This is a genomic window from Neoalteromonas facilis (assembly GCF_002807665.1).
Taxonomy (GTDB): domain Bacteria; phylum Pseudomonadota; class Gammaproteobacteria; order Enterobacterales; family Alteromonadaceae; genus Alteromonas_E; species Alteromonas_E facilis.
In genome coordinates this window covers 980,416-1,095,758 of the sequence record NZ_PEAY01000001.1, presented here as the reverse complement: position 1 = coordinate 1,095,758, position 115,343 = coordinate 980,416, and the positions used below count along the sequence as shown (strand labels likewise).

Sequence of the window (115,343 nt, the reverse complement as noted above, 5' to 3'; positions counted from 1 at the left end):
TAATGGGCATGATTGAAGAAGCTAAAAAGCTCGGTTTATTTGCCCCAACTTTCCCGCCGAAAGAGGCTATGGCAAGCTGATTTAGGCTTGTCTCACGGAATAGGCGGTTAAACGCATAGGTGTAAAATAAACATTACCTAGTCTATTTGTGCATGCTATTATGTACAAAAAACTTTACAACTACTCTATGCGTTTAGAAATAACTTGCCAAGACAGGTTAGGGATAACACAAGATGTGCTCGACATACTGGTCGAGCACAAGATTGACTTGCGTGGTATCGAAATTGATCGTGCCGGTAAGATCTTTTTAAATTTCCCCAATATTGAGTTTGAAGATTTCCAGCACCTAATGCCTAAGATCCGACGGATTGATGGGATTACGGATGTCAAGACAACAGCTTTTATGCCTGTTGAACGAGAAAAACACCAGCTAAGGGCCATTTTGCAAACTCTGCCTGATCCGGTGTTCTCCATTGATAGGCGCGGGCTGATTACGCAAATTAACGATGCGGTAGAAGTAGGTATATCAACCTCTCACGAACAATTGTTAGGGGCTGAAATCAGCGAAGTTGTAAAAGGGTTCAACTTTAATAAATGGCTTGATGGCAAAGATGTGCTGGCACAGGCTCACAAGTTGCAGTTTGCCGATCAAGACTACTTAGCCGATATTTTACCCATATTCATCAGTGATTCTCAGGAAGAAAAAATACTGGCAGGAGCAGTCGTTTTACTTAAATCTGAATTACGTTTGGGTGAACAGCTCAGTGCGTTCAATCGCCCCAAAACGCGTCAGTTTGAGCACGTAATTGCTCAATCTCAAGCGATGAAGCGTACGTTAGAAACTACTCAGAAGTTAGCCGTAACGGGGCTACCTTTATTATTGCTCGGTGAACCTGGGAGTGGAAAAAAGACCTTAGCAAATGCAGTACATCAAGCATCGTTCGAATCTGAAGCACCGGTTCATGTTCTCAATACATTGGGCGTGAGCACTGATGAAATAGCGCAATCGCTATTGGGTTCTAGCCACGGCGTTTTGGCTCAATTTGCTCGCGTTCAGGAAGGTACATTGATACTGGAGGAACTGACCGACATTTCAATCGATATTCAAATTCGGTTACTGCGCTTAGTTAAGACTGGCGAATTCACTGCAGAGGAAGACAAGCATCCAACTCGAGTAAAAGTAAGGCTTATCGCGTGTAGCAGTCATGACTTGGATCGCGCTATAGAGCAAGGAAAAGCATTGCCAGAGTTGGTTAATTATCTAATGGCATCGAGTATTGTGTTACCACCACTGCGCGAGAGAAGGGCCGATATTTTACCTTTAGTTGATATATTCATTCAGCAGCATTGTATGACATTAGGACGGAAGCGAGCGCGTTTAAGCAAAGCCGCTAGTGATTTTGTCTTAAACTATCCGTGGCCTGGCAATGTCCAACAATTAGAACAAACGCTTCACCGAGCATTGGCGCTGGGAGAAGAAAGCGAAATCCAAGTGGATGATTTGCAGTTGCCATCTTCGACCACACAAATGAGTTTCGTTGATGAGAACTTTGAAGGCAGCCTGGATCAAGAAGTCAAAAGATTTGAAAAGCAGCTATTAACGCGTCTATATCCATTTTATCCAAGCACGCGTCAATTGGCTAAAAAGTTAGGCTTAAGTCATACCGCGATTGCGAATAAGTTGCGTGATTATGGTATTAGTCGAAGTAGCGCTAAGTAGTTAAGCGGATTTTCGGACCGCATAAATAGTGAGAATAAAATGAGTTTACACGTATACGGTTACTGGCGGTCATCTGCCACTTATCGATTAAGAATCGCATTAAATTTAAAACAACTGGAATACCAATATACGCCCATTCACCTAGTGAAAGATGGTGGACAGCAATATAGCGAAGAATATTTACAGTTGAATCCTGCAGGACTAGTGCCTGCATTTGTGGACGACGATGAAGACTTCACATTGAATCAGTCGATGAGCATTATCGAATATATAGACGAACGCTACCCTGAACCCATCAAATTTTTACCTGAGCATGCTCTAGATAGAGCGCGTATTCGTTCTATTGCCCAAGATATTGCGTGTGACATTCAACCACTCGCTAATTTGCGTGTTTTAAATGAGATAGAAACATTAGGCTGTGATGCTGATGGTAAGGCTGCGTGGGCACGAAAATGGATAGAAAAAGGGTTTGACGGAATAGAAAAGCGTTTACAGACGAGAGCGGGCAAGTACTGTTTTGGATTTGACGTTTCGTTAGCTGATATTGTGTTAATTCCACAAGTTTACAATGCCATTCGTTTCAAAGTGGATATGGCGAAGTATCCGCTAATTATGTCGATTTACGAAAATTGTCAGGAATTGGACGCTTTCATTAGCGCACAGCCAGAAAACCAGCCCGACGCTATATAACGGAGCATGTGCTCCGTTATTGATTTTTAATCGGTAGCTCTGTTGTGTTTTTGACTTGTTTAAGTGCAAATGTTGAGCTTAGGTGATCCACTAAGGGTAAATGCGTTAGTTTTGATTTGAGCAGTTGTTCATACTCTTCGATACTCTCTACGATAACTTTCAATAGATAGTCTCTGTCACCGCTGGTTGTGTGGCATTCAACGATTTCTTCGATACCTTGCACCGCTTTTTCAAAATCATTCAATGACTCACCATCATGGTTTTTAAGAGTGACAAAAATAAACACTGATACCCCTAAACTTAGCTTTTTACCGTCCAGTAATGTGACTTTACCTTTTATAATACCTTCCGCTTCTAAGCGTTTAACACGACGCCAGCACGGTGTATGGGAAAGCCCCACTCGCTGACTTAAGTCAGCCATTGAAACCGTAGCATCTCGTTGCATTACGCGGAGGATCTCTCGATCAAACTTATCAAGCTTCATCTCTTTCCTTTCACCGATGTCGTAAGACTATTTTCAATATCAAAAAATAATAGGACAAGTATCCTACCAAGATAGGGCAGGTTGCAACTGTTATTCATGCAATTTAATCGCAACCCAGAAAAAGGCAACGTTCGTCCTCAACGTGATCAATTAATATGGCGGATTCTAATAATAACGACGAGTATTCTACAGTGAGCGTTTTTGAGCATAGCGAATTTGATCAGCATGAAAAAGTAGCGTTTTGGCACGATGAAAAAACGGGGCTAAAAGCTATTATTGCGGTGCACAATACCAATCTCGGACCTGCCTTAGGTGGATGTCGCATGTGGCCGTATGCCGACAGTGCAGAAGCGCTAACTGACGTGTTGCGCTTATCAAAGGGGATGACATATAAAAATGCCATGGCTGAATTAAAACTAGGTGGTGGAAAGTCGGTTATTATTGGCGACCCTCGCAAGATTAAGACATCAGATATGATGGAATCAATGGGGCGTTTTGTTGATTCATTCGGTGGTAGCTATTTTACTGCAGAAGATTCTGGCATCAGTGTTGATGATTTGCACTCGATGGCGAAAAACTCAGAGTTCATTGCAGGCATCAATGCAAAATATCGATATACAGGAGAGCCATCTGATGGCAACCCGGCACCGTCGACAGCCTATGGTGTATTTGTTGGCTTACAGGCAGCCGTTAAACATAAGTTTGGTTCCAGTGTAGAGGGCCTAACGGTAGCGATTCAGGGCCTTGGTCATGTGGGGTATCGTTTAGCCAAACACCTGCATGAATCGGGTGCGAAACTCATTGTCGCAGACATATTTCCCGAAAATACCCAACGAGCTCAAGGTGAATTTGGTGCAACGGTTGTCGAAGCTACCGAAATCAATGGCGTTGACGCTGATGTGTTGGCACCTTGTGCAATGGGCGCGACTATCAATCCACAAAGCATTGAACAGATTAAGGCGAAGGTTATTGCCGGCGCTGCTAACAATCAGTTGAGCACAGAGTCAATGGGAGACGTTGTTCGCCAGAAAGAGATCTTATATGCGCCAGATTATGTGATTAACGCGGGTGGGGTGATTGATATCTATCATCAACGTTTTGATTCAAATGCGGCGGCGATGAAAGCACATATTGAACGAATAGGTGACAACCTTAGCAATATTTTTGAACGTGCAGAGAGTGAGAATGCGGCAACCAATATTGTTGCCAATACCATCGCTGAAGAACGTTTCAAAAACGCCTAAATTAATGACTTTTGCCAATGCTTGGTTGCATTAGCATCTATTAATAGGGATAATGCGCGCCGCTGTGAAGGCAGCGCGCTTCTATGGTAGGCGCCTGGTCCCTCCGCAATGATAATTCGTTAACCCGGTCAGGCCCGGAAGGGAGCAGCCGTAGCGGGTGACTCATGTGCCGGAGTGTGGCTAGGTGCTTGCCACCACACACCCACAATGCCGTCATCTATCTCTGTGTTGATTTAAATACGCTAGCGCTTTATCAACAGCATCGACCACATTCATTTCCATTTGCTGACGTTCGTTTTGTGGTAAATAAAATGCCATATCAACTTCATATCGAATATATCGAGGCGGCACTTGGTTAAGTGCTAAACAACATAAATCAGCAAGGAAATCACCGTCTTTGGTTTTATCTAAATTTAGCTTTGTAATGCGTTCGATTACCAGATGTTCATAATAATTATGGATATCATCATCTAGTTTCATCGTATTCTCCATTTTGTTGTTTTTTGGCTATTATCTGTACTATAGGCACTATCTATAGGATTTGTCGACTGCTTAGCCTCGACTTTGGCAAAATTGACAATTTTTATGATGTGGCTGTGAATTTGTTCGAGGCTTACCACTGCTGAATTACGTGTAAGAAAAACCTATTACGTTATTGGGAGCGTGTTAAAAGGATGTCTGTGAAGCGTATTTTCCAACCTCATGGCGATAGCGATTTATGGGTCAAAGACGGTATTTTGTATGCCAAATTGTTGGGGACTTGGAATCAAGAGGCAGCACTCGAGTTTTCCAGTCGTTTTAAGCAACAAGCCCAGTCTCTAACAGATCGTCCATGGGCTCACCTCGTTTACCTAGAGGATTGGGATTTATGTGCTATTGATGTTATCCCTGTAATTACTGATTTAGTTAGCTGGTGTATTGATCATAACCTTGTGCGTGCAGCTCAAATTTATTGTGAATCGATGATTAAGAAACAATTTATTGATCTGATGGTGGTTGAGCAAATGGGTCAATTTAAACGTGTTTCCTTAGATAACGAGCAGGATGCTCTGAATTGGTTATTAGAAGAAATGAAAGCATTCCCATCATAGCCACAGTACAATTACCTCTGGTATCATCTTTACGTCTAATTAACATAAGAAATACCATGAAACACAATGTGCCTCCCGTTTATTACGGTGATTACCTACAACTAGATAAAATTCTATCGGCTCAGCAATTACAAAGCTCAAAATATGCAGAGCCTGCGCATGAAGAAACCTTGTTCATTATTGTGCATCAAGTCTATGAACTTTGGTTTAAGCAGATACTGCATGAATTAAACAGCATTATTAAAGTATTCGCTGCAGAATCGGTTGATGACCGCGACCTTACAACCGTGGTACATCGTCTGCGTCGAGTGACTCAAATTCAGCAGCTGATGAATGATCAAATCAGTGTAATGGAAACCATGACACCGCAGGAGTTTCTCGCATTTAGAGACTTTCTTGTACCTGCCAGCGGTTTTCAGAGTATTCAATTCAAACGATTAGAAATTTCATTAGGATTAAAGCGTGAGTTTCGAATCGACTTTGACAAAGAATCGTTTTATTTGCGTCTTACCGATGAAGACCGGGCTTACTTGACCGATCTAGAAGCTCAGCCAAGCTTATTTGAACTCGTTGATAAATGGTTAGCGCGCATGCCGCTGCTTGAAATCGATGGCTTTTCTTTCTGGCAACTATACCGTGACGTAACCTCTAGCTATTTGAATGAAGACCGTGAAATTGTAAAAAGCAATGAGGGTTTATCTGACGATGAAAAGGCGCGGGAACTATCAGGGCTTGACGAAACGCAGGCAAAATTTGATGCGTTATTGGATGATGATAAATATGCTGAACTGTTACAGGGGGGGCAATTCCGTCTTAGTCAAAAGGCAATGCTGTCGGCCTTGTTTATCAAACAATATTCAGAGGAGCCTATTTTTAACCTGCCTTTCCAATTTATTACCTTACTGACTGAAGTGGATGAAAAATTGACGATATGGCGTCACAGGCATGCAATGATGGTGCACCGTATGCTGGGAGGCAAGATAGGCACGGGAGGATCAGCTGGTCATCACTATCTGCATCGAACTACACAGGCTAACCGGGTATTTACCGACTTTTTTGATATGGCAACCTTTTTATTACCGAAACACCTCCTACCAGAGCTACCTGAACAGGTTAAAAAATACTTAGAATTCCATTTATATCAAGCAAATCGCTAATGCTTGTAAGGATTGGTTTACAGCAGGTGAAAATAATAGAAAAAAATAATGAACTTTTTTTCGTCTCATCGTAAACGCTGTTGACCGCACCACACGGATGTGGTTATTATCAACGTGAGGTTCACTACCTTACTAATAAAAAACCGCCTAAACGGTTATAACAATCACTAAACATATTAGTGGTCCAGGGAGACAATACATGTTTACAAACTCTAAGCTGGCACAGTCAGTCAAGTTGGCTTGTGCTTTCGGCGCAGTATCATCACTCGGTTTTGCCGCTCCAGCAATCGCTCAAGATGCTGGTGCAGATGAAGGCGCTGTTGAAAAAATCCAGGTAACTGGTTCTCGTATCCGTCGTGCAGACATCGAAGGTGCAAACCCAGTTTCTGTTTTAGACGCGATTGAAATTGAAAAGTTCGGTATCACTTCTATCGGTGACGTTCTTCAGTCAATTCCTGCTGCTGGTTCAGCAATCAACACTAACAACAACAACGGTGGTAATGGTACAACTACTATTAACATCCGTGGTATCGGTTCTAACCGTACGTTGGTATTGGTAAACGGTAAGCGTTGGTCTCCAGGCCTTGGCGGTTCTGTTGACTTGAACAACATCCCATCTTCAATCATCGAGCGTATCGAAGTATTGAAAGATGGTGCTTCTGCTGTTTACGGTTCTGATGCTATCGCTGGTGTTGTTAACATCATTACTAAGCAAGATTTTGACGGTCTACACGCAAGTGCTTACCAAGGTGAGTACATCAGCGAAGGCGACGGTAATAAAGAACAGTACGACATCGGTTTCGGTGCATCTAACGACAAAGGTAACGTTTACTTTAACGTATCTTACGTAGAAGAAGAGCCAACATTCGCAGGTGACCGTGCGATTTCTGCGGTTCCAGTATTTGGTACACCAGATGGTTTCGGTGGTTCTTCTGGTACGCCAGAAGGTCGTTTTTTCTTCTACGATAACGATGGATTTGTGAGCGCAAACGGATACAGCAATGGGGCTTTCACCCCTTGGGATAACGTAGCAAGCCGCTTTAACTTTGCTCCGCTGAACTACTTGTCTACACCGCAAGAGCGTACAAATATTTACACTCAAGGCCGTTATGAGTTAACTGATAATGTTTCAGCGACTGCAACAGCTTTCTATGGTAACCGAAAGTCAGCTCAGCTCTTAGCTCCTACTCCATTATTTATGGGTTGGGCATTTGGTGAGTTTGGTTACAATATTGCAGCAAACAACCCATTTAATCCCACTGGATTGGATCTGAACTCAGATACCGCTCCTGGTGAACCAGGCTCCCTTGCAATTTACGGTCGTCGTATGTTGGAGACTGGGTACCGTCAATTCTCTCAAAACGTTGACCAATTCCAGTTTAATGGTGGATTTGAGGGTGTTTTAGAGCTTGGTGATAGTGAATTCTATTGGGATGTCGGTTACACCTATGCTGACATCGCCCAAAATACAATTACTGATGGCTTGTTGAACACTGACCGTGTTAAGCGTGCAATCGGCGATGTAAATAATTGTGTTGGCGCAGATGATGGCTGTGTTCCTTTAGACTTGTTCGGCGGCGCTACAGCAATCGGTCAAGGTACAATCACACAAGAGATGATCGACTACATTAGTTTCACCGCGCAGGACGCTGCCGGAACTACCCTTGAGAGTTATGCTGCGAACATTACGGGCGATGTTGTTGAACTTCCTGCAGGCTTTATGTCGTTTGCTGCGGGTTACGAGAAACGTTGGCAGTCGGGCTACGATCAGCCAGATGCATTGATCGCTGCAGGTATTACTTCGGGTAACTCTCGCCAACCAACTGAAGGTTCATTCAGCGTTGAGGAGTTCTATTTAGAATTAGCAGTTCCTTTAGTGGCCGACATAGCATTCGTTGAAGCGTTAGATTTAGAACTTGCGACTCGTTATTCTGATTATAGCAACTTTGGCGATACTACTAACTCTAAGGTGGGCGTTAAGTGGCGCGTCAACGAAGAATTGATGGTTCGTGGTACATGGTCTGAGGCCTTCCGCGCACCTTCAATCTCTGAATTGTTCTTGGGTAACAGCGACAGCTTCCCACCATTGACTGACCCATGTAATGGTAGTAACCCAGACCGTAATTCTTTACCAGGTTGTGCTGGAATACCTGCATCATATGAGCAACCTAACTCACAGATTCGTATTACCGTTGGTGGTAATGAGAATCTGAACGCAGAAGAAGCAGAAAGCTTTACGTACGGTGTTGTGTATGCTCCAACATGGTTAGAAGGTGCGTCTTTAACGTTTGACGTATTTGATATCGAGGTAGAGGGTGCGGTATCTTCTGTTGGTGCTCAGTCTATCCTAGACGCTTGTGCGCAGACAGGTGTTACTCTTTGTTCTTTAATTGAACGTGGGGCTCAAGGTAATATTCTAGATATCTTTAACGGTTTGGTTAACTTGGGTGGTCAAACAACTAAAGGTTTCGATATGGAGTTGGCGTACAACTTCGAAACTGACTTTGGTGATTTCAAGTTCCGCTTAGACGCAACTTACGTAGACGAGCGTAGTGTAATCGTAGTTGATCCGGTAACTGGTACATCAGAAGTGTTCCGTGAACACGGGCGTGCATTCGACCGTGATGTTGTTCCACGTATCCGTTCTAATATCAGCTTAAACTGGGTTAACGGTGACTGGACTGCTAACTACTTGATCCGCCATATCGGCCATACAGTTGAGAACTGTTCAATTGGTTCTGCAGGTGGTGTGGACTTGAATGATACACTTTGTAACATGCCAAACAGTGGTCCTGATGGAGAAGATTTCAACGAGTTGGGTGCAATGGGTTACCACGATGTGTCTGTGGGTTACTTCATCAATGATAACCTGCGTGTAACAGCTGGTATCAACAACTTGTTGGATCAAGATCCACCAGTGTCGTTCACAACATTTGCGAACAGCTTCGACCCGTCAATGTACGAAGTACCTGGACAGTTCGGTTACGTTCGTTTCAGCATGACTTTCTAAGATTTTCTTAGTAAATATAAAAGCCTCTCTTTGAGAGGCTTTTTTTTTGATGTTAGGAGTACGCATGAACGCAGATTCATTATTTCAGCAAGCAATGCAATATTTTGCTCAACAGAATAATGAAGCAGCTACTGGAGTTCTTCAGCAAGCTGCGGAGCTTGGCCATTCCATGGCAACGCTTTATCTGGCTGAACAATATTTTCGAGTGGATCCTGCAAAGGCATTTTCTTTCCTACAGTCTCAATGGGAAAAAGGCGTCAAAGGAACCCTCCACCGCTTAGTCACCTTAAAAGCATTTTTCACCGATGAAGGTTTAACCTCAGAAGATTTTTCGTATTTATACCAAGAAGCCCGGCTGGGTCATGTTGAGTCGGCGCTGGTATTGCTCGATCTGACTAAGCATGATGGTAAGCATGTCGTTTTCTCAAGGCTTATTCAACAATATGCGCCCGGTTTGCTCGCAGATTTAGGACAGAAAGTACCCGATTTATCAGTCAAGTGTGAGACGCAGAGTAATGTATTAACGCGTTTATTCGATGTTGCGCTGAAAGAATGGCATTCTCTCACTGATTTTAAAGCGACGTTAATTATTAAGAAGGCTTCAATTCGCTACTATCGCGACGTATTTTCGCCATTGGCTTGTGAATATTTTAAGTTGCGCCTTGGGCCATTAATGAAACCCTCATTGGTACATGATCCGATTACAGGTAAAGGCATACAGAATGATGTGCGTACAAGTTATATTGTACACGTTGTGCCCGAGCATCTTGATTGGTTCGCGTTACAACTAGACATGATGCTTGAAAAACTAACCGGTGTACCTCGTTGTCGCGGAGAATCAATGAACCTGTTGCGGTATGAAAACGGTCAACAATATAAACCGCATTACGATGCAATAGTGGGGGATGGTCCTCATTTCGAACAAATATTATCAGACGGTGGTCAGCGAATGAGAACCGCTATTACTTATCTATCGGATGGTTATAGCGGAGGACAAACAGAGTTTCCTCGTCTCGGTATCAGCGTAAATGCAACAATTGGCGATGTGCTGGTCTTTGATAATCTGGATGAAAATGGTACTCTAGTCCGCGATTCTTATCACGCTGGTGCGCCAGTCACTGAAGGAACGAAGTGGATCTTGACTAAATGGATCCGAGAGTCAGCAACACAGTATGGGCGTGTTGTATATCCAAAACAGGTGAACAATTCATGAAATATTTTTTAGTATTAGCAGCGTTCTTGACGCTTGCAGGGTGTAACAGCACTAGTTCTTCAACTACAGCGTCTACGGAAAGCTCGAGCGCAGTCGCAAAAGCAAATGATGATGATGGCGTTGTGTGTAAGATGGAAAAGCGTATTGGCTCTAACATGATGACTCGCGTATGCCGCACGGCGGAAGAGCGCGCAGCTCAGGAAGAAGCTGGTCGTGAAGGTATGCTTCGTCTACAGCGCGGAAGTATGACATCTGGTGCCGATGGTGAATAACAACTAAAACGATTTCAAAACGCCCGTTAAGGGCGTTTTTTATGCATAATGAAACAAATAGTTAGTCACATCGAAACGGCTTTAAGTCAAAAGCAATATTCGCAGGCATTGAGTTTATATTTAGAGTGGTTTTTAGCTTGCGAAAATAATGTCAATGTTATTCAAAGCTGGCATCCTCAGCATTTAGCCAATGCTGCTAGTCTAGCTAGACGTGACTTTTTTGAGCGTGTTTCGCCGTCTGCATCTCAATCGACTAGATGCAAAAAAGCGCTATCCAATTTTATTGGATTGCACGAAGAGCCATGGCAAAACGATTTGCAGCAACCAAGCTTTTTCTATTTCCCTGATTTGATGGCTAAGCCATTTTACAAAGCGGAAGAAATAGAAGGTTTGGAAACCGCTGTAGACATTATAAACAATGATCTACCATTGCTTAAGTCTCTTGCCGCGAGTTGTGAAAAAAGCTACGTAGATCACATCGGGGGTGTTCCTAATACTGAAGAGTGGCATAAATTAAAAGAAACGTGGCGTTCATTTCATTTAATATCGGGCTCAGGGGGGAATAGTGATATTTCACCAATGCCAGATAGTATTGATTATTTGCAAGATGAAATACTACCAAGCTGTTCGCCCTTAGCACCAGAAGTGTTTATTTCAAATCTAGAGACAGATGCCTATATTCCACCTCATTTCGGGCTGAGTAATATTAAATTGACCGTGCATGTGCCTCTTAGAGTTAATAATAAAGCTTGGTTGAAGGCGGGCGGGGAAAAATTTACTTGGCATGAAAATGATAACTGCATGGTTTTCGATGATTCCTTTGAACACTCAGCAAAAAATGGCGGTGAGGAAATGAGGAGTGTGCTCATCTTTGATGTATGGCATCCAGATTTGTCAGAGTATGAGAAAAACTTCATTGAAGTTTTTGTGACACAACACAATCAATGGTCTGAGTCTTTTGGCAAGTTGGCAGGATTGGACAAATAAATTCAAATATGAGTACACAGTTAAACAACCAGATTATCTCAGCTTACCAACAAGGCAACTATGCCCAAGTAATGCAATGGTTTGGAAATTATTCTTCTATAAAGCAATGTGATCCAAATGTTGGTATTTGTTTTGCCAATTCACAGCGGCATACCGGTGATGTGAAATCAGCAAAACGCACATTCGAAGTACTGCTAAAGCGCTTTCCTCAGGTTCCGGCAATTTTTAATAGTTATGCTAACTTATGTATTGCGCAGGGGCATTACGCAGAAGCATCTCGGCTTTTAAAATCGTCAATTAGGTTAGATGCGAATTATTTTGATGCCTACGTTAACTTAGGTCGGCTGCAGAATCTGCAAGAGAACTTCGCGCACGCAGAAGCGTCCTACAACAATGCACTTAAACTACAGCCGCAAAACCTGAATGCTAAATTGGGTTTAGCGGCGGCGTTACATAAACAGTCAAAGTATCAGTCTGCCGAAAGTATCTATCAAATGTTACTTAGCATGCCTCATGGCACTGATGTTAAGGTTTTGATTAATTATGCTTCTTTACTGCGCGACATGCAGCGCTACCAGGATGCGGTCAATATACTTCAGCATGCGATTCAAGCCCTTCCTGATAACGCGATGGTACACGCGATGTTGGCTGCGAACTATGCTCTGCAGCAACGCATGGATGATGCGTACCGACATTACCAACAAGCAATTACAATCGAGCCGACCAATACCACCTACCAAATTGAATTTGCTCATTTTCGATGGTCTCAAGGAAGTGAAGCGCCGTTTGAACCGCTGTTGGCAGTTATCTTTAGTGGTCGTTATACCTACGAATTGGTTATTTCTGCGCTTGATTTATTGACCAATGCAGAACAGTTTACTTTGGTTAAGAAGGTCTTGGAGGCATGCGCTAAAGAGTATGCCAATGACCCAACCGTCTTGATGTTTGCTGCACGCTACGAACGCATGGTCGGTGATTTAACTGAAGCCGAAGCGCTATGCCAGCAAGCCATTAAGAACAGTAGTAAGCCAATACCAGTCTCTATTGAAAATGAGATGGGGTATATTGCATTGGCGCAGCAAAATGCGAAAGATGCGCTCAAAGTGTACCGGAATTTGCAGCGCCGAGAACCAGAGAACCAAGGGTGGTGGACACTCTATTCAACGGCGTTAAAACTTACTCAGAGTAATAGTGACGAGTATGCACGTTTATGTGACTACTCACTGCTTCATAGTGCATCTGTGGTCGCTGATAAAGGTCAAGATTACTTACGTCAATTAACGGCAAAGCTTGAGGCTGTGCATGCAAATACTCGACATCCTATTGGACAGTCACTGCGCAACGGTACGCAAACATATGAGGATATATTTGACGATACTGATGACGTCATTCAAACGTTAAAAACATGGATACACGAGCAGGCAGAGCGTCATACTAAGGCACTAAAGCGTAATCACAAGCATCCATTTCTTCGTCGTGTTGGCGCTGATTTAGACTTTACCGGTTCTTGGTCAGTATGTTTGAAAACCGGTGGATATCATACCTCTCATTTTCATCCTCAAGGTTGGTTGAGTGGCGTTTTTTATGTTGACGTACCTGAAGATGTTGATAGCCAAGGGCAAGGTTGGCTGCAATTTGGTGTGCCTGAAATTTCTCAACTTGCACTTGCGGCTGACTATGCAATTAAGCCTGAGTCGGGGCGTTTAATGTTATTCCCCTCATTTATGTGGCACGGAACTCGTCCGTTCAATTCTGGCAACCGCCGAATGACGATTGCCTTTGATATGGTGCCTAAGCGCTAAATAGGGGCAGTGCAAGCCACAATTGGCCGCTTTTATTGTGCTGCAGGCTCGAGCTTGAAGGCTAGCGTATAGCGTGGTTTATAGCATATCCGGTTAGGTGGTCTGCCAACATGTTTGATGGCACCGTGAAATACGACAACACGCCCCGGTTTGGGCGTGCAAGCGTATACGCAATCATCGTGTTTGTTAAAGAACAGGGTTTCTCCTCCCCATTCAATATCCCACTCAGGGCATACATAAACCAATGCCGTCATCTCATCACTTTCTGGTAAGCAATCAGTATGTGTAAACAACATGTCACCATAAGCCGCGTGATTGCAATAGCCTCGGTAGGCTTGATAGCGTTTCTTGGCAGTTTGTTCTACAGCATTCATCAATTTGCCGTATAACGGCAGGGCCATAATCTGCTCATTGTTTAGATTCACGGCCCAATGCTTATAGTCTTGGGTGTCAGGTCGAGCGACTTCGTTCTTGCGGTATGCGCTATTATCTAACCCTGCATATAAGGCTTTGATTTCAGCTAAATCGCTCACATCGTCAAATACATAGACGGGCTTACCATCAACCTCCAGGTTGTACGTTGGTTTGTAGTTCATAGTACTAATTACTTATTATTGTATGAAAACGCCAGCATTTAGCTGGCGTCTATAAGAGTTAATGAACTGTAGTATAGCGTGATAATGTCGGATCAGTAAGCACGCTTTTCGCAAATGATTTCACGAATGTTGGAACCCACTTTGGTACGTTTCAAACAACTTAAATCTTGAGCATCTGCGCCATATTCAGCAATGTGCTGTGCAACAAACGGCTCCATCGCTTTGATGAAATCTTCCGGCAGAGCTGCACTAATTTGGCGTTCTGCATCGCGCCATTCTTGGGTGCGCTGCTCTAATGCAACGTTAAACCATAGCCAACCTTGCTTGTAATCAGCTTCCATTCCCCAGCCGTTAAAATACATTTGGGCCAAATAGAATTGCGCTTCTTTACTGCCCAGTTTGGCAGCCGCTGTTAATTTGTCGAATGCCTTGTCGTAGTTTTTGGAATTCAACGCATATAATCCCTGTTCTACCGTATTTGTGTACTCGGTCATCCACATACCATCTTTTGTGCGCTCTTGCGCCAGACCCGAAAAACTGCACATCAATAACGCGCTGCAGATCACTAATTTTTTCTTTATAAATTTCATAACTATCCCTCGTTAAGGCGTATTGCTTGTATATAAGGATACGACCTTTGATGGGAATTACACCTGTACCATTGTTACCAAATGTAAAATCTGTTACACAAGTGAGGAGGGGATTGATGCAGCCTAGTTAACGTGGAACTTAAGGCTTACAAATTTGTAACAAATAACCTGCAATTAATCCCAGTCAGCTTGACTTTATTGTCGCATCCGTGTGACCATCCGCAAGTCGTGGGCAATTTTCGATTGTCTACATCTACCAGAAATTAACTAACGGTTTAATAGCCCCTCGCTGAAACAGACGTTATCAGGCGAGGATTCGAACAAGAAAATTGGTTGGGAACTATGTCCAATATGAGCAAGAGAACTCTTATTGCCGCTACCGTAATGGGTGCATACGCACTAGGTAGTAGCGCCATTGTCTCTGCAGATCCGCTTACAGATCTTCATCAAGAAGAATTTAAGATTCACGCTGCGGCTGCAAAATCTCAAGAAAAAATTAACGCCTTGTTTGAGCAATCACAAGAATTGCTTGTAGAGTATCGTTCGGTCGTTGATCAAACAGAAAACTTAAAGGTTTATAACGATTATCTGGCGGGCTTAGTTGCTGACCAGCAACGTGCGATCGACTCTTTACAGCGTCAAATCGACAGCATCGAAGAAACGAAGCAAGGTATCGTTCCGTTGATGTTCAGAATGATCGATAGCTTAGATAAGTTTGTTGACTTGGATATTCCAATCAACCTTACTGAGCGCAAAGAGCGTATTCAACGTCTTCGCGATGTAATGAGTAACTCTAACGTAACTGTTTCTGAACAGTTCCGTCAGGTTATCGAAGCGTACCAAATTGAAAACGAGTACGGCACGCGCATCCAGTCATATCAAGGTACATTGAATGACGCTGGTACTGAAGTAACGGTTGATTTCTTCAATCTTGGTCGTACAGCATTACTAGCGCTTTCTCTTGACCAAACCGCCGCTTGGAGATGGGATAATGATTTGCGTAAGTGGGAACGCTTAGGTGATGAATATCTTAACTCAGTTGTTGACGCAGTGAAGATGGCACAAGGCATCATCCCTGCAGATTTAATCAAACTACCTATTAAAGCTGCGGAGTAATTAGTAATGAATAAGATGATTAAAACATTACTGACAGCGGCAACTGTAACGGTATTGTCTGCTGGTGCTTATGCACAAGACGCTAAGTCTCTTCAACAATTGCTTGAAGAAGTGAAGCAAAATCGCGTTTCACAAGCGCGTATCAATGAACAACGTGAAGCTGAATTTCGTAGTGAACGTGCAGACAAGCAAGCTCTGCTGCGTCGTGCAGAAGCGGAATTGAAAGCTGAGCAAGATCGTGGTGATCGTTTACAAAAGCAATTTGCTGATAACGAAACGACACTAACGGAAAAAGAAATCGAGTTGGATAACGCAACTGGCACATTGGGTGAGATGTTCGGTGTTGTTCGTCAAGCATCATCTGAAGCTTATGGTCGTATCGCAACGTCTATCGTTAGTGCTCAGTTCCCAGGCCGTGACGAGTTCCTAGCTCGCATGTCTGAAGAGTCAAAAGGCCTTCCAAATATCGGTGAACTAGAAGATTTGTGGTTTGCACTACAAACTGAGATGACTGAGTCTGGTCAGGTTGCTCGCTTCACGACTGAAGTAATCAGTCTTGACGGCGGTACAACAACGCAAGAAGTTGTACGTGTAGGTACATTTAACCTTATCGGTGACGAAGGTTACTTAGTGTATGACGATGAAAATGACGCGGTTCAACCGCTTGGTCGTCAGCCAGACGGTTACCTAGTTGATTCTGCTGCAGAGCTACGTGGTGCACGTTCTGGTGTGGTTGCTTTCTATGCTGACCCATCACGCGGTCAAATCTTAGGCCTGTTGAAGCAAAAAGCAACGCTTGAAGAGCGTTACCATGCAGGTGGTGTAGTAGGTTACGTTATCACTGGTATGTTGGTTATCGGCTTGCTAATTGGTTTGTACAAACTTGTCACGCTTTCATTGGTTGCTGGCAAAATCAAAGCTCAGCTAAATAACCCAGAGAGCCCTTCAAGTGCTAACCCTCTAGGTCGCATCCTTGCGGTTTATCACGAGAACAAGAATGCTGATGCTGAAAACTTAGAACTTAAGTTAGATGAAGCAATTCTACGTGAATTGCCACGCATCGAATCAGGCATCAATATCATCAAGATTTTCTCAGCGATTGCACCATTACTAGGTCTACTAGGTACGGTTCTTGGTATGATTGCAACGTTCCAGACAATCACATTGTTCGGTACTGGTGACCCTCGTATGATGGCAGGTAGTATCTCGATGGCACTTGTAACAACTGCTCAAGGTATTATTGCAGCGTTACCATTGATTCTTACTCACAGCATCGTGGCGTCTCGCAGCAAAGGCATCGTACATATCTTAGACGAGCAAACTGCGGGCATCATTGCAACTCACGCAGAGACGGAGAAAGCTTAATATGCTTTACCTGATTGGATTATGGGAATCGGTCAGGGAGTTTATCGCTACTGGCGGTGACGTATTGTATTTCGTTGCCGCTGCGCTCTTTCTCATGTGGGCTTTGATGATTGAGCGCTACTGGTATTTGTCTGCTGTATTCCCGAAAGTTAAAAGCAAAATTATTGCTGATTGGGATGCACGCAAAGACACTACCTCTTGGTATGCGCATAGAATCCGTGATGCATGGATTTCACAAGCGTCAGACGCTTTAAACGCTAGGCTTTTGATTATTCGTACATTAGTCGCTATGTGTCCGTTAATCGGTCTACTTGGTACTGTTACGGGTATGATCACAGTGTTTGAAACGATGGCGACGCAAGGCACTAGCAACGCTCGTTTGATGGCTGCTGGTATATCAATGGCAACAATCCCAACAATGGCTGGAATGGTTGCGGCGTTATCTGGCTTGTTTGTCAGTTCTCGTCTAGAGGCTAAAGCTAAGATAGCCAGAGAAGGCTTAGTTGATAGTCTGCCGCATCACTAAAGAGAGATTGATATGGGTCGTAAAGTAAGAGAGCAAGAAGAGGAAGCAGCAATCGATATGACACCGATGCTCGACATCGTGTTTATCATGTTGATCTTCTTCATTGTGACAACGGTTTTCGTAAAAGAAGCCGGTATTGAAGTAAATAAGCCAGACGCTAGCCGCGCCATTCTGCATAAAAATGCAAACATTTTTATCGCAGTAACTGAAGACGGTGATGTTTGGTTGGATAAGCGCCAAGTTTCTGCTGACAGTGTTCGTGCGAACATTGAACGTTTGTTAACGGAACAGCCGACTGACTACGTAATCATTCAAGCTGATGTGAAAGCTAAGCACGGTCTTGTTGTTGAGATTATGGATGCGGTTAAGGCTGCAGGTGTTGACCGCGTATCAGTAGCAGCGAGGGGGTAAGATGGCTAGATTTATATTATCTCTAATATTCGGTGCTGCGGTTGCATTCGGTTTGTTTGTTGTAATGGCAAAGCTTATCGAAAACTCGGCAAGACCAGCAGATGAAGTACCGCCTGCGCCGATTATTGATATTGTAATGGCTGAACCGGATGAAGAGACGCAAACGCGTACTCGTAAGCCGCCTCCGCCTCCGCCGCCACCTCAGGAGCCGCCGAAGATTGAGCAGTCTGAGCCAGAGGTTGAAGAACCTAGTACAGATGGTTTTAGTCTAGTGGTGCCTGGCATAGATACTGGTGGTGTAGGTGTTGATATCGGTGGTGTAGGTGCAATGGCACGTGACGGTGAAGCTACACCAATCGTGCGTATTGATCCTAAATATCCGGTAGAAGCTGCCCGTGATGGCAGAGAAGGCTGGGTTAAACTTCAGTTTACAATTAACGAGGTAGGTGGTGTTGAAGATATCACCGTACTTGAAGCTGAGCCAAAGCGCTTGTTCGACAGAGAAGCGCGTAGAGCATTGGCAAAGTGGAAGTACAGACCAAAAATCGTTGATGGTAAACCTGTGAAGCAGTTTAACATGTTCGTTCAACTAGACTTTACACTGGAGCAATAATCATGATGAAGAAAATGTTTAATCGTTCAATCGTCGGGTCAGTGCTTGCAGGAACTTTCCTTCTATCTACTCAGGTAATGGCTCAGCAGTCTTTACCAATTGAGTGTCCAGGATATCAGAAGGGAAAAACACAACTAGTTGGTGAGCGTACAGGTAAGAAAGTGCAGCAGGCTTTTGAGTTCTATAATCAGGACTTAATGGATGAAGCGTTAGCTATTTTGTACGATATTGATCCTTCAGATGATTTTGATAAAGCATACGTAAACCGTTTTATTGGTAACTTGTTAGCTGCTCAAGAAGGTCAGGGCGTAAAAGCTCTAGATTATTTGAACAGTGCGGTAAAGACCCGTGTATTGAATGATCTTGAATATACGCAAACACTTAAATTATTAGGTGATTTGAGTATGCAAGAGAAGAAATACGGTGATGCCATTAGCTGGTATACCCAATGGATGGATATTACATGTAAACAAGATCCAGACGTTTATACACGTATCGCACAGGCTTATTACGAGAATGGTCAGTTAGACAAGATGATTGACCCTGCGGATAAAGCGATTGCGTTATACGATGAGCCAAATAAGAACCCACATGTTCTTAAATTGACGTCATACTATGAACGTAAATTGTATCCACAAACTGTAGAAGTTGCTGAAACACTTGTTAAGTTGTTTCCAGAAACTAAGCAATGGTGGACGCAATTAGGTTTCTTCTACATGCTGGTTGAAGACTATAAGCGTGCGTTATCGATTTTTGAAATTGCGCACGATCAAGGTTTCCTAACCAAATCATCGGAAGTTAAAGCGTTAGCACAGTTGTATGCAACGAATGATATTCCATTTAAATCCGCTCAGATCCAACAAAAGTATATTGAGCAAGGGTTGATTAAGCGTGATGCAGATAGTCTGGCGGCATTAGCCAACACATTGCACCAAGCGAAAGAATATCTCGATGCAGCTAAGTTTTACGGTCAAGCTGCTAGCTTGAGTTCTGATCCAGAGCATTTCCGTAAGCAAGGCGTATTGTTGCTAACCGCAGAACGCTATAAAGATGCGATAGTAGCGCTTAACAGTGCACTAGAGCGCGGTGCTGAAGGCGAAGGGCGTATCCATTTCTCATTGATGGAAGCAAACTTCTACACGGGCAATTTCCGTGAAGCGTATAAGCACGTTAAAGAAGCGAAAAAGGACAACTCAATCCGACGTAATGCGTTGGCGTGGGAACCTTATATTCGTGAGAAAGCGAAAAATAGAGGGATAAAATTATCCTAATAAAAAGCCCCTTTTAAGGGGCTTTTTTTATGGCTTCAGAACAACAGGTTGCTAGGTGTTATCGTTATAGTGTTACTTATAAGTAGTATCACGTAGCAGATGTTCAACTTCGTTTTGCAGCAATTGTTTAGTACTTTTTTTCCCAGATAATTTAAAAGTCTTAGTCAATTCACTTATTGGCGTGTCTTGGTTTTCAATCAACCATGTTAGCATCGGATATGTAGCGCTATTGCCTCTGCTGTTTGCAAATACTACAAGGCTATTTCTCGCAGTCTCTAGTGGACGGCTTCCTTTAATAAAATCCTTTACTTTGCGCTCATGCTGCATAGGGGTTAATGAATTGTTCAATTTCAAAAGATGCTTTGCAGTTCTTGAAATTGGGTAGGCAAATAACACGTTTACACTATTACTCGCCTTATTCGGCTTTTCGCCGGTAAACTGGATTTCGAACTCATTGTTGTGCCAAAAGTTCTCTACGGCAGGATCAGCGCCAAATATGGTCGTAATACCATCTATATTTTCATTTGTAGCATCTCGTTTTATGCGTTCCAATAGCCCCGATGCAATATGTTGGCGACGGTAGTGTTTATTCACGGCAATGCGATTGACCCGCCAAAAATGCAGCTTGCAAAAATCTGGTTCTGTCGAATGGTAGCTTAGAAGCTGCAATGACATATGGCCACGAGGGCGCCGACTTCCAGAAGCCACTTCTTGTGCGATTGATGCCAGTGAGTTATTGCCTTCTTCTATTACCAATGCGGTAGCTATTATTTGGTTATCAACGAACGCCACATAAATATGATTTTCTGTCGCGTCAAGCAGGCGTACAAGATCTTGTGGGGTTGTTTGATAGTGTGCTTCAGACAATAGTGTAAACACGCCTATTAAATCACTTGGCTTTTCAACTAAATGTGCAGGCGTAAGTTTTTGGTAAGCCACACCGTCAAGCACAGTCTGTTCGCTTTGAGTTTCACAAATTCCCCCGGATGAGACACAAAATACGAAAGAAAAAAGCTTTTCTAATGGATCGTTGGGAAACCAACGGATGGGTTGGCTTAGTTGGATGTGAGTATTAGCATCAAAGGTTTCCGATAGGTGGGGTACAAGTCGATGCACGAAACCCTGCCCAGTTCCTTCATATCCCTCTACCGTGGAGGTTATTAAGCAGGGCTTATCAGGTTTACATATCGCCATGATAAGTGGAATAGGGATAGATGCGGCCTCATCGATAACTAACAGATCATAGTCTTTAGGTTCAGCAACAAGCTCATCTGCCGCACAATACGTTAGATGATTAACGCCTGTAGTATTATCTGTTTGCGAGAAAATCGGCAGGACAGATTTTGCGCGAGATGATACGAGTAACACCTTTTTATCGCGTGTTAGAAACTGCTCAATTAACCATCCGCTTAACCAACTTTTGCCGCGCCCTCTCGGGGCTGTCAGGATGACACAATTCGGTGCCTCCTTTGAAAGCGTTTCTAATGATAAATGGGCGGCATCTTGTTGCTGAACATTGAGGAAAGGAGGCGAGCTTTCATTCGGTTTATTGTCAACTGGGTCTACAGGACACACAGGAAGTCGTGCCGCTCCCGAGTGTTGATCGAGCAAAGCCACGTGTTTATCAGCTGAAACGCACTCTTTGAACCATTGCGCGAAATAACTGTGGCGGCGAGAAACGCCATATGATGGCTCGCCTAACGCATTAAACTGGGCCGGCCACAACTGCATGGAGGGGCAAAGTACAATGAGAAGGCCTTGACGCTCAATAGTACCAGCTAACGCTAACAACGCATTCGCATCAATAAGAATACTCGTATTGATCACAATGGCACCGGTTTGTTGGCCCAACATTGAGCCGGCTTGTTTCACGGGCTCGGCCGGTAACCCAGAGCATCTCTCCCCAAACCAAAGCGCAGACGTTGAAGTTTTATATATCTGTTGAAATTGTTCGAGACAGTGCTCTGCAACGCTGTTTGTCCAGTCTTGTTCACCGCAAACCATCAAAAGTTGGCGATGGTTTAGTTGTTGGCTACGTGCAGTTAACCATTGTGTGATTTGTTTAACAGCATCTATCAGATCAATCATCTATACTAGGGGAGGTTGTTAATCTAGCTGCAAGTGTATAGGAAAATGTATGCGGTTTTTATCTCGTCGTTTAGTAATGCCAGGTGATCTGAATTATGCAGGCTCTTTATTTGGTGGTCGTGCATTAGAATGGATTGATGAAGAAGCTGCAATTTATGCCATTTGCCAGTTGGAAACAAATTGCTTGGTGACCAAACACATTGGTGAAATCAGTTTTGAGTCTCCTGCGTTGCAAGGGGATATCGTTGAATTTGGTTTAGCGACCAAATCAGTGGGGCGTACGTCTATAACGGTAACATGCTTGGTGCGAAACAAAGCGACTAAAAAGACTATATGCTTGGCCGATGATATTGTATTTGTTCAGGTCGACCCGAAAACCCGTATGCCTATCGCTCACGGCAAAACCGCGGAGCTGTTAGAAAAGCTCACCACTGACGAACTTAAAACATTAAACTTCTTGCCATAAAAATTCATTTTAGCAGTGGGCAACAATGACAACGCGTTAGGTCGTTACCATTTGGGTCTACGGCTTAACAGGCTCGTTTTTAAGCATTTGAGATAGCCGTAAAATTTCTTCCATGCTACACTCGCCGCGTGTTTCGAACACATAACCTAGGGGTGCCGCGTTATACCTTGGTATAGCAACGCTGAGATCCAATATAGGGAACCCTTATACCTGATCCGGATAATACCGGCGTAGGAATGGTAAAGCGCAAACTTTTACACCTGCCGTTAAAACCGGGTCTTTTCATGCAATAGCGAAGAGATCCTATGACATTTAAATTTTTATCATTCAGCGTTTCAAGCGCGCTGATACTCAGTCACTCAGTCATTGCGCCCGCTCTGGCACAAACTAACGATACCTTGGAACCGAACTCAAATGACATTGAGCGGATCATCGTTTCATCTGATTTTCGACAAGTAACACTGGATCAACTGTCTGCCAGTGCTTCCATATTGTCTGCAGCAAGGATTGAACAGCGGCAAGGGCAACATATTGATGCGCTGTTAGGCAGCATTCCCAATGTTAATTTCGCCAGCGGTGCTTCGCGCGGACGCTTTATCCAAATACGCGGTATAGGTGAACGCAGTCAGTTCAGTGAGCCATTAAACCCCTCGGTGAGCTTCACATTAGACGATATTGACCTAACCGGACTATTTGCATTAGCAACACCTTTTGACATCGCACAGCTAGAGGTTTTAAGAGGTCCGCAAGCGACTGAGTTTGGCATTGGCGCTTTGGCTGGCGCAATCAACATGCGAGGCACAGCTCCCGGAGGAGTAGTAGACAATCAATTGTTGTTGTCTTACGCAAGCCAACAAACATGGCGTGTGGGAATAGCCGCCGGAGGAGACTTGGGAAAGCAAACGGGGTACCGAGCTTCTTGGGTTGAGCAGCGTAGCGATGGCGATATCGTTAACACCTTCTTGAATCGAGATGATACCAATAATATCCATGAGCAAGCGGGAAGGTTAGCGTTCTCCTCGATGCTGAATGCAGCCAATGAACTAGTCGTGAACTATCGCTATTTCAACATAGACAATGGCTATGATGCGTTTTCATTGGATAATGATCGAAAGACACGCTCAGATGAACCCGGATTTGACCGCAATAAAACCCACGCATTTAGTGCACGGTTGACGACACAAATGGATTCGGCAGATGTGATCAGTATCCTGTCCGTAAGCGATAGTGATTTAGGTTACGGTTATGATGAGGATTGGACTTTTGATGGCTTCCATCCATATGGATATTCGTCATTTGATGCTTACTTCAGAGACGTATCGTCGAAACAAATAGAATTGCGTGCTGTGTCGAATAAACCTTGGCAAATTGCAGGTCTGGAAGTCGATTGGTTACTAGGCACTGTATATCGTGATCGAGAAGAGTCGCTGCTGCGAGACTATACCTATGCCGCGTCGGATTTTACCAGTGAATACTCTCCCAGTACTTTCGCACTGTATACTCGATTTGATACTCAACTAAGCTCTCGTATGGGGATGCAGTGGGGCCTAAGAGTAGAGCGCTCTTCGTTGCATTATTCAGACAATTCAGGCTTTAAAGATGATAGCAATGAAACCCTGTTGGGAGGCAAGTTTGCACTTAACTACGCCATTGCGGGTGGGCTGCTATATGGCAGTATTTCTCGCGGGTATAAAACAGCTGGGTTTAACCCTGACGAAAGAGTGTCAGAGAATGCTCGTTTGTATGAGCCAGAATATAACTGGAATTATGAAGTCGGTTTAAAGCGCAGTGTACTAGATGGCTCAGGAAACCTGCGTATCGCAATCTTCTATATGGACCGTGAAAATACTCAGATTGCTGATTTTGATACCCTTGAACGGGATAATGGCTCAACCGACTTTATCGACATTATTGCGAATGCTGATGTTGGTACCAATCAAGGTATCGAGTTTGAGAGTCAGTGGCAATTAAGTGATGCTTGGTCAGTGAATGTAAACCTTGGCTATTTAGAGGCAACATTTGAAGGTTATCAAACTAGCGATGGTGAATTTGTAAATAAGCAAAAACAAGCACAATCTCCGGAATGGAGTGCAAATGTGCTTAGTTCGTTAGCGATTACCAATAATGTGCAATGGCGCATCGAACTGGATATCAACGATGAGTACCGTTTTTCAGATGGACATGACGTCACTTCTCCCGGTTATGCGCTTGTCGACACATCTATTGAATGGCAAATAAACGAGTTTGATGTACAGTTTTGGGTGAAAAACCTGTTTGATCGAACCTACTATGTTCGCGGATTCGGCGGGTTCAGTAACGACCCACGCGACGGTTATGAAACCCCTGTACCGTACTATCAATTTGGGCAGCAACGACAATTCGGTGTGACGCTCAATTGGCAATTTTAGCTGTAGCGAAGGAATGACAAATGAAACTGTGTACTGTGGAAATATCGCTCTATCCTCTGATGGATGGTTATGTTGATGTGATCAAAACATTCATTGGGCGACTGCAAAATCACTCAACCCTAGAGCTGTCTACGTCAACCACAAGTACACAGGTTCGTGGTGATTACCGTACAGTGTTTGAAGTGTTAAGTCATGAAATAGAAGCTATCCATAACGAGGTAGGCCAGGCGATATTCGTGTGTAAGTTTTTAGCCGGAGACGACGTGAAACCGGGTCTTTATCATGAATCATGATGCCTTTCTCACGGCACTCGATGCATTAATTGAGCAAGTTGTCGTGATGCAGTGGCTTGAAGTCGTCGCGGTAGTGCTCGCGATTGCTTATGTACTGTTGGCTGCTAAGAAAAATATATGGTGTTGGCTGTGTGCCGGTATTAGTACTGCTCTCTATACCGTTATTTTCTGGGACGTTAATCTGCCGTTTCAAGTTGGCTTGAATGGGTATTACGTACTCATGGCTGTTGTGGGCTTTGTACGATGGAAAAAAGAGGAAGACAACTTTGAGCCTACGCGCCTAAGCTGGCAAGAAAATACAGCGATAGTGTTGGGGATCCTCCTCGTTACGTTGCTGGTTGCAAGCTATGTGTCCTCATTTTCATCAACGTCTTATGTTTATGTTGATGCCTTTGTAACCGTCGCTAGCGTTGTTACAACCCTAATGGTTGTTTTCAAAAAGCTTGATAATTGGGTGTATTGGGTGGTGATAAATGCCGTGTCTTGCTGGCTCTATTGGCAAGTAGGGCTGGTATTGACCAGTTTACTTTTCTTATTGTATGTCGGACTGGCAGTATATGGTTTGATACAATGGCTCACGCCCAAGACACGCCTTGCTACACAAGAATAAACATATGCTGACAATAGCTGATTTACCGTTATCGATGAGAGAATCCCTCGGAGTGGGCGATGAGGGGCAATTGCGTGTTATCAATGAATCACCCGTGAATGCAACATATTGTCTGTCCTCTGAAGATGAACGTTTTCTCGTTAAATGGTTTCATGCTGATGAAGCAACGGGGAGGGCCCGTCCTCTATTACTTGCGATGCAACGAAAAGTAGCCAAAGCTGGATTGGCACCCATGCCGCTGTATTTATCGCAAGAGCGAGGGTTATATGTTGAAGAATGGATATCGCCCTGCATTCAGCCTTTAACTTTGTTGCCTGATAACGCCAAAATGCAGCACTTAGCCAAGGCACTCTGTCTCACGCATGACCTTAAAATTACCACAAGCCTGAATGACTTACCCGCTCAGTGGGAGCACTATATGGCGGTTTCTGGTCCGGCGGAGAAATCGGGATTAGGGCGTCAGATACAAACGTTATTGCCGCTGTATGATCAGGCGATGGATGAAAAAGAGCACTTGGTGTTTTGCCACAATGACCTTTCGTTAAATCATATTGTGGATTATGAAACCCCAGTGTTGATTGATTGGGAATACGCTGCAACAGGGAATCGTTTTTTTGATATCGGTTCAGCAATCAAAATCAATCGCCTTAACACCATGCAGCAAGCGTTGTTGATAGAATGCTATGCCGATAACACTGGATTGTCGGTAGATTTAATCTCTGAGCGTTTACATAAGTATCAGCCGCTACTCAATTTTACCTATCAATTGTGGTACGCTGCGATTAAAGCGCACACAAATGCACGTTGAAAGTGAGTTTTTTCTTTACCTTTAATTAGGCATACGTATAATGCGTCCGCGCTAGGGGTGTAGTTCGAATTGGTAGAACAGCGGTCTCCAAAACCGATGGTTGGGGGTTCGAGTCCCTCCACCCCTGCCACTTTTCTCTGATACACTACGTTACTATTCACGTAGGAGTGTTTGCCAAAAAATGTCTAACCTTCATTCTCGAGAACGATACCAACAAGCTGTGCTTCAAGCCATGGGGATAACGGTTTGGCAAAGTAACACCGCTTCAACTGACGATAGCGCTGCAACACCGAAACAACCGATTCTGTCGCAACAATTGTTAGATGATATTGCCATTGCTCTGACGTATTTAAATGATTCATATGAAGGGAAAGTTCAAGAGAGCGACAGGGTTCACTCTGAGTTGGTGTTTGATGGCCAGAAAGTGGGCTTCCCTGACGGCGAGAGTAGCTTTACAGCAGACCTTAAAAAACAGCTGTGGGCGAAACTAACCGAACGTGGATAAATCCTTTTCACCTTTAATCGCGGATACGCCTGAATCGGACAGTGCATATTCTATTTGTCGCTTGTCTCATCCTGCCCCTTGGTCACGCAAAGTGTTTATGGACTGCATGACATCACCTTATTTTGCCTATGTGATGATACAAGAGGGTAAGGTATTGGGTTATTACATCGGTTTACTCGTTGCTGAAGAAGCTACATTGATGGACGTGGCAGTAGCAGAATCGAGCCGCAATCAAGGATTAGGACGTCTATTGGTCGAGCACTTTATACGCATGGCTGAGTCTAAGTCAGCATCAGAATCATGGCTAGAGGTGAGAGCATCGAATACACATGCGATTAGACTTTATGAATGCATGGGGTTTGAGACCATAACGGTTAGGAAGGATTACTATTCGGGAGCAACGCCTGAGTCGGCCAAAGAAGACGCGATCATTATGCGACGAATATCGTAATTCTACTTGGCAAGAAAAAGTCTGTTTTGACCACATAAACTTGGCATATTTGCCAGTTGCTAGTGGCAATGAATTGATTTTCCAAGAAGCGAGCCAAATTTAGGCAAAAAATGTGGATTACTTGGACATTGACCAAGACTTACGCACAAACCCTTGTATAATACGCACCACTCAAAATGCTCTAGTTGAAACAACGATTCAAATGTATGGCGGGATCTACGCTTTACGTTTTAAAAATGCAGAGCTAAAGGCTTAACGATAAAGCGCACTCGGCCGCGCATTGCAGGATATACGATACATGGCTAATGCCAAATTATTAAACGAAATTAACAAACGCAGAACCTTTGCGATTATTTCTCACCCCGATGCGGGTAAAACCACGATCACCGAAAAAGTATTGTTGTTCGGAAACGCACTGCAAACAGCGGGTACTGTAAAGGGTAAAAAGTCGGGCCAGCATGCTAAATCGGATTGGATGGAAATGGAAAAAGAGCGTGGTATTTCGGTTACCACCTCAGTTATGCAGTTTCCCTACGCGGAATGTTTAGTCAATTTGTTAGACACGCCAGGACACGAAGATTTCTCTGAAGATACCTACCGCACATTAACCGCGGTTGATTCATGTTTAATGGTGATTGACGCTGCGAAAGGTGTAGAAGATCGAACGCGCAAACTAATGGAAGTCACACGTTTGCGTGATACCCCTATTCTCACTTTTATGAACAAGTTGGACCGAGATATTCGCGACCCTATGGAGTTGCTCGATGAGGTAGAAACTGAGCTTGATATCTTGTGTGCACCGATCACATGGCCAATAGGGTGTGGTAAGTCATTTAAGGGCGTTTATCACTTACACCGTGACGAGACGATTTTGTATCAAACTGGGCAAGGCCACATGATACAGGAAGTACGTATCATTAAGGGCTTAGACAACCCCGAATTAGACACGGCTGTGGGCGATGATTTAGCTGCCCAACTACGCGATGAATTGGAGCTGGTGTTGGGCGCATCGAATGAGTTTGATCATGAGATGTTTATGCAGGGGCAATTAACACCTGTATTCTTTGGTACAGCCCTAGGTAACTTTGGCGTAGACCATATGCTTGATGGCCTTACCGCTTGGGCGCCAGCACCACAAAGTCGCGAAACGGATGCACGCGTGGTTGAAGCCACAGAAGAAAAATTCAGTGGGTTTGTATTTAAAATTCAAGCCAATATGGATCCGAAGCACCGCGACCGTATTGCGTTTTGCCGTATCGTGTCGGGAAAATACGAAAAAGGCATGAAAATGCGTCATACCCGTGTTGGTAAAGATATTCGTATATCGGATGCATTGACATTCTTAGCCGGAGACAGGGCGCTTCTGGAAGAGGCCTATGCCGGCGATATAATAGGTTTACACAACCACGGTTCTATTCGCATAGGCGATACGTTTACTGCTGGTGAAGATCACCGTTTCAAGGGGATCCCTAACTTCGCACCAGAACTGTTCAAGCGTATTCGCTTGAAAGATCCGCTCAAGCAAAAGCAACTTTTAAAAGGGCTAATCCAATTGTCGGAAGAAGGCGCTGTGCAGGTATTCAGACCATTGATCAATAACGATCTTATTGTGGGTGCCGTCGGTGTACTTCAGTTTGACGTCGTCGTCGCACGATTAAAATCGGAATACAATGTTGAAGCTATTTATGAATCCGTAAACGTGTCCACAGCACGTTGGGTATACAGTGACGATGAGAAGAAATTAGATGAGTTCAGGCGTAAGTCTGAAAGCAACCTTGCACTAGATGGCGGTGAAAACCTCGCTTACATCGCACCCACAATGGTGAATCTGTCACTTGCTCAGGAACGTCATCCTGACATTACATTTAAAACCACAAGAGAACATTAAGCTAGCCGATTATGAATTTACATGCGCTTATCACACAACGCTTTCAGCACGCCCTTGAGCAATTAGGTTTCGATAACTCTAAAGTCCCTTTGAGCCGAAGTACGCGTCCTGAATTTGGCGACTATCAATTTAATGGCGCCATGGCTTTGGCTAAATCTGAAAAGAAGAATCCGCGCGAAATTGCACAGCTTATTGTTGATGCGGTGGATATGCAGGGAATGGCGGATAAATTAGAAATCGCCGGCCCAGGCTTTATTAATATTCATCTTTCTGCTGAATTTCTAGCCAATTGGGCACAAGCGGCAGCGAATGACGCTCGCGTTACAGTATCGAAGCAAGAGTCTCAGACCGTGGTTGTTGATTATTCATCCCCAAACCTGGCGAAAGAGATGCACGTCGGTCATTTACGCAGCACGATTATCGGTGATGCGACGGTTAAAGTGCTTGAATTTCTGGGGCACAAAGTGGTCCGCCAAAATCACATGGGTGACTGGGGAACACAATTTGGGATGCTGCTGGCTCATTTGAGTGACCAACTAGCAACCAACACCGTTGCGGAAACTGCTCTCAGTGACTTAGAAGATTTTTATCGCGCGGCTAAAGTTCGTTTTGATGACGAAGATGGATTTGCAGACCGTGCGCGTGAATACGTGGTGAAGTTACAGAGTGGTGACGCTACCTGTATGGCTTTATGGCAACAGTTTATTGATGTATCCATTCAGCATAGTGAAGATGTTTACGCGTTATTAAATGTCAGTTTAACCCGTGGCGATGTTATGGGTGAAAGCGCGTATAACCCCGATCTTGCAGCAGTAGTAAGCGAATTAAAACAAGCGGGTATTGCGGTAGAAGATCAAGGCGCCCAAGTTGTGTTTTTACCTGAAATGGCTGACAAAGAAGGTAAGCCTGCTGTTTATATTATTCAAAAATCGGGTGGCGGTTACCTATACGCCACTACTGACTTAGCTGCGATTCGTTACCGCAATGGCAAGTTAAATGCTGACCGTACGTTGATATTTACTGATGCGCGACAGAGTCTGCATTTCAAACAGACCGAAATCGTAGCGCGTAAAGCCGGCTTTATTCGTGAAGATCAGCAATACGAGCATTGCCCCTTTGGCATGATGCTAGGTAAAGACGGCAAACCGTTCAAAACGCGCACAGGTGGCACCGTCAAGTTGTATGACTTGCTGACAGAATCAGTTGAACGCGCTTCTGCACTACTTGCAGAGCGAGCGGAAGGCCAAGCTGTTGACGCTGAATTAGCGCGAAAGATTGGTATTGGTGCGGTGAAGTATGCTGACTTGAGTAAAAATCGCACGACTGACTATGTATTTGATTGGGATCAGATGCTGAGTTTTGAGGGGAATACAGCACCGTATTTGCAATATGCTTATACGCGTATCCAAAGTATCTTCGACAAGCTGGAAGGGGACTTTGCGCCTGCTACGGTCAGTATTTCAGAACCAGAAGAAAAGGCACTTACAACAAAGTTGGCGCAATTTGAAGACGCGCTATTAGTGGTAGCTGAAGATGCCACGCCGCATGTGTTGTGTGCCTATTTATACGATCTTGCCAGCGGATTTATGCGCTTTTACGAAGCATGCCCAATACTCAAACCGGATATTAGCGAAGACGTACGTGAGAGCCGTTTAACCTTGGCTCATCTTACAGCATCGACGTTGCGCACAGGCCTTGATTTGTTGGGTATAGAAACAACTAATCGCATGTAACCGGTTAACGGATATTGCAGCACAACATACAAATTAACGTGGCGCTCCTCTAAGCGCCATAGTGAAATGACAAAGGATGAATTCAATGACAAAAATTCTGGCTTTTTCAGGTAGCGCTCGTAAGCAATCGTTTAACCAAGCCGTAGCAGCCGCTGCGGCAAAAGCAGCTGAAGCTGCGGGGGCAGAAGTCACGCTCATTAACTTGGCGGATTATCCTATGCCGCTGTTCAATGAAGATGAGGAAGCAGAGCAGGGCATGCCAGATAACGCTCAGGCGTTTAAAGAGCTATTGATGGCCCATGATGGGATTATTATCGTGTCGCCAGAATATAACTCTAGCTATCCAGCGTTACTCAAAAACGCTATCGATTGGGCGAGCCGTAAAGTCGGCGATGAAAAGCCGCTTGAGGCGTTTAAGGGCAAAAGTACGCTGATAATGGCAGCGTCAGCGGGTGCTCTAGGTGGTATGCGCGTGTTGGTAGCATTGCGCATGTTGCTAAGCAATATTGGCATGTATGTGTTGCCTGATCAAAAGGCCATCGGCAAAGTTGATACGCTAATTGATGAAAACGGCATTTTGTCTGATGAGAAAACCAATCAGCAAATTGCGCGCCTGGTGGGTAATTTGGTCACACACGCGAGCAAAATGAAAAACTAATTTGTAATACCGCCTTTCAGTCGCTGAATTTGCATAATCTATGCGAATTCAGCACTGTAAACTCACGGCCAAATTCGGTAGTATCCGCATTCATTTTTAGAAACTGAATTTGTGTATGTTTGAAGTCAATCCTATCCATACAGCCATAGACGATATCCAAGCACGTACAGAGTTGCTTAGGGGGTATCTTTGACTACGCTCACAAAGTTGAGCGCTTAGAAGAAGTCAACCGTGAACTGGAAAGCCCTGATGTTTGGAACGAGCCAGAGAGAGCTCAAGCATTGGGTAAAGAAAAAGTTGCGCTAGAGCAGGTTGTTGAAACCATCCAAATGTTATCCCAAGGCTGTGAAGACGTCTTAGGCTTGGTCGAATTAGCCGTGGAAGCGGAAGACGAAGAAACCTTCGAAGAAGCCAAGCAAGAGCTCTCGACCTTAACCGAAAAGCTAGAAGTACTTGAGTTCAGACGGATGTTTTCTGGTCCGAATGATGCGTGTGATTGTTACTTAGATATTCAATCAGGATCGGGTGGTACTGAAGCACAAGATTGGGCCAACATGTTACTTCGCATGTACTTGCGTTGGGGCGAAGAGCATGGCTTTAAAACTGAACTGATCGAAGTTTCTGATGGCGACGTCGCAGGTATTAAAAGCGCGACTATCCGCTTTGGTGGTGAATATGCATTTGGCTGGTTACGCACTGAAACCGGCGTGCATCGATTAGTGAGAAAGTCACCTTTTGATTCAGGGAATCGACGCCACACGTCATTCGCGTCAGCATTTATCTACCCTGAAATCAATGACGACATTGAAATTGACATCAACCCAGCAGATCTTCGCATCGATACTTATCGTGCCTCGGGAGCTGGTGGTCAGCACGTTAACCGTACTGACTCGGCGGTTCGTATTACGCACATTCCCACCAATATAGTGGTGCAATGTCAAAACGACCGTTCGCAACACAAAAATAAAGACCAAGCGTTTAAGCAGTTAAAAGCCAAGCTTTATGAATATGAGTTGCAAAAGCAAAATGCTGAAAAGCAAGCTATGGAAGACAATAAGTCAGATATCGGTTGGGGGAGTCAGATCCGCTCATACGTATTAGATGACTCAAGGATTAAAGATCTGCGCACTGGCGTAGAAACAAGAAATACCCAAGCAGTATTGGATGGTGGCCTTGATAAGTTCATCCAAGCTAGCCTGAAATCTGGACTTTAAACAGGATCCAAAATGACTGAACCAACTAATGCCGTGTCGCAAGAATCGCTCGAGGAAAACAAGTTAATTGCCGAGCGACGCGCCAAACTCGATACCATTCGCCAAAATTGCAGTGCGAATGGTTTTCCCAATACATTTCGTCGTGAACACTATGCTGAGCAGTTACAAGCTGAGTTCGGAGAGTTCGATAAAGAAACGTTAGCGGAAAAGAATACGCCTGTTAGCATTGCTGGGCGCATTATGGCAAAGCGCGGACCGTTTTTATTACTGCAAGATATGTCGGGGCGTATTCAGGCGTATGCCAGCAAAGATACTCAAAAAGATATCAAAGCGCGCTACGGTAGTTTAGATATTGGTGACATCATCGGCGTAAGTGGCCCACTGCACAAGTCCGGCAAGGGTGACTTGTATGTGGATATGCAACATTACGAACTGCTTACCAAAGCGTTACGTCCTTTACCTGAGAAGTTTCATGGCTTAGCCGATCAGGAAACTAAGTATCGTCAACGTTATGTTGATTTGATCACCAGTGAACAAACACGCAAGACATTTAAAGTCAGAAGTCAGGTGGTATCTGCGATCCGTCAATTCTTAGCCGAGCGAGATTTCCTAGAAGTTGAAACACCGATGCTGCAAGTAATACCGGGTGGCGCTACAGCTAAGCCGTTTGTCACGCATCATAACGCAATGGACATCAGTATGTTCTTGCGTATTGCTCCGGAGTTATATTTAAAGCGCTTGGTTGTTGGTGGTTTTGAGCGTGTGTTTGAAATAAACCGTAACTTCCGAAATGAAGGCTTATCAACGCGCCACAATCCAGAATTCACTATGTTGGAATTCTATCAAGCCTATGCCGATTACAATGACTTGATGGACCTAACAGAATCAATGCTGCGAGAAGTCGCGCAGCGCGTATTAGGCACTCACATCGTCACTAGCACAGTGAGAGATGCTGCAGGTGAAGTCGTATCGTCAACAGAATATGATTTTGCTAAACCTTTTGCCCGTTTAACCATGAACGATGCGATATTGCGTTATTGGCCGGAGCAACAGCTCGGAGCGATCACCGATACCTACAAGCAAGCGATCGAGCAGCCTGAGCATAATGTGGCTACGTTGCAAGAAATCGCCAAGAAGCTTCACATCAAAGAGCCGGAAGTTGAAGGCATTTGGGGCGCAGGTAAATACTTGTGTGAAATCTTCGAAGCCACCGCGGAAGAAAAACTCGACCAGCCTACGTTTATCACGGCTTATCCATGGGAAGTCTCTCCATTGGCACGCCGTAACGATGTTGACCCATTTGTGACAGATCGTTTCGAATTCTTCGTGGGTGGTCGCGAGATTGCTAATGGATTCTCAGAATTAAATGATCCTGAAGACCAAGCTGAGCGATTCCTGAAGCAAGTGTCTGAGAAAGATGCAGGTGATGATGAAGCGATGCATTTCGATGCGGATTACATTCGCGCGTTGGAACATGGTTTACCACCAACGGCGGGAGAGGGAATAGGTATCGATCGTTTGGTTATGTTGTTAACCGATAGCCCTACTATCAAAGATGTTATTTTGTTCCCACACATGAAACCAGAACAATAAAACGGTTTCCAGAGGATAGTTAGCGCTAATTCTGTCGGGAGAGACTTATCACCTTTTCCCACAGTGATTGATTAAGCGGGCATGAAATATGATGTTTCATGCCCGTTTTTATTATGTATCCATTAATGGCATCGATTTCTGTTTGCCGTTGATGTTGCACATCTTGTTGCATGGAAGAATAGTTGTTTCGTGTTGCTCTGGCGACAGCAGTGACTCGCTGAAGTAGTGCTTTAGGCTCTGCATCGAGTCCTTCCGCTAGCATGACGTTGGTAATTTCGAGCACGATAGGATAAATCTGTCCAAGTAACGGCTCATCTAACAGTTGACCGTTGTTCACATTGTGAATGGCAGTTAACGGGTTGATAACGGCATTTACTACCAGCTTTTCCCACAGCGCTTGTTCGATGTTTTGAGCCCATTGAGTATCACCCAGAATGTCGTTTATCCAAGATGAAATTTGGGCGCTTCGTTCTTTTGACATCGGCTGCCGAGAGCCGATAACCGTTCGGCCTAAACCTGTTTGCTCACAATGAGTAGGCGAGGGTTTATAGGCCGCTATGCTAGTTGTTCCAAGCAATATTTCAAATCGCTGGGCGTATTGCTCGAGAGCATCAGCGCTAACCATCCCATTGTGAAGTAGCAAAATACTAGAACCATCAGGCAGGCTGGCAGTGTATTGTTTTAGCGCGTCTAGCACATGGTAACTTTTGACCGGTACAATCAACAAAGTAGGTCGTTGAGACACAGACCAGCGATTAATCGAGGTCTCCAGTGCTTTAGGCTTTTCACCTAATAGAGCCACTGTATTGGTCGGTGTGCTGCGAACATGACGAGCAAGGTGTTCTATGCCTAATGATTCTCTCGCAGCATCCAGTCGCGCGGCTATAACGCTGGCGATGGCGCCATGCCCGACAATGTCCACACAGGGGAATAGAACACTCATTAACTTGCTATTGATAAAGGTAGTGGCCACGCTAATTGTTTCAAATCACCCACTTGATCTAGCATGTTGTGAAACCACGGAGCTTCGAAATACGAGCCTGTAGGGGCTGTATCGACAAAGGAATGTTGAACTCCTTCGTATTCGAAATCCAATCGAGCCGCGTGTAAATACATACGGTCAGCCGGTGTTTTAGCATAGCGCTCATCACCTACAATGGGTGAGCCAATGGAACTCATTGCAACGCGTAATTGATGAGTTTTGCCGGTTAATGGCTTGAGTACAAAAAGCCTAAGCCCGCTAATATTCGCAGCCGTAAGTGCGTAACTAAAAAACTGTGTATAGGCTGGGTTTTCCCTTGAACGCAATAGCGCGTAGTTGCCACGTCGCAGGTTTTTCATATCGCCTATAATGTGCCCCTGCTTTTTACTGGGTTTCTTGTTACTCAGCGCAATGTAGTATTTTTGCACCTGACGCTTTGCAAAGGCATCGCTTAAATATGCGGCAGCCTGTTTGTTCTTAGCGACGACCATTAGCCCTGACGTCTCGGTATCAAGCCGGTGAACTAGATAATGTTCTTGCACACCCAGTTCAACTAAACTTTGGCCGATACATAGCTCACCATCTTGGTAATGCATGCACATACCAACCGGTTTGCTAATGATCAGGAATGATTCGTGCTCAAAAATAATATTGAGCACTGATGAGGTTGCCTCAATCACTGCGGTAGAATCGATAAGGCTAAATCGTAGTCCAAATCATCAATCGCATCTTGAATGTTTTGTTTCTGTTCTTGTGATAATGAGGAGTCAGCAAGGCATTCTGTGACTTGCTCGTCACTGATAAAACGTTTTTCAACCAGTGCTTGTCGCAACGCTTCGGTACCTTCACTGCGAGTCGGCGCTTCTGTGCTAGCACTGCTGCCGTTGCAGTATGTATCGATGGCTGCAATAGTCTTAGTCAAGGCGGAGACAAGAGCATCAATATCCACATTGCTACCGTTGGCTTTAACGTCTTCATCAGTGTTTTTTGCAACAGAATGTAAATAATCCAGTCCTAAATTACCGCTTACGCCTTTAATCGTGTGAACATGGAGGTGCATCGCGTCATGGTTGTTTTGCTGCTTGAATTCAGCTAACGTCTGTCCGCTTTGTTGATATTCCTCAAAAAAACGCAATAGCAGCTTTTTGTACAGGGATTCATTATCGCTCAGCTGTTTCAATCCGAATTCTGTGTTGATAATGGCTAGCTCTGTACTCATAGTAACCCCTAGTGGCAATGGAATGATTTGAGTGTACTTGAATAATAGCACAGGGTGTAGTCCTTAAGTGCAGTACACATATCCTAAGAATGGTAGCAAATGAAGAAATATTGGTGGTTAATGAGTGTTGCTTGCTTGGCTTTAGTCAGTTGCACAACACTGAATCAAACAACGAAGCCTGCCAAGCAGGCGATGACAATCCCGCATGAGAAATACACGTTAGCCAATGGGCTAACCGTGATACTGCATCAAGACCAATCAGACCCGCTCGTGCATGTTGATGTGACTTATCATGTGGGCTCTGCACGTGAGGAAGTCGGGCGTTCTGGTTTTGCACATTTTTTTGAGCACATGATGTTTCAAGGATCTGCCAATGTGGCTGATGAGCAGCACTTTGAGATGATCACCGAAGCGGGTGGCGATATGAACGGGACCACCAATTCTGATCGCACTAATTATTACCAAACCGTACCGCGCAATCATCTCGAAAAAGTCCTCTGGTTAGAGTCTGATCGAATGGGCTTTTTGTTAGACGCGGTGACGCAAAAGAAGTTTGAAAATCAACGCGAAACGGTAAAGAACGAACGTGCTCAGCGTGTTGATAATCAGCCGTATGGATTGCGCGGTGAACGTGTCAGTGAAGCCTTGTACCCGGCTGGACACCCATACTCCTGGCCTGTCATTGGGTACGTAGAAGATTTGGATAGGGTTAATGTTGACGATCTAAAAGCATTCTTTCAACGCTGGTATGGACCTAACAATGCGATATTAACCATTGGTGGTGATATTGATATTGCACAGACTAAAGCTTGGATTGAAAAGTATTTTGGTCCGATAGGCAAAGGGCCAGAGGTTGAAAGGCAAGAAAAAACCTTGGTTACGTTAAATCAAACCCGCCACGTGGTGCTTGAAGATAATGTGCATTTGCCACTGATCCAAATGACCTTCCCGACAGTCTACGCTCGTCATCCTGATGAAGCTCCCCTAGATGTTCTAGCGGACATATTGGGTGGAGGAAGAACGTCGATTTTCTACAAAAACTTAGTGGTGAGTGGAAAAACAGTTCAATCAGCAGTGATGCATCCATGCAGCGAGTTGTCATGTGAGTTCCAGTTGATAGCGTTAGCTAACCCTGCAGTTACGGCAGATCTTGACGCGTTATACGAAAGCTTTCAGCAAGCGCTTGAAGAATTTGAAGTGCGTGGCGTCGAGCCTGATGACTTAACACGCGTTAAGATGGGTATTGAGGCTGGCACTATCTTTGGCTTACAAAGTGTTTCGCGTAAAGTCACAGCATTAGCAAACGGTGAATTGTATGAAGACCAGCCGGATCTGATCCAAGCGGATTTGGATCGATATAATGCAGTGACGGCAGATGATGTCATGCGGGTTTATCAAAAGTACATAAAAGATAATCCGTCAGTGGTGCTAAGTATTGTGCCTCAAGGCCAACGTGATATAGCTGTGAGCTTACCTGAGTACTCAATTCCACCACGCACTATTCCAGAAAAAGTTGGTGCTGATGTGTTTGTGCAAAGTGAGCATGCGCCAAGTGATTTTGACCGCTCACAAATCCCTCCAACTGGGGAAGCGCCGTTAGTAAAGGTTCCCAGTTTCTGGCAAGCTCGTTTTCAATCTTCGGTGCCAACATTGGGTGTAACCACCACAGAAACGCCGACGGTTAGCCTGACGATAAACCTCGAAGGTGGACCTTTACTCGATTCGATTGAAAAGTCAGGTCTTGCTTCTATGACCGCACAAATGATGAATGAATCAACGGCCCAACGTTCCAGTATTGAATTAGCCAATGAGTTAGCTAAGTTGGGCAGCAACGTACAGTTTTCTGCATCAGGGCGCTTTACGACTATTCACTTGAGTAGTTTACGCAAAAACTTTGATAAAACATTAGCAATCCTGCATGAAAAGTTGTTTTCACCGGGCTTTTTAGCGGCCGACTTTGACCAGTTAAAGCAACGCAGCTTACAAGCGATGCAACAGCAAATGAAGAACCCGAATACTCTCGCAGGGCGTGTGCAGGATGCGATCCTATTTGGCGAAAATAATCGAGTGAGTTTGCCGGATAGCGGTACTGTGACAACCCTACAGGCGATTGCGTTAGATGATGTAAAAGCATTTTATTCACGCTATTACAACCCGGCGAAAGCCAACATTGTGATAGTGGGAGATATCACTGAAAAAGACGCAATAGCAGCATTACAACCTTTTAATCAGTGGCAGGTTAACGACTATGCTATCCCCGCATACGAAGATTTCCCTGAATACGCAAAAGGCAATATTTATCTAGTTGATAAGCCTGATGCGGTGCAATCGGTCATCAGTATAGCAACACGTGCAATGCCCTATGACGCGACCGGAGACTATTTTAAGGCACGTTTGATGAACTTCCCGTTGGGTGGCCATTTTAATAGTCGAATAAATCTCAACTTACGCGAAGATAAGGGTTACACCTACGGCGCTGGCAGCTACTTCAGAGGTGGTAAAACACTGGGAACCTATTCAGCTGGTGGTGACTTTAATGCTAAAAATACGCTGGAAAGTATCCAAGAGTTGTTGCGAGAGATAAGCGAGTATAAGGCTAAAGGTATCACTCAAAGTGAATTGGAGTTGCTGAAAAAGGCGTTTACACAAGGTGACGCGCTTGATTACGAAACGCCATCCAATAAGGCTCGCTTTCTGCGCCATTTATTGGTTTATGATTTAGATCCGGATTTTACTGAGCGTCAGCTAGCCATAATCGAGGCATTGACAACTGAACAGATTAATCAGTGGGCACAGCAATACTTGAATGCTGAAGAAATGCATATATTTGTTGTTGGCGATGCAAAAACGTTGAAACCTCAGCTTGAGAGTCTCGGACGCGAAGTGATCATGTATGACGTTAAAAACTGATCTAGGTTAGCGTTACAAGATATAAGCTGGGCAAGTATTGGCGATTAAACGCGATATACTTGGTGAGTAAATAAATTTTAAGATTAAGTGGGAATACTTTTGCCAAATAAAACATTGAGTTTATCTGAAGCGGTGGCGGCTTTGTCGCAGCCTCAACGTGTTGAGTCTTTGCTCGGGATAAAACATGGCGTAGAGCGCGAAGCATTGCGGATCACTCCTCAAGGAGGTTTGTCGCAAGCGTCACATCCACGGGCGTTAGGTTCAGCACTGACTCATGATTGCATTACTACAGATTTTTCAGAGGCGTTGTTAGAGTTTATTACACCGCCAGAATCTGACCCGCAAACCACGCTTGATCAACTGAGTGATATTCACAAGTTCACTGTTGCCGCCATGGATGATGAGGCCCTGTGGCCCATGAGCATGCCTTGTTACATTGACAGTGAAGAGCAGATCCCCATCGCACAATATGGGACTTCGAATGTAGGACGAATGAAATCCACCTACCGTATAGGTTTGAAAAATCGTTACGGCGCTATGATGCAAGCTATTTCAGGTATTCATTTTAACTTTTCATTACCTGAATCGTTTTGGCAACAATATGCGACGTTAACGGGTGAAACTTATTCATCTGACTTCGTATCACAGCAGTATTTCGATTTGATCCGGAATTACCGTCGCTGGTGTTGGTTAATACCTTTTTTATATGGCGCATCTCCTGCAATCTGTAGCTCATTTCTTAAAGGCAAGAAACACAACCTTGAGTTTAAAAAACTGGGTAGAGGCACATTGTATTTGCCGTATGCCACATCATTGCGTATGAGTGATCTAGGCTATACTAACAGTCAGCAATCTGCGCTAGATGTTTGTTATAACAACCTTCATGATTATGTTTGCTCAGTGCGTAGAGCGATTGGCACACATAGTTCTGAATATGAACGTTTCTCGGCGGGTGAAAACGGTGAATATCAGCAGCTTAATCGTAATATTTTACAAATTGAAAATGAGCTGTATTCCCCGATCAGACCAAAACAGGTAGCCCGCTCGTTAGAAAAGCCGACTGATGCGCTAGAAGCGAGAGGTGTGAGTTATGTGGAAGTGCGGGCTCTTGATGTTGACCCGATGAGCGCTGAAGGCATCAGCTTACAGCAATTTTATTTCCTCGATGTGTTTCTGCTCACGTGTGTATTGACGGATTCACCCGCATTCACGCGAGAAACTTATACTGAGACCGAGCGCAATTTAAAACGTGTAGTGACCCATGGTCGTGATCCGTCACTCACTTTACATCGCCGAGACGAAAACGGTGAGTCGGTTGAAATTGGGCTGAAAGAGTGGGCGAGCGATTTGTTTGAAGCATTTAAGCAAGTGGCTAAGCTGCTTGATAGTGCCTATCAAACAACGCACTACTCAGACGCGGTCAACAATGAAAATCAAAAAGTGTTAAATCCGGATTTAACACCATCAGCGAAAATTCTATCGCACTTATTAGCGAGTGATATTGATAATGGCCGCTGGGGTTTAGCACTAGCAGAACAGTATAAACAGGAGTTTATGACTCGCGAATATAGACATTTTGATGAGTCTTATTTCGTTGATGCGAGTCATCAGTCACGCCTGGCGCAAGAAAGTGTTGAAGCGGCAGACGATAAACCATTTGATGTGTTTTTAGCCGAGTATTTTAGTCGGTAAAAGGACAAAAAAAAGCCTGGTTTGGGGCCAGGCGCATAAGGTTCCAGGGAAACACACATATTACTAGAACAGAAGTTTTGAATAAAAAATGAGCATTAAGTTCCCGCGCAAAAGTATTTTTTTTACTGGTCTGATGACTTTGGTCATGTTTCTGACTGGGTGTGCGACGACACCGCCTTCGGATATCAGTAATATTTGCGCCATATTCAAAGAAAAGCCGGATTGGTACGATGCCAGCGCCGACATGCGTGACAAATGGGGTGTACCGATTCATGTGCCTATGGCCATGATGTATCAAGAAAGTTCTTTTAAAGCTGATGCTCTGCCGCCAAAAGACTATGTGTTTTTTGGCTTAATTCCATGGGGGCGGGTGAGCTCAGCATACGGATATTCGCAAGCTAAAACACCGACATGGGAAGATTACGTTAGAGAAACAGGCAATTCATGGGCCGACCGTGATGATTTTGATGATGCTATCGATTTCATGGGGTGGTTTATCAGTAAAACCCACAGCATTAACGGAATTTCAAAATGGGATGCGCACGGTCAGTACTTGAATTACCACGAAGGCTGGGGCGGGTATAAGCGCAGAACGTATTCCAAGAAGCGTTGGTTGGTGAATGTTGCGGGCACTGTTAAAGCGCGCTCTTTACGTTATGCAGCACAGCTGAAAACCTGTGAAGCCGATTTGCAACGCGGTTGGTTCTGGCGACTCATTTGGTAGTATTTATATGAATGATTTGCAGTACCAACAGTCATTGGCCATGGTTCAACAAATGCTGTCCAACCGCCAAGTTGAACAGGCATATCAACTATTACAAACGCTTCATAAAGAAAACCCCACGGATCTTGTCGTGCTGACGCATGTCGTCGGGATTTTATTGACACGCCAGAATATCCAAGACGCTAATGTATTTATTGGAAAGCTACTAGCTCTCAGTGAAAAGCTAACTGATATAAATCACGCCGTTCATCTCATCAATCTCTTTATTACCCATCACCGCTATAATGATGCCGTTACATTGGCCAAAGGATTGCCGCGCAAATTGAGAATGGAGCCCAACGTGTTGTTGGCATGTGGCAATGCAGCACTGCAGGCGCGCGCTTTAGATATTGCGGTGGATTGGCTCGACACATACCCAGATTTAGTGCGTACATCGGTAAAGTTAAGTTTAATGAAAGCCAGTATCGCTTCAATGCAAGGCCGATTTGAACAAGCGGTTGAGTATTATCAGATAGTGTTGGCTATGCAGCCCGACAATAGTTTTGCGGTAGCTGGGCTTGCGAAGTGTCAGAGAATTGATCGGGCTATGCGAGAGGTCTTGTTGGCGGCTCCAGAATCGCAAACTGAGCCTGATGCAAGGGCTAGGGTTTTATATGCAAAGGCGAAAGCAGAAAATGACTGTGGCAACTACAGCGCTGCTTGGGAACTTGCCTCTATCGCCAATCAACTGAAAAAGCAACGCTCAACATTTGATGCAGACAGTTTACGTCAACAAGTTGATCACTTGCTCCATACCTTTACGCCAGAGCGCGTGAAGCAGGCACAGTCATCAAACGAAACCCAACATGTGTTTGTAGTGGGAATGCCTCGTTCTGGCACAACGTTAGTTGAGCAAATTCTTTCGGTTGTAGACGGATTTTACGCTGGTGGAGAGACGCCGGCTGTTGACTATGCATTATCCTTTACGCGGGCTAAGTCACACTATACCCAAGCAATGCTAAATGGAGAGGCTTTAGACTGGGAGAATGCTTGTTTGGCCTATGAACGTTATTATTCATGTTTTAATAACTTTAGTGGCGATCGAGTTATCAACAAAGTGCCGACAAACTTTTTTCATGTGGGCCTGATCAAATTAATGTTTCCTAACGCTAAAGTGATCAACATGCAGCGTTCTCCGTTGGATGTGGCCGTTTCGATATACTTTGAAAACTTTTCTCATTATTTTGCTTACACCAATGATTTAAAAGATATTTTCTTTGTCATCGATCAATATAAGCGGTTAATGGAACATTGGCATGGGGTTTTTGGCAATGATATTCTCGACGTTTCATACCAATCTTTAGTCAGTGACTACTCGCAAGGCATTAAAGACATTGGTGGGTTTTTGAATATTGATTTACTGTCACAGCAAAATGCGTCAAGTGCACAGAATCATGTCGAAACCCCCAGTGTGTGGCAAGTGAGGCAGCCGATTAATACTAATGCTGTAAACCGTTGGCAAAGGTATGCGCAATTTTTGGACGAATACATTGAGAGATACAGTTAATGTCAAATAGTGCTCAATTTCCTGCGGGCATGCAGTATGTAAACGCAAACAATGACAGAGTGATGCTTGCTAGAGGCGGTATTTTGCATACCGATGTTTGGCGTGCGATGGTGCCACGCTATGAAGAGCTGAATCAGCAGTTAAAAGACCAAATCCTCACCTACCAAGCTGAACATCCGACGATAGATCCAATGGCTAACCCAGGGTGTTGGCGCGGTAGTTCAGAATTCGAGGGCTGGGATACTCTGCGTTCATTCATCATCGATAATGTGAAAGCTATTCACCGCCATTACATTAACATTGGTGCTCCGTGTGCGCCCTTAGAGTCGTTTTCAACTGATAAATTTGAAATGAATTATTGGGCTAACGTGAATCAACCGGGCAGCGCCAATGCAATTCATACACATTCCAAATGGCATTGGTCGGGTGTGTACTATGTGCAGGGGACGGGAACGGGTGAGCTTGCTTTGTACAGTCAGGCGTATCTAAATCAACAAGTCACCCATGGTTTACCTTTTGGTCAATCATTTACGATTCCTGCCGAGGATGGATTGATGGTTATGTTTCCTAGCTATTTAATGCACGAAGTCATGCCAAACCTATCTGACAAAGCACGTATTAATATTGCGTTTAACGTAAAAATATTATTTTAAAAAAAACCGTTGATCTAGCTCAAAGAACCGGCCTAGCAGGTGATTAACGCATTGATCTCGATCAGTAATAAAAAAGCCAAATTGGTGAGAATAGAAGGCAGTTAAATTGTGCAGGAGGAAAGCACTATGCCTTTAGAATTATTCTTAGATCCCGTTGTTTGGATGTCACTATTATTGATAGCCATTATTTGTGTAATGGGCGGTTATTACACCTATTTGTTTTTACACAATAGTGCAGACCATAAAAAGTAAGTTTGGGTCTTTTAGCCGAGTTTAGGATCGGTATTATTTAGCAGCACAAGCAACGCGCCTTTGCCTCCCCATTCCAAAGGCGCTTGGTGGAATGCAATGATGTCGGGGTGCTGAATAAGCCAGTGCGGTACCTGTTTTTTCAGAATCCCAGAACCAATACCGTGGACGACACACACGCAGGCGATATGCTGTTGTTTGGCATGAAATATTAAGGCTGCGAGTTCTTGTTTGGCTTCTTCACGTGATAAACCATGCAAATCGAGCAGGAGCTCTGGCACATAGTCTCCACGCCGTAGTCGTTTCATTTCATCATGATGTTCGCGATCGCTAGAGTACCTTACTGGACCTTCAGGTTCGACGTACCCTTCAAATGCGTCCGAAAATGCAAAGTAGGCATTCGCTTTAGCCTGTTCAGAGCTTGATAGGCCTTCAAGCCGTGTTTGTTTAGGCTTTTTTAACGCACGTTTCTGTTGCGCAGATAAACTCACTTTGTCGTTTTTACCCAGTGGTTTAACACCTTTCAGAGAATCCCGAAAAAGATGTAAATCGTCGTCATCATTCAATACGTCAGTCCTGTGCAAAAAAGTTATAAATAGCGCACCCTCAACCGCAATAATTTCGGTATGATAGGGGGCATATACAAACGCCAAACAAACCTCAATGACTGATAAAATTTACCTTGATCAAGCCATTAACGATCTAGAGAGCATTTTAGATCTTGTTCGCTGGAGTGTCAGCCGATTTAATGATGCAGATTTATTTTTTGGCCATGGTACCGACAACGCTTGGGACGAGGCGGTAACTTTGGTTATGTTTGCTCTGCATTTGCCACAAGATTTAACTGAATATACGGGTGATGCATTATTTAATGCGCGTTTAACACATAGCGAGCGTCAAAAAATTGCGGAGCTCGTCCTAAAGCGAGTGCAAACACGATTACCATTGCCCTACCTGACGAATCAAGCATGGTTTTGTGGCTTACCTTTTTATGTCGATGAGCGAGTGCTGATCCCTCGTTCACCTTTTGCCGAACTGATCCAGAAGCAGTTTGCTGAGCATGTTAATAATCCGGCTGCAATTCTGGATTTGTGTACCGGTGGTGGTTGTATTGCGATTGCCTTGGCTCATGCCTTCCCAGAAGCCGAAGTTGATGCGTTGGACATTAGTCCTGATGCTATTGATGTGGCGAATATTAATATTCAGGAGCATGGTTTAGAAGGACGCGTTGTTGCCATGCAGTCAGATGTCTATTCAGCATTGCAGCATCAGCGTTATGACTTAATCGTATCTAATCCACCTTATGTTGATGCTGAGGATATGGCCGATTTGCCGGCGGAGTTTCAACATGAGCCGGAGCTTGCCCTTGCATCGGGTAATGACGGCTTGGATCTAGTCGACCAAATCATCGCACAATCTGCACAACACCTAACCGATAATGGATGGTTGTTCGTTGAGGTTGGTAATAGTTTGGTGCATTTTAGTGAACGTTTTCCCGGCTTAGAGATAGAGTGGATAACGTTGGAAAATGGTGGTGATGGTATTTTTGCCGTGTCTCGAGACGCATTATTGCGATACACAAAAGGGTAATTCATGTCAGGAAACAGTTTCGGAAAGTTGTTCACAGTTACCACCTTTGGTGAAAGTCACGGAATTGCAATTGGTGGAGTCGTAGATGGCTGTCCTCCAGGATTAGCATTAGATGAATCTGATTTACAGGGCGATCTCGACCGTCGCAAGCCCGGTACGTCGCGTTATACCACTGCGCGTCGAGAAGATGATGAAGTGCAAATACTCTCAGGTGTTTTTGAGGGTAAAACCACGGGTACTTCAATCGGTTTACTGATCAAAAATAAAGATCAGCGCAGCCAAGATTACTCGAAAATAGCGGACCGTTTCCGCCCTGGGCATGCCGATTATACCTATCAACAAAAATATGGATTACGAGATTATCGTGGTGGCGGTCGCTCCTCCGCGCGGGAAACAGCAATACGTGTTGCTGCAGGCGGGATAGCCAAGAAATACCTTAAGCAGGTACATGGCATCGAAATTTTCGGCTACTTATCTCAGCTAGGCCCAATTGAATTGGCGCTAACCTCTCCGGAGTGTATTAACGAAAACCCTTTCTTTTGCCCACAACCGGAAAAGATTGATGAGCTAGATGCTTATATGCGCGAACTTAAAAAGTCCGGCGACTCTATCGGCGCAAAGGTATCGGTTATCGCGAAGAATATGCCGGTGGGATTAGGGGAGCCGGTGTTTGATCGCCTTGATGCGGATATTGCCCACGCCATGATGGGGATCAATGCGGTAAAAGGTGTCGAAATCGGTGATGGCTTTGCAGTGGTTGAACAGAAAGGCAGTGAACATCGTGATACCTTGACGCCTCAAGGATTTGCGACCAATCATAGTGGTGGCGTGCTGGGCGGAATTTCATCCGGACAAGATCTTATTGTGCATATGGCATTGAAACCGACGTCGAGTATTTCAGTACCAGGCGACACCATAACGGTAGACGGTGAAGCCACTGATATCGTTACCAAAGGGCGTCATGATCCGTGTGTGGGAATAAGAGCGGTTCCAATTGCCGAGGCCATGTTGGCGATTGTCGTTATGGATCATTTGCTGCGTCATACAGCACAAAATGCAGGGGTTGTGAGTAGAACACCTGTCATTCCTGCGTCAATCAAATAATCTATGACCTCAACAGTAAAAGGATAGCCTAGTGAAACGGCTATCCTTAACTTACTTTCTCTATTTCGCCCAGTTGGGCATTATTGTTCCGTATCTGGGGATTTTCCTTGATGGCCGCGGCTTTAGTTCTGCCCAAATAGGCGAATTATTTGCGCTGATCACATTTGCCCGCATTTTTGGTCCTGGTATTTGGGCAAGCTTGGCAGATAAAACCGGCAAAACGCTGTTTGTTTTGCGGTTAGGGTGTCTATTAACGGTTATTAGTTTCGCTGGTGTTTTTTGGGCCATGACATTTTGGTGGTTAACCTTAACGTTTGGTCTGATGATGATGTTTTGGACAGCCGTGTTACCACAGTTAGAGGTCATTACCCTGACTGAATCCCGTGAGCGTTCAGTAAATTACGGCAACGTCAGATTATGGGGCAGTATCGGTTTTATTTTACTCACCATGTTGACCGGTCACTTGCTGGATGTATTTGGTAGCGAAGTGCCTATATACATTAGCGTAACGGTACTAGGGTTGTTATTTTTATCCACTTTGTGGATTGCGAATCCACGGCTCAAGCAAACCGAGACTAACCACAACCAAGGCGGTTGGCAGTTAGTGTTCAAGCCGGTTTTTTTAATATTTCTATTATCTGCGACCTTACTGCAAGTCAGCTTTGGCCCTTATTACGGTTTTTTTGCACTCTATATGCGTGACTTGGGGCATAGCGGGCAGTTTACAGGGTTTCTTATTGCACTGGGAGTAGCCGCTGAAGTCATTATCTTTATGTTGGCGCATCGTTTACTCCAACGCTTTGGCGTGAAATGGTTATTAATTGTTAGTATTTTGCTTACTGCCATTCGATGGTGGGTACTAGGATTCTTGGCGCATGCCAATGAGATGTTGATTGTTTCTCAGTTATTGCATGCATTTAGTTTTGGTTTAACGCATGCGGTAAGCGTGGCATTTATCCATCATTATTTTCATGCTGACTTTCAAAGTCGAGGTCAGGCTATTTATATCGGTGTTGCTTTTGGTGCGGGTGGCGCTTTGGGCAATTGGCTCGCCGGCCAAATGTGGTCTCAGGGGAGTGGGTCATTAGAGAGTTTTACCTTCGCCGCAATCATTGCTTTGGTGTCGGCGCTGATCCTGTTACCGTTGTCTAAACAAAAGTTAGCATAAGCTTTACAAGGAGATATTCATGGGGCGTTATTGGGCGGCAATTGTAGCTGCGAGTATTACCTGCACAAGCTGGGCGCAAATACCCGGGTCTGATATCTGGCTAATTGCCTTGCAAGATAATACTGATAGCAAGCATGCGGCATTAAAAGTTGCTGACACGTGGGTAAAAGTTACTGATGCGCCTTTTTATCATAATCAGCCTTATTTTACGGCGGATGACAGCCTTGTGTATTACACGGGGAGTGATGCATCAGGGCAAACTGACTTTTATCGTTATGATATTGCTTCGGGCAATACAGTGAATGTAACCCAATCTACTACGAGTGAATATTCGCCAACGCCAGTACCTAACCAAGAAGCATTGTCCGGTATTTGGGTCGATGACAACGGTAAACAATGGTTACGCCAGTGGTCTCTTAGTACTGATGACACACGTCAATTATTACCCATCGATCCGATTGGCTATCATGTGTGGTTAAACAACACAGACGTCTTAGTTTTTGTATTGGGGACAAGTGAAGAGCAGCCTCATACACTTCAACGTTGGTCTACTTTAGGGGACGCTCAAACAGGCGATATTGTTGATAACAATATCGGTGCGAGTTTATGGGCTATACCAAACCAAGCGGATAAGTTCAGTTATTCAAAGTTAGAAAATGAGCAGCATTGGTTGATGCAGTATGACGCAAAAACTAAACAAACCCAGAAGCTGACTAAACTTCCCGAATCGAGTGCTTACTATGCATGGACCCCTGATGGAAAAGCTGTCACGGTTAGTCCAGATAGTGAAGGGCTGATTTATTGGCAGTATGGTAGTGATTCAGACTGGCAACCATTTATATCGATAACGTCGCAATGTAAGTATGGTGCTAGTCGATTAGTGTTTTCGAACAATACTGAACAGCTTGCGCTGGTGTGTAACAGAGGGTAATAAAAAACCCCGCAGTAGCGGGGTTTTTCTTATTACACTAAAACTTATGCAAAGTTTTCTGCAGCGAACGCCCAATTTGCTAGCGCCCAGAAACCTTCTAGGTATTTAGGACGTACGTTGCGGTAATCGATGTAGTAGGCGTGTTCCCACAAATCAACTGTTAACAATGGCGTTACGCCTTCTTCAGTGATTGGCGTCGCAGCATTGCTTGTATTGACGATATCTAAGCTGCCATCTGCATTTTTTACTAACCAAGTCCAGCTAGAACCGAAGTTGTTCACGGCTTTATCATTGAATGCTGCTTGGAAGTCAGCAAAAGAGCCCCACTTTGCGTTAATTGCATCAGCTAGCGCGCCGGTAGGCTCACCACCACCATTTGGGCTTAGGCTGTGCCAGTAAAATGTATGGTTCCAGATCTGAGCAGCGTTGTTAAACACGCCACCGTCTGAAGACTTAACGATTTCTTCTAAACTTTTATTCTCTAGCTCCGTGCCTTCAATCAAACCATTTAGCTTGGTAACGTAGGTAGCATGGTGTTTACCATGGTGAAAATCTAAAGTTTCCGCAGAGATATGCGGTTCAAGAGCGTTTTTTTCGTAAGGTAAAGCCGGTAATTCAAAAGCCATGCGATGGTCTCCGTTGATTTCCTTGATTGAGTATTGGTTTGTTTATGGTCATGCAGCTGATAGATCTATGTCTTGTCCGCTGCAAACCTAAGTCTATTATTACTTCCAAGAATGTAAATGGGGTCACTTTTAAAAAGTGCAAGGGCAAGTTTATCATATGAACGCACCTTGAAACTCAGGCGGTTAATACTTATATTCCAACCAAGTCAATTTATTGAGAACGTTATGCAAACACATGATAGCCAAGCTACCTTGGATAAGATTAAGCAGCAAATTTCAGAAAATCCAATTTTATTGTATATGAAAGGCTCTCCGAAACTGCCGAGTTGCGGTTTTTCAGCGCAAGCATCGCAAGCCATCATGTCGTGTGGTGAACAGTTTGCCTATGTAGATATTCTGCAAAACCCTGATATTCGAGCAGAGCTGCCGGTATATGCGGACTGGCCAACTTTCCCGCAATTGTGGGTTGAAGGGGAGTTAGTTGGCGGTTGTGACATTATTCTGGAAATGTTTCAGCAGGGTGAGTTACAGCCGTTGATCAAAGAAACGGCAGAGAAACACGCTAGCAAAGACGCCTAGTCGAGCTGAGTTGATATAAAAAAGCCCGTTTTTAAACGGGCTTTTTTTTTAACACACTTCTTTAAACAAAGACTCATCGACTATGGTGTTGTCGATAATTTGTTGGGCCATTTGAACACATCGCCCACAATCCGATCCCATTTGCATTAATTGGGTTAATTCGCGCACGTTGCCAACGCCATGCGCTTTGACGGCTTGTTTAATGGCGGTATCTGTTACCCCGAAACACATGCAAACGAACATTGATTAACCCTGTAAAATAATTGCAAATGATAATAATTGTTATTTAGGTTATTGGCAAGCATTTTTTGCTTACTCTTTAATCACTATTTCGGGGTTAGGTGTATCTGAAACAATAAATATATTTCGTTTATTCAGCCTGCAACCCAGAAGTGCCCTTGACCGGGAAGAACTAATTCGTGTCGTCTATTGGGGCCAAAATAATTTCTGGCTAGGTAGTTGTTTTCACATAAATTGTACCTATATCCAAAAGGTCTTAGCCGTTGACGCAAACAGTCGTTACCGGAATACAAATAAAAAACACGAATTAAATTTAAATAGGGAGTCTCTCATGAGCGTACTTGTAGGTCGTCCAGCACCAGATTTTACTGCAGCAGCAGTACTTGGAAGCGGTGAAATCGTTGATCAATTCACGTTAAGTGAAGCGATAAAGGGTAAAAAGGCTGTCATCTTCTTTTATCCATTAGATTTTACCTTCGTATGCCCGTCAGAGCTGATTGCTTTTGACAAGCGTTTTGAAGAGTTCCAAAAGCGCGGAGTAGAGGTTATTGGTGTATCGATTGATTCTCAATTTAGCCACAATGCATGGCGTAACACACCGATCAACCAAGGTGGTATCGGTCCAGTAAAATATACGTTAGTTGCTGACGTTAAACACGAAATCTGCCAAGCATACGATGTTGAGCACCCGACTGATGGTGTTGCTTTCCGTGGCTCATTCCTAGTTGATGGTGAAGGCATGGTGCGTCATCAGGTTGTCAATGACTTACCTTTAGGCCGCAATATTGATGAGATGTTGCGTATGGTAGATGCGTTGAGCTTCCATGAAGAACACGGTGAGGTTTGCCCAGCAGGTTGGCAACAAGGTAAATCAGGTATGGATGCAAGCCCTGAAGGGGTTGCAAAGTACTTAGCGGAAAAATCTGACGATCTATAATCTTCCTTTCCGAACGAAGATGATAAAAAAGGCCACTGTAAAGTGGCCTTTTTATTACGAAATTTAATCTAAAGCAGACAGCGGCCAGCCACCTAACTTTTGCCATTTATTGACCATATAGCAAAAGAGCTCGGCAGTTTTTTCTGCATCGTATAGTGCTGAATGCGCTTGTTTAGAGTCAAAGCGGATCTTAGCCGCTTGGCACGCCTTGATGAGGACCGTTTGTCCCAAGGTCAATGCCGCTAGGCTAGTAGTATCAAATGAGACAAATGGATGAAAAGGGGTCCGTTTTATCGACTGCCGTTCTAATGCTGCATTGACAAAGCCTTGGTCGAAACTAGCATTGTGCGCAACAATCACCGAACGCTGACAATCCGCGAGTTTTTGCGCTTTTCGAATGGTTTTGCATAGATCTTTCATTGCCTCAGATTCACTGACTGCGCCTCTTAATGCACAGTTGGGGTCAATCCCATTAAAGTCTAGTGCGGCTTGCTCTATGTTAGCACCCTCGAATGGTTCAATGTGACGATGAAACGAAAGGTCAGGATGAAGCATCAAGTTTTCATCATACGCGACGGTGACGGCGGCAATTTCTAACAACGCGTCGGTTTGGGCATTGAAGCCTGCCGTTTCAACATCAATAATAACGGGAAAGTAGCCGCGAAACCTACCAGCTATAGCGTTGGTATCATATGACATGAAAAAGATCTTATTGTTGACAGTTTGATTGCTTATTAAACAATATTCATTGATTTGCTGTGCAGTATGACAACATCGGTTGTATCTATCCAGTTTAAGGCTAAACTTTTATGTTCAAATGACGATAAAGAGCTAGGTTCGTTGGAGTATTTATGCCTTTTCACAAGTCACTACTTTACGCTGGTGTAGCTACTGTATTCGCTATGGGCTCTGCCCAGGCTAATATGCGGCAGTATTCTGCAGGCGTAGAACAGTCAGACTGGCAAGTTACCCAACAATCACGTATCGCCTGTGATCTCTCACATTCTATTCCGGGTTACGGCGAGGCGATCTTTTCAAGCGAAGCGTCAAAGCAGCTGAACATGATGTTTGAGCTGGACATGATGCAACTACCAAAAAGTTTCGGTGTGGCAGCGGTTTACTCGGTACCGCCGAGTTGGATGCCTGGGCAGCAGCACAAAGCGTTAGCCGAGATGACAATTCGTACTCAATACAATGGCGATTTGCCAGAGCAGACGGCTTGGACCATGTTGAGCGAACTTGAAAAGGGTTATTGGCCGACGATTTATTATCAGGATTGGTACAATCAATTCGATAAAGTAGCCGTCGCACTAAATGCAGCGAATTTTATTCCCGCCTATCAGCAGTTTGTTGCCTGTGTGTCCAACCTATTACCTTATAGCTTTGATGATATTGCTTATACCGTGTTGAGTTATAAGAAAAACAGCGTTGAATTAACCAAGTATTCGCAACGACGTCTCAGCATGATTGCGGACTATCTCAAAGAAGATGCTGAACTTGAATTAGTATTATTAGATGGTTACACGGATAGTTATGGTGGGCGTTGGAATAATGAGCAGTTATCTATTCGAAGAGCAAACGAAATTCGTGACTTTTTTGCAAATGCCGGCGTATCACCCAATCGCATTGATGTGACAGGACATGGTGAAAAGCGGCATATATCACCTAACACGACTGAATCCGGTCGAGCACAAAACCGTCGTGTTGTGATCCGCATGGCAAAGTCTTAACGATCTAAGAAACCTCTGACAACATCCGTTTGGTCAGTAAAAACACCATCAACTTTCATGCGCGTGAACAATATATCGAGTAGTTGCTGCTGACCTATCCCTTGTGGCAGTGAGTCAGACCTAAAGGTATAGGGATGTACCAGCAAGCCTTGTTGTTTTGCCAATGCGTGAAGACCCGAAGGGGAAAGCTTTTTGGGATCAATCATCTGGTTTAGCCAAGGCCCAATTCCCACTGCGTATTGAGCAATTTCAGCTAAACCCTGCTCAGTCATCAAAGCATCATAGTTGATGTCAGATTCACCCCAACTATTATCTGCCAATAATTGTATCAATTTTACCTTGGCGTTAAGTTGAGTTTTCAAACGTTTGACTTCGTTAAAATCAAAGCACTGAAGATAAACCTTTGCTGCTGGATGATTTAACCCATGTGCTTCTAAAGACTTTAGGGTTGCTGCGGAAATATCATACCCTTGTTGTTGATGCCAACCTGGAGATTTTATTTCGGCATAGATTCCAACATCTTTTCCAGTCAGGGAGTTGAGTAATTTTATTAGCTCGATTTGCTCATTAAACGTTGCAATAGTGAATGCCGCGTTGCCAGAATAGCGATGAGGAAAAACCTGTTCACCAGCCTTATTTTTTCGCTCGTGAACGGCGAGCTGCTTTAATTCGGCCAGGTCAAAATCAATCGCGTAGTAACGGCCGTCTGCACGTTTGCGCAGTGGATACATGTCTGCCACATTGGTGACTCGGTCAATATGAATGTCATGTAGTACAACTAACTCACCATCTCGGCTGAGCACCAAGTCCTGCTCTATATAGTCAGCCCCTTGTTCAAACGCCAAAAGCGCCGCTGGTAGCGTGTGCTCAGGCAAATAGCCACTGGCACCTCGGTGCGCAATGACAATTGGCTTTTGTTCGTGCGTTTCAGCACTGGGTAAACTCTGAACTGCATTTGTAGCGCAACCTAATAAGCCTATAAGGCATGTAAATGCACCGAAAAAAACTCGTTTGCGCCTCATGATAATTTACGCCTTTTCAATTAACTCAATGGCATAACCATCAGGATCTCTTACAAATGCGATCACAGTGCGCCCACCTTTCACCGGGCCCGGAGGGCGGTAAACATCAGCACCATGCGCTGTCAGCTGCTCACAAAACGCATAGATATCATTCACTGCAAAGGCAATATGGCCGAATGCATCGCCATGAGTATAGCTATCAGTATCCCAATTGTAGGTAAGCTCCAGCACGGCTTGTTCTGATTCATCTGCATAGCCGACAAAGGCTAAGGTGTAACGATATTCAGCGTTTTCGCTGGTGCGTATAAGCTTCATGCCCATGACATCAGTGTAGAATTTTATTGAGCGCTCTAAATCGCCGACCCGAAGCATCGTATGTAACATTCGCATGAAAAACTCCTATTAAAATCATATGAATAGGCTATTAATCGAGTGGGAGCGTATTATACATCTCTCGATATGCCTCAGCGCATTCTATATTGCACTGTAAATATTATAAAACGCGTATAATCATCAATGGATCATATTGGCTTTATGTGACGCTCAGATGACTATACAGATGCGTGTTTACGGATCAAATTGTGGTATACATGGTGAAGACTATCGAGTTGTTGGCGCGGTATTTGTTCATTTTGCATCAACGATTGAATAGTTTGGTCAAGCTCGAAAAGAACCTCGCGAATGTGGGTGTCTGACACTAGACTTTGCATCCAGGTTATAGCGGCCAGACGAGTACCTGAAGTCACGGGGGTTACCTGATGTAAGCTACTCGAAGGGTAGGTGACAGCATCGCCTGCTCGAGGTTTGACTCGCTGCTCGCCGAACTCTGTTTGTATGACTAGTTCACCACCTTCATATTCGTCAGGCTCTGACAAAAATAGCGTCATTGACATGTCAGAACGTAGTACCTCTTGTGAATGGGGCAAGCGCATGATCGCCCCATCCACATGAAAGCCATAAGATTCGCCTTGCGTATAACGGTTGAAGCACGGCGGAAATATTTTATGCGGAAGGACCGCAGAGACTAATTTTTGTGACTGCCCATAGATCCCCAGTAGCTGGTTAGCCAGTTGCTGAACCAATGAGTGGCTAGGGTCGGCTTGGCCGTTTTCCTTTACAGCCGCCGCCATCCCCATTGCAGTGCCTTTGCCATCTAGCCATGGCGCTTGATCGAGGTGCTGTCGAATTGAATCGACTTCCTTTTGCGTCAATAATTGTTCGATCAAGACCATAGTGTTCTCCTTAAAATTGGTAGGTTAGGGTAGCGCGTACCGATTGTCTGTCACCAATGTACATAAATTTGGGGGCGCGGTAAGTAGACGTGTAGTACTCGTCATCAAACACGTTACCTATATTGATACGTGTCGTTAGATCTTCAGAGATGTTATATGACGCAAACAGGTTGTACACGCGATAAGCAGGAACCTCTGGACCACTAGAACCGGTGTCAGGCTGTCCACCTGTCATACGATCTTTATAAGTCACATCCCCACCAAAGGCAAAATCATCGGTGACTTGGTAACGCGCTTGTGCGTAAAAGCTTTTATTCGCAAACAGTGCTAATGGTAAGCCCACATTATCTGGGTTCGATGCTGATTCAAGAACTTCTGAATCCATAACAGCGGTACTAACTTGAATACTCAGTGCGTCAGTGACTTGTCCATTTAAGGCAAGTTCAACTCCAGTTACTTCATGCTTACCGGTATTGAGTGCACCAGTGACATCGTAACCACGACCGGCGCCTTCCATTATGTCATCTTTGGTCAATTTAAACGCTGCTAGTTGAACGAACAACTGTTCGTCATTGAGCGACATCTTGGTGCCTAATTCAAGGTTTGTAACAGTCTCAGGCTCAGCATCTGCATTGCCATCTGAATCAGTACATACACCACCGTATCCACAGTTCGCGCCAACATCGGATTCTCCACCATTAATGTTTGTCGCAGTGCCATACGCAGCGTATAGATTAATGTCATCTACAACCTCGTACACAAGCCCCAAATGACCATTGGTCAGGGTATCTGAGAATTCATATAGTGCTTCTCCACTGCGTCCGTTTGCAAGGTTGCTATAGTCATATGCATCTAAACGAATTCCTGCGAACATCATCAATTTATCCGTTACCTGCACGGTGTCCATTAATGAGAAAGCCGACACGGTGTACTGATAATCCGCTGAGAAGTCGCCCTTAGTCGCATTCGAACGATCTATAACATTATTTAATCCTGCGACTATGTTCCCCGTGGGATCAATCGCACAGAAGTTTTCACCAATGCCGCCTCTGCCACTTGTCCAGCAGTTAGTTTGACTGACTGACCCCGTGTCGCTGTATCGCCCATTGAGAACTGAATAGTCGGAGTATTCAGCACTGATGACGATTTGATGATTCGTGTCAGCTAAGGATACGTCAGTAAAGAGACTGAATTGAGTCGATAAGTGTTCAATGTCTTGATACGCCGAATGACTGCCGAATCCAAACGTTGTGAAACCATTAATGCCTGCTATAGCATCTGCTTCTGTTATATAACCCGTGGTACCGCCGGCGCTGGTGGCAACATAGCCATTGTTGGTTTGGCCATAGCGCGTAATATTGTAAAGCTTCCAGTTGGGATTGAGTTGGTATTCTACTCGGACTGTTGATGACATCGCTTCAGAATACAAAAAGTCATGCTTTTGCGCATAGACCGGAATATCTTTAATGATCTGTTCGTTGACTTGTGTCGTGCCAAAATCAGGTACATCTTCAGCTTTTAAGTAGTAGATGTCAGCCCAGACTTTTGTTTTATCTAAATCGTCATAAAGACCAGACAGGAGGGCACCTTGGCGATCTCGTTCAGCGCCATCACGTTTAGGCGCATCTTCTGATGCTTTGAGAATATTGATACGAGTGGCGAATGAATCGTTGATAGGTGTGTTGACGTCTAGCGTTGTACGCAAATAGTTGTCACTGCCCAATCCGACATCAACGCGACCAAAATCATAATCAATAGAGGCTTTTTTGGTAATACTGTTGATCGCACCACCAGAAGAGCCTCTGCCCGCAAACGTAGAACTCGGACCCTTGGTGATTTCAATTTGTTCGACAGAAAAGCTCTCTCGCGTATTCATGCCTGGATCACGCAATCCATCAACAAATACGTCGGAACGTGCTTCATGACCACGGATGATATAGCGATCACCAAACGCGTTACCATTTTCACCCGTTCCCAATGTGACGCCCGCCTGAGTCGACAACACTTCTTTAAGATCTGAACGGCCTGACTCTTCTATTTGATCTTTGGTTAATACCGTTATGGTTGCTGGCGTATCTACTAGATCGACTAATCGTCTTACATCGCCCGATCGTTTCACGTTATAGATGGAGTTTCTTACGCCGTGTATTTCGATGAGTTCCACCGCGCTTGTGCGTTCTTCGATAGATTTTTCAGATTCTTCATTCGTCGCGAGTGCGGGTAATGCAAATGCGAGTGTGCTGATAAGGGCTGTTGATCCAAGTTTTGTATGTGTTGACACTTTTCTTCCTTCGTGGTGACAGAGATGGGCTATGGTAAACAAACAAAATAAAAATGCAAATGATAATTGTTATCATTTAAAGTTTGTGCAATGAAGAAGTTTGCGTGAAAGTGATGTGGTAAGGCTGAAAAGTGATTTTTAGTGGTGAAAATGCTATTTGGTGTTCTTTAGCAATCACTTAAAAATTGACACGAAATGCTATAAATGTGGCGCTATAACGAGAGACAAGTAACGGTCACAACAATCAGAAATTAATAAAAATATAGGCTATGCCGCACAGACAGCAGTCAGCGCTAAACAGAGCCTATAAGGATGGGGAACCCCAAAGAATATGTAGCTTTGGCGCTAGTGACTCGATATTTCGTTGACAGTAGATTGGTTATTCACTCCCTTAATCAACAACCAGATCCCAACACCGAGTTCAAACAAAGCGCCCGGAAAAAGCACAAACATTGCTTCGCGAGGTAAATCAACTATGAGTAGTCGTGCCAAAGGGTAAATGATCAAACTGGTGTAGGTGATCATCCCCCAAACGGACCAGAATCGTGGAATATAGCGCGTCTTAAAGAACAAATAAAACGTAATGACGCCTGCAAATCCCATCGGTATCCAACTGTATTCATAGGCAGGTAGTCTAAAACTGGAGGCAATAATCACTATCGCATGTAATTGCTCCATGTCGACGGTATTCTGTAGATAAGTACTATTGGTCAATGCAAGCATGCCCATACCAATAACGACCGCCATTCCTCCGGTGATTATTTCAATTAATCGCAGACACAAAGCAGTTTGTGCGAGTTGTTTACTGACGGATTTAAATACAATGTAAAAAGATACAGAAGCCATAACGACGCCCAGAAACATCACTATTTCAGCCGCACTGCCTAAACGAAACTGCAATTCGTTCTCGAATATCCCTTGCGTATGCGCCGCGCCAACATCGGACAGTTGCGTATTTAATACAAAGTTTTTAATCAATCCTGCCAGCGTAAAAATGATGTAAGAAAGGCCTGCTATACGGGCATAGTAGGCTTGAAGATTTTGGTTGGTTAATTTTTTCACTCTCGCTCTCATTTGATGGGTAACTGCTCCAAATTGAAAGTGAATGTGCCTTACATTTATGTGATTGTCGTTCAAATGGGCCTATTTGAACGTATTTTTAACTATCAAACTACATTGAGGCTTTTCTGCAACCGACAAACATTGGTTAAAAACTAGTGAGAGTATCAACAAGGGGTAACGGCCGGCCCAAAGCTAGTAAAACAGCAATGGTAACTCATACTTGGATAAGTATGAGTTACCAAGACCCATTAAGGGGTCAATAATAGGGAATCTATTTTATCCTTATGGTTGGGAGAAACGAATTTTAAGTATCGAACAAAATCCATGGATGTGGCCGGCGTCTTCGGATACTGATGGCGTTTCCACATTTCCTTTAATGCGGTTGTGATCGCCTTATCGCCAACGGTATTTCTTAACTCCGCAAATACGAGTGTCGCTTTCGAATACTGCTCATGATATTTGTCGGCATCAACAAGTGCATTCGGTTGTTCATAATTATGAACCTCTGCAAAATCAAATCGTTTCTGTTCATATTCAACTAACGCATTCATAGCTTCATAACCATAATGTTTTTCTATCAATACAAGCTCAACGTATTTGGCAAGTGACTCGACAAGAAACAAACTATCTCCCTTTACGCCGTTGCCTATATTGTGACCAAACCACTGATGAGCTGTTTCGTGCACCGCACGGCGATAACGTTGATCAAAACCGGCCGTAGATAGAGGAGATGACCTAAAACCGACCGTATCTGCAATATACATAATTTGAGGCAGGGCATATCCGCTCGCTTCTAGATCAGGGGTGTTTACTAGCGTTAGTTGCGTATAAGGGTACGCGACAACATTCTCTTCGAACCAAGCTAACGTGTCTTGCATCGCTTTTAAATTAAGTTTGACCGCTTCATTGTTGTGTTGAGTCAGTACTGATATTTCAGTGTTATTTACCATGGCTGATTGCGCTTTAAATGGTACGGCCGACCATACGGGGATGGCCCGAAAAGGCGCAAGTGCTTCATACTTATAATAAGCCCGATCGCCTTGTTGCCAGCTTTTTATAAGTTTGCCTTGCGTAAGGCCTCTGGACCCATGGTCGACGCTTAATTGGGTATTCATTGTGATCCAGTTATAATCATCTCGCTCTGATGCTCCGTGAATCAAATTTGTTGACGGCTTCCATGTTGGCTTAGGGGAAAGATTATACTTGGCTCTAAGTTGAGTATCCGTTAGTTCATTCCTGGATTGGTAACCAATGGTTGGCAATAAGGGAATGCCAATCAAATTGCTGAATTCAGGCTTAATGGCTTGATTTAATGTTTCAACCCATAGTTGATCAGATTCGACTGAGAACCGAGTCGTAAAACTGAGTGTTTCGCCAGGCTCAAGTGGTGAATCAAGCTTGAATGTCGTTTGACCGAGTGTCAGATCAACCGATGTTGGTTGGGCGTCTTTGATTTCAATTTCCGGCAGCTCATAATTGCCGTAGCGACCAATTAATAGGTCTTTTATCGACTCACTATGCGTGTTGGTAACATAATAGGTTAAATCAAAATTAGCGTGGCCATTCCGAGAATAAATATCTACTTTTGCTTCCAAATGTATCAGCTTAGGTTGCGGAATGTTTTGCCAATTTTGGTAGTGTTTTTCGTAATCGGCTTTCCAATGCTCGCGCTTCGATGCGTTTGCAAGGGGCCTCTCTTGCCAAACTTGGTTGCTCAGTAAAAAACCAAACAGAATCACGCCACCAATAGGCAACGCAAGCCACTTATTTTGTGAGCCAAATGGTTGTGATGAAAATCCAGTCAACCTATGTGTTTTCTTAGTTGCAAGGAGTATCGAAGTAATGACAAATGTGAACCAAAACGAGATATAAGGTTTGAAGCTTGTGATACTGCTGCTGAAATACCAAAAACTGTCAGGCGCGAGAACCGGGGCTGAAGCAATATCCCAAAGTGGGTGAGCTAATCCTAATAGGTTCATTACCGGCGTGAATTTCACAACTAAGATAGCGGTTACAACACCCATAGCGACTAAAGTTTGTTTGAACATATGAAAACAGGCAACAAACAACCAACTGATAAGCAGCAACTGGGTACCTGAGATCCAAAACTGAGTCATGTAATGAGATAATAATATTTTGCTGTCGAGTAAGGTTTCGGCTGCGAGACTGCCTATAGCTGAACAGACCAACAAAATTGCTAATAAGCTAGTGATGGCGGCTAAATGAACTAAAACAATTGTACTATTTTGAGTGGGTGTAGCGGCTAGAAGCTCGCTGAACCCATGACGTTTATCGTAGGTGCCTATCTGCCATGCCCAAAACGCGCAAATTGCAGTGCCAAAAGCCGGTAATAAGTCGAACGCAATTCGGTTTAATGCATCAATACTGTTTGGCAAATATTGAGAAAAAGTGTCAGTAATGCCTAATCCGGACGCAACGTTTTCAAAACAAAGGCCTGTCCAAACCATGAAGAGGATTAGGTTCAATTTATTTAGCACTAAAGATTTGAGATAGCGTGTGTAAAGTGCGCTTACATCATTACTAAATACATAACGGGTTTTGGTGCTCGTTAATTTTGGAGAGTCCTTTAAACTCAGTATTTGATCAAGTTGCTCTATTTCAACTGCGTGTTTGCCAGCTGAGTGTTTTTTCGGTAACCCTATCTTTTTAAAAAAGAGCCCAAGAGAACTGTTTATAAACGGGGTTTTTATCGTTGTTGAATTCCTAGCTTGGTCTGGCTTTTGTTTTTTGCTGATGAGTAAATACAGGCAAAATAACGCTAAAAAAGAGTAACCGAGACGATTCATTAATAGATAGGTGAACGTGTCGGCTTCAGATAATGTGTTAACATCGACGAGCGCGGTTAATGCATAAGGATCTGCACGTAGCATGACGCTATAAAGTGAATCGCTGACAATTTGGCTACCAGCCAATACAGGTGAGCCATTTGAACTGGCCAGCATGATATATCCCATCCAGATGGCTCCGAATACAAGATAAATAATCGCGTTGTTGGAGAATGAGAGACACAACCAAAGTACGATTACTGTAAGCAATAAAATAGTCGGTAAGGCGAAATACATCACATGCTTGATAAGTGTGAATAGCATCGTTATTTCAAAGCTCACATTGATTGAAAACGCCATCAACAAAAACAATGTACATAGACTAAACGCCAAGCCAGTCACGGCAACCGTTGCTAAGGACCTTCCAAGCCAGCGCAGATCTGAGCGAACAGGCGTGACCCAAATAAGCTCAGACATATTGGCATTAGTATCTCTGAGTAAAATGACTGGAGCGATAACGGCTACAATGGGGGGGATCACCATCATATGCAAGGTCACCATGTTCAGTTCTAACTGTTGCAACGCAGATATATCAGGATTCGTTACACCCAGTCCTATTAATAAAGAAAACAGCACGGACGTTAGATAAACAATCAAAATGACGGGTTGTCTTAGCGCAAACTGAAGTTCATATCGAATGTTCATAGTGTCCCTCCAACATGATTTAATTCATAGAAATATCTGTCTTGCAGAGATGGAGTGACGGACTCCGCGTTTGGTGAGGGCTGCACTGAACTGAATAATCTGTACTCAGGGAGGCCATGAATAAAACGCTTGTTCAGTATTTGTGTTTTGCTAAAAGAGTCTTGTATCAAATCGGCTTTCCACACTCGTCCTTTAAGAGGAGCGATCAGTGAGTTCACTGAACCATATTCAATAATTTCACCCTTGTTCATCAGAGCTACATGTGTACACAGACTCTCTATGTCTTCGACGATGTGGGTTGACAGCAGGATGAGCTTGTTTTGACTTATCGACACTAATAGATCATTCAGACGGCCACGTTCCATTGGGTCTAAACCTGAAGTGGGTTCATCCATAATGATGAGTTTTGGGTCACCTAATAGTGCTTGGGCAATGCCAAAGCGCTGGCGCATACCACCTGAAAATGTAGATACGCGCTTCTTAGCAACATGAGTTAGATTAGTTAGCTCAAGTAGTTGATGTATTTGTTGTTCAGCGTCACTTTTCTTGATGCCTTTTAGTGCTGACATATGCTTCATTAGAGAGAGGCAATTCATGTTCGGATAAACGCCAAAATATTGAGGTAAATATCCAAGTTGCTGTCTTAATAGTTGAGGGCTTGTTAAAGTATTAACGCCGTTAAAAACGATGTTGCCTGAATCAGGTGACTGTAAAGAAGCCAAGGTGCGCATTAACGTCGACTTTCCTGCACCATTTGGCCCAAGTAGTCCTATCATTCCTTTTGGTAATGATAGGGATATATTATTCAGTGCTTTCGTTCCGTCTGAATACGTTTTTGTCAGGTTTTCAATTTTGAGCATTCGTATCGCCTCCTGTAGTATCTGAGTGCATAGTACGAGGCTGAATCGACACGGCTAGTGGTGAATGACGTGTGCTTAAATTGAATGATGAAGGGGCGCTTACCGGCGGTTTTAAAGAATTTTTTCCGTTTGTCACTTAAAACAGCCATTGGTCATAATCTGGTAGAAAATGAGTTCAGTTAACTGCACTTTAATATCCCTTTGTTACTCTCTATTGATGGAAGCCCGATATGGACAAGTTAAGCAAACGCGATCGGAGCAACCGGTTTTGGAACCAATTTCTGCTATCAAAATTGTGGTTTATTCCAGTTGTCTCGGTACTTTTGTTTGATGCCCATCTTCAGTTTCTTTTTCTTATAAAGGAACAAGTTTTAAATGGTAGCGTCAGCGATTATTTATTTATCATACTTTCAATCACTTTGACGTCCATACCCTTTATTTTCAGTCTTGGTAAATTAGTAAATCATTCGCTGAACGGCATTCATTGGCCGTTGCTGGTTATGGGAGGCATCGTTTATCCAAGTTGTTTAATCGGCATTAACTCATTAGAGCTGTTGCCACCTTTTATACTCAACTTCACTCAGCATTTTACCGAGCAAACCTGGTTTCTTTTGCTGGTGGCGAGTGCGTTGGTGTATTGGAAAAGTCAGCCACGGCAATCTGGAAGAACACCATTTAGGTCGCGATTTATTTCTCTCGCATTTTCATTAGATGGCGTGTGTGTCCTACTCGCCATTATTTGGGCACTTGTACTCGCTGCGGTTTTTGCACCATACGAAAACCCATTGATGCATCAGCCAATCCCGATGCTGATTGATTCTTATAAGTTAAGTAACCACCCACTTAACTTTGTTAGTTATTTTCTCCAATTAATGGTGATAGCTTCGTTGATTCTGTCTTTATTTTTCCTCAACAGGTATCTGCTTATTCGAAAAGTACTAGTGGCTCACGGTGTGATTTATTTTGGATTAACAGTCTTACTTGTTACTGTAGTATTGACGCCTTTATATGTGGGTATCGCCCTTTGTCTACCTCTAAATGAGCTGCCGCCGGGAATTGCCAATTTGACCCCCGCAGGGGATAAGAACATATTTTCTCCTATCAATTACCAGTTCACATTTATGGTATTGGCGATATCGAGTCCGATTATTTTGGCGTTTGAGAGAAAAGCACAAGAAACTCAATTGGCGTTAATTAAGCAAGAACAAACACAAACCGAACTTAAACTTCTACAGCAACAAGTTAATCCGCATTTCTTATTTAATACGCTTAATAGCTTGTATGCATTAACGCTTAAAAAGTCGAATGATGCGCCTGAGCTAGTGATGCAGCTATCAAACTTACTTAGGTACACTGTTTATGAGGGGCAAAACAAGCAGGTAAGTTTGACCCAAGAAGTTGAATACCTAAAAAACTATTGGTCACTACAATCAATTAGAATGGGTGACAAGGCAAGGTTAGAGGTGACATGGGCCGAGAATACGAATGGATTACAATTACCGCCACTTTTACTCATTAACATTCTTGAAAATGCATTTAAACATGGTGTCGAGCCAAGCATGGGAGACGGGTATTTGAAATTTGAAATGCAAGTCAATGCGAATCAATTAAAAGTGAGTTGTCGCAATTCAATTCCAGAAAAGAGAGCGACTAGCCTTGGCGGTATGGGCTTGACTAATCTGCGACGCCGTCTTGATTTGCTGTATGGGGATACCGCACGGTTAGACGTCTCAAGCAGTGCCCATGAATGGAATGTAGAGTTAAGAATGAGATTGGAAGTGACTCCACTAAAGGAAGGCTAATATGCTTAATGCGGTAATAGTTGACGACGAACCCCTTGCTCATGATGTTTTGTTGCATCACCTTGCTTCTCATAAAGATGTTAAAGTCATAGGACAGTGTTTTAATGCTACAGAAGCTCTTGCTCTGCTAGCGCGTCAACCCGTGGATTTATTGTTTCTAGACATTCAAATGCCGGCCCTAACGGGTATTGAACTCCTTAAAGTTCTGGCCAATAAGCCACAAGTTATCCTGGTTACTGCGTTTAAAGAATATGCTGTAGAGGGGTTCGATTTAGATGTGACAGATTATTTGTTGAAACCTGTTTCAGCCGACCGGCTTAGTCAAGCCCTAAATAAAGTTAAAGAGCGCAACAAGCATTTTCATCAGGAAGTGGAAACGAAGGTTATGCCTGCTTCACCGCCCCACATAGCCTTAAAGGTTGATAGAGGAAAACAAAAGTTCGTTGTAGATGACATTGATTACATCGAAGCCTATGGCAACTATGTCAAAGTGTGGCAGTCGCACAATGTTACCTTGGTTTCAAGTACGTTAAAAAGCCTAATGAGTGAATTAACCAGTGCGCACTTTGTGCAAATCCATAAGTCTTTCGCTGTTAATAGATGCAAAGTGAAAAGTGTCGGCGTAGATAAAGTGACACTCCTAAATGGCGTCGATGTAAGAGTTGGTAAGTCTTTTAAAGGTATAGCTTCTCAGCTAATTTAGCGCTCGAAACATCCTAAGTTCTAGAGGTGCTGATTTTCCTATGTGAAAAGGAGCTTACATTTCATTGTGTTTTCAGTCTGTTTTCCTCAGCTTCTTTTCCGCGCTTGCTCAGCTCGAATTCAGTTTGATTCGGCAAACGGGAAATAGGTCTATCGACAGCGATGGTGGGCAAGCAAAATAACGGACATTTATCCCACTATCGTTTGGACACAAATGGCTTTGTAAAGGTAACTACAGCAGCAGTACATCTCATAAATAATGCTTTAACGTCCCAAGTCTTCCAGTTTTAAACTAATTCGCTTCGCTATTTCTTTTACCTTCTCTTGATGATCTTGTACTAAAGTTTCGAATTCAGCTTGATACTTTATAGGCTCCAAGAGGTGATCGTCTTGCAATGCCCACCATTCTCTATCAAAGGTTTCAAGCCAGCCATGATTTAATGCTTTACGCAAATGTTTTGTAGCTTTACTGGATTGATTCAATTGAGCGTTTACTTGAGCCAGTGCCATTTCTGCTTGCGCTTTGTCGTGTACCTTATCTAAAAGAAGAAATTGCCCTACATTATTTAATACGGCATTAGCATAATCTTGTTCATCTAGTTTTAATAAGGTTGCGCCGTAGAGTATCAAAGCTAAATAATTGTCAGTTGTTACTTCAACTTCGCCATCATTACGCCAATCTGGATAAAGGTATAACAATGAAGTTTTGGTTTGCTCAAACAGATCCGCTCTAAATTGGGCAATCGCTAAACTGTAATTGTACTTATAGTTATTTGGACGGGTTTCACTTAATTGCTTTAACAAAGACACAGTGTTGATTAGTTCACCTTTTAAGCCGTAATCTATTAGCTTTAGAGAGTCCTCAAAATGTTCGTGTTTTGACGTCATACGAGCCAATATTTTATTGGCCTCTTTTTCCAGCCCAATACTTAGATATGAAAACACAACCTGCTCACAATATTCGTCACTTACGCAATATTCAAAAAGCTCGCTATTGGTTAGTTGCCATTCAGCGATGGCGACAATTGAGCTTGGTGAATTGCGAAATACATGGGTAGATTCAACAATACTTGAATCTCTATCCGGTTCCAGAATTTGGGCTCTACTATACAGCTTTTGGGCTGTATCTAATTTCCCTCTTATTGCTAAATATTCGCTATAAATCCTTTTTAATGAAGCTGATAGCGGGTTTAATGCAATAGCATGTTCTATATGCTTAATGACTAACGCTTCTTCTCCCAATTGATTAAGCAATAAACTATACCAATGGTGTGTCGTTGCGCTGTCTTCTAACGCTAAAGATCGAACAAAAAGGTCTTGAGCTTCATTTAAAATAGGTAGAGGAGCTTTGGAATAGGCGGCCTTGAGAGTCAATAGCATTCCTTTAGCTGCAAGTGCCATAGACGAATTTGGCTCTAATATCAGCGCCTGCTCTGCATAAGGAAGTCCTTTATCGACCGCTTCTTTCGCACTCCAATTAGAGTTGTAATGAAATTGTCCGTAAGTAATTGCCAACCCAACGTATGCGTCAACGTAACTAGGTTCTAATTCGAGGCTATGTTTAAAGTAAGTCTCTGCTTTTGATAGTGAGATTGGAGTCCTTTGTCGCCAATGATATTGAGCCATTAAGAACCATTCGTATGCTTGACTGTCGATCTTCTTGTTATCGGAAATCTCAGATTGTGAGGTTGGTTGAATAGCCTGCTTTATTTCTCGGCTTATTTGATCTTGTAAGTTGAATACAGTTGAATGTTGACCATCAAAGCTTTTAGCCCATAACAGGCGCCCGTCGAACGAGCTAATTACTCGTACATTTACTCTTACTTGTTCAGCTAATTGCTGAACGCTGCCGTCTAATAAAGCTTCTACTTTTAGGGCGTTACCGATTACAGACGGGTCCTTATTTCCTCTAAAATTGAAAGAAGAATCACTCGAAATAACTTTTAAAGATTTCGATTGAGAGAGTTGATTGATGATTGCGACAGATAGCCCTTCGGTGAAATAGATATTGTCTTTATTTTCATTTAAGTCTTCGAAGGGCAAAACTGCAATTGAACTAATATCTGCCAGACTCTTATTCTCAGGCTCTTGATAGACTCGATAGAAACTGACGATAAAAATAATGGCAAGTAAGAAGAATGTGATACCGATAAAATAAGGTTTAGAGTTGCTTGCCCGCAGATTAAGCATATTTGAAGGTGCATCTTCTGGTTGCGTATATTCAGCTAGAGGCTTTACGTTTGCAATCAAGCAATAGCCGACATTGGGTACCGTTTTTATAAAAGTAGGCTGGCGCGCATTATCTCCTAATGCTTTTCTGATTTTACTGATTGCTACAGACAAAATCTCTTCACTGACAACACTGTCTTTCCAAACGTGCTCAATGATTTGCTCTTTGGTTACATTTTGCCCTGAGTTTTGAATGAGAAATAAAAGCACTTGCATGCTTTTATTATCTATTGACCTTTGCTCGTCAGTGTCTTGGAAGGTATTTGTTATTGGACAGACGACCCATCGCCCTAATCGATATTTCTGACTGTTTTGCAAAGACATATCCGAAAAATAATTTCTACTGCAATGGATTATAACTGAACAATACAAATTGCCTTTTACTTTTTACTTTATGCAAACGACACCTTATTGCATCTGGATAAAAAACCTTCAAAACCTATTAAAGTCAGTGTCTTAAAAAGGATTTAATAACATTTAATGTGATTTAAGTTGGGTAAAGCACAGTTCAAATATACCTTGTGGATACTTTAATTGCGTTCTGGTGACGAATTTTTTGTAATCAAAAATAAGTTTTAAAACGCATAAAATTTTTCGATTTTATAGGAGTTAACATGTTCGCAAATTATCGAGCTAAATTACTAACCGCATTGATCATATTTGTATCGTTTGAGGGAGGGGCAAATGAAACAGAGCTTAGGGCTCCAAGAGCCTCACTAGAAGAAACAGAAATGTCATTTTGGGATATGCCACCTCTAGAAAAGGCATTTATCAATACTTCGCCAGAAAAATTAGCAGACAACATAAAGGTAGGAAAGCTTGGTATTGATGGTGGTAAGAAAACTCCTATTTTAAAGTTAGCTAAAGAGTTAGCTGAAAATAAGCATGGAAAATATGACAGTTTTCTTATCAGCCATAAAGGTAAGCTATTGCTCGAGTCTTATTTCAATAGTGGACGAGTAGATTTACCTCATTTTCAATTCTCTGCGACCAAAGGTTTTACTAGTTTAGTCATTGCTAGAGCTATACAGCTTGGTTATTTATCCATGTCTGATTTGAACAAGCCTTTAGTGAGCTTTTTCAAGGACGTAGATACCAGCAAATTGGCTGCCGGTACAGAACTCGTTACTCTACACCATGTGTTGTCCATGAGTTCGGGTCTTCGATTTAGTGATGAGCATTTAAAAGATTTTAGAGAGAACCGAGAAAAGTACTCGGGAACAACTCAAATTCAAGCCTTTTTTGAAAAAACTCAGCCGATAACAAGGCAATCGCAGACATACAAGTATCAAGCACCTGATCCTATTTTAGCTATGCACCTAATAAATGTTGTTGTTCCAGGAACAGCTAAAGAGTTTGTCCAACATGAATTCTTTAACAAGATGGGTATAACCGACTACGAGTGGCAATTGGATCCTCAAGAAATGCCGATAGCAGAAAGTGGCCTCGATTTGACTTCTCGTGACATGCTTAAAATTGGCCATATGCTTGCCAACAAGGGGAGCTTAAATAATGAAAAGTTTCTTTCTGAAGAGTATTTGCTAGCAGCTTTCGGTGAGATAATAAAACCAACCGAAAGTTGGATGCCAGAGAGTTTTAATTATGGCTATTTATGGTACCAGACTGACATCGCTTTAAAGAATAGAAACTACAACGTAAATTTTGCTTGGGGAGCAGGTGGAAACCGCATAATCGTAGTCAACGAACTTGACTTAGTAATAGTCATTACTGGCCAAGACAGAGAAGACGTCATTTTTGACCAAATTACAAAACACATTTTACCGGCTTTCCTATAGATCGTTGAGCGGCATCAATATTCAACCAATCTTACTGGCCGTTATGGCTAAATTGACGATAGTTTTTGATTAGCGTTTAAGTCAATAAGCTATCGTCATAGAAATTAAACGCACAATGAAGGTAATTCATCATGAAAAGGTTGTTTCTTAAGGTACTTGTTATATTTTCCGTCGAAGTTAACAGCGCGAGAAGCTAAACGCAGAGGCATGACTTTTTATCTTGGCGCTCATTCCGAATACATAGCTGAACTAATCAACGTTTTGCGTTTAATCAATCAGCAATAGCTATTAGATATAAACACTATGCTAAGGGGATACACCGACAGAACAATCAGTCCATTGAATACACTAGAACAATGATGGAAGTGTTTGAGATGGAAAATGGAAAAGTTGCTGTAATCCGCAAATACCATGAGTGAGCCATAAATACGCTTATTTAATGCAATTATTTTAGGTTTTTGCCTAGTTGGAACCGAACACATGCCCACCATGCTAATTCTTAAATGGATAAAATATGATGAAGAATAATGCTCTCCTTATAATATTGTTGTTTCTATTGGCGCAATCGGCCTACTCATTGGCTAGAACGCAAACAGAAATTGAGCAATTTGACATTACATCTGAAAAAATTACAGAGCGGGTTTATGTGTTATCAGCGGCTTACAGTGAAACGTCAGTTATTAACAGCGCGATTGTTATAGGTGATAAAGGCGTTCTTTTAATCACTGCTCAGATGGAACCTGTGGCGCCAAGTATAGAAGCCAAAATAACGGATTTAACAAATAAGCCCGTCACTCATGTTTTCAATCCTGCTTCAGACTACTTTCACTATCATGCTAACGAGTATTTTAGAGAGCGCGGGGCGATATCAATTGGCCATAAAGCACTTAAATACACTCAAGCGAGCATAGACATTGCGTTTGGTGATTACTTTTCAATGTCATTTGGTGATGAGTTGCTTACTGCTTATCACACATTAGCGCATAACAACGCTCAAACAATTGTATATTTGGAAAAGAGTAATGTAATGCTTTTGGGTGATGCTTTTCGAACTAATAAGCTGGTTTACACTGGATATCACGGAGTACAAGGACACTTAAAAGGCTTTGAGCAAGCCTTTAATATCGCTAATGACAAAACATTGATTGTTTCGGGACACAAAGACTTAAAACTATTTAGTCAGCGTGAAGAACTAAAATTGGCTGGTGAAACCCTAAGCAATTTTGCACGCCTGGTTGGTGAAAAGCATAAGGCTGATATGTCAGTCGAGGATATGACTAAAGATAAAGAGTTGTTAGCGGCCGTCGATATCTATCCTATTTACCGCGAACAGCCTGATTTAATCAAATACAATATTTCTCAATTGATTGAGCTAGATTTTCAACCATCTTACGCAATTGATAACAAAGCCTTACAATCTTACGAAGGCCAATACCAAGCAAATGACGGTAATACTATAGAAGTATCAATAGACAATGGCCTCTTGTTTGTCATGCAAGAGGGGAAATTTAGTTTTGCACTTAACCCTATATCACCTGAAAAATTTGAACTGAAAGGCCGTACAGATTCGTCTCAAATGTTGTTTCACTTCTCTCCCGAAGGCAACATAATTGGTATCTCGCCCAATATGCCAAAAGACAGCTATTACGAAAATCTGATACCAAACTTAATGCATAATAAAATTAGGGGGTAAGTGTTTGTTTAAGTGGATATTTACTCTTTTGTTACTGGCGGTAATAACGTATTGGTTAAATGACACTAGCTTAGTTAGTCCATCGTATCGAAATAATGACGCAAACGTTAAAGTGCTCAATCACCTAGGTTGTGATCGGGAACCTTCTAATAAACTGATAGCGACCTTTGTTTCAAATGCGCAGCTTTTGGGGGGGAGTGCTGGTGTTTATAGTCAGAACTGTGGCTTGATAGTGACGGCATTTGGCTATAGTGATAAGGGGCAGGAAGTAGAGTTTGAATTAAACACAGTTACCAGAATAGCTTCAATTACTAAGCCAATGACTGCTTTGGCGGTAATGCAATTAAAGGAAAAAGGGCTACTACAACTAACCGATACTTTATCAAAGCATCTGAATACTGCTCCCGAAAGTCATGCCAACATCACTATTGGACAGTTGTTAAATCATACTTCTGGTGTGCCTCATTATTCAAGCGCGTTAGACGCAATGTCATTTACTCAATATCCTAATCTCGAGTCAGCAGCTGAATACATTTTCCACAAAGGTGTACAATTTGCGCCGGGCAGTGGTTATGAATATTCGTCATTTGGTTATACGCTATTAGGCAGGGTGATCGAAGTTGTGTCTAAACAGAGCTTTGAAGAATACATGCGTGAAAACATTTGGTCCCCGGCGGGGATGAATCATACCGCATTAGAACGAGTTCATTATAAAGCGGATAAATCAAAATTATATCTAAACGTTGCAGGTTGGTTTATCAAGAGCCCCAAAACGAACTTAAGCATTATTTATCCTGCGGGAGGCGTGGAGTCAACCGCTATAGACTTATTGCGATTTGGGCAAGCTGTACTAGAGAGTAAAATTATTCAAAAAGAATCGCTAGCGGAAATGATAGATACCACTCGGTCTTTATCTCACATCGTAGGTGATAATCCGTATGGATTTGGATGGTCAGTTTATCATCATAAGGAGCTTGGACGAATTATTTCTCATAGTGGCTCACAACCAGGAGCGAGTAGCTTTTTTCAAATCCTACTTGATCAAGGGACTGTAGCTGTTAGTTTGACTAATTCATATGGAAGTAAGAGTAGTGTAAAGCAATTAACCTATGACTTAGAAAGTTTGGTGTTACATCCCTAAGGGTTAAATAACAACGGTATAAAGGCACCCTCAGAGTTTCTGTAAATGAGTTCTTTTAAATCCTTGATACAGATAATTACAATTATAAACATTCATAGGAATACTAGATGTTAAAGATGGTCTTAATATCTGTAACTTGACTTGTAGTCAGCAGCACTAGCTTTGCAAATTAAGAATATCAAAAGATTATAGATGTCATTCAGAGACACTATACAAAATGTTACCTGAAAGACCGTTTGGGAAAACTAAAGCAGCAGTAGTTAATGGTACCAACAGTCTCTGTAACTCTCGCAGCAGACTTTAGCTACTCTGTTTTTTCTTTAAACTCGCACAAGTCTTCAATAATACAAGAACCACAACGAGGTTTGCGGGCGATGCAGGTGTAGCGACCGTGCAGGATCAGCCAGTGGTGAACATCGACTTTGAATTCTTTCGGAACGACTTTAAGCAGTTTTTGTTCGACCTGATCGACATTTTTACCCATGGCAAACTTTGTACGATTACTGACACGGAAAATATGTGTGTCGACAGCGATCGTGGGCCAGCCAAACGCTGTATTGAGCACTACGTTTGCAGTTTTACGGCCAACGCCAGGGAGCGCTTCTAACGCTTCTCGGTCTTCAGGAACTTGAGAATTGTGTTGTTCAATTAAGATTTTACAGGCCTTAATCACGTTCTCGGCTTTTGAATTAAATAACCCAATGGTTTTGATATAGCTTTTCAGTCCTTCCACTCCGAGCGCATATATAGCTTCAGGTGTATTGGCGACGGGAAACAGTTTGTCCGTTGCCTTATTGACGCCTACGTCCGTTGCCTGTGCAGAAAGTGTAACCGCGACAAGCAATTCAAAAGGAGTAGAAAAATTTAATTCTGTGGTTGGGTGAGGATTCGCATCACGTAACCGGGTTAATATTTCAACGCGTTTTTGGTTATTCATAGCAATATTTAATTGTTTTTATTCCGCGGTAACGCGTGCACGTTCAACGGTTTTGGTTTCTTGTGGTTGACGGCGGGCGAGATGACTATCAAGTGCATTTTTCCCAGCGATGATAAAGCCCATCGCGAGAAACGCCCCAGGCGGCAAAATAGCCAATAAGAACGGGCTATCGGTAGTAAATACGGTGATTTTGAGAACCTTTGCCCAATCACCCAGCAATAATTCAGCTCCTGAAAGTAGGGTACCATTGCCGAGTAACTCGCGTACTGCACCTAATGTAACCAATACTGCCGTAAACCCGACCCCCATGGATAAACCATCATACGCGGCGTATCCTACGGAGTTTTTAGAGGCATAGGCTTCTGCTCGACCAATAATCGCGCAATTCGTCACGATTAAAGGAATGAAAATCCCTAATGCTAAATAAAGTTCGTAGGTAAAGGCATTCATTAACAGTTCAACTACGGTTACGAATGCAGCAATCACCATAACGAAAATGGGGATCCTGATTTCATTTGGCACGACGTTACGAACCACTGAAACGGTTATGTTGGAGCCTATTAATACAAGCGTAGTGGCAAGGCCTAGACCTAAACCATTGGTAACAGTCGCTGTGACAGCCAATAAAGGACATAGACCAAGCAACTGAACCAGTGCCGGGTTATTCTTCCACAACCCTTGTAAGGTCAGGTCTTTTAGTTCCTGCGCGGCTTGGTTACTCATCTGATACTCCCTCAGTATCGGCACAGTCTACAGGTAAGTTAAGCCATTCTTGACTATTGCCTAGTGCGCTTAGTGCGGCTTTTTCAACTTGGTTAACCACAGCTCGGGGCGTGATGGTAGCGCCTGTAAACTGGTCAAACTGGCCACCATCTTTTTTCACTCCCCATTGACTTACGGTTTCATCACTGACCTGTTTACCTGCAAAGGACAAAATCCAATCGCTGATACGCAAGTCTATTTTATCACCGAGCCCGGGTGTTTCTTTATGATCTAATACTCTTACACCAGTTACCGTACCTTCAAGCGTAACACCCACTAGCATGTGAATATTGCCGCTATAGCCATTTGGCGCGGTTGTTTCTAACACGAAGCCAGTTGGCTTGCCGCCTAGTTCCGCGCGATAGATACGTTGCATTCCGCTCTTTGCAAGATCTTCATGTTGGACAAGAGCGCATGTCTGCGTAAGGTCATTGTCATGGTAATGCTTTGGCATTACTTGTTGTAAAGTGGCCTGTAACAGGGAGAGCCGTTGCTGTGCTATTTTCTCCTTGGTACCTTGATAAGTCAGTACGATGGCAGCTGTCGTTACAATCGCAAAACCACAGAGGATAGCACCGTTCTTAGATACACTATTCAGCATGCTCGTCCCTTTATGCCTTATGGCCGTATGTTCTGGGCTGAGTATAATAATCAATCAGCGGAACGGCCATATTCATAATAACCACAGCAAAGGCAACAGCATCTGGGTAGTTGCCAAATAAGCGAATAATAACGATCCAAAATCCAATCATAGCGCCAAAAACTAAGCGGCCTTTCGGTGTTGTACTCGCGGATACAGGATCGGTCGCAATAAAGAATGCCCCCACAACCGCACTGCCATTCAACAAATGAAACAAGGGGGATGGGTGAATATCAGGTGATATGGTGTAGAAAAATAAGCTAACCAGTGCAACAGCGGCCAAGAGACTAACAGGAATGTGCCATGTGATGATACGTTGTTGTAATAACACTATCCCACCAAGCAGGTAGGCAATACTTACCCAGAGCCAGCCCGCACCAGCGCTGCCCATGAAGATGGACGAAGATAACGCTTCAGTATAAGTATTGCCGGACATTACTGCTGTTTTAACATGATCAAGCGGTGTTGCCATTGAAACACCGTCTATGCCCGTTTGCAGTTGCGCAATATCGTATCCTTCAACGGTGAATTGAGTAAACACAACGGCGATGGCATCAACTAAGGATACGCTTTCATATGCGAGGGACTGAGGAGGGAGCCAGTTACTCATTTGCACCGGGAAGCTAATGAGTAGCATGATATAAGCCGCCATAGCGGGGTTAAACATATTGAAGCCTAAGCCGCCATAGAGCTGTTTAACCACAACAATGGCGAAAATACATCCTATAACTATTACCCACCATGGAGCCAATGGGGGGATGCTTATCGCCAACAGCAGCCCGGTCAGTACAGCGCTGTAATCTGCTAATGTTCGTTTTACCGGCTTGTTGCGAAGCTTCAGAACTACCGCTTCTGCTAATACAACCGTGGCGATCGCAAGAATAAGCTGTACCAAAACGCCCCAACCAAAAAATATGCTTTGCGCGATGATCCCTGGTAGTGCGGCATAGCACACAAGTCGCATGACTTGACCGGTGTCTCTTCTAATATGTTGATGTGGAGAACTAGTTAAGGTTAGTTTCATGAGTCTGTACTTTTGTTTTGTGCAGCGTCTTTTTTCGCCTTGGCTTTGGCGATAGCGCGAGCAATTTTTTCTTTTTTATCTTGATCACTAGCCTTTGGTGAAGCAGAGTCACCGGTTTCAGCTTTTACTGTTTCCGCTTCGGCTGCTTGTTTTTTGGCCTTAGCTTTTGCAACGGCCGCTTTGACTTTTGCTTGGCGCTCGTTTGCTGCATCGCTTGATGATGCTGGAGTTTCAGCTTTTACTGTTTCCACGTCGGCTGCTTGTTTTTTGGCCTTAGCCCTGGCTACTGCAGCTTTAACTTTTGCTTGTCGCTCGCTTGCTTCATCATTTGTTGATGCTGATGTTTCAGCTTTTGTTGTAGCCGTTTCGGCTGCTTGTTTTTTTGCTTTAGCTCTTGCTACTGCAGCTTTGACTTTTGCTTGGCGCTCACTTACTTCATCGGTTTCCAATGCTTCAGTGCTTGGGGCGTTGGCTTTAGTCTCTTCCGCTAATGCTTGTTTCTTCGCCTTCGCTCTGGCGATAGCGGCTGCGACTTTTGATTGCTTGCTTTCGGAATTGTCTGATTCAACAGGTGCTTCTGTTTGCGATTTTTTCGCTTTGGCTCTCGCCAATGCCGCTGCAATTTTATCTTTCGCATCGCTACCTGAATTGTTTTCAAGGGCTTGCTTGCGTTGCTCCGCAGCTAAACGGTGTTTTTCTTCTCTAAGTCTCTTTTCTTCAAGCAAGCGGGCTTTGCGCGCTTCAAAGCGTTGTTTAGCCTTTTCTGACTTATCGTCAGCCTCCTGTTGGTTACGAATATCGGCCTTTGCCACCCTGTAGTAATGAACAAGCGGGATCTCACTGGGGCAAACATACGCACATGCACCACACTCAATGCAATCAAAAAGATTGTATTCTTGTGCTTTGTCATACTCTTTGGATTTACTGTACCAAAACAGTTGTTGAGGGAGCAGGCTAGCAGGGCACGCATCGGTGCAATAACCACAACGTATACAGTTTCTCTCTGCGTCAGGCTCGGTTAATTCGGCTTTTTCGGGCACCAATAAGCAGTTTGTTATTTTGACGACGGGCGTGTCTAAACTGGTTAAGGTAAAGCCCATCATTGGGCCGCCCATAATCACTCTTTGGGATTGCTGTAGATGGGGCTTGTAACCCGCATGAGCGAGTAAGTGTGATACGGGTGTACCTAACAATGCCCACACATTTTGGGGTTCTTTTAAGGCGTTACCAGTAAGCGTTACCACACGTTCTATCAGCGGCTTGCCAGAAAAAACGGTATCGGCAATTGCGTAGCAAGTACCGACATTGAACATCACGCAGCCAATGTCTCCAGGTAGTCCTCTGCGAGGTACTTCTCTACCGGTCAGGACTTGTATCAATTGCTTTTCGCCACCGGCAGGATACTTGGTTGGAACAGATACGACGCGAATACGATCATTATCCTGGCATGCAATGGTAAGCGCATTAATGGCGTCAGGCTTGTTATCTTCTATTGCTACCAGTATACATTTAGGTTCCAGTAGGTGAGACAGTACTTCGATACCTTGACGAATTTGCCAGGCGTGTTCACGCATTAGCCTGTCATCAGACGTAATGTAAGGTTCACACTCAATACCGTTGATGATCAGGAATTCAACCGGCTTTTGTGAGTTAGCTTTAATATGGCTAGGAAACCCAGCCCCGCCTAACCCAGCAATGCCTGCATCACAAATAATCTCTACTAATTTAGATTTTTCTAAAGACTGATATTGGCTAACCGGTTGAGGTTCAATCCATGTGTCTTTGCCATCAGGCTGCAAAGTGATGGTTAACTCAGGCATACCAGAAGGATGCGCACTGGTATGTTCGCCGATATCGGTGATAACACCTGAACTCGGTGCATGAACTGGCACAGAAAACGGTAACACAGCACGTGTCAGCGCTTGCCCCTTAAGTACATGATCACCAATATTGATACACAACTCACCTTCAACGCCACTGTGCTGCTTTATCGGGATGTAAAAAATATCCGGTAAAGGTAGCGTAGAAATTGCTTGTGAATTACTCAATGATTTTTGTTGTGGTGGGTGAACGCCACCCGGGAACTGCCAGAGTTCGCCGTGCGTTATCTTTGCAATAATGTCGTCGTAAAGAGGTGTAATCGCCATTATGAAACCATTTTAACTGGGATTGCGTTTGCTGCAGTTTTATTTAGATCCCAACTCCAGGATTGGGCCGTCGGTTTCACCGGCACCATGTCGATACAGTCAACAGGGCAGGGATCAACACATAGATCACAACCAGTACATTCATCGATGATTACGGTGTGCATTTGTTTGGCTGCACCCAGTATTGCGTCGACCGGGCATGCTTGGATGCATTTTGTGCATCCGATGCATTCATCTTCACGAATGAAGGCTACTTTTTTGACATCTTCGACGCCGTGGGCGGAATCAAGTGGTTTTGCTTCTACACCCATTAAGTCTGCTATTTTCTTTATTGTCGATTCGCCACCGGGAGGGCACTTATTAATTTCATCACCATTGGCAATGGCTTCAGCATAGGGTTTACAACCGGGATAGCCACATTGCCCACACTGTGTTTGTGGAAGAATACTGTCAATTTGCTCAACCAATGGATCGCCTTCAACCTTGAAACGGATTGCTGCGTAGCCGAGTACCGCGCCAAATAGAAGCGCTAAAATACCGATTGCGATGATTGCGCCAAATAATGACATCAGAATTTAACCAATCCTATAAAGCCCATGAAAGCCAAAGACATTAAACCTGCTGTTATCATGCCAATCGCCGCTCCTTTGAACGGTAAGGGGACATCTGCAGCTGCCAAGCGTTCGCGCATAGCGGCAAACATGATAAGTACAAGTGAAAAGCCCACTGCAGCACCAAAACCATAGAAAATAGATTGCATAAACGTATGCTGCTCGGTGATGTTTAATAATGCCACTCCCAATACCGCACAGTTTGTCGTGATCAAAGGCAGGAAAATCCCAAGTAGCCTGTAAAGGGTGGGACTTGTTTTATGCACCACCATTTCGGTGAACTGCACGACCACAGCAATCACCAAAATAAAGCTTAATGTTCTGAGGTAATTGATATCCAGTGGCGTCAGAATGTAGGTTTCAACTAAGTAAGACGACATAGAAGCTAAGGTCAGCACAAATGTGGTGGCCATGGACATACCAATCGCGGTTTCTAATTTACTCGACACGCCCATAAAAGGGCAAAGTCCTAGAAATTTAACTAGTACAAAATTATTAACCAGCACTGTACTGACGAGCAGTAAGAAAAATTCTGTCATGTGTTAAGCGTCTTGCGTTTCGATTGCCGAGTGGCAAATGTATGCGACTAAAGCGAGATATAATTATCGCTGTTTACGCAACAATTAACAACTTGATAAATATATGGTTATTCAGAAAGTCTTGCGGAGCACACAAAAGTGGCTCCCCCTCCCCGACTTGAACGGGGGACCTGCGGATTAACAGTCCGTCGCTCTAACCAACTGAGCTAAGGGGGAACAGTTTTGTGTTTGAAAAGTGGCTCCCCCTCCCCGATTTGAACGGGGGACCTGCGGATTAACAGTCCGTCGCTCTAACCAACTGAGCTAAGGGGGACCTGCTTTTCAACGGACGCGAATATTAATGAGCTAGCGGGTTGGTGTCAACATTTGTCTGCGCTATTTTTTAAATAAAATGTATATGTACTTTTTTTGTACAACTCACACAGATCCCGCATCTTATTAAAAGTACTACTAATTACGTTTTTTTACATTTTAAATTTGTAATCTAACTAAAAGTTATTAAAAATACTTTGACCACTGTACGTGTGTTCAGTGTTTAACAAAAGTGTAATGAACCAATGCGCAAATAAAGGTTAGTGATGACTTACCTAAATTTTAACCAATTGCCATTAACATGGCGGTTTTATTGGGGTTGGTTAGTTATCCACTAAATCTGTGGATAAATGTGTGAATAACCGTTCAGGTCATATCCACAAAATTTAGTAAATAAAGTCAATGAATAGTTTGGCAAAAGAATAGAAGTTATAAAAATTTAACTAAAAAACAATAGGTTGTATGTTTGATTGAAAATATGTGTTGATCATATTTCTCGGATCAATTATTGCAAAATTTACCTGTGTGTTAATTAAGCAGACGGTACTGTTTTTGTTGAATTTTTCCAGTATTCAATAGGGCTATGCCAAACCTTGCGTCATGCTTTTGACAGTGCGTTAAACAGCTTTAGTCGTCGATTGAACGTATATGACAGGACAAATACGCAGGTGCCTTGTAAATTCAGGTCACTCAATTGACATGTATAAGTGCAAAATAAACTAATGTGATGTGGACTTTGTTGGTACCATATCGCCACTGCCAAATCTGGTAGGCTTAAAGAGAATTACAGTGACCTTAAAAACGCAAAAAAGCCAAGCAAGTATGCTCGAAGGCGACATAGCCTATACTCTCAAAAAAATGACGATGCCAATGATTTTAGGCATGATCATGCTGATGACGTTCGGTTTAGTCGATACATTTTTTGTTAGTTTATTAGGTACAGAGCCGCTTGCGGCTATTAGTTTCACCTTCCCTGTAACCTTTACGCTAATTAGCTTGAATATCGGTTTGGGCATCGGAACATCTGCCATTATAGGGCGCTATTTGGGGAGTGGTGATACTACACACGCTAAGGAGTTCGCTACCGGGGCGCTGATGTTGGCGACGCTGATGGTTGGCGTACTAGCCATTATTGGCATTTTCACGATTGATCCAATTTTCCATTTTCTGGGGGCAACTCCCGACTTAATGCCTTACATCCGAGACTATATGGTTGTTTGGTATGCCGCTGGAGTCTTTCTTGCCTTGCCGATGGTGGGGAATAGCGTTCTTAGAGCCTCCGGTGATACCAAAACACCGAGTATAATTATGGCAGCAGGTGGCGGAATAAACGCACTTTTAGATCCTATTTTGATTTTCGGAATGGGACCTATTCCAGCCATGGGTATCCAGGGAGCGGCTATCGCAACTATGATTGCTTGGGCTGTAGGTGTGTTTTGGATTTTGTATTTATTGGCGATTAAACGCCAACTTATGTTGCCCCGTCTTTTGACTTTGGACGAACTGCGTTTTACCAGTACGAATATATTGCGCATTGGCTTGCCGGCTGCAGGAGCCAATATGCTAACGCCCATAGCGGGCGGTGTGTTAACCAAAATTGTGTCAGCCTATGGTGCTGGAGCGGTTGCGGCATGGGGAGTCGGCAATCGACTGGAGTCCATCGCCTGTATTGTCGTGTTATCTATGTCGATGTCATTGCCGCCATTAATAAGTCAAAATTTTGGGGCGCAAAAACTTGATCGAGTAAGAGATGCATACAGTATGAGTATCAAGTTTGTGATGATGTGGCAATTAGGCGTTTTTGCGATCATGTGGGTTGTATCACCTTGGATTGCTCAAATTTTTACCGACGATGCCTATGTTGCGGGGCTCATCCAACTGTTTTTAATGATAGTGCCATTGGGTTACGGACTTCAGGGGATCATTATTCTGACTAACTCGTCATTTAATGCCATGCATAAACCAATGGCGGCATTGATACTCAGTGTTATCCGATTATTTGTCTTTTTCGTGCCGCTGGCCTTTTTAGGTAGTCTCCTTTATCAGCTTGAAGGCTTATTCTGGGGCTGCGTTATCGCGAACCTATTGATGGCGGTGGTTTCGTATGTGTGGTTCAAACGCGCTATTCATAAAGATGTGGAAGCGGCATTAGCAGAGCAGGCATAAGGATAAATATGAGCAAAGAATTTGAACTCGTATCGCACTATAAACCTGCAGGTGATCAACCCAAAGCGATTAGCGCGTTGGTTGAGGGCCTAGAAGATGGTTTGGCAACTCAAACCCTGCTTGGGGTAACGGGCTCCGGTAAGACGTTTACCATGGCGAACGTTATTTCTCAGGTTCAGAGGCCGACGTTAATACTCGCCCACAATAAAACCCTAGCGGCTCAATTGTATGGTGAAATGAAAGAGTTTTTCCCCAACAACGCCGTCGAATATTTTGTTTCTTACTACGATTACTATCAGCCAGAAGCCTATGTACCGACAACGGATACGTTCATAGAGAAAGACGCGTCGATAAACGACCATATCGAACAAATGCGTTTGTCAGCCACCAAAGCACTGATGGAAAGGCGAGATGTCGTCATTATTGCGAGCGTTTCCGCGATATACGGCTTGGGTGATCCGCAATCATACATGAAAATGTTGTTGCACTTGCGCCAAGGTGACACCATGGATCAGCGTGATATTTTGCGTCGGCTAGCTGAATTACAATATAAACGCAATGACATTGCATTTGAGCGTGGTAATTTCCGCGTACGTGGTGATGTCATCGATATCTTTCCTGCTGATTCAGATAAGCACGCCGTGCGCGTGGAATTATTTGATGAAGAAATCGATAAGATCAGTATCTTCGATCCTCTAACCGGAGCGGTTGAAAAGCAGGTTATTCGTACTACGGTATTTCCTAAAACACACTACGTTACTCCGAGAGAAAAAATCCTCAATGCGATCGACCAAATAAAAGAAGAGTTAAAAGATCGTAAAACCCAATTGAAGGAAAATCAGAAATTATTAGAAGAGCAGCGGATCAGTCAGCGAACTCAGTTTGATATAGAGATGATGTTGGAACTGGGTTATTGCTCTGGGATCGAAAACTACTCTCGCTATTTGTCTGGCAGAGCGCCAGGAGAACCACCTCCCACTTTACTGGATTATTTCCCAGCAGATGGGTTGATGTTTATCGATGAATCTCACGTCACAGTGTCTCAAATTGGCGCGATGTACAAAGGTGATCGATCACGTAAAGAAACCTTGGTTGAATACGGGTTTAGACTGCCTTCTGCCTTGGACAATCGACCGCTAAAGTTTGAAGAGTTCGAACATATCTCGCCGCAAACGATATATGTGTCGGCAACCCCGGGTAATTACGAATTAGAGCGATGCGATAATGAGGTGGTTGAGCAAGTCGTTAGACCTACGGGGCTCTTAGACCCTCAAATTGAGATTCGCCCAGTTGCTACGCAAGTGGATGACGTACTGTCTGAAATTCATGCCTGCGTAGCAAAAGATGAAAGAGTCCTGATCACTACTCTGACTAAACGAATGGCAGAAGATCTGAGCGAATACCTCAATGAACACGGGGTTAAAGTACGCTATTTGCATTCTGATATTGATACTGTTGAGCGTATTGAAATTATTCGTGATCTTCGCATTGGCAAATTTGATGTATTGGTTGGCATAAATTTGCTTCGGGAAGGTTTGGATATGCCTGAGGTTTCCCTCGTGGCAATTCTTGATGCCGACAAAGAAGGTTTTCTACGCGCCGAGAAGTCGCTTATTCAAACCATCGGGCGGGCGGCACGTCACGTTAATGGTAAGGCAATCATGTATGCTGACAAGATCACCGGTAGCATGCAAAAAGCGATTGACGAAACCAACCGACGTCGAGAGAAGCAGGAAGCTTACAATAAAACGCACAATATTGTACCAATGAAACTGAATAAGCCGATTACCGATATCATGGACCTTGGTGACAGTGCACATCCAGCCTCTGGCCAGATCAAATTGCGTAAAGTCGCTGAAAAACAAAAAGCCTATAAAGCCATGACAGCTACGGAATTGATGGACAAGGTGGCAGAGCTAGAAAAGCAAATGTTTAACTACGCGCGAGAGCTGGAATTTGAGAAAGCTGCAAGTTTACGTGACGAAGTGGAGCAATTGCGTAAACAAATAGTGGCGCTATCGTAAATTAACCGTTGTATTTGCGTTCTGGCTTGCCTACTATAAGAAAGCGTATCAATAACTATACCTATAAAAATGGTGCACCATGTTAAACCGTCTTCAGGAATCTGACATTAAATTGTTGCGGGTTTTTTATGCCGTCGCGAGTTGTAATGGCTTTACTGCTGCTGAACCCGTGCTACGTATGCAACGCCCCAATATTAGTGCGGCGATTAAAAAGCTCGAAGAACGCCTAGATTTAGTACTTTGTCATCGTGGGCGTGGCGGTTTTCAAATGACCAAGGAAGGCGAGATGGTTTTTCAGGAAACCAAACGTATATTCAACGCATTTGATAACTTCGTATTTAACCTTAAAAGTCTGCATGATGATTACTCGGGCCATATCACCATCGTTATGATGGCAGGGCTGCCGCTTTCAATGCAATTAGCCATCAGTAAAGCGGTTAAGAGTACAATGAAGAAATTTGACGACATTCACGTCAATATTCAAACTCGCTTGTACAATGAAGTTGAGCACGTTGCTGTATCTGGTGAATGTCACTTAGTCGTTTCAACCTATGATATGGTTAAGCCTGAGTCCGTGACCTTTCATCCAACCGGTACCACATGTGACGGGCGCTTGTACTGCGCTCCCACGCATCCTCTAGCGAAATACCGCGATTGCCCATTGCCTAAAGATATACGTATTGAAGATTACGCTGCTATCGGTATTAGTGGTTTGTCTTCGGCGAACTATATTGAAGACGAAAGACGGTTAGCCATCCAGACATTTTCTGATTCTTACGACGCGTGTATGTCTGCCATAATGACAGGTGAATATGTCGGCTTGTTACCCGATTATATGCGTAAAGAGCAGGGCGCGAGTTTAGGTTTGGTGCCGATTGCCAATGGAGAATTGTTTAAATTTTCCCATGAGTTATTCATTATGAATGGCAAGAACACACGTTTGAACCCAGTGTTGCGCCATTGCATTAAAGAGTTGTCGTATTTTATTACTGATAGCCAAAAATAAACGTTACTGGTTAAAAGAAAGGCAAGACGTTGGTCTTGCCTTTTTTATATCTAAGCTTTCATTAGAGCCTTAGTGATTCACATCTGAATGACCGTGATATTTTCACTATTCATATTCGAGTGGATCGGTCGCGTGATTGTCACTGAATGCTTCTAAGCGCTCCTGACAGGCGCCACATTTGCCACAGGCTTTTTCCCGACCGTTGTAACAGGTCCAGGTTGACGAATAATCAAGACCCATAGATAAACCGTCTTTCAAAATCTCAGACTTACTATCATGCAAATAAGGTGTCACGATCTCTACAGGTTGATAATTAGCAATTTGGCATACGTCATTCATCTTTTCGACGAATAGGGGGCGACAATCTGGGTATATTGCGTGATCACCGGAATGGGCACCGTAGTAAACTTTAGATGCTTCTAAGGAGACGGCGTAACCTACAGCCAAAGAGAGTAAAATCATATTGCGGTTTGGCACTACGGTCTGCTGCATGGAAGGCTCTTCATAGTGACCTTCTGGCACTTCAATATCAGATGTGAGTGCTGAGCCTGCGAGCAACTGATTGATACTGGTCACGTCAACAACCTTGTGCTCAACGCCAAGAGATTCACATACTTTCGCCGCGACAACCAATTCTTTGCTATGTCGCTGACCATAATTGAATGAAACAGCAGCAACTTTCTGATGCAAACGCAATGCTTTGTGTAATACGGTGAATGAATCCATACCGCCAGAGTAAACAACGACTGCTATGTCATTCGGTGTATGGGGCTGTGCATGTGTTGTTTCGGACATCGTTGATGAAATTCCTCTATTGGCTGAAATATTACGCGCGAAGTGTATGTGATCCCTGTTAAAATCCCAAGTATAGATTATGTAATCAAGTGCCTATGTTAAACGTAAATGAAATATTTGAGACTATCCAAGGAGAGGGTAGCTACACTGGGGTCCCCTCGATATTTGTCAGACTGCAAGGGTGCCCGGTCGGATGCCCATGGTGTGATACACAGCATACGTGGGTTGTTGAAGAGTCAGACCGGATTCCAATTAAGGATATGATGGCCAAGACAAGCGATCAGCAATCATTTGCTGCCATGGCGGTTGCCGATATTATTAGCTTGTTCAATGAACAAGGTTATACCGCCAAGCATGTTGTAATAACCGGAGGAGAGCCTTGTATGTACGACCTTCGCGAGTTTACAAATACGTTGCATGATGCGGGATACCAAACCCAAATTGAGACTAGCGGCACGTATGAAATTAAGTGCTCAGATAAAACATGGGTCACCGTTTCGCCTAAAGTAGATATGCCTGGAGGGTTCCCTATTTTGAAAAGTGCGATGGCGCGAGCTGATGAAATTAAGCACCCGATTGCGATGCAAAAGCATATTGATGAATTAGACGCATTGTTGCAGACACACCCTCACAAGCCGGGCGTATGTGTAAGTTTGCAGCCCATTTCGCAGAAGCCTCGTGCGACAGAATTAGCAATCAGCACTTGTATACAACGAAACTGGCGGCTATCGTTACAAACACATAAGTATTTGGGAATAGAATAAAAGTGATTGATCCCCAAGACGAGCTGGCGCTCGACAATTTCTTCAAAGCGTTAAGTGGCGCGATGAGTGAAGTATCACTCAGTGAATTACTGGCTTTTTATCATGTTCCTTGTGTGTTTGTGTCTAACGAAGACAAAACGATTTGTTCTACTACCGAAGAAGTTACACAACGTTTGGCTAAGCTGTTTGAGCGATGCCAGCAAGCGAACGCCATTCAACACGAAGCCAATATAGTTCACGCGATGAAACTCTCTGACAGTGTTTTATTTGCTAAAGTGAACTGGGACATTAAGAATCGTCAAAATGACGTCTGTTTGACCTGCTCTACGTCGTATACCGTTGAGAAGGGCGGTGAGTTCGGTTTCGATATTATTGTCTCTGTAATTGATGAGGAAGAAAGAGCAATAGAAGATATTTGCTCGACGATGGGTGAATAACGCTATGCGGTTATTATCGCTCGCAAGAGTGTCAAAATTGGTATTTGGGCTAGTATTAAGCCTCAACATTGCCGTTAGCCATGCAGCAGTGTGGAATATCAAATATCCCAGAGCGCTGAATGAAGGTGACTTACGTAATGATTACCCCATCGCGCTTTTGGCGCTGGCATTAGATAAAACCGGTGTTCGTTATCAAATAATGCCATCCGACAGGATCATGCTCCAAGGTAAAGCCCTTAGACAGTTGCGTGAAAACCGCTCTGTCAATGTTGTCTGGAGCATGACTGACGAGCAACGTGAAAAAGACCTAATTCCAATTCGCATTCCTATTTTTAAAGGGTTAATTGGATTGCGCGTCTTTCTGATCCATCGCGATAAACAACAAGCATTCTCGGCTATCTCGTCATTTGCTGAACTGCAAAAATACATACCGGTACAAGGGGAAGATTGGCCAGATACCAAGATACTTCAGTCAAATGGTTTTGACGTGGAGACAGCGACGGAATACTTGGATAACTTTGCGATGTTAAGTCGGTTCCAAGCTGACTTCTTTCCGCGTTCTGTTGTAGAAGTAGCCAATGAACTTGAAATGCCATCGTTAGATCCCGATATCGTGCTTGAGAACACATTGGCAATTCAATATCCCTCTGCCATGTATTTTTTCGTTAATCGTTCAAACCCGACCTTGGCGAAGCTTCTTGAAACGGGGTTGCAGCGCGCATTAGATGATGGCTCGTATGACGCCTTGTTCCAACAGCATTATCAAACATTGGTTGAGACCTTTAATTTGCATGAACGTACCATTTTTAGGTTAGATAATCCCTTGTTGAGTGAAGAAACACCTTTGGATAACACTTCGCTGTGGATAGACGTTACTACCGAAGAGTAAAAAAAAACCTCGCTTCTGCGAGGTTTTTTGATTTTACTTCTTACCGTGAACATCAATCATGGAACGCCCTGATGGGTCAGCCATAGCTTTAAAGCTAGCATCCCATTCCAGCGCTTCAACGGTACTACAAGCAATTGACTTGCCGCCGGGTACACATTTCGCAGCACTTTCTTGTGGGAAGTAACCCTCAAAGATGGTGCGGTAGTAGTAGCCTTCCTTAGTGTCTGGCGTATTGATTGGAAAACGGAACTCTGCAGTTGCTAGCTGTTGGTCGGTCACTTGTGTATCAACAAAGTCTTTCACTGAATCAATCCACGAATATCCCACACCATCACCAAATTGCTCTTTTTGGCGCCATAATACTTCAGCCGGCAATGTTGAACCGTCATCAAAGGCTTTACGCAAAATCCACTTTTCCATGCGTCCATCGGTACACATCTTATCCTGAGGGTTGATGCGCATAGCTACGTCCATAAACTCCTTGTCGAGGAACGGAACACGTGCCTCTACGCCCCAAGCTGACGTTGCCTTGTTTGCTCTTGCGCAGTCAAACATATGTAAGCGGTCTAATTTGCGTACGGTTTCTTCATGGAACTCTTTGGCGTTTGGTGCTTTGTGGAAATACAAATAGCCGCCAAAAATTTCATCTGAGCCTTCACCTGATAAGACCATTTTAATCCCCATAGCCTTGATTTTACGCGTCATCAAGTACATCGGCGTGGCCGCTCGGATGGTCGTTGTATCATAGGTTTCAAGTTGGTAGATAACGTCACGAATGGCGTCTAAACCTTCTTGAATGGTAAAGTGAATTTCGTGATGCACGGTGCCTATCATATCGGCAACCTTCTGTGCTGCGACTAAATCCGGTGCACCTTCTAAGCCCACTGCAAATGAATGCAATCGAGGCCACCAGGCATCTGAGTTGTCGTTATCTTCCACACGCTTGGCTACGTATCGTGCAGCAACAGCCGAAACGAGCGAGGAATCCAAGCCACCCGAAAGTAAAACCGCATACGGTACGTCAGACATTAGATGTGACTTTACCGCTTTTTCAAATGCGTGTTTCAGTTCTTCCAAGTCAGTAGTGTTATCTTTAACGTTTTCGTAATCCATCCAGTCGCGCTGGTAGTACTTCTTCAGCTCGCCTGTTTTACTCCACAAGTAATGACCTGGAGGAAACTCTTGCACGGTTTTACACACCGGCACTAAGGCTTTCATTTCTGACGCAACATAAAAATTACCATACTCGTCATAACCCGTGTATAGCGGGATGATCCCCATATGGTCGCGTGCAATCAGATAGGCATTTTCAGTTTTGTCGTACAGGACAAACGCAAACATGCCATTGAGTTTATCGACGAAGTTAACGCCGTGTTTCGCGTACAAGGGTAAAATCACTTCACAATCTGAACGCGTTTTGAATTGGTAATCGCTGGTGAGTTCAGCTGCCAGTGCTTTGTGGTTATAGATCTCACCATTGACCGCCAAGATATTATTCTCGTTAGGGCTAACTAACGGCTGAGCGCCAGTATCGACGTCAACAATCGCAAGACGTTCGTGGCACAAGATGGCGTTATCGTCATTCCATACGCCTGACCAATCAGGGCCGCGGTGACGAAGTAATTTAGTGAGTTCGAGCGCTTTGCTGCGAAGCTCAATGGGATCTGTTTTGATATCCAGGATACCGAAAATACCACACATATAATGCGTTCTCTCTTTTAGTTCAATTGTCGGGATTTCTGTCGATGCCCAAGGTAGGGGACTTGCGGTACCTAACGGTGCTTTTTGTTTTTATTTTTTAAGCACACCATGGAATGTGCCATTGTGAGGATAAATTGCAAGCGCTTTTTTGGATAACATATAAAAAAGCCGGTTTCAGAGTGAAACCGGCTGTCGATGATGCTGAATTAGCTGTTGCTAACGCTGAAATTCGCTGGTTTTGCTCCATTGAGGCCAAGCATCTGTTGTACTGATGGCATAACCTACATCAAATAACAGTTGTGTGTCTTCAACGATACCACCAAAGTCCCAATTCTCGCGGAATTGGTCACAGACTTGGTGGTAGCAACCTGTCACAATAACACTCGCGCGTTTGCGGTAGTCTGCAGTCGCTTCGTCAATCGGTTGATCGCCACCTTTAGCGTAAAGTGCTGGAACACCTACTTTGGCGAAACTGAAGTGATCTGAGCGGTAGTAATAACCGGCTTCAGGTCGGCCCTCTTGGGTCAAAACTCGACCTTGTTTATCTGCGGCCGCTTGTAAATAGGTTTCTAAGTCAGATTTTCCCATACCAATCACTGAAATGTCTTTGGTTCTGCCTAGCACATTCATGGCATCCATATTGATATTGGCAACGGTTTTATCCAGCGGAATGACAGGGTTCTCAGCATAATATTTACTACCCAGTAAACCTTGCTCTTCTGCCGTTACAATAAGGAAGCTCACTGAACGCTTAGGTTTGGGGTTTAAATCAGCAAACGCTTTAGCCATGACTAAACTTGCCGCAGTACCTGTGGCGTTGTCGTGCGCGCCATTATAAATCTGATCGCCTTCTTTACTTTCGTCTTTACCTAAATGATCCCAATGAGAGGTATAGATAATGTGTTCATCTGGCGCATCGGTGCCCGGTGCGGTCGCAATGACATTGTAGCTTTCTGAGTGTTGGATCGTACTCTTGACCGTTATATTGGCAGCGATTGGAAGCGCTTGATTATAAGGGCCTTGCATCGCTTTGGCTTTTTCTGCCGCAAAATCGAAACCAGCATCGCTAAATACTTTTGTTGCAGCGTCTAATGATAACCAACCTTCTACTGCAACGCGGCTTGCACCCTTGTCGGCAGACGGTAAGCCATATTGAGGGCCAGACCAGCTGTTAGCCACTACAGACCAGCCATAGGACGCTGGTGCCGTTTCATGCACAATCAACGCGCCTGCTGCTCCTTGTCGGCTGGCTTCTTCATATTTATAGCTCCAACGACCGTAGTAGGTCATAGTTGTGCCTTGAAACTTGCCCGACTCAGGATTCTCAAAACCTGGGTCATTAACTAAAATAACGACGGTTTTGCCTGCGACATCCAGTCCTTCGTAGTCGTTCCAATCGTACTCTGGCGCATTAACCCCATAACCGACAAACACTAACTCGGAATTTTCTAAGCTGATTTCATCTTGCTCGCGTTTCGATGACGCAACCATGTCTTGTTTGTATACAAATTGGTTTTCGCCAATGGATAGGGTCATCTCTGGATCAGCGGTAATTTGGATCAGTTCAACAGGCTGCAGATAACTATCACCGTTACCCGGCTGCAAACCGGCCTTTTTAAATTCACTGACTAAATAGTCTAGGGTTTTCTTTTCGCCTTCAGTGGCAGGCAGTCGGCCTTCAAACTCGTCTGATGCCAAGGTTTTGGTGTGTAACTTTAAAGCGTCTTCACTGATATTGGTGTAGACACTATCGAAATTGCTGCTGGCGGATTGCTCAACGACTTTTTCGGGCGTTTTGTTATTGTCTGAACATGCACTTAAGGCCAATGCTGCCGAAAGGGCAAGTGTAAGCATGTGTAGTTTCATGATGAGGATCTTTTCTGGTTTTATTGATTGTTTTATAGTTTAGCCCTTGCAGTATAGAGATTTAGTGAGTGCAGACAACTATAAAACAACAATTCACCCATGAGCTTCAGTGGGCAGACTTTGACAATATGGCGCTCAAAGGCCCTTATTTGGCAGAGTTATCAGCGCTATTTGACTTGCCTCGATATGCGTTCACTCGACTTTCAACCGCAGCTTTACTGAATCAATTGGCTGCGCACTATGTTAAACAGCCAATCTATCGCTTTGAACCGCAAAGCAAGTTTGCCAATGATACGCGCTATTACGAAGAAATTATTGCACAAGATGGCGTTATTCCAACCCGAGAAGGCAGTTGGCATGATTTCTTTAACGGGTTGATATGGCTACAATTTCCGTCTACCAAAAAGGCGTTAAATGCCTGGCATATGGAGGATATTCAGTCATCTGGGGTTCATCCGAGAACACCTAGGCGAAATCGACTGACTCACTTTGATGAATGCGGGTTAATTTTAGTCAGCAAAGAGTCTGACCCTGAAGGCGTGATATCTGATCTCAAACTGCATGATTGGCACTCGGCTTTGTATGAAAAGCGTGGGCTATGGGAAGAACGCATTCGCCCTGTGATATTTGGGCACGCCAATCTTGAGATGTTGTTATCCCCCTATCCACAATTGACCGCTAAATGGTGTCAGGTTACACAGCCAACGTTAACGTTAAAGCCTAGTTTTGCCGATACGTTTGATGAGCTGGATACAGGATTACTCAAGACGTTGAAGACGGAGCAAGTATTTGAACAAAAGCAGCGTTTAAAGCCATTGCCACTATTAGGTATCCCAGGCTGGGCAGACAATCAAACACCGTTATTTTACGCGAATAAAGAGGTGTTCAGGCCGCGCAGGCAATTCACTACGCAGCCTGTAGAGCATTAAAACAGGATAATAGAAACAGTCCAAATAGACCAAAGTAATGCATAGGGTATTGATGCAGTGATCAATGCTCTTTGCGTATTAAAACTGGTCCATTGGCTAATCCCAACAGTCATCAAATAAATCGTCCAGAAGCTTTCCAGTCGTACTGTCTGAGCCAAGCCAAACCAGTCCGAATCCATATTCATGCCCAGCAAAAAGGCTAATGATGTTGGGCTGAGGCTAACCGGTGACAACTGGTGGTCGGTAGCGAATGCTATGACGAAAAGTGCCACCAACGCCGAAAAGATAACAGGCATACTGACCCACCAAGTGAAACCATACCAATCAGTAAATCCATTGGTGTTGCTTTCATCGTTGCGTGTCATCAAATTCAGGTAAGTCGCAAGCACAGCATTGATCAAAAGGTATCCAACTAAACCACCAAGGGTTGAGAAAATAGTCAGTCCCTGAGGCGTCATGCTAGAGCGAACCATGTTTTGTTCATTCGGACTAGCATCGGCATAGGTTGATTGGATGATCAGGTCTTTATACCATTCGAAATCGACAAAGTTGAAGTATAAGTAGGATGGGATCACGGCCATCGCGATGACTAGAATAAACGGCAACCACGACCAATTGTGTTTAACATTAATCGCGGCGAAAACACCATTAGGTTTGAAGAATATTTCACTACAGGCTTGTAGTGGGTTAGATACTTGGCTCATTGCGTACTTCCTTGCGGACAATTAATTATTTGCTGTTTACGTTATTACAACGCGGCTATAAGATTCAAATTCTTTTGAAAAAAATGTAATAAAAATAAAAATCAAAAGACTATTAGGCTGAAAAACTCAGTGTCTATTCAACTAAAAGGACAATGGAATGATAGAAGTTCGGCAACTCGCGAAGAAGTTTGCGGTGGAGAATCCCAAGAAACTTAGCGAACAGGAAAAGCAAGACCCTCGCTTGAAAGGGCGTTTCTTTCACAGTGTGAAGGATGTGAGCTTTCATTGTGATAGCGGACAAGTACTCGGTTTGCTTGGGCCAAACGGAGCCGGTAAAACAACCACACTACGCATGCTTTCAACGGCTCTTCAGCCTGACCAAGGCAGCATTGTTATTAACGGTGTTGATGTGATCGACAAGCCATTGGTTGCACGCCAAAAAATTGGTTTTTTGTCAGGTTCTACAGGTTTGTACGGGCGACTCACTGGACGCGAAAATATTGCCTATTTTGGCCGTTTACACGGCATGTCAGAAAGTGAAATTGATAAGCAGATTACTGAATTGGCTGATTTGCTAGAGCTGCATGAATTTTTAGATCGTCGCAGCGAGAATTTTTCTACGGGGATGAAACAAAAAACCAATATTGCGCGTGCGGTAATTCATCAGCCAGAAGTGGTTATTCTCGATGAGCCAACAACAGGGCTCGATATTATGGCGGCGCAAACGGTGTTGAATTTCATTCGTCGTCTTAAATCACAAGGCGTACCCGTCATTTTCTCTACGCACCATTTAGACGAGGTTGCAGAGCTTTGCGATCGGGTAACCGTTATCGATAGAGGAGAAACCCGCTTTGACGACACCTTAGAGGCATTTAAGCAGGTATCTGGTGGTTCTTTAAGTGCTGCTTTTCTTTCCACAATTAACAGGGAGGCATAATTATGTGGTTAGTCATGCTAAAAGAAATAAAAGAGTTATTACGTGATCGCAAAACATTGTTTTTTATGATTGCACTCCCACTCCTGTTGTTTCCGGTGATTATTGGGGCGGTTGGTTACTTTTCGTCGCAGGCACTGCAAAAAGCGGAAAGCAAAGTACTGAAGTTTGCAGTCGTCAATGCGCAGTATGCGCCGGAACTAGTGTCAGCGCTCGAGTCCGATGAATTGTTGCAACGTGTCGAGCTTGGGGCCGAACAAGACATTAAAGAATGGGTGAAGCAAGAAAATGGCGATTTCGTTATCGAAATACCTGATAACTATAGTAATGATTTGCTAGAAAGCGGCCAAATAACTCTTAAAGTGTACTTTAATGATGCAGGGCTTAACCGTGTGGAAAGGCGCATTCGAGACAACGTCGACAGCATAGCTGAAGCCAATCAAAAGGTCGTCTTTACCCAATTAGGTCTTACCGAGGAACAGCAAGCTGGGATCCTAGAACCAATAGTCATTGAAAAGGTTAACGTGGCAGACCAACGTGAAAATTGGGGAGAGAAATTGGGCGGCATGGTGCCTTACCTGATCTTTATCCTATGCTTGCAAGGCGCAATGTTGCCTGCCACAGACATTGGTGCAGGTGAAAAAGAGCGTGGCACATTGGAAACACTGCTTATTTCGCCTATTGAGAGACATAAATTAGTGCTTGGGAAGTTTTTCGCGATTGCACTCTCCGGTGTAGTGTCAGCATTGATAACGGTGTTGAGTATGGGCATTTGGGGTACGGTGTTGAGTCAAGGCATGGCGATTGAGGCGGTTATGCAGTTTATGTCTGCCATTAGCATTGTTGATTTCGTCCTAATGTTCTTAATGCTTGTGCCTGTTGTGGCTATTTTCGCATCGGCTTTGTTGAGTTTGTCGATCTATGCGCGCAGTTTCAAAGAAGCCCAAGGTTATATGACACCTATCGTATTCGTGGTCATCATTCCTGTAATTTTAGCTATGTTGCCTGGTGTAGAGCTGAAAGGTGGATGGGCATGGGTGCCATTAACGAACGTTGCTCTTGCGATTAAAGAGCTTATTAAAGGGACGATGGATTACTTTGCATTGATTCCAATTTTTGGCTCTACTGCTCTTATCGCGGGTGGTTTGATTTATTTCTGTATTTTCTGGTTTAACCGAGAAAAAGTGTTATTCAGATAAATCAGCGAGATTAAAAATGGCACCGTAAGGTGCCATTTTTTTATCGACACTAAAGCGGTCGTTCGAGAGACGATTCCCAAACCAAACCAAACCAAACCAAACCAAACCAAACCAAACCAAACCAACATACATTAGTCCAATCAAAGGGGGAGATACGTTTACATCCGCAGGGTGGTCATCAATGCGTTTGGCGGGCCATCTAGTGATATGGCTTACGTCATCGCACTGTTGAAGTCTGTATGCTACTCATTCAGCGCAAGAAGATTCTCCTTACAGGCGAATACCGGTCAGGAGCATCATTTAGAAGTAGACGTAATTCAATAAGCTAATAACGATGGCTGAATAGGTGATGGAAATCGGCGCACCGATAGCGCTGAAATGTCGGAAACGATAGCGCGTGGCATTAAATACTAATAGGTTAGTTTGATAGCCGTAGGGTGAAATAAAACTAGCACTTGCAGCGAACGCGATAGCAAGAGCAAACGGCATTAATGGCGCCTGCATAGCTTCAACGAGACCATATGCAAAGGGAAACATCAATGCTGCTGCGGCATTATTGGTCACGAACTCGGTTAGTAATACGGTCACAACATAAACAGCGATAAGTGCCATTAATAAGCTAGAGCTTTGCAGTAATGGTGATAACAGCTCAGTGAAATAGGCAATAATGCCACTGTTTTCTAGAGCGGTAGCCATACTCAAGGCACCAACGATCACGATGATAAGATTCAGCGGTAAGTTGCGTTTTACTTCATTATTTGAGGTAACTTTGGACGCAACAAGTACAGCAATGAAAAACAAAAGACCAATGGGCAAGGGAACAATATTAAATGCTGCCAATGCTACAGTGATAAGGAAGCCACTGATGGTCACAATTTCATTCATAAAGGAAAGTGGGCGGTTAATTTTTTGATCGTTAAGAATAAAGAAGTTCTTGGCCAAGTTATGGCGTTTGTGAAAGTCAGGACCCGTTGCTAACAATAGGAAATCACCAGCTTGTAAAGGGATTTCTCCCAACTTACCCGAGAGCCGCTCACCGTCACGGCGAATCGCCACGACAGCGGCATCGAACAAGGCTCGGAAGCCAATTTTTTTCAACGTTTGGCCGATAATTTGCGCGCGGTTTGAGATGATGACTTCGGTTAAATTTTCCCGAAGCAGCCCGTCAGCTTCTGCGAAAAGTTGTAGGCCTTTTATATGAGATAACGTATCAACCTTGCTCACATTGCCGGAAAATATGAGTTTATCGCCTTGCTCTATTACCAAGTCGGGTTTAATCGGGGTGATGAGTTTCCCGTCACGAATAATTTCGACTAGAAACAATTCGGGCAAGTTGCGCAGGTGATTTTGCTCGACACTTTTGTCTATGAGTTCAGAGCCCGCTTCCACTTCTGCTTCGATGAAATATTCTTGATATTGGCCTTGCAGATTGGCCAATGAGGGTAACAGGGGGGAGAGCAAGTACATTAAAAAACCACAACTTAATCCAGCAACCAGGCCGTAAAGGGTAAAATCCCAAAATTTGAATCCCTCATGCCCATGCTCAATAAGAAAGCTGTCCACAATCAGGTTGGTTGAGGTACCAATTAGCGTGACTGTACCGCCGAGTATGGCGGCATAGGATAGGGGGATCAGTAGTCGGCTTGGCGGGTGATATTGGTTCTGTTTCACCGGGCCTATCAAACTGGCCACGATAGCGGTGTTATTCAGCAATGCGGATGAAAAAAAGGTTACGCCGAATAAACGCCAAAAGCTGGTGCTGAATTTAGGCGTTATTAAGGTTCTGCCTAACCGCTTGAGTAACGCGGTTTTATCAACTGCACTACTAACTAACAACAACAAAACCAGAGTAATCAGGCCTTGGTTTGTTATGTTGATGAGGATCTCATCCAAACTAATAGCCCGACAAGCTAACAGCAACAACATGGCGCCGGCAAAAATAGTAGAAGGGCGTTGATGCGTAAAAACTAACGCAAAAATCGTACTGACAAAAACTGCCAGTACGATTAATTGACTAAATTCCATTGAGTACTCTTACGTTAGCCTTGGCTAATGTCTATTGCGTTCCAATGGGGGAAATGTTTACGCACTAATGCATTAAATTCAAGTTCGAATTCAGAGTAATTGTGCTTGGCGCCAGAACTTGGCTGGCTTTCCTCAATTACCATGCCAGCACCCACTGTACCGTTGGTTAATCGGTCGATGACAATAAAGGCACCGGTTTGTCTATTACGCGTGTATGGGTCGCAGGCGACAGGTTGCGTTAACTTGATATCAACGACCGCTATTTCATTGAGGTTCAAGTGCACAGCTTCACTGTGCTCCATGGTGTTTACATCAATACGATAGTCAATGGTTGAAATACTACCCGTAACCACCTTGGTGGCGAATTTAAAACTATATTGCTTATTCGGCATTAACGGTTCATCAGACATCCACACTAAATGAGTCTTTAAACGACTCGAGTGCATGGGGAGGTTGTCTGATTTAACAATCATGTCACCGCGAGAAATATCGATCTCATCTGCCAGTGTTAAGGTAACCGCTTGAGGCGTATACGAATGATCAAGTTGCCCCTCAAAAGTTTCAATGGATGCGATGGTCGATGTCTTGCCAGAGGGCAGCGTTGTAACCGCGTCTCCCGGCTTGATCTCACCCGATACAATCGTTCCTGCGAAGCCTCTGAAGTTAAGGTTTGGACGATTTACATACTGAACGGGGAAGCGGAAGTCGTCATGATTAGCATCTTCACCGATCTCGATAGTTTCCAATACATTCATCAATGTATCACCCTGATACCACGGTGTATGCTCACTCTTGTTAACGACGTTGTCGCCTTCCAGCGCGGAGATGGGGACAAACTGAATATCAGGGATGTCGAGTGACTCAGCGAAGGCAAGATAATCTTTCTTGATATCGTTGAACACCGTTTCGCTGTAATCCATCAAATCCATCTTATTGATAGCAACAACAACGTGTTTGATACCCAGCAAAGACACTAAGAATGAATGACGACGCGTTTGCGTTTTTACGCCGCCACGTGCGTCAACAAGGATAATTGCCAGGTCACAGGTTGAAGCACCCGTTACCATGTTGCGAGTGTATTGTTCGTGTCCTGGTGTATCGGCAATAATAAATTTTCGCTTGTCGGTTGAGAAATAGCGATACGCAACGTCGATAGTAATACCTTGCTCCCGCTCAGATTGAAGGCCATCAACAAGCAAAGCCAAATCGACTTTTTCTCCGGTGGTACCGACTTTCTTACTGTCTTTCGTTATGGCGGCTAATTGATCCTCATAGATCATTTTAGAGTCATGCAGTAAGCGACCAATCAGTGTACTTTTGCCATCGTCAACGCTTCCACACGTCAATAATCTAAGTAAATTCTTACGTTCGTGTTGCTCTAGGTATTCAAGGATGTCGGATTTTAATAATTCACTTTCGCTATTCATGACTTAACAGCTCACTAAAAAATAGGGGTTCAATAGAGATTCTTTTTGGTTGTAACGTAGTGCAGGGCGCTGCTCCGCTAATACGTCTTCTGCTGGCGATGAGTCGCTCAGTACGGTAACTGAGGCTCCGGCCGCTAATACAAATGCGTGCGCTGCAGCAGTATCCCACTCTGACGTTGGTCCGATACGCGGATACAAATGCGCTTCATTGCAAGCAACGAGGCAAAGCTTCAAAGAACTGCCCATTGCTACAAGTTCAGTTTCACCCGGTAAAGCGGCTAAAAGCGATTGAATTTCCGGACTCTGATGAGAGCGACTACCGACCACTTTCCAGGTTTCACCCACGACGTGAGGCTTGGCAATAACAGACACGCGTTGGCCATTTTTCTCTCGCCACGCGCCTTCGCCGACAACACCGACGAATGATTGCTCTAGCGCTGGGGCATAAACGACGCCTAAAACAGGTTCGCCATCTTTGATCAGGGCAATATTGACCGTAAACTCACCGTTCTTTTTAATGAACTCTTTGGTACCGTCAAGTGGATCTACTAACCAGTATTCGTTCCACTGTTTGCGTTCATTCCAATCAATACTGGCTGATTCTTCAGACAAAATGGGTAGGTCTGAAATGGCAGTTAGGCTGTCACAAATCGTATTGTGGGCAGCTAAGTCAGCTTCAGTGAGTGGGCTTTGATCAGACTTATCCATGACTTCAAAATCACGCGCATAGATCGTCATGATTTTTTCACCCGCGGCTTTAGCAATATCCAGCACCTGTTCCATTAGTGCGATTTGACTCATTACACTAACCCCTTTTCAACGAGAAGAGCGTATAAGCGCTCTACTGTTTCTTCGGCGGTTTCATCTTTGTAGTGCAAATGGATTTCGGGCGCGTTTGGCGCTTCATATTCCGCATCTATACCAGTAAAGTCTTTAATATCGCCACTGCGTGCTTTTTTGTATAAGCCTTTAGGGTCTCGGGCCTCACACACTTCAATAGGAGTATCAACAAATACTTCAACAAACTCGTTAGATTCAAGCAACTTGCGACAAAAATCGCGATCGGCTCTAAACGGTGAAATAAACGCCGTAATTACAATCAGGCCGGCATCAACGAAAAGTTTACTGACTTCGCTGATGCGACGAATATTTTCCACGCGATCTTGAGCTGTGAAGCCAAGGTCACCGCATAGTCCATGGCGCACATTATCGCCATCGAGTAAATACGTGCGCTTTTGCTCGGCGCTTAGTTTTTGCTCCAACAAGTTAGCGATGGTTGACTTACCTGAGCCGCTAAGCCCAGTAAACCAAAGCACGCGGGGTGTTTGCCCCAATGCTTCAGCACGACGCTTCTTGTCGACGGCATGTTGATGCCACACGATATTGGTAGACATTAGAAGTAACCCTCCATTTTCTTCTTCTCCATAGAGCCTGACGAGTCATGGTCAATAACACGGCCCTGACGTTCAGAGGTTTTGGTTAACAGCATTTCCTGAATAACTTCAGGTAGGGTACTTGCTTCTGACTCAACTGCACCTGTCAGTGGATAACAGCCTAGGGTTCTAAAGCGAACTGAGCGCATTTGTGGCTCTTCACCTTCATGCAAAGGCATACGGTCATCATCGACCATGATGAGCACGCCATCACGCTCCACAACTGGGCGAGGCTTAGACAAGTAAAGTGAAGGGATTTCAATATTTTCTAAATAGATATACTGCCAAATATCTAATTCAGTCCAGTTTGACATTGGGAACACGCGGATGCTTTCACCTTTGTTAATTTGGCTGTTATAAATATTCCACAGCTCTGGACGCTGATTCTTTGGATCCCAGCGGTGGTTTTCATCACGGAATGAGTAAACACGCTCTTTCGCACGAGACTTTTCTTCATCGCGACGAGCGCCACCGAATGCAGCGTCAAATTTATATTTGTCTAACGCTTGTTTTAAGGCCGCTGTTTTCATGATATCGGTGTGCTTTGCGCTGCCGTGATCAAAAGGATTGATGTTGTGTTCGATACCCTCAGGGTTAGTATGCACTAAAAGATTCAGTTCATACTTTTTCGCCATATGGTCGCGAAACTCAATCATTTCACGGAACTTCCAGGTAGTATCAACATGCAGCAACGGGAATGGGATCTTGCCCGGTGCGAAGGCTTTGCGCGCCAAATGCAGCAGTACCGAAGAATCTTTACCAACAGAGTAAAGCATGACAGGGTTATCAAATTCGGCTGCAACTTCACGAAAGATATGAATACTTTCAGCTTCCAGCTCTTTTAAATGGGTTAAATGAGGAATTGACGCGGTCATTTCAGTGCTACTCTCCATACTTTTTATAGCTTGTAGTTCTATACATAGAACTATATCACTTTAATCAGTATGTATATCGCTCAATCTGCCGCGTCTTAATAACTTTTTTTTCTAACTACTGCTTAATTGATAGCTCAAATTGCTCAAAGTGCGCCATGACTTGAGGATCTTTGCACGGTTTCCATGCACTTACGATAACAATGGTTGTCATACTCACAATAAAGCCTGGCACGATTTCATAGATCCAACTGCTTAATGACTGGCCTTCAATGGTGATAGGCGCATAAATCCAAATAAGCACCGTTGCTGCACCTGAAATCATACCGGCAATAGCAGCAACTCGCGACATTTTCTTACTGAACAAAGAAAGTATCACTAATGGTCCAAATGCTGCGCCAAATCCGGCCCATGCGTTACTCACAAGAGATAAAATCGTTGACGTTTGGTCAAATGCTAATCCAATCGCCACTAATGCTACGATTATGACGGCAATCCTGCCGGCTAAAACCAAATGTGCTTGTGAAGCTTGCTTGTTTGCTAACGAGGCGTATAGGTCGTTGGCTAACGAGCTTGAGGTGACGAGCAACTGAGATGATATCGTGCTCATGATTGCAGCTAAAATAGCAGCAAGTAGAAAACCACCAATCAATGGGTGGAACAACAGTTGCCCTAAATAGATAAATACGGTTTCGGGATCAGCAAGGTTTATCCCATTAGCATCGATCCATACAGCGCCAAATAGGCCAGTTGATAAAGCCCCAATCAAAGAGATAATCATCCAGCTCATACCGATGTTACGCGCGGTAGGGATATCTTTGACGGAACGAATGGCCATAAACCTCACAATGATATGCGGTTGCCCAAAATAGCCTAATCCCCAAGACATCAGTGATATCACGCCTATGACTGACAACGCCTGTGAATTGCTCATATCTGTCCAGATGGACAACGCCGTAGGAGAAAACTGTTCAATGGCGCTTAGAGTTTGATTTATTCCACCTAACTCAAACATCACGACGGTTGGCACCATAACCAAGGCTATGATCATGATACACCCTTGTACGAAATCAGTGACGCTTACCGCCATAAATCCACCAAAAAGAGTGTAAATAACAACAACACTGGCAGTGATAAATATGCCGAGGTGATAGCTATAACCAAATGATGACTCAAATAGCTTGCCGCCTGCCACTAATCCAGAAGACGTGTATAAGGTAAAGAAAATAACAATGACAACTGCAGCCACGATCCTTAATACTCGAGAATGATCATTGAAACGGTTCTCAAAAAAGTCTGGTAGCGTAATGGAGTTATTGGCGACCTCGGTAAATACGCGAAGTCGGGGGGCAACAAGGATGTAATTCAACAGTGCACCAAGGGTTAGACCAATCGCAATCCAACTTGCTGACAGGCCCGAGACGTACATGGCTCCAGGTAGGCCCATTAACATCCAGCCGCTCATATCCGACGCACCAGCAGATAGCGCGGTAACTGAAGGGCTTAACTGACGACCACCGAGCATGTAGCCTTCAACACTGACTTCGTTTTTACGGTAGGCCCAAAGGCCAATTGCGAGCATCGCGAGAAAATACAAGGATAGGGATATGAGAGTGCCAGTTGCCATAATATTATCGTTATTATTTATATGGCGTTAGAGCATAACAGGATTCAGCGCTGGAAAGTACCGTGAATCGTTAGCTTATTTAAATGAGGTGAAAGGATACACAGGGTGCGTGAAAAGCCTACAAGAGCGCCCTAAAAATAGGCGCTCCTTTAGGCGCTATGCAGAGAATAGTAGCTTTTCAGCAACATCCTGCTTAATTTTGGATAGGTTTTGCTGTTTTTCTCCGACGATCAATACATTCGCTCTTTCAGGCTTGAGGATTTCTCCGGCATATTTATAGTCAGAAAAAGCTGTTAGCACGTTGTGAGACTTGTCTTCTGGTAAAACAAAGACAGATACCAAACCTTCACTGGTTTCAACGATAAGGTGCAATGATTTAATGGCGTCTAAAGTGCAATAATTGGCAGACTTAAGCACGCCGATGTCACCGACTAATGTGGCGCCAAATCCCGACAATCTATCATTAACTTGGGTTAACGAAACAGTCGTGGCGCGAGGCCCTTCACTGGCTTCTGTGTAGTACATATGAGCCAAGGCTTCTTGCCCGATATCACCCGTTTGTTGATGCCATAGCGTAAAGCTAATACCGACCACAAACGCGACGGAAGCGGCCATACTCAAATAAACACGGGTACGCTTTTTATGCGACGCGTAATCAGAGATGGTTCCTTGCCAAATGAGTTTGCTTGCCAGTGTTTCCGGCACGGGAACTTTACTTGCAGCAAGCAATTGTTCATCTAGAGCTTTTAACTCTTCCACAAATGCCTTTTTGGCAGGATCGGCCTGTATTGCTGCTAAAACACGTGGATCTTGTGTATTCGGATCAGAATACACGACTCTTCTGAACTCTAACTCATCCATTGTGTTGACCTCTCGATTCATTGCTAACGTCTAATGCCTCTTTTAACTGATTTCGCGCTCTAAACAGTCGTGTCATGACAGTATTCTTGTTCAACCCTAACTGTTCCGCTATTTCTTCACCGCTATAACCAAATATGATTTGTAGCATTAGCGGCTCTCTGTATTCTTCACTCAAGCCCGCCATCAATTTCCGTAGTTCTGCATGTTCAAGCTCTGTTTCGTTGGCAGGGCTTTCATCTTCTACGCTGACATCATCTATATCGACGAGATCAAATTGCTTTCGCTCAAAGCGACGCGCATTTTCACGTCGTAATATCGTAATTAACCATGATTTAGCCGCTTTGGGATCTTGAAGCGAATCCAGCGATTTCCATGCACGCAGGTATGTCTCTTGCACAACGTCTTCGGCAATCGCTTTATCCCTAATCAGCCAATACGCATAGCGAAATATGTCACTGTGCGTGGCATTAACGAGCGCTTCATAGCGCTGATGCTTGCTTATCATGTCTATTGAGACCGGCGCCTCTTTATTTTTCTTTCGAGAAAACATGAAAATTTCCACTTGAGCGTGAAAGTTGAGGTTTATGCTTTCACTATACAGCAGAAAAGCGCTGCTAAAAGCGCTTTTCTGCTCATTTTGACTTGGTTCTAAGCAAAGGTGACGTCACCCTTCGTGTCATATTTACATGATATAAACCTTGCTCACAGATACATGCTCAAGAGGGGTAGAGCTCAGGTAGGTCACCTGATGTACTTTTATTGGTCCTTTGTTTTCGCAGTGCAGTTAAATGTTTCTGCAATTGATCAGCGCGCCAGTTTTGCTGAACATTGGAATACTGACTTTCCATCATCTGCTGGACTAATTGAGCCAGCCCGTCATCGTTGATCCAATCTAACGCGTGAGGTAGAGCAATAAACGTTTTATCAGACAAACTGTTTATCCAAGCGAGAAGGGATTTGGCAATTTGCTCTTTATGTTTTGATTTAAGCGCTCCGCATAACGATTGCCAAGCGAGTTTTTCTGACATTTTATCGACTTGTTGCTCTCGTATTTGAGGCGTCTGAACTATTGTTGGCCGCCTGTAGATTAAGATGAGGCTTAGTGCTGCAAACAGTCCTGTTGTCCACATCCATCCGTTTGACCATCTCCATTCGAAAATAGGAGAGGGGCCAACCAAAGCGCTATCTTGCTGAGCTTGATTGAGTGAGGGGGTAGTCGCTTTATTATCTTCTATTGCTGAGGTTGTCCCATCATCTTGCCCCGCACCAGAGGTGATTGCATTTGCAGTAGAGTTACTATTCGATGCGGCTTTGATTTCAATGGTACGGGCTGGGATGACGACTTTTTCCGTTTGCTTCGTGACTACATTGAACCATTCTATTTCGACAGGTAGCAACACGAACTTTCCCGCCTGAGAAGGTATTAACGCAATGCTTTCGGTACGCTGTGCGACAATACTTTGCGCGTTTTCAGCGCTGGTAGTGTTGGCCTGATCTGGATAGGTTTTAATGCTCGGAGGATAACGGTCGTCAATCTCTGGCAGTGCGGTGTCGGTTAAACCTACCGCCGTCAGTGTCAGCGTGCGCGTAATCGGTTCCCCGACAGTCCAATTCTCAATATCACCGCTCCATTCCTCAGATATGTCGACAAATTCGCTGGGTAAAAAAGTACCCGCGATACTCGCTGGAGCAGGTAAAACGGTTAATGTTTGTGGAGGGCCAACACGGTTTACCGTTTGTGTGCGGTTAAAAAAACCAAAACTCTGATTCGTATTCGCAATAACTTCACCTTGAAAAACGGGGCCATTAATCGTGAAGTCGCCAGATTTCTGCGGTAATACTGCAAAGGTGCGCTCTATAATGCGGTAGCGTTTACCGTTCACTATTTCACTGTATTCTGCGTCTTTTCCTATTTGACGGATTTCTGCATCTTCTAGTTCAGGCGCTTGCAAGCTACCTCGTTCGATGTCTTTTGCTAAATACAGTTTCACGGTATAGCGAACTTGTTGGTGGATATACACTTCGTTGCTGTCCATTTCGGTAGTAACAAATATATCGCGAGTTTCCTGACCATTCACATTGCTGACCGGAACCACTGATAGTTTGATAGGAGCACTTGAATGCCCTTCAATGGTTACCGGTGGTATTGTGTATTCGCCGACTGCACGCGGGAAAAGGATAACGCTCCAAGTCGTAGAGCGTGACGTTTTAAAGTTAACCATGCGGGTCTGACTACTGACGGATGTTTGTCCAACAACAAAGTCTTTCAGTAAAAACGAAGAGTCAAAGGCGTTGCGGTCAACGTCACCGTCAGCGGTTACTGAGAGCGTAAAGGATTCATCCAGCATAACCGGGTTTTTATCCACTTGAGTGATAACGGAGGTAACCTCAGCATGGGCGAAAGCGCTGAACATCATGAATACAATAGCCAGCATTAATTGCCCAATACGGTAGCTTTTGAAGCAACACAATTTCATTGGCATCATTCGCAAATATCCTCAAACTTGTGCATACAAAATAAATTCTGGGATGTTCTCATTGGGTTACCATTCGTTAGATTGGCTCGGCGGCGCACGCTCTCGTCTGCGCTGCTGGCTCTCAAGTTGCATTTTGCGTTGTAACAGAAACGCGGGATCGTCTGGAATTTTACGCAGCAAAGTTTGCATTCTTTGCATCGCCTCACGTTCTTCGTCACTCAATGGCTCTTCTGCTTGTTGTGCATTTCCCGTCAAAGGCTCTTCTGACGCAGGCTGTTGTTGTTCTTCATTTTGCTGCTGAGAGCTTGTTTCTTGCTGTTCGCTCTCTTCTGAGTTTTCTTCGGCGCTATCATTTGGGGGCTGTGGTTGTTGTTCACGCATAGGCGCGTCATCTGCCTGACTTTGATCAGATGATTGTGCATTTTGTTGATCGTTATTCTGGCTCTCGTCTGACGATTGATCCTCATTCTCTGATTGCGACGACTCCTGTTGCTCTTGCTGTTGCTGGGAACCACTGCTATTTGAGGATTGTGATTGTTGCTCGCTATCCGAGTTTTGTGAGTCTTGCTGCTCGTCAGAAGATTGCTGCTGATTGTCTTGCTGCTGTTGTTCTTGTTGCTTTAACAACTCTTCTAATAGTGCTTTGTTTTCCTTTGCAAACTGATGGTCTGGCTGCGTATCAAGCACTTGTTGGTATTTATCAATAGCTTCTTCAAGACGACCGAGCTTCGCCAGTGCATTGCCTTGATTGTATAGTGCATCTAACGTGTTCACTTGTTCAAAGGCTTGTAGAGCCTTTTCAAATTCTTGGTTGCGGTAATGAGCCGAACCCTGCCACATGGGGTCACTAAACGCCTCCGCAGCTTTGTCATATTGCGCTTGGTCGAATGCGGCCTGACCACGTTGGTCGTCTGTTTGAAACATACGTGACAACCATGAACTGTCGTTATCGGCAGCTACATTTTGCGCATAAACGGGTTGAGGGTTAAGCATTAGCCCTGCGAACAACAAAGGAATGCACATCAAGATCCCACGTCGGAACGCATAAGCTGCAAGAGGCAGCAAAAACACTACGAGATAAGCGCCGACATCATTCCAGCTATCGCCTTGCAACGTATTAGTCTCGTCATCTTCTTGCTCAGTGGCGCTATTCATGGTCATTTGCGCTGCATCTAGTAAGGTTTTTATGTCACTGTCGCTTGCCGTTAGACGCGCGAAACTGCCACCACTTCGGTTACTGACTGCTCGAACTTTACTCGGCTCCATTCTTGGTACAACAATGGCGCCAAAGTTATCTTTCAGTAGTTCGCCGTTAAGCTGCTTGATCGGCGCACCTTCTTGCGTGCCGATAGCCAGGGCATGAAGGGTGTAAGGTGAAGCTTCAACGAATTCGGCAAGGCGAGAGAACTGTTGTTGTTCCATACCATCAGTAAACCAGAATATATTACCTTGTTGATACCCTGCATTTGCGAGCAACTCCGAGGCTACTTCAAACCCTCTTAATGGATCGCTACCAGGGACCGGCATAATTTCGGGACTGATACTTGGGATCATGGCGACGAGATTATTGGCATCTTCGGTTAGTGGGCTGATCACAAACGCATCTCCGGCATAGGCAACCATGCCCACTTCTCCATCACCTAATTGAGATACCAGATCGATGGCTTTGAAGCGTGCACGCGTTAGTCTATCAGGTATCACGTCAGTCGCGCGCATGGAGAGGGACATGTCGAGTACGATGACATTACCTTGTTTTAAGTTGTATACCGGTTGTGGTAGTCGTTCCCATGTAGGACCCGCCAGCAATATGACACCTACAAACCAACCTAAAGCTAATAGGCCGAATGGGGGCCGCCTATGCTTTGTTGCGGGGCCTCCCTCACTCAACATGACGGATTGAAGATGTGAAGGGAGAAAGTGCTGCCAACCCGATTCAGAACGCTTAATTCTGTGCAAAAACAGCAAGATGATGCTCAGTGGTAATAACGCCCATAACCACTGTGGCCTAATGAAGTGAAACGCATTCCAGTCAAAGTGTGCAAATAATTCGGTCATTGTGTATCTCCCGATAACACGTTGCCATTGCGCTTAGAAAGGGGGCTCATGAGGTGAGATATGAGCGTAACAAGACTTAATAACAAAGTGATCGCAAAGCACAAGGCAAGAGGATACATAAATAAACTTGTTTGAGGTCGCATCTTTCTGGCTTCACCCGCTACGGGCTGAAGTTGGTCAAGCATCTGATATATTTGCTCGAGGCTTTCTTTATCTCGTGCTCTAAAATACTGCCCACCGGTTTCGTTGGCTAGCCGACTCAACATACCTTCATCCAGTTCGCGCGCAGGATTGATTCTGCGACTACCGAATATGCTTTGCACTACCATGCTGTCTGCTGCGACACCGATCGTGTAGATGGTGACGCCATCGGTTTTGGCCAGTTCCAGCGCTTGATCAGGCGAAATATTACCGGCAGTATTTTGGCCATCCGTGAGCAGTACAACAACTTTATTGCTATCTTCTTTGGCCTGAAAGCGTTTCACGGCAAGTCCAATCGCATCACCAATCGCGGTTTGTTCACCGACCAGTCCAATAACTGATTCATTCAGTAACGTCCGAACTGTTTCGCGATCGAAAGTTAAAGGTGCTTGTAAATATGCCGTATCGGCAAAAAGAATGAGGCCTAAACGATCGCCAACACGGCGCTCTATAAAATCATCCAGTACGCTTTTGATCATGACTAAACGGTCAACCTGACGACCATTTACCTGCATATCTTTAGTTTCCATACTGCCTGATAAATCAACGGCTAAGATCATTTCACGAGCCTGATTAGGAATACTAATGGGGTCGCCTAACCATTGCGGTCGTGCAGCTGCTGTAACCAGCGCAATCCAAGCCAATATAAGTAATAGCTTGGTCAACCAATGAGTGGAATGGGATACTTTACTTTGCGGCAGTTCAGACGGCATAAATGGCATACGCAAGGCTCTTTGCTGTTGTCGCTTACGAGCGGGGAGTAGCCAAAATACGAGCGGAAGAGGTAAAGCAAAAAACACTTGCCACCAAACAAATTCAAACATTGCTGGCCCCCTGTAAGCTGCTTAAATCTGCATGCTTAAGCCATAACCGAGCTGCATCTTTATATGCGTCTGCAATATCCTTACTAACCGCTGTTTGTGGTTTGTAGTGAAGAGTGAAAGTATGTTCGGATAATGCGACAAATTGCTTGTGGTAGCGCTGTGGTAACTGGGTTTGCATAAAATGCTGCCACTCAGCCCCATGCAAACTTACTGATGTTTCAACAGGAAAGTAGTGCCGGACAACTTGTTTCAAAATCGCATTAATTTGGCCTGCACGGGCTAAAAAATCACTGTTGATATCTAGCGAATCAATTTGCGCTAACGCCGCGCGGCGCACACGATTGTTTTTTCGGTGACGCCAAACGATCACAATAAGTGAGGTGGTAATGGCTAACGCGCAGATGATAACCACCCACCAGCCCCATGCTAAGGGCCACCAATCTACTGGTTGAGCAAGGGATATATCATGTAGTTGAGCGAGCGGATCCATGCTAAATATGCTCCATTACATAGTTGTTTCTTATCACGTGCAACGGTTGTTGCAACAAGGGGGAGCCGGCACTCACATGTAGCCCCGAAATTTTAGCTTTTTCCAATGCTTGGCTGAGGCTAGCATTTCTTGATTGCGCCCAAGCGGAATAATGTTGGGTTACCGTGTTATCGCCCAATGTCAGCCCACGTTTTTCTTTTCCATCGGTAATCGTCAATGATTGTTTGCTGTGAGTTTCCGGTAACTTTACTTCGAGAGGATCATAAATCACTGCAGCGCGTACTTCGCTGTGTCGATTTAAATCCGCTAGCATTCTTAAACTTTGTTTATTGATATTTTGAAAGTCACTGATAACCCAAACCAGACTTCCGGGTTTTGCTAAACGCATTAGGCGAGTGCAATTGGCACTGAACTGATCCGCTTGCCGATCCGGGTCAAAGTTAAAGTCAGAATGTTGTTTGTTGATGGCTTCACTTTGTAAACCAATTAACTGATGAATATGCTGTAACACGGCACTTTGACGACTTTTAGGCTTGTTCTCCACGTGCTGATGTGCGTTAAATGAAATGGCACCCAATTTGTCACCACGGGCCACCGCTGACCAGGCAATAAGTGTACTTAAATGTGCAGCTTGGATGGATTTAAAAACAAATGCACTACCAAACTGCATAGATGACGACATGTCAGTAAAAACGTATATAGGCCTCTCGCGTTCTTCACGATAAACCTTGGTATGCGTTTTTCCTGTGCGAGCAGTAACGCGCCAATCAATCGCTCGAATATCATCACCCGCTTGATAATGACGAGACTCATCAAATTCCATTCCGCGCCCTTTGAGTTTGGTCACGTAGGTACCTGCTAATCGAGCCTGTGGTGTTTTCTTAGGACTTAGATCAAGGGCTTTTGTGTGGTGCCTGTAACGCACCAGTTCAGGCACACAGAGTGAAATGCCATTTGTCTTATAGTCAGTCAGCCATGATTTTAGCGCATGATCCGCAAACATCGCGTTTTCCTATGGTACAGCTACAGCATTCAGAACTTGTGATAATACTTGATTAGCCGACAACCCCTCGGCTTGCGCTTCATAACTGAGAATTATGCGATGCCGCATAACATTGTGGAACACCGCTTGGATGTCATCAGGACCCACAAAGTCACGTCCCATTAGCCATGCATGTGCGCGCGCACAACGCTCTAGTGCGATGGTCGCACGAGGGCTTGCGCCGAATTCAATAGCTGACTCTAACGTAGTATCAAACTTACCTGGGGTTCTCGTCGCCATGATAAGCTGAACGATGTATTCCTCTAGTGTCGGTGCCAAGTGCAGTGAAAGTACTTCCTGACGGGCACTAAATATGTTCGCTTGGGTAATCTTTTGAGGTGGCTTAACTTCTACGTGTTTGGCTTCGTCACGTGTCAATCGCAGGATCTGCAATTCACTTTGCGCATCGGGGTAAGTGATTTCTACATGCATCAGAAAGCGATCAAGTTGTGCTTCCGGCAGCGGATAGGTTCCTTCTTGTTCGAGCGGGTTTTGTGTAGCCATTACCAAGAACAATTCTGATAGGGGGTAAGTTTTGTTACCTACCGTAATCTGTCTCTCGGCCATGGCCTCTAACAATGCACTTTGTACTTTAGCGGGAGCTCGGTTTATCTCATCAGCCAATACTAGATTGTGGAACAAAGGACCAGACTGAAAGATAAACTCACCCGTTTCTGGTCGATAGATGTCAGTCCCTGTTAGATCCGCTGGCAGTAGATCGGGCGTAAATTGAACGCGATGGAAATCAGCTTCCAAACCAGCGGCCAATGCGTTTACTGCTCGTGTTTTCGCCAATCCAGGGGGGCCTTCTACTAATAGGTGTCCATCTGCCAGTAACGCAATCAGAATGTTGCGCGTTAAGCCTTGTTGACCAATGATTTGAGAATCTAAGTATTGTTGTAATTGTTCAAACTGCGATACAGCCATTAATAGAATCCTTTAATTTCTAGCACGTTGGCAAGCCGATTGGCGTACACATCGAATATTTGCGCCTTCACTTGGTCAACACTAAGCGTGATTGGTTCAGTAGGAAAGCGAAAATTCATCCACTCATAGTGTACTAACCCAGCGGCTTAACTGTGTCTACTCAATCGAGGTGATCCACCCACACTGATCGACAAACACATGTTGTTTCACTGTTTTTCCTCATATAGGGATGATGAGGCAAATCTCAACAGCAAAATTAGGATTTAGCCACTATGCTCTAGTGATTATGTATGAACGATTGCTTCAACTATTCACGATAGCGACGAATAGTCGTTGAAATTTCGTTCACACTTTGTAAGAATCTGCACACTTTACAGGTCAGACCACTTGGTTTGAATTATCAAAGGACCTACTTATGGCTATGAAACAGAATCTGACGACTCGCGATGGCGACCGTATTGCTATCGTTGCCGGATTGAGAACTCCATTCGCAAAAATGGCGACCTATTTTCACGGAGTGCCTGCCGTTGATCTGGGTAAAATGGTGGTTAATGAACTACTAATACGCAACAACGTTGACCCTTCTTGGGTTGAGCAAGTGGTGTATGGTCAGGTTGTACAAATGCCAGAGGCGCCGAATATTGCGCGCGAAATCGTACTTGGTACCAATATGCCAGTATCTACGGACGCTTACAGCGTCTCACGAGCCTGTGCGACCAGTTTCCAATCTACCGTCAACATCGCGGAATCTATGTTAGCGGGCAATATCAGTGTGGGTGTTGCTGGTGGCGCTGACTCAACGTCTGTTTCACCTATTGGTGTGTCCAAGAATTTGGCTAGGGCTTTGGTCGATTTACAAAAAACCAAAACTTTGGGGCAAAAATTATCCATTTTTAGACGTTTATCATTGCGTGATTTAGCACCGGTTCCGCCGGCAGTAGCCGAATATTCCACAGGCCTGTCAATGGGGCAAACGGCAGAACAGATGGCCAAAACACATGGTATTACACGTCAAGCGCAAGATGAATTAGCGCATCGTAGTCATACATTGGCCGCCCAGAGCTGGGAAGAAGGCAAGTTGGCGAATGAAGTCATGACCGCATATGCAGAACCTTTCAAAGGGGCGTTAGAGCGTGACAATAACGTACGCTTTGATTCAACGTTAGAAGGTTACGCTAAGCCTAAGCCTGTTTTTGATCGTAAGCACGGAACGGTAACAGCTGCTAATGCAACACCCCTTACAGATGGTGCATCAGCAGTGTTGTTAATGACCGAAAGTCGCGCCAAAGCATTAGGTTATACCCCATTGGGTTACATTAAGAGTTATGCGTTTGCGGCGATCGATGTATGGGAAGATATGCTGATGGGGCCGTCTTATGCGACGCCTATGGCACTAGACCGCGCAGGTATGAGTTTAAGTGACATCACTCTGATCGAAATGCACGAAGCATTTGCGGCACAAACATTGGCAAATGTGAAAATGTTTGCCAGTGATAAATTTGCACAAGAGAAGCTCGGACGTTCTAAAGCCACGGGTGAAATAGATATGGACAAGTTTAATGTGATGGGAAGCTCTCTCGCCTACGGCCACCCATTTGCAGCAACGGGCACGCGAATGATTACGCAAATGTTGAATGAATTACAACGCAGAGGCGGTGGAACAGGCTTATTGACGGCCTGTGCAGCTGGCGGTTTAGCAGCAGCAATGATTGTGGAGACAGAATAATGACAAGTGCATTTACATTAGAGAAACGTGACGATGGCGTTGCTGTTTTAACCATGGATGTGCCTGGCGAATCAATGAATACATTGAAGCAGGCATTTGGTGACGAAATAACCGCCGTGCTGGATGAGATAGAAAAAGACAGCGCTATAGTCGGGGTTGTATTGCAAAGTGGCAAAAAAGACTCTTTTGTGGCGGGTGCTGATATCAGTATGTTGGCAGCGTGTGAGAGTGCGTCTGATGCTGAAGCCTTGTCTGCGGGTGGGCAGGAAGTGTTCAATCGCATTGAGAAAATGTCTAAGACATTTGTGGCAGCAATCCATGGGCCTGCGTTGGGTGGTGGTTTGGAATTAGCGCTAGCATGTCACTATCGCGTTTGCAGTGACTCAGACAAAACCCAATTAGGATTGCCGGAAGTACAATTGGGCTTGTTACCAGGAAGTGGCGGTACTCAGCGCTTACCTCGTTTGATCGGTATTCAACAAGCTATGAAAATGATGCTGACTGGGGCGCCAACTCGCGCTAAGCAAGCTAAAAAGTACGGTATCGTTGATGATATGGTGCCACAGTCAATTTTGTTTGATGTTGCAGTATCGTTTGCCAAGAAGGGTAAACCGAATCGCACTAAACCTAAGTTGTCTTTAGTAAACCGCTTGCTAGAAGAGACACCATTTGGGCGCAATACCTTGTTTGGTCAAGCGAGAAAACAAACCTTAGCGAAAACCAAAGGGAATTACCCAGCGCCTATGCGCATTATCGATTGTATTGAAACGGGTATCAGTGATGGTATGCGAGACGGTTTGCGTGTAGAAGCGAGGCATTTTGGTGAGTTAGTGATGACGCCGGAGTCAGCCCAGTTACGTAATATCTTCTTTGCCACAACGGAAATGAAGAAGGAGCAGGGAGTAGAAGGAGTCGAGCCAGCAAAAGTGAAAAAAGTTGGTGTTTTAGGCGGCGGCCTTATGGGCGGTGGTATTGCTTACGTTACAGCAACGAAGGCTAAAGTACCTGCTCGGATCAAGGATATACGTTCAGACGGTATCGCCAATGCGATTCGTTATAGCTATGACATCCTAAACAAGCGTGTAAAACGTAAGATCCTGATGAAGTCTAAGATGCAGCAACAACTCGCATTACTGACAGGTACGACGGATTACAGTGGTTATAAAGATGTTGATATGGTCATTGAGGCGGTATTTGAAGATTTGCCATTGAAGCAACAAATGGTTGCGGATATTGAGCAAAACTGTCAGGCATCAACTATCTTTGCGTCGAATACGTCTTCTATTCCAATTGGTCAAATCGCGGCCAAGGCAGAGCGACCAGAAAATGTTATTGGCCTGCATTACTTCTCTCCAGTCGATAAAATGCCTTTGGCAGAAGTCATCGCGCATGAGAAAACCTCAGATGAGACCATTTCTACAACGGTGGAGTTTGCTAAACGTCAGGGGAAAACGCCTGTTGTCGTGAAAGACGGAGCAGGGTTCTATGTAAACCGTATCCTAGCGCCTTACATGAATGAAGCCGCTTGCATGGTGTTAGGCGGCGAGCCCATCGAACATGTTGATAAGTCATTAGTTAAATTTGGTTTCCCTGTGGGGCCGGTGAAATTACTTGATGAAGTGGGAATTGATGTGGGCACCAAGATCATTCCATTCTTGGTAGAGCAATTTGGTGAAAGGTTTACTGCTCCTAGTGCATTTGACAAAGTGCTAGAAGACGGCCGTAAAGGTAAAAAGAACGAAAAAGGTTTTTATCTTTATGAGGGTAAGAAGCCAGGCAAAGACGTCGATGAGTCGGTCTATGAATTGCTGGGCATTTCACCTAATAAATCATTGAGTGGTGATGTAATTGCTGAACGTTCAGTACTTATGATGTTGAATGAAGCCGCTCGTTGTCTCGATGAAGG

The 115,343-nt window shown here is 44.0% G+C and carries 103 protein-coding genes, 3 tRNA genes, 1 other RNA gene, 1 pseudogene and 1 riboswitch (2 of these 109 only partly in view); of the genes and pseudogenes, 61 read left to right on the top strand and 47 right to left on the bottom strand.

Annotated elements, in window-relative coordinates:
• The 3 genes from phhA to maiA all read left to right on the top strand — a co-directional run.
• A protein-coding gene (phhA, locus tag CSH93_RS04975) for a phenylalanine 4-monooxygenase (RefSeq protein WP_100642351.1) crosses the window boundary here: on the top strand, nucleotides 1-80 show its end. It extends 721 nt beyond the left edge of the window; 80 of the gene's 801 nt are visible here — the last part of the coding sequence; its start codon lies beyond the left edge, outside the window; its stop codon occupies nucleotides 78-80.
• A gap of 107 nt (nucleotides 81-187) precedes the next feature.
• Nucleotides 188-1,720, top strand: a complete 1,533-nt coding sequence (locus CSH93_RS04970; RefSeq protein WP_100642350.1) for a TyrR/PhhR family helix-turn-helix DNA-binding protein — start codon at nucleotides 188-190, stop codon at nucleotides 1,718-1,720.
• Between the two features lie 39 nt (nucleotides 1,721-1,759).
• Nucleotides 1,760-2,410 (top strand): maleylacetoacetate isomerase, encoded by a 651-nt coding sequence (gene maiA, locus CSH93_RS04965; RefSeq protein ID WP_100642072.1) that lies wholly within the window; start codon nucleotides 1,760-1,762, stop codon nucleotides 2,408-2,410.
• 16 nt (nucleotides 2,411-2,426) lie between these two features.
• Here the strand turns inward: maiA and CSH93_RS04960 are convergent, their stop codons facing one another.
• On the bottom strand, nucleotides 2,427-2,894 hold the full coding sequence (locus CSH93_RS04960) for an Lrp/AsnC family transcriptional regulator (RefSeq protein ID WP_100642071.1): 468 nt from the start codon (nucleotides 2,892-2,894) through the stop codon (nucleotides 2,427-2,429).
• A gap of 191 nt (nucleotides 2,895-3,085) precedes the next feature.
• Between CSH93_RS04960 and CSH93_RS04955 the strand changes: the two genes are divergently transcribed.
• Together CSH93_RS04955 and ffs are read left to right on the top strand one after the other, a co-directional pair.
• Nucleotides 3,086-4,138, top strand: coding sequence for a Glu/Leu/Phe/Val dehydrogenase dimerization domain-containing protein (locus CSH93_RS04955; RefSeq protein ID WP_100642349.1), 1,053 nt, complete (start codon nucleotides 3,086-3,088; stop codon nucleotides 4,136-4,138).
• Between the two features lie 92 nt (nucleotides 4,139-4,230).
• Nucleotides 4,231-4,327, top strand: an RNA gene (gene ffs / locus CSH93_RS04950) — signal recognition particle sRNA small type.
• Nucleotides 4,328-4,351: 24 nt separating this feature from the next.
• Here the strand turns inward: ffs and CSH93_RS04945 are convergent.
• Nucleotides 4,352-4,618 carry a late competence development ComFB family protein gene (locus tag CSH93_RS04945; protein WP_100642070.1) on the bottom strand — a complete coding sequence of 89 codons (267 nt, stop codon included), beginning with the start codon at nucleotides 4,616-4,618 and terminating at the stop codon, nucleotides 4,352-4,354.
• Between the two features lie 200 nt (nucleotides 4,619-4,818).
• Between CSH93_RS04945 and CSH93_RS04940 the strand changes: the two genes are divergently transcribed.
• From CSH93_RS04940 to CSH93_RS04910, 7 genes are all read left to right on the top strand, one after another.
• Entirely contained in the window at nucleotides 4,819-5,229 is a 411-nt protein-coding gene (locus tag CSH93_RS04940; RefSeq protein WP_124748936.1) for a hypothetical protein, read from the top strand.
• Nucleotides 5,230-5,285: 56 nt separating this feature from the next.
• Nucleotides 5,286-6,386, top strand: coding sequence for a tryptophan 2,3-dioxygenase family protein (locus CSH93_RS04935; protein ID WP_100642068.1), 1,101 nt, complete (start codon nucleotides 5,286-5,288; stop codon nucleotides 6,384-6,386).
• 199 nt (nucleotides 6,387-6,585) lie between these two features.
• Nucleotides 6,586-9,396: a TonB-dependent receptor domain-containing protein gene (locus CSH93_RS04930; protein WP_100642067.1), complete on the top strand. Its 2,811-nt coding sequence runs from the start codon at nucleotides 6,586-6,588 to the stop codon at nucleotides 9,394-9,396.
• A gap of 64 nt (nucleotides 9,397-9,460) precedes the next feature.
• Nucleotides 9,461-10,609 (top strand): prolyl hydroxylase family protein, encoded by a 1,149-nt coding sequence (locus CSH93_RS04925; RefSeq protein ID WP_164078298.1) that lies wholly within the window; start codon nucleotides 9,461-9,463, stop codon nucleotides 10,607-10,609.
• Nucleotides 10,606-10,881 carry a hypothetical protein gene (locus CSH93_RS04920; RefSeq protein WP_100642065.1) on the top strand — a complete coding sequence of 92 codons (276 nt, stop codon included), beginning with the start codon at nucleotides 10,606-10,608 and terminating at the stop codon, nucleotides 10,879-10,881. The genes CSH93_RS04925 and CSH93_RS04920 overlap by 4 nt, the downstream gene beginning before the upstream one ends.
• 48 nt (nucleotides 10,882-10,929) lie before the next feature.
• Complete coding sequence (locus tag CSH93_RS04915) at nucleotides 10,930-11,868, top strand: aspartyl/asparaginyl beta-hydroxylase domain-containing protein (RefSeq protein ID WP_100642064.1); 939 nt, start codon at nucleotides 10,930-10,932, stop codon at nucleotides 11,866-11,868.
• Between the two features lie 8 nt (nucleotides 11,869-11,876).
• The gene (locus CSH93_RS04910; protein WP_100642063.1) at nucleotides 11,877-13,670 is read left to right on the top strand and encodes a putative 2OG-Fe(II) oxygenase; all 1,794 of its coding nucleotides are present in this window, start codon (nucleotides 11,877-11,879) and stop codon (nucleotides 13,668-13,670) included.
• 32 nt (nucleotides 13,671-13,702) lie between these two features.
• Here CSH93_RS04910 and CSH93_RS04905 read toward each other — a convergent pair whose 3' ends face one another.
• Both CSH93_RS04905 and CSH93_RS04900 read right to left on the bottom strand, forming a co-directional pair.
• Complete coding sequence (locus CSH93_RS04905) at nucleotides 13,703-14,266, bottom strand: 2OG-Fe(II) oxygenase (RefSeq protein ID WP_100642062.1); 564 nt, start codon at nucleotides 14,264-14,266, stop codon at nucleotides 13,703-13,705.
• A 92-nt stretch (nucleotides 14,267-14,358) separates the two neighbouring features.
• Nucleotides 14,359-14,856 (bottom strand): tetratricopeptide repeat protein, encoded by a 498-nt coding sequence (locus tag CSH93_RS04900; protein WP_240615484.1) that lies wholly within the window; start codon nucleotides 14,854-14,856, stop codon nucleotides 14,359-14,361.
• Nucleotides 14,857-15,207: 351 nt separating this feature from the next.
• On the opposite strand from CSH93_RS04900, the gene CSH93_RS04895 reads away from it, so the two are divergent.
• The 6 genes from CSH93_RS04895 to CSH93_RS04870 are packed head-to-tail and all read left to right on the top strand — an operon-like array spanning nucleotide 15,208 to nucleotide 20,158.
• A complete protein-coding gene (locus tag CSH93_RS04895; RefSeq protein ID WP_100642061.1) occupies nucleotides 15,208-15,972 on the top strand; it encodes a DUF3450 domain-containing protein in 765 nt (254 codons plus the stop codon).
• A gap of 6 nt (nucleotides 15,973-15,978) precedes the next feature.
• The gene (locus tag CSH93_RS04890) at nucleotides 15,979-17,337 is read left to right on the top strand and encodes a MotA/TolQ/ExbB proton channel family protein (protein WP_100642060.1); all 1,359 of its coding nucleotides are present in this window, start codon (nucleotides 15,979-15,981) and stop codon (nucleotides 17,335-17,337) included.
• Between the two features lies 1 nt (nucleotide 17,338).
• Nucleotides 17,339-17,863 (top strand): MotA/TolQ/ExbB proton channel family protein, encoded by a 525-nt coding sequence (locus CSH93_RS04885; RefSeq protein WP_100642059.1) that lies wholly within the window; start codon nucleotides 17,339-17,341, stop codon nucleotides 17,861-17,863.
• 12 nt (nucleotides 17,864-17,875) lie between these two features.
• Nucleotides 17,876-18,274, top strand: coding sequence for an ExbD/TolR family protein (locus CSH93_RS04880; RefSeq protein WP_100642058.1), 399 nt, complete (start codon nucleotides 17,876-17,878; stop codon nucleotides 18,272-18,274).
• 1 nt (nucleotide 18,275) lies between these two features.
• On the top strand, nucleotides 18,276-18,887 hold the full coding sequence (locus tag CSH93_RS04875; RefSeq protein WP_100642057.1) for an energy transducer TonB: 612 nt from the start codon (nucleotides 18,276-18,278) through the stop codon (nucleotides 18,885-18,887).
• 2 nt (nucleotides 18,888-18,889) lie between these two features.
• Nucleotides 18,890-20,158, top strand: coding sequence for a tetratricopeptide repeat protein (locus CSH93_RS04870; RefSeq protein ID WP_420807236.1), 1,269 nt, complete (start codon nucleotides 18,890-18,892; stop codon nucleotides 20,156-20,158).
• 72 nt (nucleotides 20,159-20,230) lie between these two features.
• On the opposite strand, the gene CSH93_RS04865 is transcribed toward CSH93_RS04870, so the two are convergent.
• The gene (locus tag CSH93_RS04865) at nucleotides 20,231-22,246 is read right to left on the bottom strand and encodes a GNAT family N-acetyltransferase (RefSeq protein ID WP_100642056.1); all 2,016 of its coding nucleotides are present in this window, start codon (nucleotides 22,244-22,246) and stop codon (nucleotides 20,231-20,233) included.
• A gap of 49 nt (nucleotides 22,247-22,295) precedes the next feature.
• Here CSH93_RS04865 and CSH93_RS04860 point away from each other — a divergent pair, with 49 nt between their 5' ends.
• The 13 genes from CSH93_RS04860 to lysS all read left to right on the top strand — a co-directional run bounded on the left by CSH93_RS04860 (nucleotide 22,296) and on the right by lysS (nucleotide 34,873).
• Nucleotides 22,296-22,712 (top strand): acyl-CoA thioesterase, encoded by a 417-nt coding sequence (locus CSH93_RS04860; RefSeq protein ID WP_100642055.1) that lies wholly within the window; start codon nucleotides 22,296-22,298, stop codon nucleotides 22,710-22,712.
• Between the two features lie 138 nt (nucleotides 22,713-22,850).
• Nucleotides 22,851-22,966, top strand: a riboswitch (TPP riboswitch).
• Nucleotides 22,967-23,017: 51 nt separating this feature from the next.
• On the top strand, nucleotides 23,018-25,120 hold the full coding sequence (locus CSH93_RS04855) for a TonB-dependent receptor (protein WP_100642054.1): 2,103 nt from the start codon (nucleotides 23,018-23,020) through the stop codon (nucleotides 25,118-25,120).
• Nucleotides 25,121-25,140: 20 nt separating this feature from the next.
• Nucleotides 25,141-25,413, top strand: a complete 273-nt coding sequence (locus CSH93_RS04850) for a YkoF family thiamine/hydroxymethylpyrimidine-binding protein (RefSeq protein ID WP_100642053.1) — start codon at nucleotides 25,141-25,143, stop codon at nucleotides 25,411-25,413.
• A complete protein-coding gene (pnuC, locus tag CSH93_RS04845) occupies nucleotides 25,403-26,023 on the top strand; it encodes a nicotinamide riboside transporter PnuC (protein WP_240615483.1) in 621 nt (206 codons plus the stop codon). The genes CSH93_RS04850 and pnuC overlap by 11 nt, the downstream gene beginning before the upstream one ends.
• A gap of 4 nt (nucleotides 26,024-26,027) precedes the next feature.
• The gene (locus CSH93_RS04840; protein ID WP_100642052.1) at nucleotides 26,028-26,831 is read left to right on the top strand and encodes a phosphotransferase; all 804 of its coding nucleotides are present in this window, start codon (nucleotides 26,028-26,030) and stop codon (nucleotides 26,829-26,831) included.
• Between the two features lie 53 nt (nucleotides 26,832-26,884).
• Nucleotides 26,885-26,961: transfer RNA gene (locus CSH93_RS04835), tRNA-Trp, on the top strand.
• Nucleotides 26,962-27,012: 51 nt separating this feature from the next.
• Nucleotides 27,013-27,336: a hypothetical protein gene (locus CSH93_RS04830; RefSeq protein ID WP_100642051.1), complete on the top strand. Its 324-nt coding sequence runs from the start codon at nucleotides 27,013-27,015 to the stop codon at nucleotides 27,334-27,336.
• Nucleotides 27,329-27,787, top strand: a complete 459-nt coding sequence (gene rimI, locus CSH93_RS04825; protein WP_100642050.1) for a ribosomal protein S18-alanine N-acetyltransferase — start codon at nucleotides 27,329-27,331, stop codon at nucleotides 27,785-27,787. The genes CSH93_RS04830 and rimI overlap by 8 nt, the downstream gene beginning before the upstream one ends.
• Before the next feature lie 298 nt (nucleotides 27,788-28,085).
• On the top strand, nucleotides 28,086-29,675 hold the full coding sequence (gene prfC / locus CSH93_RS04820; RefSeq protein ID WP_100642049.1) for a peptide chain release factor 3: 1,590 nt from the start codon (nucleotides 28,086-28,088) through the stop codon (nucleotides 29,673-29,675).
• An 11-nt stretch (nucleotides 29,676-29,686) separates the two neighbouring features.
• A complete protein-coding gene (argS, locus tag CSH93_RS04815) occupies nucleotides 29,687-31,408 on the top strand; it encodes an arginine--tRNA ligase (RefSeq protein WP_100642048.1) in 1,722 nt (573 codons plus the stop codon).
• An 85-nt stretch (nucleotides 31,409-31,493) separates the two neighbouring features.
• The gene (locus CSH93_RS04810) at nucleotides 31,494-32,066 is read left to right on the top strand and encodes an NADPH-dependent FMN reductase (RefSeq protein ID WP_100642047.1); all 573 of its coding nucleotides are present in this window, start codon (nucleotides 31,494-31,496) and stop codon (nucleotides 32,064-32,066) included.
• A 115-nt stretch (nucleotides 32,067-32,181) separates the two neighbouring features.
• A protein-coding gene (prfB, locus tag CSH93_RS04805; protein WP_100642046.1) for a peptide chain release factor 2 occupies nucleotides 32,182-33,280 on the top strand; the annotation gives its coding sequence in 2 pieces (ribosomal slippage) (nucleotides 32,182-32,256 and nucleotides 32,258-33,280; 1,098 coding nt in all).
• A gap of 12 nt (nucleotides 33,281-33,292) precedes the next feature.
• On the top strand, nucleotides 33,293-34,873 hold the full coding sequence (gene lysS, locus CSH93_RS04800; RefSeq protein WP_420807235.1) for a lysine--tRNA ligase: 1,581 nt from the start codon (nucleotides 33,293-33,295) through the stop codon (nucleotides 34,871-34,873).
• A 25-nt stretch (nucleotides 34,874-34,898) separates the two neighbouring features.
• Here lysS and CSH93_RS04795 read toward each other — a convergent pair whose 3' ends face one another.
• The 3 genes from CSH93_RS04795 to CSH93_RS04785 are packed head-to-tail and all read right to left on the bottom strand — an operon-like array spanning nucleotide 34,899 to nucleotide 37,074.
• Nucleotides 34,899-35,816 (bottom strand): ketopantoate reductase family protein, encoded by a 918-nt coding sequence (locus tag CSH93_RS04795; RefSeq protein ID WP_100642045.1) that lies wholly within the window; start codon nucleotides 35,814-35,816, stop codon nucleotides 34,899-34,901.
• Complete coding sequence (locus CSH93_RS04790) at nucleotides 35,816-36,514, bottom strand: TIGR01621 family pseudouridine synthase (RefSeq protein ID WP_100642344.1); 699 nt, start codon at nucleotides 36,512-36,514, stop codon at nucleotides 35,816-35,818. The genes CSH93_RS04795 and CSH93_RS04790 overlap by 1 nt, the downstream gene beginning before the upstream one ends.
• 17 nt (nucleotides 36,515-36,531) lie before the next feature.
• The gene (locus tag CSH93_RS04785) at nucleotides 36,532-37,074 is read right to left on the bottom strand and encodes an Hpt domain-containing protein (RefSeq protein ID WP_124748935.1); all 543 of its coding nucleotides are present in this window, start codon (nucleotides 37,072-37,074) and stop codon (nucleotides 36,532-36,534) included.
• 99 nt (nucleotides 37,075-37,173) lie between these two features.
• Between CSH93_RS04785 and CSH93_RS04780 the strand changes: the two genes are divergently transcribed.
• The 6 genes from CSH93_RS04780 to CSH93_RS04755 all read left to right on the top strand — a co-directional run bounded on the left by CSH93_RS04780 (nucleotide 37,174) and on the right by CSH93_RS04755 (nucleotide 44,851).
• Nucleotides 37,174-39,984, top strand: coding sequence for a M16 family metallopeptidase (locus CSH93_RS04780; protein ID WP_100642043.1), 2,811 nt, complete (start codon nucleotides 37,174-37,176; stop codon nucleotides 39,982-39,984).
• Between the two features lie 99 nt (nucleotides 39,985-40,083).
• On the top strand, nucleotides 40,084-41,676 hold the full coding sequence (gene gshA / locus CSH93_RS04775) for a glutamate--cysteine ligase (RefSeq protein ID WP_100642042.1): 1,593 nt from the start codon (nucleotides 40,084-40,086) through the stop codon (nucleotides 41,674-41,676).
• Between the two features lie 133 nt (nucleotides 41,677-41,809).
• The gene (locus CSH93_RS04770) at nucleotides 41,810-42,400 is read left to right on the top strand and encodes a transglycosylase SLT domain-containing protein (RefSeq protein WP_420807243.1); all 591 of its coding nucleotides are present in this window, start codon (nucleotides 41,810-41,812) and stop codon (nucleotides 42,398-42,400) included.
• Between the two features lie 7 nt (nucleotides 42,401-42,407).
• A complete protein-coding gene (locus CSH93_RS04765) occupies nucleotides 42,408-43,946 on the top strand; it encodes a tetratricopeptide repeat-containing sulfotransferase family protein (protein ID WP_100642041.1) in 1,539 nt (512 codons plus the stop codon).
• Nucleotides 43,946-44,599, top strand: coding sequence for a putative 2OG-Fe(II) oxygenase (locus tag CSH93_RS04760; protein WP_100642040.1), 654 nt, complete (start codon nucleotides 43,946-43,948; stop codon nucleotides 44,597-44,599). The genes CSH93_RS04765 and CSH93_RS04760 overlap by 1 nt, the downstream gene beginning before the upstream one ends.
• A 126-nt stretch (nucleotides 44,600-44,725) precedes the next feature.
• Nucleotides 44,726-44,851, top strand: coding sequence for a DUF3149 domain-containing protein (locus tag CSH93_RS04755; RefSeq protein WP_100642039.1), 126 nt, complete (start codon nucleotides 44,726-44,728; stop codon nucleotides 44,849-44,851).
• Nucleotides 44,852-44,862: 11 nt separating this feature from the next.
• On the opposite strand, the gene smrB is transcribed toward CSH93_RS04755, so the two are convergent.
• Nucleotides 44,863-45,501, bottom strand: a complete 639-nt coding sequence (gene smrB / locus CSH93_RS04750; protein ID WP_240615482.1) for an endonuclease SmrB — start codon at nucleotides 45,499-45,501, stop codon at nucleotides 44,863-44,865.
• Between the two features lie 10 nt (nucleotides 45,502-45,511).
• Between smrB and prmB the strand changes: the two genes are divergently transcribed.
• From prmB to CSH93_RS04730, 4 genes are read left to right on the top strand one after another with little or no spacing between them, the layout of a single operon-like run.
• Nucleotides 45,512-46,438, top strand: coding sequence for a 50S ribosomal protein L3 N(5)-glutamine methyltransferase (gene prmB / locus CSH93_RS04745; protein WP_100642038.1), 927 nt, complete (start codon nucleotides 45,512-45,514; stop codon nucleotides 46,436-46,438).
• Nucleotides 46,439-46,441: 3 nt separating this feature from the next.
• Entirely contained in the window at nucleotides 46,442-47,542 is a 1,101-nt protein-coding gene (gene aroC, locus CSH93_RS04740) for a chorismate synthase (RefSeq protein ID WP_100642037.1), read from the top strand.
• A gap of 31 nt (nucleotides 47,543-47,573) precedes the next feature.
• Nucleotides 47,574-48,710, top strand: coding sequence for an MFS transporter (locus CSH93_RS04735; protein WP_100642036.1), 1,137 nt, complete (start codon nucleotides 47,574-47,576; stop codon nucleotides 48,708-48,710).
• Between the two features lie 19 nt (nucleotides 48,711-48,729).
• A complete protein-coding gene (locus CSH93_RS04730) occupies nucleotides 48,730-49,641 on the top strand; it encodes a TolB family protein (RefSeq protein ID WP_100642035.1) in 912 nt (303 codons plus the stop codon).
• Between the two features lie 44 nt (nucleotides 49,642-49,685).
• Here the strand turns inward: CSH93_RS04730 and CSH93_RS04725 are convergent, their stop codons facing one another.
• Nucleotides 49,686-50,267 carry a Fe-Mn family superoxide dismutase gene (locus tag CSH93_RS04725; RefSeq protein WP_100642034.1) on the bottom strand — a complete coding sequence of 194 codons (582 nt, stop codon included), beginning with the start codon at nucleotides 50,265-50,267 and terminating at the stop codon, nucleotides 49,686-49,688.
• 225 nt (nucleotides 50,268-50,492) lie between these two features.
• On the opposite strand from CSH93_RS04725, the gene CSH93_RS04720 reads away from it, so the two are divergent.
• Nucleotides 50,493-50,846, top strand: a complete 354-nt coding sequence (locus tag CSH93_RS04720; RefSeq protein WP_100642341.1) for a Grx4 family monothiol glutaredoxin — start codon at nucleotides 50,493-50,495, stop codon at nucleotides 50,844-50,846.
• Nucleotides 50,847-50,894: 48 nt separating this feature from the next.
• Here CSH93_RS04720 and CSH93_RS04715 read toward each other — a convergent pair whose 3' ends face one another.
• A complete protein-coding gene (locus CSH93_RS04715) occupies nucleotides 50,895-51,089 on the bottom strand; it encodes a (2Fe-2S)-binding protein (protein WP_100642033.1) in 195 nt (64 codons plus the stop codon).
• Nucleotides 51,090-51,417: 328 nt separating this feature from the next.
• Here CSH93_RS04715 and CSH93_RS04710 point away from each other — a divergent pair, with 328 nt between their 5' ends.
• The gene (locus CSH93_RS04710; protein ID WP_100642032.1) at nucleotides 51,418-52,023 is read left to right on the top strand and encodes a peroxiredoxin C; all 606 of its coding nucleotides are present in this window, start codon (nucleotides 51,418-51,420) and stop codon (nucleotides 52,021-52,023) included.
• A 63-nt stretch (nucleotides 52,024-52,086) separates the two neighbouring features.
• Here CSH93_RS04710 and rnt read toward each other — a convergent pair whose 3' ends face one another.
• Nucleotides 52,087-52,722, bottom strand: a complete 636-nt coding sequence (gene rnt / locus CSH93_RS04705) for a ribonuclease T (RefSeq protein ID WP_100642031.1) — start codon at nucleotides 52,720-52,722, stop codon at nucleotides 52,087-52,089.
• Between the two features lie 152 nt (nucleotides 52,723-52,874).
• Here rnt and CSH93_RS04700 point away from each other — a divergent pair, with 152 nt between their 5' ends.
• Nucleotides 52,875-53,753 carry a flagellar protein MotY gene (locus CSH93_RS04700; RefSeq protein ID WP_100642030.1) on the top strand — a complete coding sequence of 293 codons (879 nt, stop codon included), beginning with the start codon at nucleotides 52,875-52,877 and terminating at the stop codon, nucleotides 53,751-53,753.
• Here CSH93_RS04700 and glpQ read toward each other — a convergent pair.
• From glpQ to CSH93_RS04665, 7 genes are all read right to left on the bottom strand, one after another.
• The gene (gene glpQ, locus CSH93_RS04695; RefSeq protein WP_100642029.1) at nucleotides 53,750-54,775 is read right to left on the bottom strand and encodes a glycerophosphodiester phosphodiesterase; all 1,026 of its coding nucleotides are present in this window, start codon (nucleotides 54,773-54,775) and stop codon (nucleotides 53,750-53,752) included. The genes CSH93_RS04700 and glpQ overlap by 4 nt on opposite strands.
• 6 nt (nucleotides 54,776-54,781) lie before the next feature.
• Nucleotides 54,782-55,165: a lactoylglutathione lyase gene (gene gloA, locus CSH93_RS04690; RefSeq protein WP_100642028.1), complete on the bottom strand. Its 384-nt coding sequence runs from the start codon at nucleotides 55,163-55,165 to the stop codon at nucleotides 54,782-54,784.
• A gap of 161 nt (nucleotides 55,166-55,326) precedes the next feature.
• Entirely contained in the window at nucleotides 55,327-56,007 is a 681-nt protein-coding gene (locus tag CSH93_RS04685) for a Fe2+-dependent dioxygenase (protein ID WP_100642027.1), read from the bottom strand.
• 10 nt (nucleotides 56,008-56,017) lie between these two features.
• On the bottom strand, nucleotides 56,018-58,288 hold the full coding sequence (locus CSH93_RS04680) for a TonB-dependent receptor (RefSeq protein ID WP_100642026.1): 2,271 nt from the start codon (nucleotides 58,286-58,288) through the stop codon (nucleotides 56,018-56,020).
• A gap of 345 nt (nucleotides 58,289-58,633) precedes the next feature.
• On the bottom strand, nucleotides 58,634-59,350 hold the full coding sequence (locus CSH93_RS04675) for a DUF4386 domain-containing protein (protein ID WP_164078297.1): 717 nt from the start codon (nucleotides 59,348-59,350) through the stop codon (nucleotides 58,634-58,636).
• 248 nt (nucleotides 59,351-59,598) lie between these two features.
• On the bottom strand, nucleotides 59,599-62,841 hold the full coding sequence (locus CSH93_RS04670; protein ID WP_100642024.1) for a M1 family aminopeptidase: 3,243 nt from the start codon (nucleotides 62,839-62,841) through the stop codon (nucleotides 59,599-59,601).
• Nucleotides 62,838-63,701 (bottom strand): ABC transporter ATP-binding protein, encoded by an 864-nt coding sequence (locus CSH93_RS04665; RefSeq protein WP_100642023.1) that lies wholly within the window; start codon nucleotides 63,699-63,701, stop codon nucleotides 62,838-62,840. The genes CSH93_RS04670 and CSH93_RS04665 overlap by 4 nt, the downstream gene beginning before the upstream one ends.
• A 230-nt stretch (nucleotides 63,702-63,931) precedes the next feature.
• Here CSH93_RS04665 and CSH93_RS04660 point away from each other — a divergent pair, with 230 nt between their 5' ends.
• Nucleotides 63,932-65,503: a sensor histidine kinase gene (locus CSH93_RS04660; RefSeq protein ID WP_100642022.1), complete on the top strand. Its 1,572-nt coding sequence runs from the start codon at nucleotides 63,932-63,934 to the stop codon at nucleotides 65,501-65,503.
• Between the two features lies 1 nt (nucleotide 65,504).
• Nucleotides 65,505-66,206, top strand: coding sequence for a LytR/AlgR family response regulator transcription factor (locus CSH93_RS04655; protein WP_100642021.1), 702 nt, complete (start codon nucleotides 65,505-65,507; stop codon nucleotides 66,204-66,206).
• A gap of 263 nt (nucleotides 66,207-66,469) precedes the next feature.
• Here CSH93_RS04655 and CSH93_RS04650 read toward each other — a convergent pair whose 3' ends face one another.
• Nucleotides 66,470-68,758, bottom strand: coding sequence for a winged helix-turn-helix domain-containing tetratricopeptide repeat protein (locus CSH93_RS04650; protein WP_100642020.1), 2,289 nt, complete (start codon nucleotides 68,756-68,758; stop codon nucleotides 66,470-66,472).
• Nucleotides 68,759-69,048: 290 nt separating this feature from the next.
• On the opposite strand from CSH93_RS04650, the gene CSH93_RS04645 reads away from it, so the two are divergent.
• From CSH93_RS04645 to CSH93_RS04630, 4 genes and pseudogenes are all read left to right on the top strand, one after another.
• Nucleotides 69,049-70,230: a serine hydrolase domain-containing protein gene (locus tag CSH93_RS04645; protein ID WP_100642019.1), complete on the top strand. Its 1,182-nt coding sequence runs from the start codon at nucleotides 69,049-69,051 to the stop codon at nucleotides 70,228-70,230.
• A gap of 198 nt (nucleotides 70,231-70,428) precedes the next feature.
• Nucleotides 70,429-70,649 (top strand): annotated as a pseudogene (locus CSH93_RS18075) (nuclear transport factor 2 family protein); the annotation flags it as partial.
• Between the two features lie 158 nt (nucleotides 70,650-70,807).
• Nucleotides 70,808-71,923, top strand: a complete 1,116-nt coding sequence (locus CSH93_RS04635; protein ID WP_164078295.1) for an MBL fold metallo-hydrolase — start codon at nucleotides 70,808-70,810, stop codon at nucleotides 71,921-71,923.
• A 4-nt stretch (nucleotides 71,924-71,927) separates the two neighbouring features.
• A complete protein-coding gene (locus tag CSH93_RS04630; protein ID WP_164078294.1) occupies nucleotides 71,928-73,064 on the top strand; it encodes a serine hydrolase domain-containing protein in 1,137 nt (378 codons plus the stop codon).
• Between the two features lie 304 nt (nucleotides 73,065-73,368).
• Here the strand turns inward: CSH93_RS04630 and nth are convergent, their stop codons facing one another.
• The 9 genes from nth to CSH93_RS04585 form a co-directional block, all read right to left on the bottom strand.
• Entirely contained in the window at nucleotides 73,369-74,001 is a 633-nt protein-coding gene (gene nth / locus CSH93_RS04625) for an endonuclease III (RefSeq protein ID WP_100642016.1), read from the bottom strand.
• Nucleotides 74,002-74,019: 18 nt separating this feature from the next.
• Entirely contained in the window at nucleotides 74,020-74,724 is a 705-nt protein-coding gene (locus CSH93_RS04620; RefSeq protein WP_100642015.1) for an electron transport complex subunit E, read from the bottom strand.
• Nucleotides 74,717-75,364, bottom strand: a complete 648-nt coding sequence (gene rsxG, locus CSH93_RS04615; RefSeq protein WP_100642014.1) for an electron transport complex subunit RsxG — start codon at nucleotides 75,362-75,364, stop codon at nucleotides 74,717-74,719. The genes CSH93_RS04620 and rsxG overlap by 8 nt, the downstream gene beginning before the upstream one ends.
• A gap of 10 nt (nucleotides 75,365-75,374) precedes the next feature.
• Nucleotides 75,375-76,427, bottom strand: a complete 1,053-nt coding sequence (rsxD, locus tag CSH93_RS04610; protein WP_100642013.1) for an electron transport complex subunit RsxD — start codon at nucleotides 76,425-76,427, stop codon at nucleotides 75,375-75,377.
• A complete protein-coding gene (gene rsxC / locus CSH93_RS04605; protein WP_100642012.1) occupies nucleotides 76,424-78,574 on the bottom strand; it encodes an electron transport complex subunit RsxC in 2,151 nt (716 codons plus the stop codon). Before rsxC ends, rsxD begins: the two co-directional genes overlap by 4 nt.
• Entirely contained in the window at nucleotides 78,574-79,143 is a 570-nt protein-coding gene (gene rsxB / locus CSH93_RS04600) for an electron transport complex subunit RsxB (protein ID WP_100642011.1), read from the bottom strand. The genes rsxC and rsxB overlap by 1 nt, the downstream gene beginning before the upstream one ends.
• Entirely contained in the window at nucleotides 79,143-79,724 is a 582-nt protein-coding gene (gene rsxA / locus CSH93_RS04595; RefSeq protein ID WP_100642010.1) for an electron transport complex subunit RsxA, read from the bottom strand. Before rsxA ends, rsxB begins: the two co-directional genes overlap by 1 nt.
• A 139-nt stretch (nucleotides 79,725-79,863) precedes the next feature.
• A tRNA-Asn gene (locus CSH93_RS04590) sits at nucleotides 79,864-79,940 on the bottom strand.
• A gap of 20 nt (nucleotides 79,941-79,960) precedes the next feature.
• Nucleotides 79,961-80,037 (bottom strand) — tRNA-Asn (locus CSH93_RS04585).
• 821 nt (nucleotides 80,038-80,858) lie between these two features.
• Here CSH93_RS04585 and CSH93_RS04580 point away from each other — a divergent pair.
• From CSH93_RS04580 to CSH93_RS04570, 3 genes are all read left to right on the top strand, one after another.
• On the top strand, nucleotides 80,859-82,202 hold the full coding sequence (locus CSH93_RS04580; RefSeq protein ID WP_100642340.1) for an MATE family efflux transporter: 1,344 nt from the start codon (nucleotides 80,859-80,861) through the stop codon (nucleotides 82,200-82,202).
• Nucleotides 82,203-82,210: 8 nt separating this feature from the next.
• Nucleotides 82,211-84,226 (top strand): excinuclease ABC subunit UvrB, encoded by a 2,016-nt coding sequence (uvrB, locus tag CSH93_RS04575; protein ID WP_100642009.1) that lies wholly within the window; start codon nucleotides 82,211-82,213, stop codon nucleotides 84,224-84,226.
• Between the two features lie 79 nt (nucleotides 84,227-84,305).
• The gene (locus CSH93_RS04570; protein ID WP_100642008.1) at nucleotides 84,306-85,232 is read left to right on the top strand and encodes a LysR family transcriptional regulator; all 927 of its coding nucleotides are present in this window, start codon (nucleotides 84,306-84,308) and stop codon (nucleotides 85,230-85,232) included.
• A 105-nt stretch (nucleotides 85,233-85,337) separates the two neighbouring features.
• Here the strand turns inward: CSH93_RS04570 and queC are convergent, their stop codons facing one another.
• A complete protein-coding gene (gene queC / locus CSH93_RS04565) occupies nucleotides 85,338-86,027 on the bottom strand; it encodes a 7-cyano-7-deazaguanine synthase QueC (protein WP_100642007.1) in 690 nt (229 codons plus the stop codon).
• An 89-nt stretch (nucleotides 86,028-86,116) separates the two neighbouring features.
• Here queC and queE point away from each other — a divergent pair, with 89 nt between their 5' ends.
• From queE to CSH93_RS04550, 3 genes are read left to right on the top strand one after another with little or no spacing between them, the layout of a single operon-like run.
• Complete coding sequence (queE, locus tag CSH93_RS04560) at nucleotides 86,117-86,791, top strand: 7-carboxy-7-deazaguanine synthase QueE (protein WP_100642006.1); 675 nt, start codon at nucleotides 86,117-86,119, stop codon at nucleotides 86,789-86,791.
• A gap of 2 nt (nucleotides 86,792-86,793) precedes the next feature.
• On the top strand, nucleotides 86,794-87,228 hold the full coding sequence (locus tag CSH93_RS04555) for a hypothetical protein (RefSeq protein ID WP_100642005.1): 435 nt from the start codon (nucleotides 86,794-86,796) through the stop codon (nucleotides 87,226-87,228).
• Nucleotides 87,229-87,232: 4 nt separating this feature from the next.
• Nucleotides 87,233-88,117, top strand: a complete 885-nt coding sequence (locus CSH93_RS04550) for a type 2 periplasmic-binding domain-containing protein (protein WP_100642339.1) — start codon at nucleotides 87,233-87,235, stop codon at nucleotides 88,115-88,117.
• 33 nt (nucleotides 88,118-88,150) lie between these two features.
• Here CSH93_RS04550 and asnB read toward each other — a convergent pair whose 3' ends face one another.
• Together asnB and CSH93_RS04540 are read right to left on the bottom strand one after the other, a co-directional pair.
• Nucleotides 88,151-89,818, bottom strand: coding sequence for an asparagine synthase B (gene asnB / locus CSH93_RS04545; RefSeq protein ID WP_100642004.1), 1,668 nt, complete (start codon nucleotides 89,816-89,818; stop codon nucleotides 88,151-88,153).
• A 216-nt stretch (nucleotides 89,819-90,034) separates the two neighbouring features.
• Entirely contained in the window at nucleotides 90,035-91,684 is a 1,650-nt protein-coding gene (locus CSH93_RS04540) for a M28 family metallopeptidase (RefSeq protein ID WP_100642003.1), read from the bottom strand.
• A 68-nt stretch (nucleotides 91,685-91,752) separates the two neighbouring features.
• Between CSH93_RS04540 and CSH93_RS04535 the strand changes: the two genes are divergently transcribed.
• The gene (locus CSH93_RS04535; protein ID WP_100642002.1) at nucleotides 91,753-92,613 is read left to right on the top strand and encodes a DUF3025 domain-containing protein; all 861 of its coding nucleotides are present in this window, start codon (nucleotides 91,753-91,755) and stop codon (nucleotides 92,611-92,613) included.
• Here CSH93_RS04535 and CSH93_RS04530 read toward each other — a convergent pair.
• Nucleotides 92,610-93,317: a Yip1 family protein gene (locus CSH93_RS04530; protein ID WP_100642001.1), complete on the bottom strand. Its 708-nt coding sequence runs from the start codon at nucleotides 93,315-93,317 to the stop codon at nucleotides 92,610-92,612. The two genes, CSH93_RS04535 and CSH93_RS04530, sit on opposite strands and share 4 nt — an antisense overlap.
• A 157-nt stretch (nucleotides 93,318-93,474) precedes the next feature.
• Here CSH93_RS04530 and CSH93_RS04525 point away from each other — a divergent pair, with 157 nt between their 5' ends.
• Both CSH93_RS04525 and CSH93_RS04520 read left to right on the top strand, forming a co-directional pair.
• Complete coding sequence (locus CSH93_RS04525) at nucleotides 93,475-94,254, top strand: ABC transporter ATP-binding protein (RefSeq protein ID WP_100642000.1); 780 nt, start codon at nucleotides 93,475-93,477, stop codon at nucleotides 94,252-94,254.
• Between the two features lie 2 nt (nucleotides 94,255-94,256).
• Nucleotides 94,257-95,450 carry an ABC transporter permease gene (locus CSH93_RS04520; protein WP_100641999.1) on the top strand — a complete coding sequence of 398 codons (1,194 nt, stop codon included), beginning with the start codon at nucleotides 94,257-94,259 and terminating at the stop codon, nucleotides 95,448-95,450.
• A 300-nt stretch (nucleotides 95,451-95,750) separates the two neighbouring features.
• Here the strand turns inward: CSH93_RS04520 and CSH93_RS04515 are convergent, their stop codons facing one another.
• The 14 genes from CSH93_RS04515 to CSH93_RS04450 all read right to left on the bottom strand — a co-directional run bounded on the left by CSH93_RS04515 (nucleotide 95,751) and on the right by CSH93_RS04450 (nucleotide 111,711).
• Nucleotides 95,751-97,475 carry an SLC13 family permease gene (locus tag CSH93_RS04515; protein WP_100641998.1) on the bottom strand — a complete coding sequence of 575 codons (1,725 nt, stop codon included), beginning with the start codon at nucleotides 97,473-97,475 and terminating at the stop codon, nucleotides 95,751-95,753.
• 14 nt (nucleotides 97,476-97,489) lie between these two features.
• Nucleotides 97,490-98,902 carry a sulfate adenylyltransferase subunit CysN gene (gene cysN, locus CSH93_RS04510; protein WP_100641997.1) on the bottom strand — a complete coding sequence of 471 codons (1,413 nt, stop codon included), beginning with the start codon at nucleotides 98,900-98,902 and terminating at the stop codon, nucleotides 97,490-97,492.
• A 3-nt stretch (nucleotides 98,903-98,905) separates the two neighbouring features.
• Nucleotides 98,906-99,703, bottom strand: a complete 798-nt coding sequence (cysQ, locus tag CSH93_RS04505) for a 3'(2'),5'-bisphosphate nucleotidase CysQ (RefSeq protein ID WP_100641996.1) — start codon at nucleotides 99,701-99,703, stop codon at nucleotides 98,906-98,908.
• The gene (gene cysC / locus CSH93_RS04500; protein WP_100641995.1) at nucleotides 99,703-100,296 is read right to left on the bottom strand and encodes an adenylyl-sulfate kinase; all 594 of its coding nucleotides are present in this window, start codon (nucleotides 100,294-100,296) and stop codon (nucleotides 99,703-99,705) included. Before cysC ends, cysQ begins: the two co-directional genes overlap by 1 nt.
• Nucleotides 100,296-101,228, bottom strand: a complete 933-nt coding sequence (cysD, locus tag CSH93_RS04495) for a sulfate adenylyltransferase subunit CysD (protein WP_100641994.1) — start codon at nucleotides 101,226-101,228, stop codon at nucleotides 100,296-100,298. The genes cysC and cysD overlap by 1 nt, the downstream gene beginning before the upstream one ends.
• Before the next feature lie 97 nt (nucleotides 101,229-101,325).
• Complete coding sequence (gene putP, locus CSH93_RS04490) at nucleotides 101,326-102,834, bottom strand: sodium/proline symporter PutP (RefSeq protein ID WP_100641993.1); 1,509 nt, start codon at nucleotides 102,832-102,834, stop codon at nucleotides 101,326-101,328.
• A 156-nt stretch (nucleotides 102,835-102,990) separates the two neighbouring features.
• Nucleotides 102,991-103,695, bottom strand: coding sequence for a DUF3379 family protein (locus CSH93_RS04485; protein WP_164078293.1), 705 nt, complete (start codon nucleotides 103,693-103,695; stop codon nucleotides 102,991-102,993).
• On the bottom strand, nucleotides 103,688-104,245 hold the full coding sequence (locus CSH93_RS04480; RefSeq protein WP_100641991.1) for a sigma-70 family RNA polymerase sigma factor: 558 nt from the start codon (nucleotides 104,243-104,245) through the stop codon (nucleotides 103,688-103,690). Before CSH93_RS04480 ends, CSH93_RS04485 begins: the two co-directional genes overlap by 8 nt.
• Before the next feature lie 166 nt (nucleotides 104,246-104,411).
• Nucleotides 104,412-106,181, bottom strand: a complete 1,770-nt coding sequence (locus CSH93_RS04475; protein ID WP_100641990.1) for a BatD family protein — start codon at nucleotides 106,179-106,181, stop codon at nucleotides 104,412-104,414.
• A 57-nt stretch (nucleotides 106,182-106,238) separates the two neighbouring features.
• Nucleotides 106,239-108,227, bottom strand: a complete 1,989-nt coding sequence (locus CSH93_RS04470) for a vWA domain-containing protein (RefSeq protein ID WP_100641989.1) — start codon at nucleotides 108,225-108,227, stop codon at nucleotides 106,239-106,241.
• The gene (locus CSH93_RS04465) at nucleotides 108,224-109,252 is read right to left on the bottom strand and encodes a vWA domain-containing protein (RefSeq protein WP_100641988.1); all 1,029 of its coding nucleotides are present in this window, start codon (nucleotides 109,250-109,252) and stop codon (nucleotides 108,224-108,226) included. Before CSH93_RS04465 ends, CSH93_RS04470 begins: the two co-directional genes overlap by 4 nt.
• Nucleotides 109,245-109,742 (bottom strand): DUF4381 domain-containing protein, encoded by a 498-nt coding sequence (locus CSH93_RS04460; RefSeq protein ID WP_100641987.1) that lies wholly within the window; start codon nucleotides 109,740-109,742, stop codon nucleotides 109,245-109,247. The genes CSH93_RS04465 and CSH93_RS04460 overlap by 8 nt, the downstream gene beginning before the upstream one ends.
• 1 nt (nucleotide 109,743) lies before the next feature.
• Entirely contained in the window at nucleotides 109,744-110,745 is a 1,002-nt protein-coding gene (locus tag CSH93_RS04455) for a DUF58 domain-containing protein (RefSeq protein ID WP_100641986.1), read from the bottom strand.
• A gap of 9 nt (nucleotides 110,746-110,754) precedes the next feature.
• Nucleotides 110,755-111,711, bottom strand: coding sequence for an AAA family ATPase (locus CSH93_RS04450; RefSeq protein WP_100641985.1), 957 nt, complete (start codon nucleotides 111,709-111,711; stop codon nucleotides 110,755-110,757).
• Nucleotides 111,712-112,126: 415 nt separating this feature from the next.
• Here CSH93_RS04450 and fadI point away from each other — a divergent pair, with 415 nt between their 5' ends.
• Complete coding sequence (gene fadI / locus CSH93_RS04445; protein ID WP_100641984.1) at nucleotides 112,127-113,437, top strand: acetyl-CoA C-acyltransferase FadI; 1,311 nt, start codon at nucleotides 112,127-112,129, stop codon at nucleotides 113,435-113,437.
• Nucleotides 113,437-115,343, top strand: partial view of a fatty acid oxidation complex subunit alpha FadJ gene (gene fadJ, locus CSH93_RS04440; protein WP_100641983.1) — the 5' portion only. It continues 211 nt past the right edge of the window; 1,907 of the gene's 2,118 nt are visible here — the first part of the coding sequence; it begins with the start codon at nucleotides 113,437-113,439; the stop codon falls past the right edge of the window. Before fadI ends, fadJ begins: the two co-directional genes overlap by 1 nt.

Coding starts and splice junctions, on each gene's coding strand:
- CSH93_RS04760 (WP_100642040.1), top strand. CDS start 43,946: ATGTCAAATAGTGCTCAATTTCCTGCGGGCATGCAGTATGTAAACGCA.
- CSH93_RS04830 (WP_100642051.1), top strand. CDS start 27,013: ATGTCTAACCTTCATTCTCGAGAACGATACCAACAAGCTGTGCTTCAA.
- CSH93_RS04530 (WP_100642001.1), bottom strand. CDS start 93,317: ATGAGCCAAGTATCTAACCCACTACAAGCCTGTAGTGAAATATTCTTC.
- glpQ (WP_100642029.1), bottom strand. CDS start 54,775: ATGAGGCGCAAACGAGTTTTTTTCGGTGCATTTACATGCCTTATAGGC.
- CSH93_RS04850 (WP_100642053.1), top strand. CDS start 25,141: ATGAAACTGTGTACTGTGGAAATATCGCTCTATCCTCTGATGGATGGT.
- CSH93_RS04485 (WP_164078293.1), bottom strand. CDS start 103,695: ATGGATGAGTTAGAGTTCAGAAGAGTCGTGTATTCTGATCCGAATACA.
- fadI (WP_100641984.1), top strand. CDS start 112,127: ATGGCTATGAAACAGAATCTGACGACTCGCGATGGCGACCGTATTGCT.
- CSH93_RS04935 (WP_100642068.1), top strand. CDS start 5,286: ATGAAACACAATGTGCCTCCCGTTTATTACGGTGATTACCTACAACTA.
- CSH93_RS04885 (WP_100642059.1), top strand. CDS start 17,339: ATGCTTTACCTGATTGGATTATGGGAATCGGTCAGGGAGTTTATCGCT.
- CSH93_RS04810 (WP_100642047.1), top strand. CDS start 31,494: ATGACAAAAATTCTGGCTTTTTCAGGTAGCGCTCGTAAGCAATCGTTT.
- rnt (WP_100642031.1), bottom strand. CDS start 52,722: ATGTCATATGATACCAACGCTATAGCTGGTAGGTTTCGCGGCTACTTT.
- rsxA (WP_100642010.1), bottom strand. CDS start 79,724: ATGACAGAATTTTTCTTACTGCTCGTCAGTACAGTGCTGGTTAATAAT.
- CSH93_RS04725 (WP_100642034.1), bottom strand. CDS start 50,267: ATGGCTTTTGAATTACCGGCTTTACCTTACGAAAAAAACGCTCTTGAA.
- CSH93_RS04570 (WP_100642008.1), top strand. CDS start 84,306: ATGTTAAACCGTCTTCAGGAATCTGACATTAAATTGTTGCGGGTTTTT.
- CSH93_RS04645 (WP_100642019.1), top strand. CDS start 69,049: ATGTTCGCAAATTATCGAGCTAAATTACTAACCGCATTGATCATATTT.
- lysS (WP_420807235.1), top strand. CDS start 33,293: ATGACTGAACCAACTAATGCCGTGTCGCAAGAATCGCTCGAGGAAAAC.
- asnB (WP_100642004.1), bottom strand. CDS start 89,818: ATGTGTGGTATTTTCGGTATCCTGGATATCAAAACAGATCCCATTGAG.
- rsxC (WP_100642012.1), bottom strand. CDS start 78,574: ATGGCGATTACACCTCTTTACGACGACATTATTGCAAAGATAACGCAC.
- CSH93_RS04655 (WP_100642021.1), top strand. CDS start 65,505: ATGCTTAATGCGGTAATAGTTGACGACGAACCCCTTGCTCATGATGTT.
- CSH93_RS04455 (WP_100641986.1), bottom strand. CDS start 110,745: ATGTTTGCGGATCATGCGCTAAAATCATGGCTGACTGACTATAAGACA.
- cysC (WP_100641995.1), bottom strand. CDS start 100,296: ATGTCTACCAATATCGTGTGGCATCAACATGCCGTCGACAAGAAGCGT.
- CSH93_RS04515 (WP_100641998.1), bottom strand. CDS start 97,475: ATGGAATTTAGTCAATTAATCGTACTGGCAGTTTTTGTCAGTACGATT.
- CSH93_RS04465 (WP_100641988.1), bottom strand. CDS start 109,252: ATGTTTGAATTTGTTTGGTGGCAAGTGTTTTTTGCTTTACCTCTTCCG.
- CSH93_RS04650 (WP_100642020.1), bottom strand. CDS start 68,758: ATGTCTTTGCAAAACAGTCAGAAATATCGATTAGGGCGATGGGTCGTC.
- CSH93_RS04960 (WP_100642071.1), bottom strand. CDS start 2,894: ATGAAGCTTGATAAGTTTGATCGAGAGATCCTCCGCGTAATGCAACGA.
- gloA (WP_100642028.1), bottom strand. CDS start 55,165: ATGCGAATGTTACATACGATGCTTCGGGTCGGCGATTTAGAGCGCTCA.
- CSH93_RS04670 (WP_100642024.1), bottom strand. CDS start 62,841: ATGAACATTCGATATGAACTTCAGTTTGCGCTAAGACAACCCGTCATT.
- CSH93_RS04450 (WP_100641985.1), bottom strand. CDS start 111,711: ATGGCTGTATCGCAGTTTGAACAATTACAACAATACTTAGATTCTCAA.
- CSH93_RS04480 (WP_100641991.1), bottom strand. CDS start 104,245: ATGTTTTCTCGAAAGAAAAATAAAGAGGCGCCGGTCTCAATAGACATG.
- CSH93_RS04765 (WP_100642041.1), top strand. CDS start 42,408: ATGAATGATTTGCAGTACCAACAGTCATTGGCCATGGTTCAACAAATG.
- CSH93_RS04665 (WP_100642023.1), bottom strand. CDS start 63,701: ATGCTCAAAATTGAAAACCTGACAAAAACGTATTCAGACGGAACGAAA.
- prfC (WP_100642049.1), top strand. CDS start 28,086: ATGGCTAATGCCAAATTATTAAACGAAATTAACAAACGCAGAACCTTT.
- cysN (WP_100641997.1), bottom strand. CDS start 98,902: ATGAATAGCGAAAGTGAATTATTAAAATCCGACATCCTTGAATACCTA.
- CSH93_RS04780 (WP_100642043.1), top strand. CDS start 37,174: ATGAAGAAATATTGGTGGTTAATGAGTGTTGCTTGCTTGGCTTTAGTC.
- CSH93_RS04930 (WP_100642067.1), top strand. CDS start 6,586: ATGTTTACAAACTCTAAGCTGGCACAGTCAGTCAAGTTGGCTTGTGCT.
- CSH93_RS04970 (WP_100642350.1), top strand. CDS start 188: ATGCGTTTAGAAATAACTTGCCAAGACAGGTTAGGGATAACACAAGAT.
- CSH93_RS04870 (WP_420807236.1), top strand. CDS start 18,890: ATGATGAAGAAAATGTTTAATCGTTCAATCGTCGGGTCAGTGCTTGCA.
- prmB (WP_100642038.1), top strand. CDS start 45,512: ATGACTGATAAAATTTACCTTGATCAAGCCATTAACGATCTAGAGAGC.
- CSH93_RS04905 (WP_100642062.1), bottom strand. CDS start 14,266: ATGAACTACAAACCAACGTACAACCTGGAGGTTGATGGTAAGCCCGTC.
- CSH93_RS04540 (WP_100642003.1), bottom strand. CDS start 91,684: ATGAAACTACACATGCTTACACTTGCCCTTTCGGCAGCATTGGCCTTA.
- argS (WP_100642048.1), top strand. CDS start 29,687: ATGAATTTACATGCGCTTATCACACAACGCTTTCAGCACGCCCTTGAG.
- CSH93_RS04475 (WP_100641990.1), bottom strand. CDS start 106,181: ATGATGCCAATGAAATTGTGTTGCTTCAAAAGCTACCGTATTGGGCAA.
- CSH93_RS04920 (WP_100642065.1), top strand. CDS start 10,606: ATGAAATATTTTTTAGTATTAGCAGCGTTCTTGACGCTTGCAGGGTGT.
- CSH93_RS04795 (WP_100642045.1), bottom strand. CDS start 35,816: ATGAGTGTTCTATTCCCCTGTGTGGACATTGTCGGGCATGGCGCCATC.
- aroC (WP_100642037.1), top strand. CDS start 46,442: ATGTCAGGAAACAGTTTCGGAAAGTTGTTCACAGTTACCACCTTTGGT.
- rsxB (WP_100642011.1), bottom strand. CDS start 79,143: ATGTCATTATTTGGCGCAATCATCGCAATCGGTATTTTAGCGCTTCTA.
- CSH93_RS04840 (WP_100642052.1), top strand. CDS start 26,028: ATGCTGACAATAGCTGATTTACCGTTATCGATGAGAGAATCCCTCGGA.
- queC (WP_100642007.1), bottom strand. CDS start 86,027: ATGTCCGAAACAACACATGCACAGCCCCATACACCGAATGACATAGCA.
- CSH93_RS04460 (WP_100641987.1), bottom strand. CDS start 109,742: ATGGATCCGCTCGCTCAACTACATGATATATCCCTTGCTCAACCAGTA.
- cysD (WP_100641994.1), bottom strand. CDS start 101,228: ATGGAGAGTAGCACTGAAATGACCGCGTCAATTCCTCATTTAACCCAT.
- uvrB (WP_100642009.1), top strand. CDS start 82,211: ATGAGCAAAGAATTTGAACTCGTATCGCACTATAAACCTGCAGGTGAT.
- CSH93_RS04865 (WP_100642056.1), bottom strand. CDS start 22,246: ATGATTGATCTGATAGATGCTGTTAAACAAATCACACAATGGTTAACT.
- CSH93_RS04895 (WP_100642061.1), top strand. CDS start 15,208: ATGAGCAAGAGAACTCTTATTGCCGCTACCGTAATGGGTGCATACGCA.
- putP (WP_100641993.1), bottom strand. CDS start 102,834: ATGGCAACTGGCACTCTCATATCCCTATCCTTGTATTTTCTCGCGATG.
- CSH93_RS04710 (WP_100642032.1), top strand. CDS start 51,418: ATGAGCGTACTTGTAGGTCGTCCAGCACCAGATTTTACTGCAGCAGCA.
- pnuC (WP_240615483.1), top strand. CDS start 25,403: ATGAATCATGATGCCTTTCTCACGGCACTCGATGCATTAATTGAGCAA.
- CSH93_RS04685 (WP_100642027.1), bottom strand. CDS start 56,007: ATGGTCTTGATCGAACAATTATTGACGCAAAAGGAAGTCGATTCAATT.
- CSH93_RS04715 (WP_100642033.1), bottom strand. CDS start 51,089: ATGTTCGTTTGCATGTGTTTCGGGGTAACAGATACCGCCATTAAACAA.
- CSH93_RS04520 (WP_100641999.1), top strand. CDS start 94,257: ATGTGGTTAGTCATGCTAAAAGAAATAAAAGAGTTATTACGTGATCGC.
- CSH93_RS04855 (WP_100642054.1), top strand. CDS start 23,018: ATGACATTTAAATTTTTATCATTCAGCGTTTCAAGCGCGCTGATACTC.
- CSH93_RS04720 (WP_100642341.1), top strand. CDS start 50,493: ATGCAAACACATGATAGCCAAGCTACCTTGGATAAGATTAAGCAGCAA.
- CSH93_RS04875 (WP_100642057.1), top strand. CDS start 18,276: ATGGCTAGATTTATATTATCTCTAATATTCGGTGCTGCGGTTGCATTC.
- CSH93_RS04860 (WP_100642055.1), top strand. CDS start 22,296: ATGCGGTTTTTATCTCGTCGTTTAGTAATGCCAGGTGATCTGAATTAT.
- CSH93_RS04900 (WP_240615484.1), bottom strand. CDS start 14,856: ATGAAATTTATAAAGAAAAAATTAGTGATCTGCAGCGCGTTATTGATG.
- CSH93_RS04880 (WP_100642058.1), top strand. CDS start 17,876: ATGGGTCGTAAAGTAAGAGAGCAAGAAGAGGAAGCAGCAATCGATATG.
- CSH93_RS04925 (WP_164078298.1), top strand. CDS start 9,461: ATGAACGCAGATTCATTATTTCAGCAAGCAATGCAATATTTTGCTCAA.
- maiA (WP_100642072.1), top strand. CDS start 1,760: ATGAGTTTACACGTATACGGTTACTGGCGGTCATCTGCCACTTATCGA.
- rsxG (WP_100642014.1), bottom strand. CDS start 75,364: ATGCTGAATAGTGTATCTAAGAACGGTGCTATCCTCTGTGGTTTTGCG.
- cysQ (WP_100641996.1), bottom strand. CDS start 99,703: ATGAGTCAAATCGCACTAATGGAACAGGTGCTGGATATTGCTAAAGCC.
- CSH93_RS04525 (WP_100642000.1), top strand. CDS start 93,475: ATGATAGAAGTTCGGCAACTCGCGAAGAAGTTTGCGGTGGAGAATCCC.
- CSH93_RS04915 (WP_100642064.1), top strand. CDS start 10,930: ATGAAACAAATAGTTAGTCACATCGAAACGGCTTTAAGTCAAAAGCAA.
- rsxD (WP_100642013.1), bottom strand. CDS start 76,427: ATGAAACTAACCTTAACTAGTTCTCCACATCAACATATTAGAAGAGAC.
- CSH93_RS04580 (WP_100642340.1), top strand. CDS start 80,859: ATGCTCGAAGGCGACATAGCCTATACTCTCAAAAAAATGACGATGCCA.
- CSH93_RS04755 (WP_100642039.1), top strand. CDS start 44,726: ATGCCTTTAGAATTATTCTTAGATCCCGTTGTTTGGATGTCACTATTA.
- CSH93_RS04945 (WP_100642070.1), bottom strand. CDS start 4,618: ATGAAACTAGATGATGATATCCATAATTATTATGAACATCTGGTAATC.
- CSH93_RS04730 (WP_100642035.1), top strand. CDS start 48,730: ATGGGGCGTTATTGGGCGGCAATTGTAGCTGCGAGTATTACCTGCACA.
- CSH93_RS04700 (WP_100642030.1), top strand. CDS start 52,875: ATGCCTTTTCACAAGTCACTACTTTACGCTGGTGTAGCTACTGTATTC.
- CSH93_RS04785 (WP_124748935.1), bottom strand. CDS start 37,074: ATGAGTACAGAGCTAGCCATTATCAACACAGAATTCGGATTGAAACAG.
- CSH93_RS04660 (WP_100642022.1), top strand. CDS start 63,932: ATGGACAAGTTAAGCAAACGCGATCGGAGCAACCGGTTTTGGAACCAA.
- CSH93_RS04770 (WP_420807243.1), top strand. CDS start 41,810: ATGACTTTGGTCATGTTTCTGACTGGGTGTGCGACGACACCGCCTTCG.
- CSH93_RS04550 (WP_100642339.1), top strand. CDS start 87,233: ATGCGGTTATTATCGCTCGCAAGAGTGTCAAAATTGGTATTTGGGCTA.
- CSH93_RS04890 (WP_100642060.1), top strand. CDS start 15,979: ATGAATAAGATGATTAAAACATTACTGACAGCGGCAACTGTAACGGTA.
- nth (WP_100642016.1), bottom strand. CDS start 74,001: ATGAATAACCAAAAACGCGTTGAAATATTAACCCGGTTACGTGATGCG.
- CSH93_RS04620 (WP_100642015.1), bottom strand. CDS start 74,724: ATGAGTAACCAAGCCGCGCAGGAACTAAAAGACCTGACCTTACAAGGG.
- CSH93_RS04910 (WP_100642063.1), top strand. CDS start 11,877: ATGAGTACACAGTTAAACAACCAGATTATCTCAGCTTACCAACAAGGC.
- CSH93_RS04470 (WP_100641989.1), bottom strand. CDS start 108,227: ATGACCGAATTATTTGCACACTTTGACTGGAATGCGTTTCACTTCATT.